This is a genomic window from Bradyrhizobium sp. WBAH42, from assembly GCF_024585265.1.
In the GTDB taxonomy this organism is placed as follows: Bacteria; Pseudomonadota; Alphaproteobacteria; order Rhizobiales; family Xanthobacteraceae; genus Bradyrhizobium.
In genome coordinates this window covers 5,433,893-5,549,235 of the sequence record NZ_CP036533.1, presented here as the reverse complement: position 1 = coordinate 5,549,235, position 115,343 = coordinate 5,433,893, and the positions used below count along the sequence as shown (strand labels likewise).

The window sequence follows — 115,343 nt, the reverse complement described above, 5'->3', positions numbered from 1 at the left end:
GATCCCATCAAAAGAAAGGCCGAGATCGGCTCGAGCTTCCTGGAGCGGGAGTAACGGTCCGGCCCACAGAGATGGGGTGGATCGTCATGGCGCAGGGGCAGGGGGACTACCGGATTCTGCATGAGGCCGATTTGCGGGCCTATCTCGCGGGCCTGCCGGACCTGAAGGGACTGCTCGGCGGCGAGCCGGCCGGGTGGGCGATCACCGAAGTCGGTGACGGCAACCTCAACCTCGTCTTCATCGTCAAGGGCGCGCGCGGCGGCATCGCCGTGAAGCAGGCGCTGCCTTACGTCCGCCTCGTCGGGGAGAGCTGGCCGCTGCCGCTGTCGCGGGCCCATTACGAATATCTCGCGCTGTCCCGCCAGGCCCAACTCGCGCCCGGCCTCGTGCCGGCCGTGCTGCATCACAACGACGCCCTGGCGCTGACTGCGATGGAGCTGCTCGAGCCCCACATCATCATGCGCAAGGGGCTGGTCGCGGGAACGCGCTATCCGCGCTTCGTGGACGACATCACGACCTTCATGGCGCGGACGCTGTTCTTTACTTCCGACCTCGCGCTCACGGCGGCCGAGAAGAAGGAGGCCATCGCCGCCTTTGCCGGCAACCACGCGCTGTGCAAGATCACCGAGGACCTGATCTTCACCGATCCCTACCGCATCGCCGAGCAGAACCGCTGGACCGCGCCCTATCTCGACGGCCTCGCCGCGAGCTTGCGCGACGACATGGACCTGCACGTCGCCGTCTCCCGGCTGAAGCTGAAGTTCATGGCGAGCCCGGAAGCGCTGATCCATGGCGACCTCCACACCGGCTCGATCATGGTCACGGACAGCCAGACCCGGGTGATCGACCCGGAATTCGCATTCTACGGTCCCATGGGCTTCGACGTCGGCGCCGTGCTGGCCAATCTCCTGATGGCCTTTTTCGCTTCTGCCGGCCACGAGCGCGCGCCGGGCGAACGGGCGGCATTCGAGGCCTGGGTGCTGGAGACGGTCGAGCAGGTCTGGAACCAGTTTGCCCGAAAATTCCTCGACCTCTGGCGCGCCGGCGCGGCCGGTGATGCCTATCCGCCCTCGCTCTTTCCCGGCGAGAAGGGCGCCGCGCGGCTGGAGGCCGAGCGGGAGGCCTACATGCAGCGCCTGTTCACCGATGTGGTCGGGTTCGCCGCCGCAAAAATCATCCGCCGCATCTTCGGCCTCGCCCACAACATCGACTTCGAGCTGATCGAAAATGCGAAGACGCGCGCTGTCAGCGAAGCGCGTGCGGTGCGGCTGGCGCGGGCGATGATGGTGGAGACGGGGACATTCCGGACCATTGCCGACGTCACCGGCGCCGCGCGAAAATTGCGCGACTGGATGCCGGACTTGTCAGGCTGAAGACCTAGTCGAACTCTAATATAGATGCACCGGCAGCAGCACGCCATGCTCCTCGACCAGCAGACCCCAGGTCTCGTTGGCCGTGACCTCGAATGCCCTGCTGCGTGTCTCTTTGCCGTTCACCGTCAGGGTGATCTTGTACGTTCCTGGCGACAGATCGAGCCTTTGGTTGTCAAGCAGCTCGCCGGCTGCCTTGTCCGAGTCCGCCAGGCTCTCTCCGGCGTGCGCGGCCAGCTTGACGATCCGGTCGTTGACGGTGACGACGGCCGCGTCGTCCGTTCTGTTGCCGAGCATCAGCCGTCCGTGCTCCGGCTTTGGCAAGAACCCTGATGCCGCGACACGGCGCTTGCGCTGCGACAGGTCCGCAATCGTCTTGCCGTCCTGTTGGATCAGTCGGAGCGAGGCCGGCCCATCCGAAGTGGTGAAGGCAATCACGGCCCTGTCGGCCTCGATCACCGCGCCCTCGGCCTCCGTCCATCCGCTTTCGGCGAGGGCGGCGCGATAGAAGGTGAGCACGGTCTTAAGATCGAGCGGCATCTCGACATGAGCCGACCGGATGAAGGGCGAGTTGTTCGCGGTTATGAGAGCCCAGCCGCTGGGCAGCGGCAGGCCCACGTCTGCGGACATTTTGCTCTCAAAGGTCCGAATTGCCGACTGCGCCAGCCTCCTGATGGCGTCGCAGAGCAGCCGCTCACCGAGATAGTCCGGAGAGCAACCGTCCCTCATCGTCCACCAGACATCGGAAACGTCCTCGTTCCACCGCGAGATATGGGACCAGCCGGCCTGGACCGTGCCGGTGGCGCCGTCCCGGGCCGGGTCAGGCGTAACGGGGATCGCCATCGCGGCCGTCGCGACGACCAGACTGCCGGCGAGCAGTGCACCCAGCATTCGGCGATTCATTTTTTCCACGGTCCTCGGGTCTGAGATGGCGATCCTGAGCTTGGTCGCGTTGATCACGAAAAATGTTCATCGAACCTGCTTACCCGATGACGCACCGCGTCAATACCCCCGCCGAAGGACTGCCTCAGGAACCGGCATCTTTTGCCGTCAAAACGAAGCTTGCCTTCGGTAGCCGACGAGTGATCAAATCTGGTGTCGGATTACGCCTGCGTTGCCGGGGGGACACATGATGTTCAAGACCATCGCGATCGTTGCCGGTTTGGGACTGGCGCTCACTGCCACTGCGGAGGCGCAGACGCCGCGCAAGGGCGGAACCATCCGCATGACGGCGCCCTACGGCTCCAGCTTCACCAGCCTCGACATTCACACCACGCAGCGCGCTCAGGACGAGATCTACGCCAAGGCCCTGCACCGCTCGCTCTACATCTGGAATTCGGCGGAAGGAAAGCCGGTGCTGGAGCTCGCCAAGGAGGACGTGGTGTCGGGCGGAGGCCTCGTTCACACCTTCAAGCTGCGCGACGACGCCTATTTCCACAGCGGCCGCAAGATGACGGCCGACGACGTCATCTGGTCCTACAACCGCATCATGGACGGCAGCAAAGCCTATCCCGGCGCGCGTTACGTCCGTGTCATCGAGGGCGCGGCCGCAGTGGAGAAGGGGCAGGCCAAGGAGATCTCCGGCCTGAAGAAGATCGACGACTTCACCATCGAGATGAAGCTGACCGAGAAGGTCGATCCGGGCTTCTATTTCTTCACCGCGCTGACCTCGATCTATCCCGCCGACGAGGCGGCCAAGGAAAGCTTCATCCAGAAGCCGATCGGTCTCGGGCCCTTCAAGTTCGTCGAGCACGTGCCGGGATCGCGCATCGTCCTGGAGCGCTGGGACCGGTTCTACAAGCCGGGCAAGCCCTATGCCGACAAGATCGTCGTGTCGGTCATGGGCGAGGCCGCGGCGCGCGACGTCGCCTTCCGCAACAAGGAGATCGACACCTCGGTGCTGGGACCTGCGCAATACGTCGCCTACCAGTCCGACGCCGACCTCAAGGGCACCATCGTCGAGGTCGCCGAGGTGTTCACTCGCTATATGGGGATGAATCCCAATTTCAAGCCGTTCTCCGACAAGCGCGTGAGGCAGGCGATCAACTACGCGATCGACACCGACTTGATCATCAACAAGCTGGTCAAGGGCAAGGCCTATCGCGCCACCAGCTGGCTGCCGCTGACCGCGCCGGGCTACGACAAGGCGATGAAGCCTTACCCCTACGATCCCGCCAAGGCCAAGCAGCTGCTCAGCGAGGCCGGCTACGCATCCGGCTTCGAGTTCGAATGGACCACCAGCCAGAATGAGAGCTGGGGCCTGCCGATCGTCTCGGCCGTCATCCCGATGCTGGACAAGGTCGGCATCAAGGCCAAGGTCAAGCAGGTCGAGACCGCGGTGCTGGCGGAGGTGGTTCGCACCGGCGATTACCAGGCTTTCATCTATTCCCAGGCAAGCGGCCCGGATCCGCAAGCCGCGCTGAAATGCTTCCATTCGGCGACGCCGCAGTCGGCCTGTAACTACACGACCTTCAAGAATGCCGAGCTCGACAAGATCATCGACGAGGCCGGCCAGGCCGACGATCCCGCAAAGCGCATCCAGCTGCTGCAGAAGGCCAATGCGCTGCTCTACGAGGAGGCGCCGGTCTGGTTCTTCAACTACAACAAGGCGGTCATGGCGGTGCAGCCGTGGCTGAAGGGCATTCAGTTGAACGCAACCGAGCTGACCCACCAGAACGTCGAGGACCTCTGGGTCGACGAGGCCTCGCCCGCGAAGTGACACGCGCGCTCCCTCCAGCGCGACCGGCGAGGGAGGGAGCGGAGAAAAGTTGAGATGCTCGCGTTCCTGATCCGCCGCCTTCTGCAGACCATTCCGACCGTGCTCGCCGTCGTGCTGCTGGTGTTCGTGCTGTTCAGCGTCGTTCCCGGCAGCATCGTCTCGACCATGAGCGACGACAGCGATCCGCAGGTCGAGCTGCGCCTGAAGAAGCAGCTCGGTCTCGATCAGCCCGTCTATATGCGTTTCGGCACTTACATCGCCCAGCTCGCGACCGGCGATTTCGGAACCTCGTTCCGGACGCGCGAGCCTGTCACAACCATGATCGCCAAGCGGGCATGGCCGACGCTGCAGCTGATCTTCGCGTCCATGGCGTTTGCGGTCGTGGTCGGCGTGCCGCTCGGCTTCGTCGCGGCTCTGCGGCCCGGCGGCCTCGTCGATACGCTCGCAATGATCGTCGCGGTGTCGGGTCTTTCGATCGCCAAGTTCTGGCTCGGACTGATGCTGATGTATCTTTTCGCGTTGAAGCTCGGCTGGCTGCCGAGCTTCGGCTATGGTGATGGCGGATTGAAATATCTGGTCCTGCCGGCACTGGCCCTCGGCGTCTCGCCGATGGCGCTGCTGGCGCGGACGACGCGCGCGGCGGTGCTCGAGATCATGACCGCCGACTTCGTCCGCACCGCGCGCTCGAAGGGCATGAGCGAGACCAGGGTCGTCAAGTGGCACGTGATGCGCAACGCGCTGGTGCTCATCCTCACGACCATGGGCCTGCAATTCGGCGCGCTGATGGGGCAGGCGGTCGTGGTCGAGAAATTGTTCTCCTGGCCGGGCATCGGCTCGCTGCTGGTCGACAGCGTGCTGCAGCGCGACATTCCCGCCGTCCAGGGCTCCATCCTGGTCGTGGTGCTGTTCTTTCTGGCGATCAATCTCCTGATCGACGTGCTCTACGGCGTGATCGATCCCAGGATCAGATACGCATGAAGCTCCGCGCCAATCTCGTCATCGGGGGAGCGTTGTTCGCGCTGGCGATCGTCGTCGGCCTGCTCGCGCCGTGGCTAGCACACACCGATCCCGTCATGGACGCCAACCTCATGAATGCGGAGGAGCCCCCGAGCTGGACCTGGTGGTTCGGCACCGACGCGCAGGGCCGCGACATCTATTCCCGCGTCCTCTACGGCGCGCGCGTCTCGCTGACGGTCGGCATCGTCTCCCAGCTCATCAACAGCGTCATCGGCGTGGCGCTCGGCCTCAGCGCCGGCTATTTCGGCGGCTGGTGGGACGATTTCGTCAACGGCCTGACCAATCTCATGCTCGCGATCCCCTCGCTGATTTTCGCGCTCGCCATCATGGCGGTGCTCGGTCCCGGCCTGACCAGCCTCCTGATCGCGCTCGGGCTGACCAACTGGTCGTTCACCTGCCGCCTCGCGCGGGCTTCGGCGCTGTCGCTGCGGAGCCAGGGCTATGTGCAGGCGGCCACCGTGCTCGGCTATGGTGATGTGCGCATCATGATCACGCAACTCCTGCCGAACATGCTGGGGCCCATCGTCGTCATCGGCACGCTGGGCATGGGCAGCGCGGTCCTGTCCGAAGCCGCATTGTCGTTCCTGGGCCTCGGCGTCCGCCCGCCCTTTCCGAGCTGGGGCAGCATGCTGTCGGAAGCCCGGGAGCAGATCACGACGGCGCCGTGGCTTTCGATTTTCCCCGGCCTTGCGATCTTCCTGACCGTGCTCGGTCTCAATCTGCTCGGCGATGGCCTGCGCGACATCCTCGATCCGCAATCGCGGAGCCGGCGCACATGACAGGCAGCCCGCTGCTCGAGGTCGAGAATCTTCGCATCGATCTCGATGACGGATCGAGGCGCGTTGCGGCGGCCGAAGGCATTTCATTCCGCATCGATCGCGGCGAGACGTTCGGCCTCGTCGGCGAGTCCGGCTGCGGCAAGAGCATTACCGCGCTTGCCTTGATCGGCTTGCTGCGGCCGCCCTTGTCGATCGGCGGCGGCGTCATCCGGTTCGAGGGACGGGAAGTCCAGCACCTGTCGGCCGCCAGGCAACGGCAGCTGCGCGGCAATCGCATCGCCATGATCTTCCAGGAGCCGATGACGGCGCTGAACCCGGTCTCGCCGGTGGGGCGGCAGATCGCCGAGATGTTCGTGCTGCACAAGGGCAAGAGCTGGCGGGAGGCCAACCAGCTGGCGGTCGAGGCGCTCGCGAGCGTCCGCGTCCCCGCACCCGAGCGGCGCGTGAAGGACTATCCGCATCAGCTGTCCGGCGGGATGCGCCAGCGCGTGATGATCGCGATTGCGCTCGCCTGCGGTCCGGACCTCTTGATCGCTGACGAGCCGACCACCGCGCTCGACGTCACCGTGCAGGCGGAGATCATCGAGCTGATGCGCAATCTGTGCGCCGAGCGGGGAACGGCGATCCTGATGATCAGCCACGACCTCGGCCTCGTCGCCAATGTCTGCCGCCGCGTCGCCGTCATGTATGCCGGCCGCATCGTCGAGGAGCGCGGTTCGGACGACATCTTCCGCGCGCCGTCCCATCCCTATACGCAGGGCCTGGTCGACTCCCTGCCGCGGCTTGGCAGCCGCGCAGCGCTCGGCCGCAGCCGCCTGAAGGAGATCGCGGGCGTCGTGCCGGCGATCACGCGTTTCCCGGATGGCTGCCGGTTCAATCCGCGTTGCGCGCAGGCGACGGAAATTTGCCGAACCACCGCGCCGCAGACGGATGGGCTGGAGGCGGGCGGTTTCGTCCGGTGTCACCACCATGCATGAACCGCGGGGGAGAGCGGATGACGACGTGATCCTCAGCGTGGAGGATCTCGCCGTTCATTTTCCGCTCGGGGGCGGCCTGCTGGGCCGCGGCCGTCGGCTGCTCCGCGCCGTCGACGGCGTCGACCTCAAACTGAAGCGCGGCGAATGCCTCGGCCTCGTCGGCGAATCCGGCTCGGGCAAGTCGACGGTCGCGCTCTCGATCCTCGGCCTGTTGGCGCCGACGCGCGGCCGCATCGTGCTGGACGGGCAGGTCGTCACGAACCGGCAATCCGGCGACCGCAAGGCGCTCGCCCGCATCGTGCAGATCGTGTTCCAGGATCCCTACGCCTCTCTCAATCCGCGCCAGACCGTTCGCCGCACGCTTGAAGATCCCCTGCGTGTGCACGGGGTCACCGCGAAGAGCGAGATCGAGGACCGCGTCGCGACCATGCTCAAACATGTCGGCCTGCGCCCCGAGCAGGCCGACCGCTATCCGCATGAATTCTCCGGCGGCCAGCGCCAGCGCATCGGCATCGCGCGCGCCCTGATCCTCAATCCCAAAATCGTCATCTGTGACGAGCCGGTCTCGGCGCTCGACGTCTCGATCCGCGCCCAGATCATCAATCTGCTGCTGGAGCTGAAGGACACGCTCGGCCTGTCCTACATCATGATCAGCCACGACCTCGGCGTTGTCGAGCACATGAGCGACCGCGTCGCCGTGATGTATCTCGGCCGCATCGTCGAGAACGGCCATTGGCGCGAGATCTTCGAACGTCCCGCGCACCCCTACACGCAGGCCCTGATCGCGGCCATCCCCGATCCGCTGCGCCACGCCCCGCTGGCAACGACAGGCGGCGACCTGCCCAACCCGCTCAACCCGCCGAACGGCTGCGCCTTCAGCCCGCGCTGCCGCTACGCGGAGGCGGTGTGCCGGAGCGAGCCAGGGCCAACGCTGGAGACGCGACCCGATGGGCATGCGGTGCGATGCTGGCGGAGCGAGGAGATTGCGGGGCGGACGGGGTTAGTCTCGACCGGGGCGTGACCCGAAGCTGATCTTGCGTATTCGTCTGTTCGGTCTCTCAATAGATGCCGTAAGCGAGGACTGCCAGTTGCCATATTGGGTCAAGCGAATTCTCCTCAAATCAGGGGAGATCGTGACCGAAGAACTTGGTCGGGATGCAAACTATTTCCCAGGTGCTGCGGCCGTCATGGGCGACGTGATAACGGTTTGCTGTGGCGGTAGGCAATTCGATGCCAAGGTCGTCGAAGAAATTTAGCATGCCCACTGTTGGCCGCTGTCCGGGGGAAACCGGACGCGCCGCCGTGCTCATTTCGACCACCGCTTATGACTCGCACCGGACCTCGTCAAAATTTCAATGCCCGCGGCGGCGGGTCTCCGATACGACATGGGATATAGTTACATTTCTTGATTGAGCTGCTTAACTCTCTAATCGACCAATAAATATTTCAAAAAAAATCATAGGAGCCGCAATGTCCTCTCCAGAAGAAGACGATCGGCGCGAGTTTTTAAGTTCCTGCGGCAGGTTCGCTTCCGTAACACCTCCGAAGATCACAGCCTTGCTTTCGACCTCACTTGCTAGCAGCGCAATTACCACCTCCGAAGGCCGGGGTCGTGTATGCCTAATAACCGGCGAACTTGCTTCGGCAGGACGATCGGATCAATGCATTGCCGAAGCAAAGCGATACCGCGACAAGGCTGCCGAGGCAGAACAACTGGCTGAACTCGCGGTGACGGCGGCCCGTCGCCAAACACTGACCATCATCGCTCGCACTTATCTCCGGACGGCGGCGCAGCTGGAGAGCGTCGCGGAAGCGGAGCGATTGCTTGAAGCGATTGCAGAAGTAAAGTCCAGTAGTTGACGATAGCTTCGGGTGCATCTTCGAAGTTGCGTCGCGTCTGTCGAAGGTCCGCTCGGCGCGGCAGCTATGCGCTGCCATAATTGTTGGCGAAAGGACGGTCAGATCGGCGTAGCTTCACGAGTAACGCCGCATCAGCTAGAGACCCTCATCCTTTCGAATGTCCTTGTGGCCCATCGGCGAAGTTGCGCCTTGGCGGTCGGTAGTCCGCTCGTTGACCCAGAGCGGACCAGATTTGCTGACCTGAGTTCTTCGCATTTTGACCGACTGAGACATCGAGGTCCGCAATGCTTTCAACACCGGGCACGAAATTAGCGGGCCTTCCCGCGTATCGCATCCCACCACGGACAGGTGCCCGCCATGCGTTCGTAGTTGCCTTCCATTACCTGAACAGGGGCGCGACGTGGACCGATCTCCGGCGCGGCCGAGGGAGGCGCGCCAATATCTTCAAATAGGCCCTTGTGGCCCCAGAAGCTACCGACACTGGTCATCTCCACCGGCGGCGTTGTGTCATCGACCTCCTTGCCGCCCCAGCCGCACTCCACGTAGATCTCTGACGGAGTACGCATGTAATACGACGTCATGAGATCATTCGGGTGGCGGCCGAGAGTGGCGACAACTTTCTGCGGGCTGCCCTGTAGCAGGTCATACCCCTGACCGACGTCGTCGAGCAGATAATATTCGACAAGCAGGTGATGCATGCTGCGCACTGGCGCGGCCACGAGAGCCACGCTGTGGTGGCGTGCGTTGACATGCATGAAGTAAGCCTTCAGCGGAGCAACCATGAAGTCGCTAATGCGAAACCCCAGCAGGTCCTTGTAGAAGGCCAGGGCGACATCGATGTCTGGGAATGTCAGAAGGGTGTGGCCCATGCCTAGCGGACCGGTACGGAAGCCGGAGACGTCGCGGCCAGGCTTAAAGGCCGTGTCAGCTACCTGGGCGCCATGGAAAGCTTCCAAACGATTGCCGGCGGGATCGGCAAAGGAGATCAGGTCCGTCACACAGCGCTGGTCCGCCAGCTCTGCGGGTTCGCGCTTCACGGCTACGCCAGCGGTTTCGAGGCGGGCAGCGAGTGAGTCGAGAGCCGTGGCATTGGCGACTTCCCAGCCGAAGACCTGAGCGCCTGGCTCAATGGCTCGGTCGATGAACAGGCGCTGTTTGCGGTCGTCCATACGGAAGGCACGCATAGAGCTGGCGCGGTCCACAGCCTGCATGCCAATGTTTGATGCGGCGAATGCGGCCCAATCATCGAGGTTCGACGCGCCGACGCCGAGATAACCGAAGGCCTGGATTTCCATGGTGTATCCTCCCCGGTTGTTTTCTTGACAAGGGTAAGAGGCAGCGAACGCCATTGCAATTGGAGTTTTGGGGCGTTCGCTCGTCAAAGGACAGCTAAAATTCCTGTGGTCGTGACAGCCGGAATAGCGAACATCACAAATTCACGCCACCAAGTTGGCAGGGCCCAGGCTGTGTGAGAACCTAACCTCGACGCTGCTTAGGCCTGCTGCTGTCAGCGGACAGCATCGAAATAGTCAAGGCGCGGTTGCGGAGTCGCCTTCCAGCCGACGCCGAAGGTCGGATTACGTACAGCACTCGCGCCAACACGATTAAGTGACGAGTCTCGGTTGGCCCCAGTCGCAATTGTTCGTCCCCTGCCGGGCGCCTGCCCCAGTTATGAATAGATTACCGTCGTGAAAGCGGTGACCGCATGTTATCGACTTGGGTTCAGCTTGTGGCCGTTCGCGACGGTTTGCGCGGCATGGGGCACGTCCGGAGACAGGGCTGAACCGGAAGTCGTCGGCTCAGGTCCAGACTAGCGCTCGTGACCCCGAGGCGACATTCATCGTCCCTTGTTCTCCCATTGCCTCCAGCCGGCCTTACGCAAACCGTCGACGAGATGCGCGTGGTCTTCTGGCCGAAACCACGGAGCTCTGTTGCGGACATACATGTCGAATGCTCCCGGTGCGCGCGAGATGGCCTTTTCCAGTTCTTCCTTCGCTTCCGCCGCGCGGCCAAGCTGGCCCAGCGCCGCCGCGGTCCAGCGGTAGATCATCGGAAAATCGGAATACGACCGGATCAGACGTTTTGCTGCCTCAATCGAAGCCTCGTATTCGCCGCAGAAATATAAACCGCATGCAATGTGCAACAAGCGGACTGCCAGATAGGGGTCGCGGGGATCGAGCCTGATACACGCGTTGAGAGCCATGACCCCCTCCTTGGGCCGGCCGGCAAAGATCAATGTCGCGCCTCGATGGCCATGCGCGATCGCGAGATTTGGACTCATGGAGAGAGCTCGCTCGATCTCCGCCAACGCATCTTCAGCCTCGCCGCGGGCTTGCAAGGCCCAGCCAAGGCACGAACGGGCCTCCGCATCGGCGCCATCCAGCGCGACCGCCCGGCGGGCCAAGGCCTCCGCCGAGCGTTGCGCATCCCGCAGTTCCATCTTCTGGTAAAGCGCGGCCGCTTGCAGCTGGTAGAGACCGAGCGCGCTGTAGCTGCCGCCGAAGGTCGGGTCGAGATCGATCGCCTGTCTGAAGAAGTTCTCCGCGATCTCATCGTCGTCTGCGGTCGCTTTGCTCAGATGCCACAGGCCGCGCTGATAGGCTGCCCAGGCATCAAGGCTCCCCGGCGGCCTGCGCATGGCGCGTCGGAGTTCGGCGTCCGCAATGGCGGGGGCGATCGCAGTCGTCACCGCTTCGGTAAGCTCATCCTGCACGGCGAAAACATCAGCGAGGTCGCGGTCGTAGCGCTCGGCCCAGACATGATTGCTGGTCGCCGCCTCTATGAGCTGCGCGGTCACGCGGATCCGGCTGCCGGCCTTGCGCACACTACCTTCGAGCACGTAGCGGACGCCAAGCTCGCGCCCGACCTGTCTCACATCAACCGCTCGCCCTTTGTAAGTGAACGACGAGTTCCGAGCGATGACGAACAACGAGGGATAGCGCGATAGCGCCGTGATCACATCTTCGGCAATACCGTCGGAAACGAATTCCTGTTCGGGGTCGCCGCTCATATTGGTCAGCGGCAGCACGGCGACAGAGGGTTTGTCAGGCAACGCGAGCGCCGGAACCCCGCGTTTGAGCGTTGCGGTCCGCGGGCCTGGGTCGATGATGATGCGGTAAACGTGGACGGGCCGGGCGATGTTCTTGAGAGTTTTCTCGCCCGCTTCCTCGACGTCGAAAGACACCTTGTCGCGCGCGTGATTGAAGACCGTCTGAGAGATGCAGATGCCGCCGGGTTCGGCGATGCTCTCGAGCCGTGCCGCGATGTTGACGCCGTCCCCAAAGATGTCATGGGATTCGACGATGATGTCGCCGATATTGAGCCCCACACGGAAGAGAATGCGCCTGTCCTCTGCATCGTCGCTGGTAAGTTCGTTGATGCGGGACTGGAACTGCATGGCAGCCCGCACCGCTTCGACCGCACTTGGAAACTCCGCCAAAAACCCGTCGCCGGTGTTCTTCACGATGCGGCCGCCGTGCTCCGCAATTGCGGGCTCAACACCTCCGGCGAAGAGTGCTGTCAGCTTGGCGTGGGTCGCCTCTTCGTCATTATGCATGAGCCGAGAATAGCCAGCCACGTCGGCGGCCAAGATCGCCGATAATCTACGCTCGACTCGGACCCGCTCATGCACCATGCCGCACCACGGCCCACCAACCCACCATATTCTACAATGGATCAGACCGCAGCGCCAAACTGAGCTCTAACATTCGTTGCCGCTAAATTGAAACGCGTCAGCCGGACTGACCGAGGTTTGTCTGGGACATGGAAAGAGCGCGAATGCGCGCCCGTGTTGATGCTCGTTCGCGCTCAGACCGAGCTCAGCATGGAAACGAGCAATTTCTTCCCGGTTCACGGTTCTGAGTATGGAGCCTGCGATCGCCGCGACCTTTTGAGGTCCTGCATACTAAACTAATCATGATCCAACTAACCAAATTGCGCGAGGACGCGGCTTCAGCTTCTGGCCCGTTGCCGAGCAAAGTGGCGGGCCTTTGCCGCGTTGGCTATCGGCGGCAGACCGGTCGCAGGGCCGTGCCCGCCATGACCGCTGCTTGTGACCCAATTCGGACTTGGTTTGCGATGGACGATTCAAGCCCATGCAAAAATGAATTTTATGCGGTTCAGTCTGAGTATTTTTGCTGTATCCTATTGGGCCTTCCAGCTCCGCAATATTGGGAGGAGGTTAGGATGAACAAGTCCTTTGTCGCTGCCACTTTGATCGCGTTGGCAAGTTCTGCGATGGCTCAAGATGCGATGAAGGTGGTCAAGCCCGATGGGGTGACGTGGATAGAGCATCCGGTCTTCAGGGGCGTGCAAACCGCCATCTTGATCGGTGACCCAACAAAGGCCGAGACGATAGTCCAGCGGGTGAAATTCCCGCCGAATTATAAAGTTCCGCCGCATACTCATCCCTATGCCGAGGTCGTCACCGTGATGAGTGGCAGCTTTGGGAACGCCATGGGGGAAAGGTTTGATCCCTCGAAAGGCGAGATATTGAAGCCGGGCTCCGTCTTCGCGCTGCCGGCAAAGCACCCCCATTATGTATGGACGACAAACGAAGAAACGATGGTCCAAATTGTATTCACCGGGCCGGGGGGCATCGTGTTCATCGATCCAGCCGACGATCCGCGCAAGAAGTAAAAACGAAGCGCCGAAGCATAAAAAGAGGCCACCTCAATCGGGCGGCCTCTTTCGTAATTCCGACACCGGCGCGATGTCGGCTGTTGGCCCGTCGCTGCCGCATCCCCACGGCCGAGGATATGTCGGCTGTAAGGGGTAGATCGGACCTAACGTAAACCGGGCCAAAACCTCGCGATTGACCCTAAGCGGACTCTAGTCCTGGTGAGCGGCAGATGGAATGAAAGTCGGCGCCTTAGCGTGCCACGGGCGTCTCGCGGACAACCCTGCCATTGCGGTCGGCATAAATCAGTCTGTCGTCAGCGAGGCGAATGGAGGATATCCGCGCAAAGGCCGACCCAGGGTCGCGCGGCGCCACAAAATCATCAGCCAGACGAAACCTCCCCCCTTCCAGCTTTTCCAGAACGAAATAGCGTTCCTTGGCGACTTGCGGGATTTCCATAAAGCGGACGGCAAACTCTCGTCCAACGGCGACCACGTCGTCAGCGCTTCCCATGCCGTAGCCCGGAACCTTGATATTGCTGAGCTGACGCGCGACGTCGTGCCAGTCCGCGAAAAGCGGGCCAACCTTCGCATCTGTCATCAGCTTCTCGACGCGCGGAATTTCCGATGCTGCAAGGTTGGCGGGATCGTTCTTGTAGTCGTCGTAATCGACATACTTCTTTGACAGCCGGATCTTCTCGCCGCGGTAATCCATCTCATCGCTGCCGAACGCCTCGACATAGGCCATACGCCCGAGCACCACGGCGCCCACCGACGCCAGAAAGATTCCTAAAGCGACGATCGACCTTCTGGATCGTGTCAACGTGCAATTCTCCAAGCTGCCCCTAAGGCGAGGACTCTATAACAACTAGCCTGCCATGCGGTCGGGCGCCATGATCGCCGTTGGCCCAACTCTGACGTCTGGTGACGCCGGCTTCTGGGCGGCTATCAGGAGCACAGCGGACCTTATCCGCGTTCCAACTGCGGCGCGGGTTTATGACGACGCGCGCTAGACGGCCACCGCGATTTTTCTCTATACGGGTAAGGGTGCGTTGAGTTGAACGGAAGCCTGGGCCTCGGCCCGCAACCTTTAGCCCGGTCAACTCCCGACGCCGCCGACCAGACGCGGGCGGCGATTTGCCAGCGGTTTCGCCGCGGGCAGCGCACGTAGCCACGCGCGAAAACTCACGATCTCCGGACAGTCCGCCGTGCCTTCTGGCGCAACCAGCCAATCACCCGGGCCCGATCCCTCATCCATCCGCTCGCAGCGATAGCCGGGATGGTGGCTCACGCCGCGGGCGATCAGCACGTCTATCTTGCCCTCGACGAGCTCGTGCAGGCCGGCGGGCTGCAGCACGCGCAAACCGATCTCTGCATGTGCGCTGCGAAACGCCGCAAGTTCGAGGCGGCGCAGGTCGCAGCTGCCGTGGACGCCCGCTTGCAGCAGCACGACACCTGCGGGCTTCAACTGCGAGGTCGCCTCGGCAATGTGACGAAAGCCTTCGGAAATCCCGGGCAGATAGGCCTGGCCGGCCTCCGTGAGGATGAGCTGCTTGTGCAGCCGCTCGAACAGCTGCACGCCGAGGCGCGCCTCCAGCGCTTTCACCTGCTGCCCGACGGCCGCGGGCGTGACGTGCAGTTCGTGCGCGGCCAGCTTGAAGCTGAGATGGCGCGCGGCGGCCTCGAAGGCGCGGAGCGCGTTGAGTGGGGGCAGGGCGTATGTCATCGCAACTGCATTTTGACACCGATGGGCCGCGTCCCTGCAATAGATTTTCTTGCGTTGAACCGCAGCAATGGTGCTTTGCGCTAGCGTGGTGCCGCCGGATACGCTTGACGCGCAAATCCGGAGAAACGCCATGTCGCCAGCTCACATCGTCAGCCACAATCCAGCAACGGTTCACCCGCCCGCCGGCGGCTACAGCATGGGCCTGGAGCTGAAGCAGCATCGCCGCCTGCTGTTCATCAGCGGCCAGGTGCCAGAAAGGTCCGACGGCACCGTGCCTGACGGCTTCGAGGCGCAATGCGAGCAGGCCTGGCGCAACGTCAGGGAAGTGCTCGCCGCGGCAGGTCTCGGCGTCGAACACCTGGTCAAGGTCACCACGTTCCTGACCGACCGCAGTCAGGTCGTCCCCAACCGCGCCATTCGCCGCGCCATGCTTGGGGAGCACCAGCCGGCACTGACCGTCGTGGTCGTCGAGACCGTCGACAGCAAATGGCTGCTGGAGATCGAGGCGATCGCCGCGGAATGAGGCGGCGGCGTCGATGTTGCAATGAGCCAATCATATCAGGTGTCCAATGGCTGAGATCCATCCGTTCTACCAGACGCACCGCCATGCGATGGAAGCCGCCATGCGCGAGCGACTAGACCTTGCCGAAGCGATGCTCCGCGAGCGCACGCATCTCTCCGATATCGATGGAGTCAGGCAGGACGTGATGGACGAATTCGCGATCGTCCTCACCCAGATGCCCTATGTCGGTGGCGCGGCAAGCCGCATGAGCGATTTCTTCATGCGCCTGACCGGCTTCATGGCCATCAGTCGGGTGCTGCGGCGCCACGGCGTGCCGGTGCCCGTGATCGGCGAGATCGAGCGGGAAACCTACAAGGCGCAGCTGCTGACGATTCCCGAAGCCGAGCGTCTCGCCGCGGGGCATCAATTCATGTCACCGGAGAACCAGGCCTTGATGCGCGAACAGGCGGCAAGAAGCGTTACAAAAGCTCATCAAGCGGAGTTTCCGGAAGATTTCGTCTACGATTTCGTCGAGCCGGGCCCGCAAGACAGCTTTGAGTTCGGCATCGACTACAAGGCCTGCGGCTTCTGCAAGCTCGCGGCGCGTCATGGCGACAAGGAGATCCTCCCGAACATCTGCGGCCTCGACTTCGACGCCTACGCCACGCGAGGCATCCGCCTGGAACGGACCCAGACGCTGGCGGGCGGCGCCAGCCACTGCAATTTCCGCTTCTCGCGATTAGACCGCACCCGCTGACCCCGCGATAGAGGTAGATCCTGGATCGCCGTTCTGCCGCAACCTCGTCATTGCGAGCGCAGCGAAGCAATCCAGAATCCCTCCGCAGAAAGACTCTGGATTGCTTCGCTGCGCTCGCAATGACGGGGTAAGCCACGGGTCTTCGAGGCGGCTGCCGATGATGACATCATACCCCTGTTTTGCCCGACGGAGCAAATCGGCTTCGTAAAATCCGCAAGTTCACGACACCCGCCGGCAAGTCATTGATTCCGCTGGCCCCGGCTACTGTGCATGGGGTTGTTTTCGCACTTTTTGTTTTGCCGGCCGTCTACTCCGCCGCTTTCTCCCTCAAGCGCTGCGCATAGACGTTGATGACCAGCGCCGCCAACAGGATCAGGCCGCGGATCAGGATCTTCAGGAAGCTGTCGATGTTGACGTGGTCGAGACCGTTGTTGAGCACGCCGAGGACGAACAGCCCGACGATGGTGTTGCCGATGCCGCCGCGGCCGCCGAACAGGCTGGTGCCGCCGACCACGACGGCGGCGATGGAATCGAGCAGGTAGGTGTCGAACTCGTTCTGCTGCGCGCTGCCGAAATGGGCGACGCCGAGCATGCCGCCGATACCAGAGCACACCGCCGAGATCACCATCACCGCACCGAGGATCAGCTTGACGTTCAGTCCCGAATATTCGGCCGCCTCGCGATTGCCGCCGACCATGTAGACGTAGCGGCCGAAGCGCGTGTAGGTCAGGACCAGATGGCCGCCGAGCAGCATGATGGCGGCAACGATGACGATCCAGGGGATGCCGCCGATTGAGCCGGAGCCGAGCGTCGTGATCAGGCTCGGCACCTTGTAGGCGATCTGGCCGCGCACCAGGAGCGCCGAGATGCCGGCGGCGATCTGCATCATCGCAAGCGTCATGATGAAGGAGGGGATGCCGATCACGGTCAGCCCGAGCGCGTTGACGAGGCCGAGCAGGGCGCAGAGCAGGAGCGACAGGATGATTGCGACCGCGCCGGGCAGGGGAACGTTGGCGATGTTGACGTAGGATTCCTGCAGCGTGAAGTAGGCGACCGCAATGCCGGTGACGTTGGCGATGCTGGCGATCGACAGATCGATCTCGGCGCAGAGGATCACGAAGGTGAGCCCGACGGCGATGATGCCCGTCACCGACACCTGCGTCAGGATGTTGCCGAGATTGTCGAGCGTCGCGAAGGAGGGGCTGGCGAAGGCGAAGAAGGCGGTGAGGAAGATCAGCGTCAGGAACGGGGCGATATTGCGCATCTGCGAGCGCAGGAAGGGCGCAAGGCCCCGCGCCCGTTGTCCTGTCGCCAAAGCCGTCTCGCTGCTCATGTGCTTCTCCGTCACGCCGCTTCCAGCAGGCGGTCCTTGCTGACCGGCTCGTTCTTGAATTCACGCACCAATGCGCCGCGCTTGAGCACGAGGATGCGGTCGGCCAGCGACAGCACCGTTTCCGGCTCGGTCGACAGCACGATGATCGCGAGCCCCTTTGTTCTGAGATCGCGGACGATGTTGATGACGTCGTTCTTGGCGCCGACATCCATGCCGCGGGTCGGCTCGCACAGCACCAGCAGCTTGGGCGGGTAGGTCAGCCATTTTGCGAGGGCAACCTTCTGCTGGTTGCCGCCCGAGAGCATGCCGAGGTCGAGGCCGACCACCGGCGGCCTGATCTGCAGCTGCTCGACCTGGCGCCTCGCGATGTCGCGCTCCTGCGCCGGCTTGAGCAGCAGCGAGGAGATGCGGTCGAGGATGCTGATCGAGATGTTCTTGTAGACCGGCTCCTGGTGAAACAGCATGTCGCGCCGGCTCTCCGGCACCAGCGCCACGCCGGCGCGGCGCGCCGCAGCCGTGCTGGCGAAAGTTTTCGGCACGCCTTCGACTACAAGCGTGCCGCTGTCCGGCTTCAGCTTGCCGAACAGGATGCGCGACAGCTCCTGCTGGCCGCAGCCCATGAATCCGTAGATGCCGAGCACCTCGCCGGCGCGGGCCTCGAACGATACGTCTTGAAGGCTGCGGGACAGCGACAGCTGGTCGGCCTTGAGAACGACCTTGCGGTCGCTCGGCTGCGGCAGCATCAGGTCGTCGGTGTAGCTATGCTCGAGCGCCTCGCCGCCGCGGCCGATCATGGCCTCGATCAGCGCGCCCTTGCTGGTCGCCGCGCTCGCCGTCTCCGCGACCTTCCGGCCGTTGCGGAACACGGTCACCGTGTCGGACACCAGCAGGATGTCCTCGATGAAATGCGAGATGAAGACGATGGCTGTGCCTTCCTCGCGCAGCCGCCGCAGCGTTGTGAACAGCCGCTCGACCTCGGGTGGGGAGAGGGCGGAGGTCGGCTCGTCCAGGATGACGATGCGCGCGCCGGAGAACAGCACGCGCGCGATCTCGATCAGCTGCTGCAGCCCGATCGGGAGATCCCCGAGCCGAGCCATCGGGTCGACGTCGATGCCGAAGCGGGCGAGCTGCTCGCCCGCCTCGCGCGCCATCCGCCGCCATTGCACGAGGCCGAGGGCGTTGGTCGGCTGATTGCCGAGGAAGACGTTCTCCGCCACCGTCAAGTCGGGCGCGACGCTGAGCTCCTGGTGCACCATGGCGATGCCGGCGGCGTGCGCATCGCGCGCCGAACGAAAATGCATCTCCCGGCCGTCGACCAGGAAGCGGCCGGAGAACTCGGTGTGCACGCCGGCGATGATCTTCATCAGCGTGCTTTTGCCGGCGCCGTTCTCGCCGACGAGACCATGGATCTCGCCGGGATAGAGCGCGAAGTCGACACCACGAAGCGCTTCGACGCCGCCGAAGCTCTTCGTGATGCCCTGCAGTTCCAGGATGGGCTGTTGTCCCACGATCATGAAAGTTCAGATCTGAGGCTCAGATCAGGAAGTGGTCCTGCATCCACTGCATCCCGGCGGCGTTGGCCTTGGTCACGACAGGGCCATCGGTTACGACGTTCTTGGGAATGCCCTGTCCGCTCTTCTCGCCGCCGACCACGGCCGAGACGCCCGCGATGATGGCGCCGCCATGGATGCGGCAGGAGGGATTGCGGACGGTCGCGAACATGCGGCCTTCGCTCACCGCCTGGATCGCCGGTGGCATGGCGTCGACGCCGCCGATCAGGATGTTGGTGCGATTGCGCGCCTTCATGATGTTGGCGGCGGCCAGCGCCATGTCGTCATTGTGGAAGAACGCCGCGTCGATCTGCGGGTATTTGGTCAGATAGGTCTCCCAGAGACGTGCGGTCTTCGACACGTCCCAATCGGCCGGTTGGGTGTCGAGCACCTCGATCCCCGGGAATTGCTTGACGACCGAGTTGAAGCCCTTCGCCCGTCCTTGCGCGCCGGTATGGCCGAGCGCGCCCTGCGTCATGATGATCTTGCCCTTGCCGCCCATGGCGTTGCACAGCGCCTGCGTCACCGATGCGCCCATGAACTCGTTGTCGGGGGCGAGGAAGGAGTGGACGTTGATCTGGTCGAGTGGCGCGATCAGCGTGTCCATGTCGATCACGGGCGTGCCGGCGTCGATCATCTTCTGCACCGGCTGGGTGAGGGTGCCGATGCCGAAGGCTTGGATCGCCACGAAGTCCCATTTCTGCGAGGCCATGTTGTCGATCGCCGCGCGCTGCTTCACTGCATCGAGCTGGCCGTCGAACCAGGTGACCTCGACATTGAACAGCTTGCCCCAGAATTCCGCGGCCTGCTTGCCTTGCGCGCACCAGGTCGCCTGAAGACCGGCATTGGAGAAGGCCGCCTTCAGCGGCTTCTCGCTGCGTCCGACCTCGGCGGCCAGTGCGGGGTTTATGCCCATGCTGCCGAACAGGGCAGCCCCGGCGCCGGCGGTCGCAGCCGCCTGAAGAAGATCGCGCCTCGTCGTCGAGAAATCTTTCGTCCCGGACATCGCTCGCTCCCATATATATTTGTCGTCGGCGCGTCATTGGTAGCGCTACCGATGTCCGAAAGTCTCTCACAAGAGTTGTTCGCACTCAATCCGCAATCAGCCGCAGCGTCGTCGCGGCCCGCATGTTGGTGCAGCGCAAAGCGTCAAGTGGGCGCGGCGGCGAATGCATCGATCTCGGCGAGCAATGTATCCCAGGCCTGCGCGATCGCCGGCGTCCATTCATCGCCAAGCAGATCGCGGAGCGCATCCCTGATGACGGCGAAGAACGCGACGAACAGCTCGCGCGGCGTGCCATAGGCATCGTGCGAGGCGAGCTCGCAGGCGATCAGCCGGAAATGTCCGCGGCGCTCGCCGGCGAAATCGAGAATCGCCTCGATCGTCAGCGCCAGCATCGATCCCTTCACGAGGTCGCCGCTGTCCGAGCGGAACATCGCCTGCGTTTCCGGATGCTGATCGAACAGACGTTGGTAGACCAGGGGCGTGAGATCGGCGCAGCGGGAGGCGGCGCGCTCGAAGCTGTCTTCGATGGGATGAGAGGCCGCGTTCATCGACAGGTCAGCCGCGCGGGCAAAAAAAGAGCGGGGCCCTGGCCCCGCTCAAAAATTGTGTCGACCCTATTATCCCCGATCTTAAGATTTGATCTTGATTGACGGGGCGACGCTGCGTTTTGCGCGCCAGGGGCTCCTCCCGAGACTTGGACCACCAGGCCTCGACCTCGCGGTCAGCGCCTGAGCAAGAGGGATGCTAGATCAACTTTTCTCACTTGTCATCATTTTCAGCAACGAATGTTCAAAATAACAGCAGCTGACGAAATGATCGGGCTTTTTAGCCATCTAAGCACATGACAAATATAAGAAATCTGTGGATGGGCGGGGGCGGGGCGGCTGCCTCAAATGCCGGACGCCAGCCGCAGGAGGGGGCTCCGGCCCCAGTTTTTAGCGTTGCGGTGTGCCAAGTAGCCGGCGGAACCGACCTCGACTCGCGGGCCGGCGCGGTGTTTAGTTAGCGCACGAACGAATGGTTCGCCGGATGCGCGCACGCCTGCAAAAATTCCTGCCTCTGGTCCTGCTCGCCCTGGTGATGCAGGTGCTGGCGCCGATCGCCGCCTGTCTCGCGGCGGGCCAGGCCGTTGCCGATCCGCTCTCTGCCGCCATCATCTGCCATGGTGCAACTGAGCAGGGCGGCCCGGTAGACGAGACCGGGACGCCGGCCGCAAAAGCCGGCGCATGTGCGCTTTGCTGCCTCGCGCACGCTGGCGCCTCGCTTGACGCGCCGCCCCATGCGGCGTTCTCAACTCCCGTCCGCCCCATCGCCCGCATCGTCTGGCATGTGGCGAACGCGCCCGTCCTCGCCGCCGTCGACGGTTCGAGCGCCCGGGCACGCGCTCCCCCTCGCATTTCCTGATCCGCGAAACCTTCAGCTCCGAGCCGGCTTCGGCCGTGCCGGGATCGCAATGCACCGGCTCTCTGCCGGCATCAGGAATGACCTCATGCCTCGTTCAGGCTTTTTTCGACTGCTTTCTGCACCCGGAATTCTGCTTGCCTCAGCTTCTGCCCTCGTTGTGCCGTCCAATGCGATTGCGGAGAAAAACCGAGGCGAGCTTCCTCCCGTCACGGTCGACGCGCCGCGGGAGAAACGGGCCTCACCAGCCCGCGCACAGCGAGCTGCCGCGCGATCAACGCGGGCCCGCGCGCCTGCAACTGCGCCTGCACAACCGACGGCAGCTTCCGAAGGGGGCCCCGGCCCCGGTGCCCTGACGGTTCTCACCGCCCAGCAGGCGCTGAGCGAGATCAACCAGACACCGGGCGGCGTAGCGCTGGTCACAGCGGAGGCCTACCGGAATTCGACTCCTGCCAGCACGATCAAGGATGTCCTGGACTACGTGCCCGGCGTGTTTGCGCAGCCGAAATGGGGCGACGATACCCGGCTTTCGATTCGCGGATCCGGCCTGTCGCGCAATTTCCATCTGCGTGGCGTGCAGCTTTACATGGACGGCATCCCGATCAACACGGCCGACGGCTACGGCGATTTCCAGGAGATCGACCCGACCGCCTACAAATACGTCGAGGTGTACAAGGGCGGGAATGCGCTGCAGTTCGGAGCCAATTCGCTGGGAGGCGCCGTCAACTTCGTGACGGCATCGGGACGCGACCGATTTCCGAATGGCGTCTCGCTCGACGTGGGAGCCTTCGGCTTCAGGCGACTGCAGGCCAATGCAGGGGGCGCCAACGGGCCATGGGATGGTTTCGTCACCGCATCGACGCAGGTCACGGACGGCTTCCGCGATCACAGCTTCGGCTCGGGCAACCGCGTGAGCGGCAATGTCGGCTACCAGTTCTCGCCGGATTTCGAGACGCGATTCTATCTCAACGCCAACGAGGTGCGGCAACGCATTCCAGGAACCGTCACCAAGGTGTCTGCCTTGACCAATCCGGAGGCCGCGGCTCCGGCGAACGTTGCCATGGACCAGCAGCGCAACATCGACACGGTCAGGCTGGCAAACAAAACGACGATCCGATTCGACGACACCAGGTTCGAGTTCGGTGCCTTCGGCGTCGACCGGCACCTCCTGCATCCGATCTTCCAGTGGCTCGATTATCGCTACAAGGATTACGGCGGCTTCGCGAAAGTTACGGACGACCGCATTATCGGCGGTTACCGCAACAGGCTTGTCGCGGGCGTCAACTTGTTGAATGGCAGCATCGACAACCAGCAATTTGCCAACATTGCCGGACAGAAGGGGGCATTGCTGTCGTCGTCGGTCGATCGCTCGGAGAACACCTCGGTTTACGTCGAGGACAGCTTCTACTTTCTGCCGAACGTCGCCGCGATTGCCGGCACTCAATTTTTGCATGCGACGCGCAGTCGGCGGGACCGGTTTCTTAGCGACGGCGACCAGTCGGGAGCAACCCGCTTTGATCTTTGGTCGCCGAAGACGGGTCTGCTGTGGCAGATCGACCCGACGTGGCAGGCCTTCGCCAACGTTTCGCGGAGCGCCGAAGTGCCGAGCTTCGGCGAGAGCGCGCGCGGTCCTGGCATTCCGACGATTCCGTTCACCAGTATCCGTCCGCAGATTGCGACGACCTACGAGATCGGGACGCGCATGCGACGGCCCGACTATTCGTGGGAGTTGACCGCCTATCGCGCCAATATCCGCGATGAGCTGCTGTGCCTCTACAGCGCCTTCGGCAATTGCAACGTGACCAATGCCGACCGAACCGTCCATCAGGGCGTGGAGGCTGGGGCAGGGGCAGCAATCTTCCGCGACATCTTCGTGAAAGGAGGAGCGCCCGACAAAGTTTGGCTCAACCTTGCCTATACTTATAACGATTTTCGCTTCGATAGCGACCCGACGTTCGGCAACAACCAGCTGCCCGGTGCGCCGCGTCACTATTTGCGCGCCGAATTGCTCTACAAGCATCCGACCGGGTTCTATGCCGGTCCGAACGTCGAATGGGTGCCGCAAGCCTATTTTGTCGACAGTATGAACACGTTGACGACGGAGCCGTACGCACTGCTCGGATTGAAAGCGGGCTTCGACAATGGCGGGCCGTTCTCCGCCTATATCGAGGGTCGAAACCTCACCAACAAGACCTACATTGCAAGCGCCAGTATCATCGATCGCGCCACCGCGACGTCGGCGTTGTTCGAGCCAGGCGCCGGCCGGGCGGTCTACACCGGAATAAGGTATCGATGGTAAGCGCACTGAGGCTTCCGAGACCACCACGACCGACCGTGCTCGATCAGATCAAAACCGAGGGAACCAAATGAACAGGATCAAGCTTTCGCTTCTCGCCGTCGCCATGCTGCTCGGCACCAGCGCGGCGGTTGCAGCCGAGGACGTCAAGGCCGGCGATCTCGTCATCTCGCAGGCCTGGAGCCGGGCAACGCCGGGCGGCGCCAAGGTCGCCGGCGGCTATCTGACGATCGAAAACAAGGGCAACGCGGCCGACAGGCTGGTCAGCGTGTCCGCCGACATCGCAGGCAAGGCCGAGATTCACGAGATGGCGATGGACAACGGCGTGATGAAGATGCGCGCGCTCGACAAGGGACTCGCGATCGATCCAGGCAAGACCGTGAAGCTCGCGCCCGGCGGCAATCATTTGATGCTTCAGGAGCTGAAGGGGCCGTTCAAGCAGGGCGACAAGGTGCCGGTGACGCTTCAGTTCGAGAAGGCCGGAAAGATCACTGTCGCCCTCGACGTCCAGGGCGTCGGCGCGCAGGCCCCGGGCGATGGCGGGCACTCGGGTCACATGGACATGAAGAAAATGCCGGATCATTCGGGAATGAAGAAGTGATGGGCATGATCTGCTCATAACTGGTGGAGCAACAGCATGGATCGAAGAGAGTTCAACGCGACGCTTGCCGCTGTATCCCTGCTCAACTTCGTCGCGCCGCCTGCACTTGCGCAGCTGGCGTCGCCGACACGACCGCGCGTGGGCCTGTTGATCCATTCGGACATGATCCTGCTTGATTTGGCCGGTCCGCTCACCGTGTTCAGCATTATGCAGGCTGATGTCCATCTGATAGCCAAAACAGAGCAGCCGGTCATAACCGACGTTCGCTTGCCGGTTGCGCCGACGGCGACCTTCCAGAGCGCCCCACAGATGTTCGATGTGTTGTTCGTGCCTGGAGGTCTGAAGGGAACGGTCGCTGCGATGCAGGACCGTGAAACTATCGAATTCCTCAAGCAGCAGGGTGGATCGGCGCGCCTCGTCACTAGCGTTTGTACCGGTTCGCTCTTGCTTGGCGCCGCCGGGCTGCTGAGGGGCTATCAGGCCACGTCGCACTGGTATGTTCGCGATCTGCTCGCGCAGATGGGTGCGGTGGTGCGGACCGATCGCGTCGTCGAGGATCGCAACCGAGTGACGGGTGGCGGCGTGACGGCCGGCATCGATTTTGCGCTCGCGATCGCCGCTCGGTTGGCGGGCGAAGAGGTTGCACGACGAATTCAGCTCGTGATCGAGTACGATCCAAAGCCGCCGTTCGATTCCGGATCACCCGAGCGTGCCGATCCTGCGCTGGTGGGCGATGTCTTGAAGCGGCGGCAGGACCTCATTCGCGAAGCAGAATCTGCAGCCAAGGCGGCCGGTGCCGCAATGCATCTATGAACAAGTGAGGCTCCAATGCGAATAGGTTCGATTTACGCCACCACGACGGCTGCATGCCTGTTGGCAGCCGTGCCCGCAAGCGCGCATGTCTCGCTGGAGACCAAGCAGGCCACCATCGGCGCATCCTACAAGGCGGTCTTCACCGTGCCGCATGGCTGCGGGGGCTCGCCGACGGTGAAGCTCCGCGTGCAGATTCCGGAAGGGGTGATCGCGGTGAAGCCGATGCCCAAAGCCGGCTGGACCATCGACGTCGTCGAGGGAAAATATGCCGGGGAATACGACTATCACGGCAACAAGCTCTCGTCCGGCGTCAAGGAGGTGGCGTGGTCCGGCGGCAAGCTGCTGGACAAGAACTATGACGAGTTCATCATGCACACGGTGCTCACCGACAAGCTCAAGGCCAACACGACCTTGTACTTCCCCGTGGTTCAGGAATGCGAGACCGGCGTCAGCCGCTGGATCGAAATCCCAACCGAGGGGGCAGGGCATTCTCATGAGGGCAAGTCGCCGGCGCCGGGCGTGAAGCTCCTGCCAAAACCCTGATGCGCCTCCTCGCCGCGCTCGCGACGCTGCTCTTCGCTGCGGGCTTTGCGAGCGGTGCGCTCGCGCATGCGGCGCTGATCTCGGTGGAGCCGCCGGGCGCGATCCGGCTGATCGACGGGGCGGGCAGGGCGCGGGACGATTCGCGTGTCAGTGCGTCGGGCGAGACGATTTCCGTGGCGATGCCGGCGGATCTACCTGAGGGAACCGCGGTCATCAGCTATCGCGTGATCTCGCAGGATGGCCATCCGGTGGTCGGATCGGTGATGTTTTCAGTCGGCACGCCGTCGGACACGAAGCCGCCGGCGAGTGCGGGCAACGGGTTGGGCGCGCTGATCTGGCTGGCGCGCGTTGGCCTCTACCTCGGACTGTTCGTTGGTGTCGGCGGTGTGTGTTTCGCGCGCTGGATATCACGGTCGTTGACTGGCACGACCGTGCCGCGCGTGGCGCTCGCGGTCGGCCTTCCGAGCGCGGTGGTATCCCTCGGTGCGCTTGGTCTCGATCTCCTCGGCCTGCCGCCGGCGGCGCTCGCGACGGCCGCGCCTTGGAAGGTCGCGTTCGCGACCAGTGCCGGCCGCGCGTTTCTTTTTGCCACCGCCGCGATGCTGTTCGCTCTGCTGGCGCTGCGCAGCGCATGGCCTTCGCGGGCTCTTGCGATGATGGCGGTGGTCGGTGTGGGCTTGTCGCTCGCCATGAGCGGGCACGCCGCAACGGCGCCGCCTCAGATGATGATGCGCCCGGCGATGTTTCTTCATGGCCTGTGCGTTGCGCTGTGGATCGGCGCTCTTGCTCCGCTGGCGGCTTTACTGTCGAAGCCGACGCCAGCAACATTTGCCGTCGTGAACCGCTTCTCGGCCATCGCCGTGCCGGCCGTCGGCGTGCTGGCATTGACGGGGCTTGCCCTTGCCATTGTTCAGCTCGAAAAGGCTTCGGCGTTGGTCGAGACCCGCTATGGCCTCATCCTCTCGATCAAGCTCGCGCTGGTCCTCATGCTGCTCGCACTTGCGGCGCTCAACCGCTTCCGCTTCACCCCGGCACTCGCGCGTGATCGCGGGGCCCGGTCCATCCTCAAGCGCTCGATCCTTCTCGAATGTGCTGTCGCCCTCGCCATCTTCGCCGTCGTCGCCGGCTGGCGCTTCACGCCGCCGCCGCGAACGATTGTTCCGGAGACGCCTTTGGCAATCCACATCCACAGCGACAAGGCGATGTTCCAGGTGCTGGTGTCTCCTGGAAAGGTCGGCAAGGACGATTTCGTGCTCCAGCTCATGACCGGTGAGGGGACGCCCCTGGCAGCCAAAGAGGTGACGTTGACGCTCAGCCTGCCCGAGCGCGGTATTGAGCCGATGGACCGGGGCGCCTCGCTCGGGCCGGACGGCTACTGGCATGTGCGCAAGGTCGAGTTGCCCTTCGCCGGCCGCTGGCGCGTCCGGATCGAGGCGCTCGTGAGCGATTTCGAGAAGATCACGCTCGCGGATGAACTCGATGTGCCGCCGCCCTAGGCTCGCCGGCTTTGCAGAACATCCTGCTGTTCGAGTCAAACCTGAAGGCAACGGAAAAATGACAGGAATTTCGTCGCGTTAGCGGCTTTTCCTCATTCCCGGCCTTGTGTTTTCGCTTCCAATCCGGTTTCACTGCAGGCGATCACTGATTCCCAGAGTATTACCATGCGGTTGTCGCGGTTCTTTCTGCCCATCCTGAAGGAAAATCCGAAAGAGGCGGAGATCGTCTCGCATCGGCTCATGCTGCGCGCCGGCATGATCCGGCAGGAGGCGGCCGGCATCTATGCCTGGCTGCCGCTCGGCTTCCGCGTGCTGAAGAAAATCGAGCAGATCGTGCGCGAGGAGCAGAACCGCTCCGGCGCGATCGAGGTCTTGATGCCGACGCTCCAGCTCGCCGACCTCTGGCGCGAGAGCGGCCGCTACGATGCCTATGGTCCGGAGATGCTGCGCATCGCCGACCGCCACAAGCGCGAGCTGCTGTACGGGCCGACTAACGAGGAAATGATCACCGAGATCTTCCGCGCCTATGTGAAATCCTACAAGAACCTGCCGCTGAATCTCTATCATATCCAATGGAAATTCCGCGACGAGCAGCGTCCGCGTTTCGGCGTGATGCGCGGCCGCGAGTTCCTGATGAAGGACGCCTATTCGTTCGATCTCAACGAGGCCGCGGCGCGCGTCGCCTACAACAAGATGTTCGTTGCGTACTTGCGCACCTTCGCACGGATGGGACTGAAGGCAATCCCGATGCGCGCCGAGACCGGCCCGATCGGCGGCGATCTCAGCCACGAATTCATCGTGCTTGCCGAGACCGGCGAATCCGGCGTGTTCATCAATCGCGACGTGCTGGACCTGCCGGTGCCGGGCGAGGACGTCGATTATGAGAGCGACCTGACGCCGATCATCAAGCAGTGGACCTCGCTCTACGCAGCGACCGAGGACGTCCACGACGCCGCGCGCTTCGAGCAGGAGGTGCCCGGGGACAAGCGGGTGAACACCCGCGGCATCGAGGTCGGCCAGATCTTCTATTTCGGCACCAAATATTCCGAGCCGATGAAGGCGCTGGTGGCGGGGCCTGACGGTGTCGACGTGCCGATCCATGGCGGCTCGTACGGCGTCGGCGTCTCGCGCCTGCTTGGTGCCATCATCGAAGCCTGCCATGACGATGCCGGCATCAAATGGCCGGAGGCGGTGGCGCCGTTCCGCGTGTCGATCCTCAACCTGAAGCAGGGCGATGCCGCGGTCGATGCGGCCTGCGAGAAGCTCTATGCCGAGCTCACCGCCAAGGGCGTCGACGTGCTCTACGACGATACCGACCAGCGTGCCGGCGCCAAATTCGCCGCTGCCGACCTGATCGGCATCCCCTGGCAGATCATGATCGGGCCGAAGGGGCTCGCCGACGGCAAGGTCGAGATCAAGCGGCGCAGCGACGGCGCGCGCGAGACCATGTCGCCTGCCGACGCGGTCGCAAGACTTGTGGGCTGATAAGGCTGGTCGGCCGAATATTGTTCATCGCGCGATATCGCGGCCGCCAATCCGGCCACAATTGACCCCGAATCATGGGATTATCGAGCGATGGATGAGACCATGACCGAAACCGTGCAAACCGCGCCTTTCGCGCCATTCGAGTGGATGCTGTCGGCGCGCTATTTGCGGGCGCGCCGCAAGGAAGGATTCATCTCGGTCATTGCCGGGTTCTCCTTTCTCGGCATCATGCTCGGCGTCGCGACGCTGATCATCGTCATGGCCGTGATGAACGGCTTCCGCAAAGAGCTGCTCGACAAGATCCTGGGCCTCAACGGCCACATCCTGGTCCAGCCCCTGGAATCGCCGCTGACCGACTGGAAGGACGTCGCCGAGCGCGTCAGCCAGGTCGGGGGCATTCGTCTTGCCGCGCCCGTGGTGGACGGTCAGGCGCTGGCGTCATCGCCATGGAACGCCTCCGGCGTCCTCGTGCGGGGCATCCGCTCCGACGATCTCAACAACCTCACCTCGATCGCCAAGAACATCAAGCAGGGCTCGCTCGAGGGGTTTGACGAAGGGCAGGGGGTCGCGATTGGTCGCCGCCTCGCCGACCAGCTTTCGCTGCATGCCGGTGACAGCATCACGCTGGTGGCGCCGAAGGGCGCGGTCACGCCGATGGGCACGACGCCGCGGATCAAGCCGTACAAGATCGTCGCGGTGTTCGAGATCGGCATGTCCGAATACGATCTCGGCTTCGTGTTCATGCCGCTCGCCGAAGCGCAGGCCTATTTCAACCGCAGCAACGACGTCACCTCGATCGAGGTGTTCACCACCAACCCCGACAGGATCGACGCCTTCCGCAAGGCGGTGACGGAGGCGGCGGGCCGGCCGATCTTCCTGGTCGATTGGCGGCAGCGCAACTCGACCTTCTTCAATGCGCTCCAGGTCGAGCGCAACGTGATGTTCCTGATCCTGACCATGATCGTGCTGGTCGCGGCGCTCAACATCGTCTCCGGCCTGATCATGCTGGTGAAGGACAAGGGCAGCGACATCGCGATCCTGCGCACCATGGGAGCCTCGCAGGGATCGATCATGCGGATCTTCCTGATCACGGGCGCTTCGATCGGCGTGGTCGGCACGCTGGTCGGCTTCTGTGTCGGCCTCGTGATCTGCCTCAACATCGAATCGATCCGGCAATTCCTGTCCTGGCTGACCTCGACCGAGCTGTTCTCGCCGGAGCTCTACTTCCTGTCAAAACTGCCCGCCGAGATCGACGTCGGCGAGACCACGGCCGTCGTCATCATGGCGCTGACGCTGTCGTTCCTGGCGACGCTCTATCCGTCGTGGCGCGCCGCGCGCCTCGATCCCGTCGAAGCGCTCCGGTACGAGTGAGGGGCTGATGGAGCAACAGCAGGGGGCGGAAGATGTACCGGTCATTTATCTGCACGAGATAAAGCGGCAGTACTTGCAGGGCGAGGTGCCGCTGACGATCCTCGACGGCGCCAAGCTGGCGCTGTGGGCTGGCCAATCGGTCGCGCTGGTGGCGCCGTCGGGCTCGGGCAAGTCGACGCTGCTGCACATCGCGGGCCTTCTGGAAGCACCCGATTCCGGCGAGGTCTATGTCTCGGGCGCGCCGACGTCGCAGCTGCCCGACATCGAGCGCACGCAGCTGCGCCGCACCGATATCGGCTTCGTCTATCAGTCGCACCGGCTGCTGCCGGAGTTCTCGGCGCTCGAGAACGTGATGATGCCGCAGATGATCCGCGGCCTGAAGAAGTCCGAGAGCGTCAAGCGCGCCAAGGAGATCCTCGGCTATCTCGGGCTCGGCGACCGTATCACCCACCGCCCCGCCGAGCTGTCGGGCGGCGAGCAGCAGCGTGTTGCGATCGCCCGTGCAGTGGCCAATGCGCCGCGCGTCCTGTTTGCGGACGAGCCGACCGGCAATCTCGACCCCGGCACCGCCGAGCACGTGTTTCAGGCCCTGATGCAGCTGGTCAAGGCGACGCACGTGTCGATGCTGATCGCGACCCACAACATGGAACTCGCCGGCCGCATGGACCGGCGAGTGTCGCTGTCGCACGGCCAGGTGGTCGAACTCGACTAAGAACCTTCGAAAACAACCCCATGCACAGTAGCCAAGTGCTTGGTGGGGCTTCCAAAAACAATCGACGACCGCGCTCACCCGCCGCCTCAGGGCTCAGGGCCTGATCACCGTCAATTTGAACGGCCCGCCATTGGCCGCGGCATGCGCCACGGCTTCATTGGCGTGGCCGAGATCGAAGGCCGTGGTCTCGTACTCCTCCAGCTTGAGCAGTCCCGCGCGCACCAGCGCGATCAGGCGAGCCGCGGAATCGCGCGGATACATCCAGACGCCATGGATCGTGATGCATTCGCGCATGATCCAGTTGTAGGGCAGCTCCAGGCCTGGACCGCCCTGCATGTTGACGCCGCCCATCAGCACGACGCGGCCATTGGGCCGCACCGTCATGATCGCGGCGCGCACCACCGTCGTGGCGACGGAGGGCGGCATGATATCGAACGCGCAATCGATCGGGGCAGGCACTGCGCGCTTCATCAGCTCACGGTCGTCATTCTCGTTGCCGGTCAGCTTCACCGGCCTGACGCGCGCGCCATAGCGACGCACGAGTTCGGCGAGCATCTTCTCGTTGCGGCCCGGCGCCACGACCCAGGCCGCTCCCATTGCGAGCGCCACGGCCACGGCGGCGCTGCCGAAATTGCCGGTCGCGCCGCTCACGAGCACGGTCTCGCCGGGCTGCAGCTTTGCGGCAAGGAAGCCGCCATAGGGCACGAGCATGGTGCCGAGCACGCTCCATCGCGCGGCCTCCGCTTCGCTGAGTCCGCCGAGCCGCGTCACGTTCTCCGTCGGCACCCTCATCCGCTCGGCGAAGGAGCCGTGGTGAAAATATTTCTGTAGCTGCATGCCGCCTTCGCCGCGCGCGCTCACACCCTGCAGGTGAATGTCCGGAGCGATCGCGTCGTCGCGCGAGCGCACTGTCGGATCGCAGAGCACCCAGTCGCCCACGGACAATTTTGTTGCGTCCGGGCCGATCGCGCGCACGCGGCCGACCCCGCCGGCTCCGGGAATGACGGGCAAGTCCAACGCGTACTTGCGTTCACCGCTGAACACTTCATTGGAATAGGACAGCACGCGGGTGGCGACGACATCCACGATCACTTCGCCGGTGCCGAGCACGGGTTCGGGGACGTCCTCGATGACGAGCGGGGATCCGAAAGATTTGAGTACAGCAGCCTTCATGATGTCGACCTTCGTTCGCACCTCATTGTGGGTGCACGGAATATGCGAGGACTGTCGCGCGGCAAGAAGGCCTGGTATTATCCTAGTATTGCCTTGTCCCTCCCCACGGAGCACGTCCATGGCCGACCCCCGCCGCGTCGAATTCGGCGACTTCCTGAGGTCCCGTCGCGAAAAGCTGTCGCCGAAAACGGTCGGGCTGCCCGCGGGTAGCCGGCGTCGCACCGCGGGGCTGCGCCGCGAGGAGGTCGCGCAGCTCGCCGGCATCGGCGTCGACTGGTACATCCGCCTCGAACAGGGCCGCACGGTGAGCCCGTCCATCACCACCGTGGATGCGCTGGCCCGGGCCCTCCGTCTCAGCAAGGCCGAGCACGCGCACCTCAAGGCGCTGGCGCGCGAGCGCGCAAGATGCCCGTTCACGCGCGAAATCGTGCCACCGCCCATTCGGCGGATGATCGAGAGCCTGCACCAGCCGGCCTACATCACCGGCCGGCGCTGGGACGTGCTGGCTTGGAACGATGCGGCCGAAGAGATCTTCGGCTTCGGGCGATTACCGGAGCAGGATCGCAACACGCTGCTCCTGATGATGACCAACAAGCAGGCGCGAAAATCCTACGGCGCCGGTTGGGAGAACGTCGCCAAGGCCATGGTGGCGATGTTTCGCGCCAATCACGACGTCTGGGCCGGCGATCCCGCCTTCACGGAGCTGCTGACGCGACTGCGCGAGGGCAGTCCGGAATTCGTCGAATGGTGGGAGGCACACGACATCCGCAGCACCATCTCGGGGCGCAAGACCATGAACCATCCGACCAAGGGCGTGCTGCACTTCGAGCACACCAGCTTCCAGGCCAACGACGATCCCGCGCTGAAGCTGGTGATCTATACGCCGGTGTAAGCCGGTCGTTGTTGAAGCGACTTGATCATCACTCGCCTTGGCAGCCGGCGTCTTGATGCCTAGCCGCCCCCCTTGCCGGGAACCTAGGGCTCCCCCTGCGGTTACTGTTTCATCGGTGTGCAGGTGGAGCGAGGGACGTGTTCGGGGTTGACCGATGACGACAGCGACCGGGGGACCCTCGGCCGACCGCAACGCCGTCTTAGCCACCCTCGGCGATCATATTCGAGAGATCGGCAACCCCGACGATCTCGCCTATGCGGCGGCGGAGCTGCTGGGCCGCAGCCTCAATGTCAGCCGGGCAGGTTACGGCACCGTCGATACCTCAGCCGAGACCATCACCATCGCGCGCGACTGGAATGCGCCTGGGATCTCGAGCCTGGCCGGCGTGCTGCGATTTCGCGACTACGGCAGTTATATCGAGGACTTGAAACGGGGTGAGACGGTCATCTGCGCCGATGCCGAAAAGGACCCTCGCGTCGGCGACCGCGCCCGAGCTCTCGAGGCAATCTCGGCCCGCGCATTGGTCAACATGCCAATCTCCGAGCCCGACGGGGTTGTTGCGCTGCTGTACCTCAACAATGCCACACCGCGCGAATGGAGCCCCACGGAGCTGGAGCTCATCCGCGAGGTTGCCGAACGCACCCGCACCGCCGTCGAACGTCGCCGTGCCGAGAGCGCGGTGCGCGAGAACGAAGCGCGGCTCCTCTTTCTGGACGCTCTCAACAAGGAAACGGCCAAGACGCGCGATGCGGACGGCGTCATGGCGGTGACGACGAGAATGGTCGGTGAGTATCTCGGCGTCTCCAACTGCGCCTATGCCGACATGGATCCTGATCAGGACGGCTTCACCATCCGCGGGGACTGGGCCGCCCCCGGTGCGATGCACATATTGGGGCACTACAGCCTTGCCGACTTCGGCGAAAAGGCGGTGCGAGAGCTGGGCGCCGGCCGCCCCCTCATCATCAACGACAATCTGAAGGAGATCGCCCCCAACGAAGCCGCCACTTTCCAGCGTATTGGGATAGGTTCGACGATCTGCATGCCCTTGGTGAAGGAAGGGCGACTTACCGCCTTGATGGCCATTCATCATCGCGGGCCGCATCTTTGGACGGCGCGCGAACTTGCCTTGCTCACCGAGGTGACCGAGCGATCATGGGCGCATATCGAGCGCGTCCGATCGGAGCAGGCGGCGCGCGAAGCTGCCGAGCGGCTGGTCCTCGCCAACAAGGCTGCCGGAATCGGCACCTGGGACTACGATCCGGTCAACGATATTCTTCGATGGGATAGCCGCTGCAAGGAGGTGTTCGGTCTCTCACCGGATGCCGAGGTCAGAGGGCTCATTCCTGAAGGGCATCCATCCCGACGATAAGCAGCGCACCCATGAGGCCGTCTCGGCCGCGTTACAACCCCATTCTCCGAGAAGTTACAACATCGAATACCGGACCGTCGGCATCGAGGATGGCCTCGAGCGCTGGATCGCCGCAACGGGTCATACGATCTTTTCCGATGGCCAGGCTACCCGATTTATCGGGACCGTGCTGGATATCTCCGCGCAAAAGAAGACCGAACGTCATCTGAGGATCCTCAACGACACGGGAGCATCGGTTGCCCGCGAACGCGATCTCGACAGGATCGTCCAGATCGTGACGGATGCCGGCGTCGAGCTGACGGGCGCGCAGTTCGGAGCCTTCTTTTATAACGTCGTGGCCGCGGACGGCGGCAGCTACATGCTGTATTCGCTGTCCGGCGTGCCGCGATCCGCTTTCGAAAACTTCCCAATGCCACGCAACACCGCCGTGTTCGAGCCGACCTTCAAGGGCACGGGCGTGGTGAGGTCGGACGACATCCTGCAAGATCCGCGCTATGGCAAGAATGCGCCGGGGAAAGGCATGCCCGAGGGCCATCTTCCGGTCCGGTCCTACCTGGCAGTCCCGGTGATCTCGCGAAGCGGCGAAGTGCTCGGTGGGCTTTTCTTCGGTCATGCGGAGGTCGGTCGATTCCACAAAGAGCACGAGGCCGCATTGCTCGGCATTGCCGGCCACGCCGCGACGGCAATCGACAACGCCCGGCTGCTGACCAGGCTCGAAGCGCTCAATGCCGAACTCGAGCAACGTGTCTCCGACGAGATCGCCGAGCGCATGAAGGCCGAGGAGCAATTGCGGCAATCGCAGAAGATGGAAGCCGTCGGGCAATTGACCGGAGGGATCGCCCACGACTTCAACAACATGCTGGCCGTGATCCTCGGCAGCCTGAATCTCGCCAAACGGCGGCTCGGCAAGGGAGAGCCCAACATTGACCGCTTCCTTGAGAGCGCCATGGATGGCGCAAACCGTGCCGCCACGTTGACGCAAAGATTGTTGGCGTTCTCGCGACAGCAGCCTCTTGCGCCTGAGGTCATGGACATCAACAGGATGGTCGGTGAGATGAGTGAGCTGCTCGAGCGCTCGCTCGGCGAGCTCGTCCGTCTCGAGACGGTCCTGGCGGCTGGCCTATGGCGCGTCAAGGCAGACCCTGCCCAGCTCGAAAGCGCTCTCATCAATCTGGCAGTCAATGCACGCGATGCCATGCCGAAGGGTGGCAGGCTGACGATCGAAACCGCCAATGCCTCGATAGATCGAAAATATGCCCGTGAATACGCGCTGCAGCCGGGGCAGTACGTTCTCATTGCGGTGACGGACAATGGCACGGGCATTGCGGCGGACGTGCTGGGAAAGGTCTTCGATCCGTTCTTCACGACCAAGGTCGTGGGCAAGGGGACTGGACTTGGCCTCAGCCAGGTCTACGGCTTCGTGCGGCAGTCGGGCGGCCATGTCAAAATCTATTCGGAGGTGGACGTCGGCACGACCGTGAAGATCTATCTTCCACGCTTCGCGGGCGAGGAGGCTGTCTCAACGCCGTCGCAAGGGGTGCCACATCCCGGTGCAAGCCTGCAGAGCGAGACCATCCTCGTCGTCGAGGACGACGAGCGGGTCCGCAGCATCTCATCCGAAAGCCTGCGCGAGCTTGGCTACACCGTTGTCGAGGCCGCGAACGCCAGGGAGGCGATCGGGAAAATCGAAAGCGGTTTCATTCCAGATCTGCTGTTCACCGACGTTGTCATGCCAGATATGACCGGTGCCGAACTCGCGGCCGAACTGTCAAGACGATACCCGGACCTGAAAGTGCTGTTCACGACCGGCTACACGCGCAACGCGATCGTCCATAATGGCGTGCTCGATGCCGGCAAGCATTTGCTGTCCAAGCCCTTTGCGATCGAAGACTTGGCCGCCAAGGTCCGCTACCTGCTCGACGAAGGTTGAATGATGTTACGAGTTGAATCGCCCCGGGGCGATGGCCGACGGCCTTTCAAGGCGCCAGAGCGCGCGGAGTGTTTGTGCTGACGGCCGGTTGAGGCGCAGGCGTCCACGGGCTCTCGGGCCAAGGAGCTGCCTGCCAGGGAGCCGCTTGCCCAGGCGTCGTCGGCCAGGAGCTTGTCGGGCCCGTCGTCGGCAACGCGCAGGATGCCTTGAGCCGGGCCCACTGTGACGGCAGGCCCGCCAGGTCGAGCTCGAACCTCGTGATGTCCGTCTTGTCGTCCGCTATCGGCGTGGTTTCGCGGACCTGCAGGGAGCGGGAGGCCATTATTGCCTTGACCATGTCGGCGTCGATATTGCCGCGCCAGACCTCGTACTTGCCGGTCCGCAGCGGAGATCCTCCGGCCGCCTTGTCCTTGGCGGCATCCGCCGTGATCAGGATCGTGCTCTTGCCGGCGGCCGTTTCGTCGACCTCGGCCGCAAACGTCAGCGGCGCGCCCTTGCTGCTTTCGCAAGACAGGCGCAGCTCCATCGTTCGGAACGTGGCGGCGCTCTCCTTCTTTGCGGTCGCGATCTTGCGGACGAACGGCCGGGCCCCTTTCTCCAGCGTCCAGTTCGTTTCGGCAAAAGATCGCGTGTCGATGCCGAAACCGTAGAGCTCGGATCGCGTCAGCACGTGCAGGCTTTCGAACTTCACCGTCCGGATGAGCGAATCGAGATCGCGGCTAATTCCCATCGCTGCGATGAACGCGGCGCGATCACGATCGGCCGCCAAGAGCCGGCGGCGCCTGTATTCCGCGACGGCCGCCGGATCGGGCCGTCCGTCAAAGGCGAGCACCAGCCTCGAATTATGCACCGCCATTGCGGCATCGGGGGCGACCTCGCGCGACGTCGCACCGAGAAACACGTATCCGCAGGCCGAGTTGCACATGGCACGGTACGTGGTGAGCTCGGCCTCGACCTCGCCGTTTGCGTTCTTGAGCTTCAGGCACGCGGCGTCCACCTGCGTGCCCGCAGCGCAGGCGGTCGCGATCGTCCGGCCGACCCTGGCAATCGCCTTGCGGCTGCGCAGCAACCGCCCGATCGCATAGGACTGCTCGACGTTGCCGCCGGGCGAATGCAGGTAGATCGGACGCTGCAGGTCTTTGACCGCGGCGAGGAAGCGGCGAATGCGCAGCGCAGCCTCCCGATCGATCTCGCCTTCGATGGCGATCCAGCGATCGCAGCCAGGGCCGCATGCATCGGGTGGCCCCTTGGCGAGATAGATCGTCAGCCTGGAGGCAAATCCGGCTTTCTCGGTCGGCGCTGCTTCGGCACGCAAAGTGCCCGGGAGCAAGAGCGAGGCCAGGAGGAGCAGGATACGGGCGAGCATGGCAGGATCGACTGCGCGAAGGACAGCTGGACGGACGCTATACGATGACTGGCGCGGTCACAACTTGCGGCCGCCTGCGCCGTGCGCATTCATTTCGGACAGACATCCGGCAAATGTGTGCGAGACGTTCCGGCGCCTCGCGGTTCGCACGTCGCCGCGGCGAACTCGATCATCCGCCGCTCGCCGCAGCGCGGCCCGGGCGGCGGTGCAGATCGGATTGCGCGGATTAAAAGTTTGCGCGCGCGCAGCTCCGCTTGGCGGGAGCATGCCGGTGAGGGCGAGCAGGAGTGCGGCGCGGCGAGCTCAGCGCGCCGGATCTCGAACCTGCAATTGCTCAGTCTCGGCCATTCATCGCCGTGAGACAGAAGGAATGATCCTTGCCGAACGTGCACGAGCGAACTCGCGATTGGTGCGAGTGTGAATGTGATGAATGCGAGCGAAAATATGGCGACAATGGGATGAGTAACTCCACCGCGATTTTCGACTCTCCCATCACGCGAATGTGCGTGCGACGATGTTGCGCGCGCATGCTGTTGATCTCGTCTCTCGACGTTGGAACTGCTGAAAACCCCTTGTTTCAAAGGGTTTCGCGCACCTGCGATTAACATTCGTTAATGAGCAGCGTCCTTTGGATTGCACTGTGGCGTCGCGGTTACAGCAATTCCGTCGATCGCTGTTATGACCACGCCACGGCCCGGGGGCCTCTGAAGAAACTGGAACGGGAATCAAATGAAGAAGAAGTTGTTGCTCGCCGCTGTCAGCCTTGTCGCGCTCAGCGCGGCTGCGCCGGCGCTGGCTGCCGATCTCGCGGCACGGCCCTACACCAAGGCGCCGCCGGCGGCGATCGCTGCTGTTTACGACTGGAGCGGCTTCTACATCGGTATCAACGGAGGCGGTGGTTCGTCGCACGCGACCTGGGACTTCGTTGGTCTCGGTCGTGAAGGTTCGCACGACGCGACCGGCGCCACGGTCGGTGGCCAAGTCGGCTATCGCTGGCAGTCTGGACAGTTCGTGTTCGGCCTGGAAGGCCAGGGCAACTGGGCTGACTTCTCGGGCGACAACGTCAGCGCGCTGTTTGCCACCCGCAACCGCACCAAGATCGACGCGTTCGGTCTGATCACTGGCCAGGTCGGCTATGCCTGGAACAACGTGCTGCTCTACGTGAAGGGTGGTGCGGCTGTGGTCAGCGACAAGTACGAGATCTACGGCCTCGGTGGTCCGCTGCTGGCGTCGACCAGCGACACCCGTTGGGGCGGCACTGTCGGTGCCGGCCTCGAGTACGGCTTTGCGCCGAACTGGTCGGTTGGCGTCGAGTACAACCACATCTTCCTGGCCGACAAGGACGTCACCTTCGCCGGCTTTGCCGGTACGGAGCGCATCCGTCAGGACGTCGACATGGGCCTCGTCCGCCTGAACTACAAGTTCGGCGGCCCGATGTTGGGTCGCTACTAAAACCGACCCGCTCCACGCGAGCGGCCGACGAAAGCCCCGGCCTCGGCCGGGGCTTTTTTATTATGTGAATTCAGTGAGTTAACCATCGCGCTGCGAGATCTCGGGTCAGGCTTGACTCTTGAGAACGAAATGAGAACAATGTTCTTCATACGTTCTAGCGAGGGAGCGAGACCATGTTCAGGATTTTCGTGGAAGAGGCGGCTGCGCTGGCGTCCATCACGCTGTTCGTCGGGATGATCGCGATCTGGGCCCAGGTTATCCCGCAGCTTTGAGCATCCCGCAGCTTTGTCCCCGCGGCTCCGGGGCAGGCCCGGTTGGGGAAAAGCGGGACGACGCGGCGAAGCGGCCGCTCCGGCGTGGACTCTGGCGGCGCGAGACCCCACCATTGCGATGCCGAGTCGGCCGCGCGAGTGCATGATGCCTTGGGGAGCCGGCGACCGCTCCATCTCATCTGCAAGAGGCTGTCACGCGACCATGCCGAGCGCCGGATTTGTCCACCTTCACGTTCACTCGGCCTATTCGCTGCTCAAGGGCTCGATCAAGATCGCCAAGCTCGCCGAGCTTGCCAAGAAGGACCACCAGCCGGCGCTGGCGCTGACCGACACCGACAATCTGTTCGGCGCGCTGGAGTTCTCCGACAAGATGGCGGGCTCCGGCATCCAGCCGATCGTCGGCTGCGAACTGGCCATCGATTTCGGCGATCAGGATCCCAGCGCGCGCAACGCGATGGGACCGTCGCGCGTGGTGCTGCTGGCCGCGCAGGAGCGCGGCTATCGCAGCCTGATGCGGCTGAACTCGCGCGCGTTCCTGGAATCGCCGGACAGCCATGCTCCGTTCATCAAGCTCGACTGGCTCGTGGACGAGACCGAGGGCCTGATCGCGCTGACGGGCGGGCCGGACGGCCCGATCTCGCTGGCGCTCGCCGGTGGCATGGCCGAACTCGCCGGCGTGCGGTGCGAGCGTCTCGCTGCTCTGTTCGGCGACCGCCTCTACATCGAATTGCAGCGCCACAACGCCGAGAAGGAGCGGCGCGTCGAAGGCGGCTTGATCGACATCGCCTACGCCAAGGGGCTGCCGCTTGTTGCGACCAACGAGCCGTATTTCGCGACCACCGACGATTACGAAGCGCATGATGCGCTGCTCTGCATTGCCGGCGGCCGGCTGATCGCCGAGACCGACCGCATGCAGCTGACGCCGGATCATCGCTTCAAGACGCGCGCCGAGATGGCGGTGCTGTTCGCCGACATTCCGGAGGCGCTGGCCTCGACGGTGGAGATCGCCGAGCGCTGCTCGTTCCGGCCGATGACGCGCAAGCCAATCCTGCCGTTCTTCACCGTGGGTGCGGCGCAGAGCTCGGATGCCGCCGCGGTCGAGGCCGCCGAATTGAAGCGCCAGGCGGAGGAGGGGCTGGCCAAGCGCCTGAGCGTCCACGGCCTGTCGCAGGGCACGACGGAGGAGACGTACGCCAAGCGGCTCGCCTTCGAGCTCGACGTCATCACCCGCATGAAATACGCGGGCTACTTCCTGATCGTGTCCGACTTCATCAAATGGGCGAAGAGCCAGGGCATTCCCGTTGGGCCGGGCCGCGGCTCCGGCGCGGGGTCGCTGGTGGCGTGGGCGCTCACCATCACCGACCTCGATCCGATCAGGTTCGGCCTGCTGTTCGAGCGCTTCCTCAATCCCGAACGCGTCTCGATGCCGGACTTCGACATCGACTTCTGCCAGGACCGCCGCGGCGAGGTGATCAGTTACGTGCAGCAGCGCTACGGCCGCGATCAGGTCGCGCAGATCATCACCTTCGGTACGCTGCAGGCGCGCGGCGTGCTGCGCGACGTCGGCCGCGTGCTGCAGATGCCCTATGGCCAGGTCGACAAGCTGACCAAACTGGTGCCGCAGAATCCGGCGGCGCCGGTGACGCTGGCCGCCGCGATCGAGAGCGAGCCCAAGCTGCAGGCGTTCCGCGACGAAGACCCGGTGGTGGCGCGCGCCTTCGACATCGCCCAGCGTCTCGAAGGCCTGACCCGCCACGCCTCGACCCACGCGGCCGGCATCGTGATCGGCGATCGTCCTCTGAGCGAGCTCGTGCCGCTCTACCGCGATCCCAAATCCGACATGCCGGTGACCCAGTTCAACATGAAGTGGGTCGAGCCCGCGGGGCTCGTCAAGTTCGACTTCCTCGGCCTGAAGACGCTCACCGTGCTCGACGTCGCCTGCAAGCTGCTGAAGCCGCGCGGCATCCACGTCGATCTCGCCACGCTGCCGATCGACGATGCCGAGAGTTACCAGATGCTGGCGCGCGGCGACGTGGTCGGCGTGTTCCAGGTTGAAAGCCAGGGCATGCGACGGGCGCTGATCGACATGCGCCCCGACCGTTTCGAGGACATCATCGCGCTGGTCGCGCTGTATCGGCCGGGTCCGATGGCGAACATCCCGACCTATTGCGCGCGCAAGCACGGCGACGAGGAGCCGGAATATCTGCATCCCGTGCTGGAGCCGATCCTGAAGGAGACCTTCGGCGTCATCATCTACCAGGAGCAGGTGATGCAGATCGCGCAGGTGATGTCGGGCTATTCGCTCGGCGACGCCGACCTGCTGCGCCGCGCCATGGGCAAGAAGATCCGCGCCGAGATGGACAAGCAGCGCGACATCTTCGTCGCGGGCGCGGTGAAGAACGGTGTGCCGAAGGGGCAGGCCGAGACCATCTTCGAGCTGCTCGCAAAGTTCGCCGACTACGGCTTCAACAAGAGCCACGCGGCGGCCTATGCACTGGTGTCCTACCACACCGCCTACATGAAGGCGCATTATCCGGTGGAGTTCATCGCAGCGTCCATGACGCTCGATCTGAACAACACCGACAAGCTCTCCGAATTTCGCTCCGAGGCGCAGCGCCTCGGCATCAAGGTCGAGCCGCCGAACATCAACCGCTCGGGCGCGACCTTCGAGGTCGGCGAGAACACGATCTACTACGCGCTCGCCGCGCTCAAGGGCGTCGGCATCCAGGCGATCGAGCAGATCATCGCGGAGCGCACCCTTGGCGGCCTGTTCACCTCGCTCGCCGATTTCGCCGCGCGCGTCTCGCCGCGCGCGATCAACAAGCGCATCATCGAAAGCCTCGCCGCTGCCGGCGCCTTCGACACTCTGGAGCCGAACCGGGCGCGCGTCTTTGCCGGTGCGGACGCGATCCTCGCCGCCTGCCAGCGGGCGCATGAAGCTGCGACCATCGGCCAGAACGACATGTTCGGCATGTCGGCGGATGCGCCGACCATCATGCTGCCGCAAGTCGAGCCGTGGCTGCCGGCCGAGCGGCTGCGCCGCGAATACGACGCGATCGGCTTCTTCCTGTCGGGACATCCGCTCGACGATTACGCGACCGTGCTGAAGCGGCTGCGGGTGCAGAGCTGGGCCGAGTTCTCGCGCGCGGTGAAGACCGGCGCCACCGCCGGCAAGGTCGCCGCGACCGTTGTCTCGCGCATGGAGCGGCGCACCAAGACCGGCAACAAGATGGGCATCATGGGCCTGTCCGATCCCACCGGCCATTTCGAGGCGGTGCTGTTCTCGGAAGGCCTCGCGCAATATCGCGACGTGCTGGAGTCCGGCGCGGCCGTGCTGCTGCAGTTAGGCGCCGAGCTCCAGGGCGAGGACGTCCGCGCCCGCGTGCTGCATGCCGAGCCGCTCGATGACGCCGCGGCCAAGACGCAGAAGGGCCTGCGCATCTTCCTGCGCGACACCAAACCGCTGGACTCGATCGCCAAGCGTCTCGCCGGGCCCGATATGGCGGCTACCAACGGCGGTGCGCCGAAGGTCGGCAGTCCCGGCATCGCACCGCGCGGAAGCGGCGACGGCGAGGTCTCGCTGGTGATGATGCTCGACCTCGAGACCGAGGTGGAGATGAAGCTGCCCGGGCGCTTCAAGGTCTCGCCGCAGATCGCCGGCGCGATCAAGGCGGTCGCGGGCGTGGTGGACGTGCAACAGCTTTAGCTTCTCCGCCGCGCGTTCCGGTTTTTACAAAGTAGTCGTACTGCATCGGTTGCAACCCAGCGCTGATTCCGACTAGCATGTGCCCCGGGGAATGGAATGGGGCGTGTGATGCTGCGACAGGGTGGGTTGTTGTTGGCCGTTTGTGCCATGCTGACGGGGTGCGTCAGCAATCAGGTTGGAACGGACTTTGCGTCGGTGTCTAAAAAGGTCGGTCCTCCGCGCGCAGGGCACGCGCGTGTGGTGTTCCTGCAGGACAAGAGGAACGGCCTGAGCATGGCTATTTGCGCCTGCGAGGTGAAACTCGACGGTGCGCCGCTCGGAAAAATCGTGGCCGGGAAATATGCCTATGCCGACCGGCCTGCGGGACGTCACGACGTGCTGGTCACTGAACTGATGTTTCCGGGCGAGACCAAGCGCGAGATCGTCATGGAGGCAGGCCGGACGCATTTCTACCTGATCAAGAGCAGCGCCAGGCACGATGCCGCCATGGGTGGCGCCGTGCTCGGCGGTTTGGCCGGACTTGCGGTCGTGTCGGTCGCGACGGCGGGCGAGGCCAATCTCGGGCCGGGCGAGATCGTTGCTCTGGATGAGGCAACCGCGCGCACGAAACTCGCGGAGCTGGAAGCCGTCGAGTAGGGCGCGCGGTACGATGACGTGCTTCTGATCGCGCCGGGCACGGGGCTTGTGGACGCGCAGCAGCTCTGGAGCGCGAAGAGATATTGACGAAGCATCGCCGTGATGGATCGTTGCTCGAGCACGATCTGCGCATGAATGCGTGCCGCATTCGTCGAGAAAAAGAATTGTCGCAATTTTTTTGGATCACTCTTTTGGCGGGCGGATCTCGAATGCCTGCAGACGGACGCAGGTCTGTGCAATCGTCGGGCGCGATGGGCCACGCGTTTCGGCTTGCAGCATAGCGCGGTGCAGCAATCATCGGTTGCATCAATTTACATTTGTTATTTCTTCATATCGGCGCACCTATCTTCGCGACGCTTCATCGTCCACTGACCCGGAGGAAATGTCACATGTGCGACAAGTGCTCTGACGCTCTTCATCACGAAACTCTGCCTCAAGACATCGCGCCGTCGCGGCGATCGGCGATGCTGTTTGGCGCCGCCGCGTTCGGCATGGCTTTCGCCGGTGGAGCTTTCGCCAGTGGCGCCTTGGCCAAGGACGCCAAGCAGCCGCCGAAGCCGCAGAATGTGCTGTCGCCCGACGCGTCGCTGAAGCGGCTGATGGAGGGCAATGGGCGCTACGTCGCCGGCGTGTCGCGGCGCCACGATTTCAAGCACGAGCGCGAGGCGCTGGCCGGCGGGCAGAACCCGTTCGCGGCCGTGCTGAGCTGCGCCGACTCGCGCATCGCGCCGGAATACGCTTTCGACACGGGTCGCGGCGACCTGTTCGTCTGTCGCGTCGCCGGAAACTTTGCCGGCACCGAGACCATCGCAAGCATGGAATATGCGGTGGCGGTGCTGAACACGCCGCTGATCCTCGTGCTCGGCCATGATGCCTGCGGCGCGGTGGATGCGACGCTGAAGGCGATCAAGGACAATACGTCGCCGCCGGGGCACATTCCCTCGCTGGTCGATGCGATCGCGCCCGCCGCAAAGGCGGCGATGCAGCAGGGCGGGGACGTGCTCAACAAGGCGATCCGGCAGAACGTGGTCGACAACATCGCCAAGCTGAAGACGGCCGCGCCCATCCTCAATGCCGCCGTGGAGCAGGGCAAGGTGAAGGTCGTCGGCGGCATCTACCGGCTAACGACGGGCACGGTTGATCTGATCGCCCAGGGCTGAACGGGCCGGGGAGCCTCGCGCCGCAGTGCGGTCGCGAGGCTTGCGCCCGACGTGCAGGTTCGACGTGGAGTTGACTTGGGTGGCGGCGCCATGCCACCGCCCCAATCCGGGCATCTCGTTCAAGTGCCATTCAGCTGGCCGCGCGCCTGATACGCGGTGGCCACCTCAACAACAAAAGCGGGCACAGCCATGCGCGGGACGCTCAAAGTCTTCCTCTGCCTTCTCCTGGCGGTCCTTGCCCTGGGCGCGCCGCAACAGGCGCGTGCCCAGCAGCAGGAAAAGCGCATCGCGCTCGTGGTCGGCAACGGCGCCTATGCCAAATCGCCGCTGGCGACCACCGCGAACGACGCTGGCCTGATCGCACAAACGCTGCAGGCGGCGGGCTTCGACGTGGTCGGCGCGCGCGATCTCGACGGCGACACGCTGCGCAAGAGCTTGCGCGATTTCATCCAGAAGGCCCAGGCGTCGGGGCCGGGCACCGTCGCGATGATCTATCTTGCCGGCTACGGCGTGCAGCTGGCCGGCGAGAACTATTTCATCCCGGTCGATTCCAACATCAGCCGCGACACCGACATACCGACCGAGGCCTTGCGCATCAGTGACTATGCGCGCCAGCTCGCCTCGATTCCGCTCAAGGCCAATGTCGTGGTGCTCGACGCGGCCCGGGCGCAGCCCTTCATCGAGGGCGGACAGCCGATCGCGAGCGGTTTGGCGCTGGTCGAGCCGGAGCCGAACATGCTGATCGCCTTCAACGCCGCGCCCGGCACGGTGGCGCCGGAGGAGCCGGGGCCCTACGGCATCTATGCGCAGTCGCTCGCCGAGATGATCCGCACCGGCGGCCTGCCGCTGCCCGAGGTGTTCGACCGCGTCCGCCTGCGCGTCAACGAGGCCTCCAAGGGCGCGCAGGTGCCCTGGAACGAGCAGAAGATCTCGGCGCCATTCTCGTTCTTCGAGCGCGCGCCCGATGCGCCGCCGCCGGCGGCTGCGCCCGACCAAGTCGCCGCGATCCGGAGCAAGCCGATCCGCGATCTCGGCGTGCAGGATGCCTATGCCGCCGCGCTCGAGCGCGACACGCTGCCGGCCTATGAGGAGTTTCTCGCGGCCTATCCGAACGACCCGCTCGCCAAGCGCGTGATGGCGATCGTTGCCGCGCGCCGCGAAGCCATCACCTGGCGGCGGACCTACCGCACCGACACGCCGGAGGCCTATTGGTCGTATCTGCGCCGCTATCCGCGCGGGCCGCATGCGGCAGACGCACGGCGCCGCCTTGCGATCCTCACCGCGCCGCCCGAGCCGCCGCCGAGCTTCGCGATGATCGACTACGACGTGCCGCCACCGCCGCCGGAGGAGGTGGTCTATGTCGACCGTCCCGTGCTGTATTTCAGCGATCCCGATTTCGGCTTCGCGCCGCCACCGCCGCCGCCGGTCTATTACCTGCCGCCGCCGCCGCCGGATTTCGTCGTGCTGCCGCCGCCACTGCCCGTGGTCGGCCTGTTCGTGCTGCCGCAGCCGGTGTTCGTGCCGATCCCGGTATTCGTCAGGCCGCCGGTCTATGTCGCGCCGCCGCCGAACAACATCATCTATCAGAACATCCACAACACGACGGTCATCAACACCGTGATCAACCGCCCGCCGGCACCGCCGCCGGCCGCGGGGCCGGCGCCCGGACCGGGCAATCTGGCGCCGGCGGTTGCCGGCCGCGCCACGCCGGCAGGTCCGGCCGTGCCGCAGGCGGTGGTCCAGCGCGCCGCTCTGATCCAGCAGGGCAAGGCGCCGATGCCGCCGAGCGCGACGATCCAGCCGACGGCGAAGCCGGGTCTCGCGGCACCGGCTCCGGCCAATGTTGCGCCTGGCACGACGGCGCCGCCGCCCGCAGGCGCCAAGCTGCCGCAGGCCAATACGGTGCCGGCGCCGGGAGCGCCCGGCAGCCCGCCGGCCGGAGCGGCGCCCGGGACGGGGACGCCGGGCGGCCCACCTCTTCCGACCGCGACCGCGCCCGCCGGCAGCGCCGCTGCACCCCCGCAAGCGCTGGCGCCGACCAAGTTGCCGCAGGCCAATACGCTGCCCGTGCCCGGCACCCCCGGCGGGCCGCCGCCGGCCGGAGCAGGGGCCGCGCCCGGGACTGTCCCATCCCCAGGCAAGCCTGCCGCGACCGCCACGGCGCCGAGCGGCAACGTCCCACCGCCGCAGCCGAACGCGGCTACGACGCCCAATCACCCACCGGCTTCCGGAAACGCGACGAATCCGTCCGCGGCCCTGCCCAGGCCGGGGACAACGACCCCGCCTGTGCCAGACCTGCGCGGCAGGCCGGGCGGGCCTCAGCCGGGCGCTTTGCCGCCGCCGAGCGCGGCCACCGGCAAGCCCGCCGCCCCGACGGCGGTCAAACCCGTGACACCTCCGCCGCCACCCGTGGCGGCGCGGACACCGTCCGGAGTTCAGGATCGTCGGCCCGCACCAGCGCCACCGCCGCCGCAGGCCGGCAGGCCCGCCGCTGCGCCTCCGCATCCTCAGGCTCTGGCAAGGCCGGCGCCGCCGCCTCCGCCGCGGGTTGCGCCACCCCCGCCGCCGCGGGCCGCGCCTCCGCCCGTCGCCGTGGCGCGGCCGGCGCCACCGCCGCCACCTGTTGCCCGGCCGGCGCCGCCTCCGCCCGCGATGGCGCGGCCGGCACCACCTCCGCCGCCTGTCGCACGGCCAGCGCCGCCGCCACCACCTCCGGTCGCCCGACCGGCGCCGCCGCCGATGGCCGCAGCGCCGCATCCGCCTCCGCGGCCGGCCGGCCCGCCACCGAAGAGCTGCCCGCCGGGCCAGCCAAAGTGTTAGGAGGCTCAAGGGGCAGGGGACGCTCGGAAGCGAGCGCAGCCTAGAGGCGTCCCCAAAGGCCCGTTATTTCCTTGCTTCTGGCCGAAATGGCGCTATATAGCGCGCCATCTCACACGGAAACATGGCTCACAAGGCCGTCCGGTGGCAGCCGGGGCGAGAACGCTCCGTTTTGCTCACACGTTTCCGGAGGAACCAACCGGAGAACTAGAACGATGGCACTACCCGATTTCACTATGCGTCAGCTGCTGGAAGCTGGCGTGCACTTTGGTCACCAGTCTCACCGCTGGAATCCGAAAATGGCTCCGTTCATTTTCGGCACCCGCAACAACATCCACATCGTCGACCTCGCCCAGACCGTGCCGATGCTGCACCAGGCCCTCCAGGCGGTCAGCGACACGGTGGCCAAGGGCGGCCGCATCCTGTTCGTCGGCACCAAGCGCCAGGCCCAGGACGGCGTTGCCGACGCGGCCAAGCGCTGCGCGCAGTATTTCGTCAATTCGCGCTGGCTCGGCGGCACGCTGACCAACTGGAAGACGATCTCGGCCTCGATCAAGCGCCTGCGTCACCTCGACGACGTGCTCTCGGGCGGCGAAGCCAATTCCTACACGAAGAAGGAGCGCCTGACGCTGCAGCGCGAGCGCGACAAGCTCGACCGCTCGCTCGGCGGCATCAAGGACATGGGCGGTCTGCCCGACCTGATCTTCGTGATCGACACCAACAAGGAAGACATCGCGATCCAGGAGGCCCAGCGGCTCAACATCCCGGTCGCCGCGATCGTCGACACCAATTCGGACCCCAAGGGCATCACCTATGTGGTGCCGGGCAATGACGACGCCGGCCGTGCCATCTCGCTGTACTGCGATCTGATCGCGCGTGCGGCGATCGACGGCATCTCGCGTGCGCAGGGCGATTCGGGCGTCGACATCGGAGCGTCGGCCAAGCCGCTCGCCGAAGAGCTGCCGGCAGCGTCCTCGAGCGGTTTCCAGGGCCTTGCGGGTCCCCGCGGCACCGCCGACGACCTCAAGAAGCTCCCGGGCGTGTCGGGTGCGATCGAGAAGAAGTTCAACGATCTCGGCATCTTCCACTACTGGCAGCTCGCCGAGCTCGACCACGACACCGCGCACACGATCGGCGAAGAAGTCGGTCTGCCGAGCCGCGCGGATGCCTGGGTGGCCAAGGCCAAGGCGCTGACCGCGGAAGCGGAATAGTCAAAAAGAGCGATGGGTTGGCCGGATAGGATCCGGCCACCATTTCAGTTGACGCGACTTCCTGAGATGGACCGCGGCGGGGCGATTTGATGCCGCGCCGCGGCAAACCAGCAGGCACAAAGGATTTTCAACGATGGCAACGATCACAGCTGCGATGGTCAAGGACCTGCGCGAATCGACCGGCGCAGGCATGATGGACTGCAAGGCAGCGCTCACCGAAAACGACGGCAACATGGAAGCTGCGCAGGACTGGCTGCGCAAGAAGGGTCTGTCCAAGGCCGCCAAGAAGTCGGGCCGCGTCGCGGCCGAGGGCCTGATCGGCGCACTCACTAAGGGCACCAAGGGCGTCGTGGTCGAGGTCAATTCCGAGACCGACTTCGTCGCCCGCAACGGCCAGTTCCAGGGCCTGGTCAAGATGATCGCGCAGGTCGCGTTCGACGTCGGCGCCGACGTCGAGAAGATCAAGGCCGCCAAGGTCGGCGACGTCACGATCGAAACCGCCATCAATGATGCGATCGCCACCATCGGCGAGAACATGACGCTGCGCCGCGCCGCCCAGCTCGAGGTGAGCCAGGGCGTTGTCTCGCACTATGTTCACGGGGCCGTCATCGAGGGCGCCGGCAAGATGGGCGTGATCGTGGCGCTGGAATCGCCGGGCAAGGCTGACGAGCTCGCAGCGCTCGGCCGTCAGATCGCGATGCACGTCGCCGCTGCCAACCCCTTGGCGCTCGATCCCTCCGGCCTCGATCCGGCCGTGGTCAAGCGCGAGAAGGACGTGCTGGCCGACAAGTACCGTCAGCAGGGCAAGCCGGAGAACGTGATCGAGAAGATCGTCGAGTCCGGCCTCAAGACCTACTACAAGGAAGTCTGCCTGCTCGAGCAGGCCTTCATCCACGACACCGGCAAGTCGGTGGCGCAGGCGGTGAAGGAGGCCGAGGGCAAGGTCGGCGGCGCTGTGAAGATCGCCGGCTTTGTGCGCTATGCTCTCGGCGAGGGAATCGAGAAGCAGGAAAGCGACTTCGCGGCCGAGGTCGCCGCGGCCAGCGGCAAGAAGTAAGCGCCGGAACGTTCCTTCCGGCGTGCCGCCGGAAGCGGCGCCCGGACAAGGAAAGTGCTCATGACTGATCCGGTCTATCGTCGCGTCGTGATCAAGCTGTCCGGCGAATATCTCGCGGGACAGCAAGGCTTTGGCATCGATCAGCCGACCGTCGACCGGGTTGCGGACGATCTGATCGCGGCCCGCCATCTCGGCACCGAGGTCGCGGTCGTAATCGGCGGCGGCAACATGGTCCGCGGCGTCGAGGTCTCATCCCGCGGGGTGTCGCGCACCACCGGCGACACCATGGGCATGCTCGCCACCATGATGAACTGCCTCGCGCTGGAAGCGGCGATCGAGCGCAAGGGCACGCCGGCTCGGACGCTGTCGGCCTTCGTCATGCCCGAGATTTCCGAGCTGTTCACCCGCACCGCGGCACACAGATACCTGGCCGAGGGCCGCATCGTGCTGCTCGGCGGCGGGACCGGCAATCCGTTCTTCACCACCGACACGACGGCGGTGCTGCGGGCCGCCGAGATCGGCGCGCAGGCGGTCCTGAAGGCCACCAATGTCGACGGGGTCTACTCGGCCGATCCGAAGAAGGATCCGACCGCCACGCGGTTCGACCGCCTGACGCATTCGCAGGCGATCGAGGGCGGCTACAAGGTGATGGATGCGACCGCCTTCGCGCTTGCCCGCGAGACATCGCTGCCTATCATCGTATTCTCGATCGCGGAGCCGGGCTCGATCGGCGCGATTCTGCGTGGCGTCGGCCACGGAACCATCGTCGCCGGCTGACGGCTCAACTGGCGCGCCCGAAAGGGAACGGCGCGGAGCGGTCGCCGGGATTTTGAAGGAGAAAACGTGATGGCCACGGGTAATTTCGACCTCAACGAAGTGAAGCGCCGCATGCAGGGCGCCGTCGCCTCGCTCAAGCACGAGCTCGGCGGCCTGCGCACGGGACGCGCCTCTGCCTCGATGCTCGATCCGGTGCAGGTCGAGGCCTATGGCAGCCACATGCCGCTCAATCAGCTCGCCACCGTCAGCGTGCCGGAGCCGCGACTGATCTCGGTTCAGGTCTGGGACAAGTCGATGGTCAAGGCCGTCGAGAAGGCGATCGTCGATTCCAATCTCGGCCTGTCGCCGGCGACCGAGGGCCAGGTGCTGCGCCTGCGCATTCCCGAGCTTAACGAGGAGCGCCGCAAGGAGCTGGTGAAGGTCGCGCACAAATATGCCGAAGCCGCCAAGGTCGCCGCGCGCCATGTCCGCCGCGACGGTCTCGACGTGCTCAAGAAGCTCGAGAAGAATCACGAGATGTCGGAGGACGATCAGAAGCGTCACGCCGACGAGGTGCAGAAGGCGACCGACGGCACCATCGCCGAGATCGACCAGTTGCTGGCCGCCAAGGAAAAAGAAATCCTCACCGTTTAAGGCATCGCCTTCATGTCCAACGCCGCCGCGCCCGCAACGGAAGGACCCGACCGGTCCGAGGCGCCCGCGCATGTCGCCATCATCATGGACGGCAACGGGCGTTGGGCGGCCGCGCGCGGTCTGCCGCGCGCGGAAGGGCATCGTCGCGGCGTGGACGCATTGCGCCGTGTGGTGCGCGCCTCGCACGAGCTCGGCATCCGCTATCTCACCATCTTCTCGTTCTCTTCGGAGAACTGGTCGCGTCCGGCGAGCGAGATCGGCGACCTGTTCGGCCTGCTGCGGCGCTTCATCCGCAACGATCTGGCGAGCCTGCATCGCGACGGCGTCAAGGTCCGCATCATCGGCGAGCGCGAGGGGCTCGAGAGCGACATCTGCGCTTTGCTGAACGAGGCCGAGGAGCTGACGCGCGACAATACGCGACTGACGCTCGTCGTCGCCTTCAATTACGGCTCGCGGCAGGAGATCGCGAAGGCGGCGCGGAAGCTCGCCCGCGAGGTTGCGGAGGGCAGGCGGGATCCTGCCACGATCGACGCCGAGACGCTTGGCGCGCATCTCGACGCGCCCGACATCCCCGATCCCGATCTCATCATCCGCACGAGCGGCGAGCAGCGCCTGTCGAACTTCCTGATGTGGCAGGCCGCCTATAGCGAGCTCGTGTTCGCGCCGATCCATTGGCCCGACTTCGACAAGGCGGCGCTGGAAAGCGCGATTGCCGAATTTGCCAGGCGCGAGCGCCGTTTCGGCGGCCTGGTTGCGAAGACCGCCTCGTGAACGAACCCGATTCTGCACCGGTGGGCGCCAAGCCTGCCCCGAGCAATCTGGTGATGCGGGTCCTCGCGGCGCTGGTGCTGGCGCCGCTGGCCATTGCGATCGCCTATGCCGGCGGCTGGCTGTGGGCGCTTTTCGTCACCCTGGTCTCGATCGGGCTGTTTGCCGAATGGCTGATGGTGGTGGGCGCAGGATCGGCCGCATTGACCGGGGCGGGGACGGTCGTGATCGCCATGATGGGAGCCTCCGTCGCTTTCGGCGCGCTCAAGACCTCCGTCGTCACCGGCCTGATCGGCGGCGCGCTCGTGACGCTGATCGCGCGGGGCAAGTTCTTGTGGGCGGCCAGCGGATTTGCCTATGCGGCGGCGGCGCTGCTGGCCTCGATCCTGCTGCGCAAGGATCTCGTCAACGGCTTCTCCGCGCTGATGTTCGTGCTGCTGGTGGTCTGGGCGACGGACATCGGCGGCTATTTCGCCGGACGCAGCATTGGCGGTCCGAAATTATGGCCGCGCGTGAGCCCGAAAAAGACCTGGGCCGGCGCGCTCGGCGGTTTTGCGGCGAGCCTTGCGGTCGCCGCCGGCTTTGCCGCCTGCGGGATCGGAAAAGCGGTTCCACTGCTGCTCGTCGGTGCCGTCCTGTCGGTGGTGTCGCAGCTCGGCGATCTCTTCGAGTCCGCCGTGAAGCGGCGCTTCGGTGTCAAGGATTCCAGTCACTTAATTCCCGGCCATGGCGGACTACTGGACCGCCTGGACGGTTTTGTCGCCGCCATCCTGGCGGCATGGATTATCGGCTTTCTCCGCCATGGTGTGCATAGCGCCGGAAGCGGTCTTATGGTTTGGTGAGGATATGAGCGCCGTTCCCTTGCGTAACAACAGGCTTGCTGCGTCTGACATTCGCAGCGTCACAGTCCTCGGTGCCACCGGCTCGATCGGCGACAGCACGATGGACCTCTTGCGCGCCTCGCCCGAGCGCTACCGTGTCGAGGCGCTGACGGCGAACGGCAATGTCGCAGCGCTGGCCAAGCTCGCCAAGGAATTCAACGCGCGCTATGTCGCGATTGCCGACACCTCCAAGCTCGCCGAGCTCAAGGACGCGCTGGCGGGCACCAGCACCGAATGCGGCGCCGGCGAAAGTGCGGTGATCGAGGCCGGCGCGCGCCCGGCGGACTGGGTGATGGCGGCGGTGAGCGGCGCTGCCGGGCTGAAGCCGGCGCTTGCCGCGGTCGATCGCGGCGCGCATGTCGCGCTCGCCAACAAGGAGTGCCTGGTCTGCGCCGGCGACTTCTTCATGCAGCGCGCGGCAAAAGCGGGCGCCTGCATCCTGCCGGCCGATTCCGAGCACAACGCGCTGTTCCAGGCATTGAGCTCAGGCAATCGCGACGAGCTCGTCCGCGTCATCATCACGGCCTCCGGCGGTCCGTTCCGGACCTGGAAGCCTGCGGACATCGAGCAGGCGACGCTCGAGCAGGCCCTGAAGCATCCGAACTGGAGCATGGGCCAGAAGATCACGATCGATTCGGCCTCGATGATGAACAAGGGCCTTGAAGTGATCGAGGCGTCCTATTTGTTTGCGCTCTCGCCGGACGAGATCGACGTGCTGGTTCATCCGCAGTCGATCATCCACGGCATGGTCGAGTTTTCCGACTGCTCGGTCGTGGCCCAGCTCGGCGCGCCCGACATGAGGACGCCGATCGCCCATTGCCTCGGCTGGCCCGATCGCATCAAGGGCCCGGCCGCCAAGCTCGACCTTGCCAAGATCGGCCAGCTGACCTTCGAGGCGCCGGACTTCGAGCGCTTCCCCGGATTGCGGCTGGCCTACGAATCGCTCCGGACCGGGAAGGGCGCGACAACCGTCTACAACGCCGCCAACGAGGTTGCGGTCGCCGCCTTCATTGCCGGCAAGATCCGGTTCGGCGCGATTGCCCGGCTGGTCGAGGCGACGCTCGAGGATTGGATCAAGGGCGGCAACCAGGCGCCCCTGATGTCGGCGGACGATGCAATCTCTGTTGACCATGTTGCGCGAAATAGGGCCGCCGCCCTATTGCCTCAAATTGCCTTAAAGGCATCCTAGTTGGTTCGGGACCAGGGCCTTGCGGCGCTGGGTGAGGGAATTCGATGATCGACTTTTTCGTCCATAGTTTCAATACGTTGAGCCATGGGCTCCTCGGCTACGCGGTTCCCTTCCTGTTCGTCCTGACCATCGTCGTGTTCTTCCACGAGCTCGGCCATTTCCTGGTCGCGCGCTGGGCCGGCGTGCGCGTGTTAACCTTTTCGCTCGGCTTTGGCCCCGAGCTGGTCGGCTTCAACGACCGCCATGGCACCCGCTGGAAGATTTCGGCGATCCCGCTCGGCGGCTACGTCAAGTTCTTCGGCGACGAGAGCGAGGCCTCGACCCCGTCGGCCCAGACGCTGGCGGCCATGACGGCCGAGGAGCGCGCCGGCAGCTTCCACCACAAGAAGGTCGGCCCCCGCGCGGCGATCGTGGCGGCCGGGCCGATCGCCAATTTCATCCTGGGCGCGCTGATCTTCGCCGGAATGGCCCTCTATTACGGCAAGCCGAGCACGATCGCCCGGGTCGACGGTGTCGTCGCCGACGGCGCGGCGGCTGCGGCCGGCTTCAAGGTCGGCGACGTCGTCGTCCAGATTGACGGCAAGCCGATCGAGAGCTTTGCCGACATGCAGCGAATCGTTGCGATGAACGCCGGTTCGGCGCTTACCTTCCAGGTGAAGCGCGACGGTGCCATCGTCTCGCTGACCGCGACTCCGGCGCTGCTGGAGCGCAAGGACCCGTTCGGCAACAGCCACCGTCTCGGCGTTCTCGGCGTCGAGCACAAGTCGCAGGCCGGGGAGGCCTCGACCACCCCGGTCGGCGTCGGTGAAGCGCTCAAGATCGGCGTCGAGCAGGTCTGGTTCATCATCACCAGCACCTTCAAGTTCCTGGGCTCCCTCTTCGTCGGCCAGGGCAATCCGAACGAGGTCAGCGGAGTCCTGGGAATCGCGAAAATGTCGGGGCAGGCGGCCAGCGCCGGGTTCCAGTTCGTGATCAATCTCTGCGCGGTGCTGTCGGTCTCGATCGGCCTTTTGAACCTGTTCCCGATCCCGCTGCTCGATGGCGGCCACCTGATGTTCTATGCGGCCGAGGTGGTTCGGGGTCGGCCCCTGTCCGAGCGGACCCAGGAAATGGGGTTCCGAATCGGCCTTGGCCTCGTGCTGATGTTGATGGTGTTCGCGACCTACAACGACATCCTGCGGATGGCGGCCTCCTGATAGGGGCTTTTTTGTGGCGTTGCTGTTGAGCAACGTCTTGGAATGAAATTGAAATTACGGCGCTTTCGGCCGTTTGCGGCGTCGGCGAAATTGGCTACAAGCGGCCTGAACTTGGGGAATCTCCGGACCGGCGTTGGGGTGGGTCTGGCACGGAATGATAAGGGCGCGTTGCGCGATGAAGTTTGGACTGCGACTCCGGGGGGGCTTGATCGCGACCCTGATCTTGTTCGGCGCGCCGGTGGTTGCCCCGGTTGGGGCTGTTTTCGTGTCTTCGTCTGCGCTCGCTCAGACCGTTCAGTCGATTTCCGTCGAAGGGAATCGCCGCGTCGAGGTGGAGACGATCCGCTCCTATTTCAAGCCGGGCCCGGGCGGCCGGCTGGATCAGGCCGCCATCGACGACGGCCTCAAGGCGTTGATCGAGACCGGCCTGTTCCAGGACGTCAGGATCAACCGCGGTTCCGGCGGCCAGCTGATCGTCTCCGTGGTGGAAAACCCGGTGATCGGCCGCATCGCCTTCGAGGGCAACAAGAAGATCAAGGACGAGCAGCTCACCGCTGAAGTCCAGTCCAAGGCACGCGGCACCTTCTCCCGCGCCATGGTGCAGTCGGACACGCTCCGAATCGCCGAAATCTATCGCCGCTCCGGCCGCTACGACGTGCGCGTCACGCCCGAGATCATCGAGCAGCCGAACAATCGCGTCGACCTGATCTTCACGGTCGAGGAGGGCGTCAAGACCGGCGTCCGGTCGATCGAGTTCGTCGGCAACAATGCCTTCTCGTCCTACCGCCTTCGCGACGTGATCAAGACGCGCGAAACGAATCTGCTGAGCTTTCTCGGCAGCGGTGACGTCTACGATCCCGATCGCGTCGAAGCCGATCGCGATCTGATCCGCCGATTCTATCTCAAGAACGGCTTCGCCGACGTGCAGGTCGTCGCGGCGCTCACCGAGTACGATCCGGAGAAGAAGGGCTTCAACGTCACCTTCAAGATCGAGGAAGGTCAGCAATACCGCGTCGGCTCGGTCGATTTCCGCACCAGCATTCCGAACTTCGATCCGAGCTCGATGCGCGGCTATTCGCGCATCAATGTCGGCTCGCTCTACAACGTCGAATTGGTCGAGAAGTCGGTCGAGGAGATGCAGATCGAGGCCTCCCGGCGCGGCTATGCCTTCGCCGTGGTCCGGCCCGGCGGCGACCGCAACTTCGAAGCGCACACCGTGTCCGTCGTGTTCAACGTCGACGAGGGCCCGCGCACCTATATCGAGCGCATCAACCTGCGCGGCAACACCCGCACGCGCGACTACGTGATCCGCCGCGAGTTCGACATCTCGGAAGGCGACGCCTACAACCGCGCGCTGGTCGACCGTGCCGAGCGGCGCCTGAAGAACCTCGACTATTTCAAGACCGTGAAGATCACGACCGAGCCGGGCTCGTCCAGCGACCGCGTCATCCTGATCGTCGACATGGAAGAGAAATCGACCGGCGACTTCTCGGTCTCGGGCGGTTACTCAACCACCGACGGCGCGCTGGCCGAAGTCTCGATCTCGGAGCGCAACCTGCTCGGTCGCGGCCTGTTCGCCAAGGCGTCGGTGACCTATGGCCAGTATGCCCGCGGCTACTCGCTGTCGTTCGTCGAGCCGTATCTGCTCGACTACCGCGTCGCGCTCGGCCTCGACCTCTATCAGCGTGAGCAGAAGTCCAACAGCTACATCTCTTACGGCACCAGGACGCTCGGCTTCTCGCCGCGACTCGGCTTCTCCTTGCGTGAAGATCTCTCGCTCCAGGTGCGCTACTCGATCTATCGGCAAGAGATCACGCTGCCGAGCTACTTGGCCAACTGTAACAACGACCCGCTGTCATCGGCATTCAACCCCAGTCCGGCCTACTCGGCGGCGACGGGTACGCCCTTGGCTGCATCCACCAACGGCCTCGGCTGCTACAACGATGGCGAAGCCTCGCTGCCGGTCCGCAAGGAGCTGGCCAACGGCAAGACTCTGACCTCGGCGCTCGGCTACACGCTGACCTACAACACGCTGGACAACAACAAGAACCCGACCGATGGTCTGCTCGTCGACTTCCGGCAGGACTTCGCCGGCGTCGGCGGCGACGTTTCCTATCTGAAGTCGGTGGTCGACGCGAAGTACTACACGCCGCTCGTCTCCGACATCGTCGGCCTCGTCCGCCTGCAAGGCGGCATGCTGAACAAGATCGGCAACGATCTGCGCATGCTCGACCACTTCCAGATGGGCCCGAACCTCGTTCGTGGCTTTGCCCCGAACGGCATCGGTCCGCGCGACTTGAACCCCTTCGGCACGCAGGATGCGCTCGGCGGCACCAAGTATTGGGGTGCTTCGCTCGAATTGCAGATGCCGTTCTGGTTCCTGCCCAAGGAAGTGGGTCTGAAGGGCGCGGTCTATGCCGACGCCGGCGGCCTCTACGACTACAAGGGACCGACGAGCTGGACCGCCACCAACGAGGTCAACGTGCCGGGCTGTATCCCGTCGACCATCAATCCGAACAGCACCGGGACCTGCACCGGTCTCGTATATGACGACAGCAAGGTCGTTCGCTCGTCGGTCGGTGTCGGCGTGATCTGGCAGTCGCCGTTCGGACCGCTGCGCTTCGACTACGCCGTGCCGCTCAGCAAGGGCAAGTACGACCGCACGCAGGAGTTCCGGTTCGGCGGCGGCACCACTTTCTAGTTCGATCAGCACGGCACGATCCGGATCGCCGGAGCCGGTTTCCGAAAGGGATCGTGCCGATCAAAGACATGAGGCATGATGCGGCCTGACCGCTTCATGCCGAAGCCGGACCGCGACGGGGTGGAATGGCGCAGCCGACCTTCTTCACAAAGCCGCCTGCCGCAGCGTTGGCCGACATCGCCACGCTGACCAAGGCGCAGCTGGTCGACCCGGCGAGGGGCGGCCACGTCATCACGGGCCTTGCTTCGCTCGATGAAGCGGGCCCGATGCATTTGGCCTTTTTCGACAACCTCAAATATCTCGAGGAACTCAAAGCGACCCGCGCCGGGGCATGCCTGGTGAGCCCACGCTTCGAGGCCCAGGTGCCTGCCCACGTGGCCGTGCTGCGGGTGGCGCAGCCGTTCCGCGCCTTCGTCCGGATCGCGCGGGAATGGCACGCCGATGCGCTGCGGCCGCAATCCTGGTTCGGCATCGAGGGTATTGCACCGTCCGCCATCATCGATCCCTCGGCCCGGCTCGAGGACGACGTCATCGTCGAGCCCCTGGCGGTCATCGGCCCGGACGTCGAGATCGGGAGCGGCACGGTGATCGGCGCCGGCGCGGTCATCGGCCCCGGCGTCAAGATCGGCCGGGACTGCAATGTCGGCGCCCGCACGGCCATCCAATGCGCCCTGATCGGCAACGACGTGCTGATCCATCCCGGCTGCTCGATCGGCCAGGACGGCTACGGATTCATCTTCTTCGGCCCCGAGGGGCATCTGAAGGTCCCCCAGACCGGCCGCGTGCTGATCCAGAACAATGTGGAGGTCGGCGCCGGCACCACCATCGACCGCGGCTCCCTGCGCGACACCGTGATCGGGGAAGGCACCAAAATCGACAATCAGGTCCAGATCGGCCACAATGTGACGATCGGCCGGAATTGCCTGCTGGCGGCTCAGATCGGCCTCGCGGGCAGCCTGACGATCGGCGACAACGTGGCGCTGGGAGCAAAGGTTGGCATCAACAATCACCTCAAGATCGGTGATGGCGCCCAGGTTACCGCGATGAGCGGGGTCAAGGACGACATCCCGCCGAATGGCCGTTGGGGTGGCCTCTTTGCCAAGCCGACCAAGCAATGGTTCAAGGAGATCATCGCGGTGGAGCGCCTGGTGCGCGACAGCAAGGCCGATCCGAAGGACGAGGGACGGGAATGACGGCGGAATCACCTGTTAAGTTCGAGCTGGTGGACATCAATGCGATCCTCCAGACGCTGCCGCACCGCTTTCCGATGCTGCTGATCGACCGCGTGATCAACATCCGCGCCGATTACAGCGGCATCGGCATCAAGAACGTCACCTTCAACGAGCCGGCGTTCCAGGGGCATTTCCCCGAGCGTCCGGTCTATCCCGGCGTCATGATGATCGAGGCGATGGCGCAGACCGCAGGCGTGATCGGCATCAAGTCGGTCGAGGGCACCGAGAAGCCGCGGGCGGTCTATTTCCTCACCATCGACAAGTGCAAGTTTCGCAAGCCCGTGCTGCCGGGCGACACGATCGAGTATCACATGCGCTCGCTCGGCCGCCGCAAGGCCATGTGGTGGTTTCACGGCGACGCCAAGGTCAACGGGCAGGTCGTCGCCGAAGCCGACGTCGGCGCCATGCTGACCGATTGAGCGGCGCCGGGCGTCCGCCTCAGGTGCAATCGTAGCGGCTGCCGGCCATCTCGCGCCTGATATTCCGGTTGAAGAACTGGCCCATGGACGGCGCGCCGAGGAGGCGCTCCACCGTGTCGGCCGTCACGCCGCAATAGCGGTGATAGGCGCCGTTGCTCGCGACGATCAGGTCCTGCTGCGCACGATCGTAACAGACCCGCTGAAGCACCGTGCTGCGGGTGATGTCCCGGCACTCGAAAGTCTGGAGATCGACCAGGCGGTGTTCGCCGGTCTCGACCGCCTCCGACACGATCGGTGTGCTCGCGAGCTGTGCCAACAGAAAGATCAGGGTCCTGACCACGATCGTTGAAGCTCCGCATGAACCTGGCGACGGGACGGCAAGGCCGCCCATCCGGCACTTGAAACACGGCGAGATGATACGTCACTGGACAGATCGGGCATAGTCGCGCTAACCAGCCGAAAACCGAGCGACTTCAATATATAACCAGACCTTCTTGACGAGTAAGATTGGCTTGATGAGCAAGATTGATCCCACCGCACGGATCGCGGACGGCGCCGTGATCGGCGCGGGCACCGAGATCGGACCTTATTGCATCATCGGCCCGAACGTCGTCATCGGCGCGAACTGCAAGCTGGTCGGGCATGTGCACGTCACGGCGCAGACCACGATCGGCGATGGCTGCACCATCTATCCGTTCGCTTCGCTGGGCACGCCGCCGCAGTCGCTCAGCTATCGTGGCGAGCTGACGCAGCTCAGGATCGGCTCCGGCTGCACCATCCGCGAATCCGTGACCATGAACGCGGGGACCGTTGCCGGCGGGGGCGTCACCTCGGTTGGCGACCGCGGCTATTTCATGAACTGCAGCCACGTCGGCCACGACTGCCATGTCGGCAACGACGTGATCTTCGCGACCTCGGCAACGCTTGGCGGTCATTGCGAGATCGGCGACTTCGTGTTTATCGGCGGGCTGTCCGCCGTGCATCAGTTCACCCGCATCGGGGCGCAGGTCATGGTCGGCGGTGTGTGCGGCGTGCGCGACGACATCATTCCGTTCGGTCTGGTCAACGGCCAATATGCCGCTCTCGAAGGCCTCAATCTGATCGGCATGAAGCGTCGCAAGTTCACCAAGCAGCGGCTCGCCACCGTGCGCGCGTTCTACCAGAAGCTCTTCCATGGCCCCGGCACCTTCGCCGAGCGGCTGGAGGCGGCGCGGCCGCTCGCGGGCGAGGACCCCGCGATCGCCGAAATCCTCGACTTCATCGGCAAGGGCAAGCGCCCGCTCTGTCTTCCCGCTATCGCGAAGTGATCTTGGAGTGATCTTGGGATGGCCGCGGGCACGACATCGGCGGCTTTGCAGGTTTCGTCACCGGTCGGCATCGTCGCCGGCGGCGGCGCCATGCCGTTCGCGGTCGCCGAGTCGCTCGCCGCGCACGGCATCACGCCGGTGCTGTTTCCGCTGCGCGGGGCCTGCGATCCCCAGCGCGTGGAGAAGTTCCGCCATCGCTGGATCTCGGTCGGCCAGCTCGGCCGCGCGATGCGGCTGTTCCGCGAGGAAGGCTGCCGCGACCTGATCTTCATCGGCACATTGGTGCGGCCGTCGCTGTCCGAGATCCGGTTCGACATCAAGACGCTGCGCCTGCTCGGCAACGTCATCCGCGCTTTCCGCGGCGGCGACGATCATCTGCTGTCGGGTGTCGGGCGCATCCTCGAGCAGGACGGCTTCCGCATGGTCGGCATCAAGGACGTCGCGCCGGATCTCTTGATGCCCGAGGGCTGCATCGGCCGCGCCTGGCCGAGCGAGGCCAGCAAGACCGACATCGCGCGCGGTCGGGCGGTGCTGACCGCGCTCGGTCCGTTCGACATCGGCCAGGCTGCGGTCGTGATCGACGGGCATGTGGTGGCGGTCGAGGACATCGAGGGCACCGACGCGCTGCTCGCACGCGTCGCGCGGCTGCGCGAGGAGGGCCGCATCCGCGCCGCCACCGGACGCGGCGTGCTGGTGAAGGCGCCGAAGAGCGGCCAGGATCTGCGCTTCGACCTGCCGACGATCGGTCCGCGCACCATCGAGGGCGTCGCGGCCGCCGGCCTTGCCGGCATCGCGGTCATCGCGGGCAACACCATCGCCGCCGAGCCGCAGGCAATGATCGCGCTTGCCGATGCCAAATATCTCTTCGTCATCGGCTTGCCCGCGTGATGTCGCGTGATCCCAAGCGCAAAATCTTCCTGATCGCGACGGAGGAATCCGGCGACCGGCTCGGCAGCGCCTTGATGAAGGTGCTGCGCCAGCGCCTCGGCGACGGCGTGCAGTTCGTCGGGGTCGGCGGCCGCACCATGGCGCGCGAGGGCCTGGAATCGCTGTTTCCCATCGAGGAGCTGTCGATCGTCGGGTTTGCCGCGGTGGTGCAGCAATTGCCGAAGATCCTGCGGCTGATCCGCGAGACGGCCGATGCCGTGACCGCGGCCGCGCCCGACGTGCTCGTCATCATCGACAGCCCGGACTTTACGCATCGCGTCGCCCGCCGGGTGCGCTCGCGCAGTCCGGCGATCCCGATCGTCGATTACGTCTCGCCGCAGCTCTGGGCATGGCGGCCGGGGCGGGCGCGGACCATGCTCGGCTATGTCGACCATGTGCTCGGCCTGCTGCCGTTCGAGCCGGAGGAATACCGCAAGCTCGGCGGGCCGCCCTGCAGCTATGTCGGCCATCCCCTGATCGAGCAATTGAGCTCGCTGCGTCCGAGCGCGGAGGAGCAGAAGCGTCGCGACGGTAAGCCGCCGGTGCTGCTGGTGCTGCCCGGCAGCCGCCGCAGCGAGGTCAGGCATCATCTCGACGTGTTCGGCGCAACGCTCGGCCGCTTACGGGGTGAGGGCTGCGCGTTCGAATTGATGCTGCCGACCATGCCGCATCTCGAAGCCACCATCCGCGAGGGCGTCGCGAACTGGCCGGTCAAGCCGCAAATCGTAATCGGCGAGAACGAGAGGCGAGCTGCCTTCCGCATCGCCCACGCCGCGCTGGCGAAGTCCGGCACGGTGACGCTCGAGCTCGCGCTGTCAGGCATTCCGATGGTGACGGCCTATCGCGTCGGTGCCATCGAGGCCTTCATCCTGCGCCGCGCTATCCGCGTCTCCTCGGTGATCCTCGCCAATCTCGTGATCGGCAAGGATGTCATTCCGGAATATTTGCAGGAGGCGTGCACGCCGGAGCAGCTGGCGCCCACGCTCTCCGCGCTGCTGACGGATTCGCCGCTCCGCCGCCAGCAGGTCGAGGCCTTCGCCAGGCTCGATCAGATCATGTCGACCGGCAACAAATCGCCGAGCGTGCTCGCCGCCGACATCGTGCTCGCGACGATGCGCCAGGGCCGGCGAACGCGCTAAAAAAGTGTTCAGCCCACGAACCTGGTTTGTACGGTTTGCTGGTCCAGTTTTTCCGGTTTTGACAATGGCGCGGTCCGATGCGGATTGTCGCGGATCTCGATCATCTTGATCAGCCTGGCATTCTCCAGATCTTGAGGCTGAAAGCCGATCCCGCCGGTGCCCGCGAGCGCGAAGCAATCCACGAACTTCGTCACGCTATACTTGGGCAAGCGATAGAGGTCCGTCGCATGCAAGACGGTGGGGCGCTCCGTGACCCACTCCGCCGTACGGCCCCGCGCCGGAAATTCGATCGGAATTCCGATCGGGCCGGGAAGTGGAATCGTCGGCGCAAGGAGATCGACCGAAAGCGACTTTCCGTTTTTCGATTCATTCTTGATGAAAAAACGGACGTGGTCCTGCGCCATGACGGTCAGAACACATCTGACGTGGTCCCCCGGTTCCACCGGAAAGTTGGGAAGTGTCCACGGACCCGTATCGCGGTCACCGCGAAACCACCATTGAACCCATGCTTCCGCGGTCGGCGTCCCGACGCTGCCGTCGTTGGCGACCACGATCTTTTGCGTCGTCCCGATCTGCGGCAGCGAAGTATCGAATCGCCGATGGCCATCGATCCCGATCCAGGTCGAGCAGCGATAATCGCCCGGCGGAAACGAGTGAGCACTGGGCGTAGGGACCTCCCAGGCCCCCCACACCTGTGTGAACTGGGTGCCCTCCATCGCCGCAATACATGCGCCCGACCAATTGAAGCTGGTTTCGTGTCGGCCGGGATGGCCTGAGCCCAAACGGCCGCGGTTGACACGAAAGTCGGTCGCGGAGCCCGGGTAGATCATGGGCAGAACTTCGATAGGCTTGGAAAGAAGCCTGGCCCACAACGTCTCGGCCCGGCGTCCCGCGACCAGGGGCGGCCTGGGCGGAAGCCGGAAGAATTCGAGCTCCCGCGCATCGGCATTCAGCGCGTCGAAGTCCTTGGGCGGTGGCGGCGGTGGCAGCAATATCTGCCGACGCAGACCCGCGTTCAAATCGTCCCGCGACGGAAGCGTGTGTTGCTGGACATCACTCGCGCGCAGGATCATGGCCACTCTCCCTGCGCGGCCGTGATCAAGGCATCAAAACTCGGCACGGAGGTCTTGTTGATCAAGATCGTGTAGATGTCGCCGGCCAATCCCACGCCGGCGTCCGTGTCACTCTGGTAGTGGAGACCGGCGATCTGGCGGTTTCGCGCAATCCGACCGGCGAGCACGGTGAGATCATCCGCCATCGGCTGCACCGACGCTGGTAGGACCAACTTCAGGCAGCGCGCGATCAAATGCGCTTGAGTCGCGTGCCCGCTGGGATAGGACGCGTGGCCGGGAACCTGAATCGGCGGCAACAGCGCAGGGCAGATTTGCGATGGCCGTGGCCGTTTGTGGTAGCCTTTCCAATGCATCGCGACCTGGAGCGCGATCAGGCTTGCGGTCGCTATCACGCGACAGGTGTTTGGATGCGAGTTCGGCGTGACGTTGAGAAGCGCCATGAAGTAGCTCAGAAACTCCTCGTTCTGCGCAAAAATCTCGCCGAGCGCATCCGCCCGCTCGTCTTTGGCCATTGTTACGAGCGTGTCGATCTCGGCTGCTGTGTTTGCATTGGGTGCGGCGACCGTGATCGAGCTCCATCCGCCGTGAATGGCGAATTCGGCCAGCAGGCGCCAGGCGTACCAGTCCGGGGTCCAGCTCCGGTCCGGAAACTCGGTGACGGTGGTGCGGTTGGTGCTGACGCCCGTTTCCGTAATGAACGGCAGGTCCACGCGATCCGGAAAGATCCAACCGCCGCCGCCCGAGCCTGCATTGGCGACGTTTCCCGCATTCCCAGCGTTACCTGCGTTTCCCGCATTCCCGGCGTTGCCTGCCATCGCAGCCTCCCAATGATTTGCCGCCTATCGCTTGCTTAAAACTCAGTCTGGAAATCCTGCCGCCTTGAGCCGCTGTCGAAGATTGTCGCGGGTGGCCGCGTTGAGCGGCGTGCGGTCCGCCCAGGCCTGTAAATGGAAATTCGGATCGATCAGCATATGGCGTTCCGCGATCTGGCGCGCGTCCACAAACTTTCCGATGGCCACCAGGCTGGCTGCGAGGATGCGGAAGTTCGAGGTGAAACGCTCATTATGCTTCGCCGCTCGCCAACCGCAGGCGGCCGCTTCATCGAAATTGCCGTTGATGTAGTGCGCCTGGGAAAGCAGGTGCTCGTGCCAGAACACGTGTGAATCCAGGGGCGACAAGCGCAGGCCGTGTTCGGCGCGCAAGACCGCGGTTGGGCCCTCGCCGAGATAGCCGCAGGTCGCACTGCTCATCGTCCACGCCATGGCCGAATTGGGTCCGACCGTGATCGCCCGGTCCAACAGGCGGGTTGCTGTCTCGAAATCCTTGAACAGATACGAATGCACGTGACCGTCGATTGCCAGAGCGAGCGCATCGTTGCCATCGCGCTCGATTGCCCTGGACGCATTGCGCGACGCCTCCATGCTATCGGCAGCGGCATCGGTGGACCAGCCCTGGCCGACCCTGAACATGTACCAGTACGCGAGGTATGAATAGGCCGGCGCATAGTTGGGGTCATGCGTGACGGCCTGCTGCAGCAATCCGCGCGCCCGCGAGAACGAGTCGTAGTCCATACGGTATAGATAGCTCAACGCCTGGAGAACCAGATCGTAGGCCGTCAAATTCTGCGGATGCTTGCGCAGAGCCCGTGCACGCTCCCACTCGCGAACATGTGGAGCGATGGTCGTGACCACGCGCGTCGAGATTTGCTCCTGCAGTGCGAACAGCTCGCTGAGCTCGCCTTCATGACGATCGGAGTAGATGATGTTGCCCGACTCGGTGTCATTGAGCTCGGTATTGATACGCAGCCGCCCGCCGGAGCGGCGAACGCTGCCGTAGAGCACATAGCGCACGCCCAGCTCGCGACCGATGGCGCGGACATCGATGATCTCGCTGCCATAACCCAGCGTCGACCCGCGCGATATCACGAACAGCTCCTTCAGCGCGGAGAGCGCGTGAATGATTTCGTCGACAATCCCTTCGGCAAAATAGGCATCATCCTGACTGGCAAGATTGCGGAATGGCAGAACGACAATCGATGGACGTCCCTGCGCTCTGACCGGACTATCTGCCACCGGATGCGGTGAACGATCGATGCGCAGCCCGAACGCTTTGACGGGGCGCGACAGATTTCGCAGATGCAGATCGCCGAAGTCGACGACGGAGACGCCGGCCTGCTCACTGATCTGATCCGCGACGGCACCTGAGACGACGATGCCGCCGGGCTCGGAGTAGGTCTGAAGCCGAGCGGCGATGTTCACCCCATCGCCATAAATATCTTCGCGTTCAAAGATCGCGTCGGCAACGTTGATCCCCATCCGGAGACTGATGAACCGATGTTCCGGTTCTTCCGCCGACATCGCATTGGCGCCGTGCTGAATTGCAAGCGCACATTGGGAGGCGTCATTTGCGCTGTCAAAAACCGCAAGAAAACCGTCTCCGGTGTTCTTGATCACCTGGCCCCTGTACTTCGCGATCGTCGGGTCGATAGTGGTTGCGCGCAGCAAGAGGACCCGCTTGTGGGTATCTTCCTCGTCCGCTTCCATTAATCGGCTATAACCCACGATGTCGGCCGCGAGCACGGCCACCAGCTTGCGCTGACCAGGAATAACCTCTCGCGAGGCGTCCGGCCCTACAAGCGGGTCGGGTCTTGGGCTGGCATCGGGTTCACGGGGGAAGGCCATGGTGTATCCGTGGTCACTCTGATGCGTGGGTCCGTGCCGCCGCTTGGACGCTGTTCCCTTAGCTAAGCCTGTTTTTCCAGGTTTCACAAGCCGCGGTTGTTTCGCGCAACTGGATCAATCCTCGTTTTCGCAACCAGCCCGTGAACAACGGTCGAGGCAGATCCCGTGTATGTCGGCAAAAACGGCACCGGCCTATGGCGCGTAAGTCACGGTACGGTCGATGCCAATCCGGCTCCTCTCGGCAGATGTGGGTGAGAGCCCTGCGTGCACGCCGGAGAAGCTGGCGCCGGCGCTCTGTGCACTGCTGACGGATGCGCCGCGCCGCCGACTTGCGACGGCTCAACGGAAGTCATTCGGCTTGGCCGCGACCGGCGGCTCTTCCGAAGGCAGACTAAAGTGAAACACGGCCCCCCGTGGTTCATTCGCACCGGTCCAAAGTCGACCTCCGTGCGCCTCGATGATCGATCGGCAAATCGACAAGCCCATGCCGGTCCCGTCCGGCTTGGTGGTGTAGAAGGGCTCGAACACGCGGTCAACGATTGCGACGTCAAGTCCAGGTCCGGTATCCCGTATGCCGACAACGACGAGATTTGATGCATTTGCGGCCGTGCTGATCCGCAGCTCTCGTCCGCCAACGTCGACGCAGTTCATTGCCTCGATCGCGTTGAGGATCAAATTGAGAACCACCTGTTGCAGCTGAACGCGATAGCCCTTCACGAGCGGCAAGCCCGAAGCGAGGTCGGTCTGGATCGAGACATCATGTTTGATCAGCTCGCTACGGGCTATGGTGATCACGTCCAGGATTGCACCATTGACATCGACGCTCTCCTTCGGCGCCGGAGCTTTCTTGATCAAGGAACGGATCCAACTGATGATCTCGCCGCCTCGCTTGGCTTCTGCAACAATGGATATGAGCGCCTGCTGTGCCTTTTCGAAATTCGGAGATTGTGTTCCCAGCCAGTTCAGTGCGGCCTCTGCGTCGCAGAGCACCGCGGTGATTGGTTGGCTTAATTCGTGTGTCACCGAAGCCGTGACCTGGCCCATTGCCGCGGCGCGATTGGCGTGTGTCAGTTCAGCCTGCATCTCGCGCAACGCCTCGGCGGTTCGCTTGCGTTCGGTGATGTCGCGGCTCAGGCAAATGATCCGGGACTGTCCGCCTACGCAGAATTCCCGCATACGAACTTCGACGGGAAACACAGTGCCGTCCCTTCGGAAATAGCGCCTCTCGAGCGTAGCGATGCCGCCGGTCTTGAGACGCTCGCGGTTGCGACGCCAAATCGTTTCATCCATCTCAAGATCGAACAAGGCCGCACTTGCCCCAACCAGTTCGGTCCGGCTGTAGCCGAGACTTTCGCAGGCATTCCGATTTACATCGAGAACGCGACCATCTTCACTGTGCAGCATGAACGTATCGGCCGCGTGGTCCACGAAGGTACGGAAACGGGCCTCGCTCTCGATCAGCGCCTGTTCGGCGCGCTTGCGCTCCGTGATGTGGCGCCCCACACCGCGGTAACCCACGAAGTTCCCTGTCTCGTCGAAGATGGGCAGCCCAGAGACGGAAATATAGCGCTTGCCGCCGTCGGGCGTCGGCCGCGCGAGCTCGAAATCGCGAAACGGGAGGTGAGCGTCGAGTATCTCCCGGTGTTTGCGCCAGCCATCTGCGTCAGGTTCGAGATACGGGACCTCCCATCGTGTCCTGCCGATCTCGGAGACCGGCGGCTCGGGAAGCGTCTCGGCGAACTCCTGGCGGATGAAGCGATGCTGCGCGTCCGTTTCCCAGTACACATCAAAGGAGAATTGCACCAGCGTGCGAAAGCGCTCCTCGCTCTCGCGCAGTGCCTCCTCGGGGCGCTTGCGCTCACTCGACATCGAGCGCGACCGGCGGCGCTTGAATCGCATGTTGCATGATCATCTCTTGCTCACGCGTGATGAATTAATCGACCGATTGTCGTACCGGATTGCGTCCCGTCCCAGAGTTGCCCAAGATTGATCAGGAACATGCCTTTGGCGACTATACTCCCGTATACAGGGCTTCTGTATAGCGATGTGACGCGGGACCGCGCTCGCCGAAGGGCGCTTGTAACCAGTCCAGGCCTAAGCTGGGGCCGGAATTCCGCAGCGCAGCAGTCTCCCGCCTTGTCGAGGTGTGCTATCATTTTGGTCAGCGTGCGGAGGCATGGCAGTGAGGCGACGCGAGCTCATTACTCTGCTGTGCGGCGCGGCGGTCTCGCCGCTGGCGGCGCGCGCGCAGCAAGCGGCGAGACCGCCGCTGCTGGCGATGTTCCATCCGGCAATCCCCCCGACGCTTCTGACTGAAACGGGCGGGGGCAGCGCATGGCGTGCCTTTTTCGGTGAGTTGCGCCGTTTGGGTTACGTAGAAGGACAAAATCTGATCATCGAGCGCTACTGGGCCGAGGGGCGCCACGACCGTTATGCCGATGTGGTCCGTGAAATCGTGGCTCGCAATCCGCATGTCATCGTCACCGGAACGAATCCCGTCGTAACCATGTTCAAGGCGGCAACCAGTACGATACCGATTGTTGCTTTCATGCTGGACCCGCTGCAGGCGGGGCTGGTGACCAATCTGCAGCGGCCCGGCGGCAACCTCACCGGCATCACGCTTGATGCCGGCATCGAGATCTGGGGCAAGCGGCTGGAGTTCTTGAAAGAAGCCATTCCTTCGATGCAGAAGGCCGTATTTCTGGGGATGCGCGGCGGATGGGAAGGGTCTGTCGGCCAAGTCTTGCGAAATGCCTCCGCGCGTCTGGGAATCTCACTGGCTTTTGTCTTCCCGCAGGAGGGGAAGCCGTCGGAGATTGAGCGTGTCTTCGATGCGATATCGGAGCAACGGCCGGATGCCGTGCTGGTGAGCGGAGAGGGTGATCTTTACGCCAACCGCCAGCTCATCGCCGAGCTCGCCATGAAAAAACGCCTGCCGACGATATGTCCGTACCGCGATTACGTCGAAGCCGGCGTACTGATGGGTTATGCTCTCAATCTCGCGGAGCTGTTCAGGCAGTTGGCCGATGACGTGCACAAAGTCGTGAAAGGAGCCAAACCGGGTGACATTCCGATTTATCAGGCGACCAGATTTGAACTTCTAATCAATCTGAAGACGGCAAAAGCATTCGCCATGACCCTTCCCCCGGCGCTGCTTGCCCGCGCCGACGAGGTGATCGAATAATTTTGCTATTGATGGCCCCACCCGAACTGCCTTGAGCAGTGGAAAGGGGCCGTTCCCTGGGGAGAACCGGACCTGACGCGTCGAGCGGCGGACCGCCGCTGGTGACCCGGAAGGCGATTTGGTCGGCGGCCGATCGACACGCTAAGTCCAGGACCGAATGCGAATGGTGAGATGGCCATTTCCGGCCGCCACTCGCCATCACCAGGTATTCTATTTCGGAGTGCTGGTCTGGCCACCCGAACCCGTGGTCTGTTCACTTCCCGGTCGTCCCGGAGGATGCGCAGAAGCGGCCGGCTTGTCTTGATCGGCAACGTATCCGGACTCTCCGGAGTTGCGGGTCTTGATCCCTTTGTCGGCATCGCGCTGCATCTGCTCGTTGGGCTGGCCAGCCTTGAGCCCTTGGTCTACATCGCGGTTCATCTCCTCCTTGGTTTGCTCACTGGGTGCAGCCTTTTGCTGTTGGGCCGTTGCTTGGAAGGCAATTGCGCTCCCGGCAACTACAATCAATGCGAGAATTGCTGTTCGCATGGTTCTCCTCCATCGCTTGCTCCGGCCCCTAAACGCGCGAACTCCCCAAGGTTTCCTAGCTCTCCAATCGCATTGTCGAAAATCACATCTTGCGATCAGGTGGGCTGCGCTCAAGGCGCCGATTGGCCCAGCGGCATGCATTGACGTGTGTGTTTGACGTCTCACTCGGACAGCAATGCGGACCCGAAACGATTTTTATGAGCACACGCCCTAGGCAAGTCCGCCGTCGACCCGAAAACACTGGCTGGTGATGCGCTGGCTTTCGTCGGAGGCGAGGAATAGCGCCATGTTGGCGATGTCCTCGGGCGTCACCGCATCCGGAACGGCCTGGCGCGAGCGGATCTCGGCGATGACCCGATCGTCCGGATACCACAGCCGGCGCTGGCGTTCGGTGATCACCATGCCCGGCGCGATCGCGTTGACCCGAATGCGGTCGGGACCGACCGACCGCGCCAGCGAGTTCGTGATGCCGACGATCGCCGCTTTCGCCGCGGCATAGACCGGCAGCGCCGGCGCGCCGCGCATCCAGGCGATCGACGACATGTTGATGATCGAGCCGCCGCCGCGCGCCTGCATCTGCGGCACCACCGCTTGCGCTGCGAAGAAGACGTGCTTGAGATTGACGCCGATCATCCAGTCGAACTCGGCCGGCGTCACCTCGGCGAGAACCTGGCGCTGATCGTTGGCGGCGTTGTTGACGAGAACGGCGGCGTCGCCAAGCGAACGGTGCGCCTCCGCCATCGCGCTGCGCAGGGAATCGATGTCGAGGAGATCGCAGGGCACGAACAGCGGCGCGGTCCCGGACGAGGCCGCGATCTCCCGCACCAGGGCTTCGCCGGCGTCCTTGTCGATGTCGAGGAAGGCGATCCGGGCGCCCTGGGTCGCAAAGGCGCGAACGAAGGCGGCGCCGATGCCGCTGGCGCCCCCGGTGATCAACACCACGCGGCCGGCAAGGCTTGAATAGGTCGTCTTCGTCATGCGATCAGGCGCTCCGTCTCGGGGTCGAACAGGCAAATGCGGCGGGTGTCGAGCGCGAAGGCGGCGGACGTGCCGGGCGCGGGGCGGATATCCGGCGAGACCCGCGCCATCGCGGGCTCGCCCCCGAGCCGCAGCAACACCATGGTCTCGGCACCTGTCGGCTCGACCAGCTCCACCGGCGCCTCGACGAGGACAGGCGCTTCGCTGGAAAACGTGCGGCTGCCCTCGGCGATGCATTCCGGCCTGATTCCGAACACCACCTTGCGCCCGAGAAAGGGTGCTGCGGCGTCATATCCCCTCAGGCGCAGACGAAGCTCGTCGGGCCGTCCTGCGCCGATCACGACGACCGGCCCGTCATTTTCGGCCTCGAGCCGCGCCGGTATGGTGTTCATCGGCGGCGAGCCCATGAAGCGTGCGACGAACAGATTGGCCGGATAGCGGTACACGGTGTCGGGGTCGGCGAATTGCTGCACGCTGCCCTGATGCATCACGGCGATCCGCGTCGCCATCGTCATCGCCTCGATCTGGTCGTGGGTGACATAGACGATGGTGGCGCCGATGCGCTGGTGCAGGCGCTTGATCTCCATCCGCATCTCGACACGCAGCTTGGCGTCGAGATTTGAGAGCGGCTCGTCGAACAGGAAGAGCAGGGGATTGCGCACCAGCGCGCGCCCCATCGCCACGCGCTGACGCTGGCCGCCGGACAATTGCGACGGCTTGCGGCCGAGCAGCGGCTCGATCTGGAGCAGTTTTGCGACATTCGCGACCGCAGCGTCCTGCTCGGCCTTGGGAACGTGACGGCATTCCATCCCGAAGGTGATGTTCTGGCGCACCGTCATCGAGGGATAGAGCGCGTAGGACTGGAACACCATGGCGATGTCGCGATCTTTCGGCGCGACATCGTTGACGACGCGGCCGCCGATCTCGATCGTCCCCGCGCTCGGGCGGTCGAGCCCGGCGACGATGTTGAGCAGGGTGGACTTGCCGCAGCCGGACGGGCCAACCAGCACGGTGAACTCGCCGCTCTCGATGTCGAGCGCGATGTCCTTCAGCACTTCCAGATTGGCGTAACGCTTGGAGAGGGCGCGAATGCTCAGTGCTGCCATGACAACTCCATCATTTCACGGCCCCGGCAGTCAGGCCGCGGACGAAGTACTTGCCGCCGAACAGATAGATCAGCAAAGTCGGCAGGGCTGCGATGATCACCGCGGCGCTCTGCACACCTTGCTTGGGGATATCTGCGACTGGGGTAGACAGTGCGATGAGCGCGGCCGTCACGGGCTGCTGCTGGCCGGTCGTGAAGGTCACGCCATAGAGGAATTCGTTCCAGATATGGGTGAACTGCCAGATCACCGTGACGATCAGGATGGGTGCCGAGAGCGGCAGGATGATGCGCCAGAAGATGCGGAAGAAGCCGGCGCCATCGATGCGTGCGGCCCGGATCAGCTCGTGCGGAATGGCGATATAGTAGTTGCGGCAGAACAGCACCGTGAAGGACAGCCCCTGGATGGTGTGGATCAGCACGAGGCCCGTCAGCGTGTTGATCAGCCCGATGTCCCGCAACACGATCGTCCAGGGCAAGAGGCGCATCTGCTGGGGCAGGAAGAGGCCAAGGGTGACGATGCCGTAGATCCAGTTATCGCCCCGAAAGCGCCAGAGTGATATGGCGTACCCTGCAATAGCGCCGAGCAGGGTCGAGATGATCGTCGCAGGAATCGTGACGAGCGCGGAGTTGATCATATAGGGCCGGATGCCGGCGCAGGTCTCGGCAACGCAAAAGCCGCTCCAGGCCAGGGCATAATTGCCAAACGCCCAGTGTTGCGGCCAGCCGATCATCGAGCTCTGCGCGATCTCCTCATTGGTCCGGAGCGAGTTCAGAATGACGACGACCAGCGGCGCGAGGTAGGCGGCCGCGAACAAGGTTACGATCAGATAGATCAGAGCGCGGCTTGGGGCGAAGCTTCGGTCACGCATGGGCCGCCCGCCGTTGCCGGACATAGCGCCACGCCGCATAAGGGAGCAGCACCGCGAGCAGAATGAGCAGCATCAGCACCGCCGCAGCCGCGCCCCGGCCGAGCTGGCTGCGTTGGAACATCAAATCATAGACAACAAGCGCCGGCAGCTGGGTCGCGATTCCTGGCCCCCCGTTGGTGAGGGCGCGGACGAGGTCGAAGGCCGAGATCGCAAACTGCAACTGGACAACGATGACCGTGACGGTGATCGGCCAAAGCGTCGGCAGAATGACGCGCCAATAGGTTCGGATTGGCCCGGCACCGTCGATCTGTGCCGCCTTGAGAATCTCGGAATCGACGGAGCGGAGGCCGGCCAGGAAGAGGGCCATGGCAAAGCCCGAGGATTGCCAGATCGCGGCGATGACAATGGTCCAGATCGCCATGTCGCGGTTGACCAGCCAATCGAACTTGAAGGTCATCCAGCCGAGATCATGGACGAGCTTCTCGATCCCGATGCCGGGATTGAGCAGCCAGCTCCACACCGTGCCTGTGACGACGAACGACACGGCCATGGGATAGAGGAAGATGGATCGCAGCACGTTCTCGCCGCGAATGCGCTGATCGAGCAGGATCGCGAGCAAGAGACCGGTAATCAAGCTGAGCAGCACGAAAGCACTGCCGAACAGCAGTAGATTGTCGAAGGCAATCTGCCAATTTCGCGACGCCAGGACCGAATTGTAGTTGCGCAAACCAACCCAGCCCGTAACGGGAACAAGGGTGGAGGGCGTAAACGAAATCCAAATGGTCCATAGCGAAAAGGAGATGAGGTGCGCTGCGGATAACAGCAGCGGCACCCAGATCATCAGAAATTCGGGCAGCCGGCGCACCATCTCCGGGGTCGCCGCCCGGCTCGGCCGTGTTGCTGTCGAGACGACGTCGGTCAACGTGCGCCCTCGACGGCGTCGGCGAGGCGGCTGACGGCCTCCTCCGGCTTGATCGTCTTGTTCTTCACATATTCAGTGATGACGTCGATCATCGCCGCGGTCAGGCCGTTTTCCTGGGCCATGTTGTGCGCGAGGCTCAGGACGGCCTGATTGTTGCCCATGGCATTCTTCAATGCGGCCGCGGTTGTCCGTTGACCATCCGACCAGCCCTCGCCGGACAGGTCGACATCGGTACGCACGGGGATCGATCCCGTGATTTGCGAATACATGGTCTGGATCGCCGGATCCATCACGAGCTGGGCCATCAACATCTGGCCGGCCTGGAGATCGGCCTCCTTGCGCTGCCAGAAGATGAAGGCATCGGCATTCAACAGGAAGACAGGCTTGCCGTTGTCACTGGGGCCGGGGGTGATGACGTAGTCGTCAAACTTGAAGCCGGCGTTTTTCAATACGCCCTGGGCCCAGCCGCCCATGATCAGCATGCCCATGTCGCCGTCGACGAAGCGCTTCAAATTGGTGGCATAGGGCTGGACGCCGACATTGGGATCACACCAGTTGGAGATCTTGCGCGTCTGCGCGAAGGCTGCCTTCATCTCAGGGCCCTCCAGCGCCTTCTTGTCGAGATTCATGCAGGCGGCGCGGTATGCCGTCGGGCTGATGCCGGCCAGGGACGCCTCGAATTTCTGCCCGTCGTCGGCGCGGGTGCCGCCGTTGGCGATGGGGTAGGCCATGCCGGCCGACTTCATTTTCTCGGCAAGGTCATTGAAGTCAGCCCAGGTGACCGGGATCTTGTCGGCCTTGGCCTTGTCCATTCCGCGCTTGGAGAGAAACAGCATGTTTGTGCTGTAGATCTGTAGCGGCAGTGCAATCCACTTGCCGGTCGGCTTGTGCAGCTTTGCAAGGTCCGGCGCAACGACCTTCTCGTAGCCGGCAGCCGCGACCACGGCGTCGAGGTCGACAGTCGGCGCGATCTTCGACCAGGCCGCGATCTCGGGGCCCTTGAGTTGCGAACAGGCCGGCGGATCGCCGGCAATGATCTGCGCACGCAACTTGTTCATCATGTCCGTGGTGAAGCCGGGGACGGGCGAGTGCTGCCAGACGCCGCCTTTCTCCTCGAACTTCTTGCCGAGCGCGGTGATGGCGGCGCCGTCGCTGCCGGCGGACCATTGCGAGATTGCGGTGAGGCGCGGCTTGACTGCGCCTTGCGCGCGGGCAAGGTGCGGAAATGCGAGCGCGGCAGCAGATCCCGCGAGCAGACGACGCCTTGTTGTTGTGATCGGCATGGCAGTTCCTCCCGGTGTGAAGTTGCTTACGCCATTTTTGGCGCTGTTGTTGGCGTGCGCGAGCCGCACGCGGCTTAAGTCATTCAGGCGGCCTCCGTCGATGCGGATGGCATGCCGCCAGATCTCGCCAGGCAAAACGCGGCGAAGGCGAGCGCAGCCTGCGGATCGTTGCCGGTCGACGGCGGCACGAAGGCGACGGAGACCTGCGCCAATTCGCGTCCGCCGAGCAGGCAGGCGTCGATCCCGTCGATCACGGCCTTTCGCTCCTTCTCGGCGAGCAGCGATGGCCAGCCGCTGACGACTACGCCGCGGCATGGTTTGACGTTCAATGTGTTGCCGATGGCGAGACCAAGCCGGAACAGCCGCTGGCGCAATTCCTGGCGCACCCTGGACGTGAGAGGAATCGCGGTCACCCAATCATGGCCGAGCTGTAGCAATTCTGCTTCCGTCATATGCAGCAGCTCGGCCAGCGCCGGCAGCGACGTATAGGCTTCGACGCAGCCATGATGACCGCAGCGGCAGCGGGGGCCGTCGGTGCCGAACACCATGTGGCCGAGCTCGACCGGGTCGAGCGCGTCATCTTCGCTAGGATCATCCACCCAGGCGCCGGCGACGCCCTGGCCGACGAACACGAACAGATGTGGATCGCTAAAGGGATAGTCCTCGTTACGGCAACGATGAAAGGCGGCGTGCGCCACCACCGAATTGGTGAAGGCAACAGGCACGCCCGCGAACATCTCGCCGAACATGCTGCTGATACGTTCGACGTCACAGGGAATGATCGGATTGCCTGATACGCTGAGACGGCCGAGGCCCGGAACGGTCGCGCCGATCTGCGCTAGCCTGATGCGGCGCCGCCGTGTCCAGTCGTGCAGCAAGGCCAGTGCCTCGCGAAAGACATCGCCAACGGAGTCGACCGTCGGCTTCTTCGGCAGCGGCACGCGCTCGGTGTAATGCAGTTCGCCGGAAAGACTGCCAACGCCGACGCCGAGCCATTGGCCAGTCAGCTCCAGAGCCCCAAGCGCCACCGCGCCGTCGAGCGACACGAGGCCGGTCGGGCCACCAACGTAAGGGGCAGGGCGCCGCACTTCCTCGATCAGGCCTTCGGCCTTCAAGTCAAGCAGGATGCGCGACAGGCTCGCTTCCGACAGGCGCACGGCCTTGGCCAGTGGCGGACGAAACGAGCCGCCCGACTGAAGCAGATGAGTCAAAATGGCAGCGCGCGTCTGCCGCCGACTTCTCGGCTGCTCCGGCATTTCCATCCCTGTCGTCATTCTTACTTAGTGTAAGAATTTGCGCGCGAAGCGTTTCGGCTGTCAAGCGCTGGCTGGCGCGATGATCCGACTTGTTGTTGTGCGCGGCAGCAACCGGTTTCGTAGGGTGGGCAAAGCGAAGCGTGCCCACGACTTCCTATCAGTCGCGAGAGAGTGGTGGGCACGCTGCGCTTTGCCCACCCTACAAGGCTGTCTCGCAAACGAAAAGACGGCGCCATCCTGCGATGGCGCCGTTTCGAAAAGGCGTGATGGCCGATTGTTACCGCTTGTCGATCGGAACGTAATCGCGCTTGGCGACGCCGGTGTAGAGCTGGCGCGGGCGGCCGATCTTCTGCTGGGGATCCTCGATCATCTCGCTCCACTGGCTGATCCAGCCGACGGTGCGGGCGACCGCGAACAGCACGGTGAACATCGAGACCGGGAAGCCCATCGCCTTCAGCGTGATGCCCGAATAGAAGTCGACGTTCGGGTAGAGCTTGCGGTCGATGAAGTACTGGTCGCTGAGCGCGATCTTCTCGAGCTCCATCGCCACCTTCAGCATCGGATCGTCGCCATGGCCGGTCTCCTTGAGCACGGCATGACACATCTTCTGCATGATCTTGGCGCGCGGATCGTAGTTCTTGTAGACCCGGTGGCCGAAGCCCATCAGGCGGACTTCGGAGTTCTTGTCCTTCACCTTGGCGATGAACTCGGGGATCTTGTCGACCGTGCCGATCTGATAGAGCATGTTCAGCGCGGCCTCGTTGGCGCCGCCATGGGCCGGGCCCCAGAGGCAGGCGATGCCGGCCGCGATGCAGGCGAATGGGTTGGCGCCCGAGGAGCCGGCGATGCGCACCGTCGAGGTCGAGGCGTTCTGCTCGTGATCGGCGTGCAGGATGAAGATCTTCTCCAGCGCATCGGCGAGCACCGGGCTGACCTTGTAGTCTTCGCAGGGCACCGCGAAGCACATGTTCAGGAAGTTTTCGGCGAAACCGAGCGAGTTCTTCGGATAAACGAAGGGCTGGCCGACGGTGTACTTGTAGGCCATCGCGGCCAGCGTCGGGATCTTCGCGATCATGCGCATGGAGGCGATCATGCGCTGCTTCGGATCGTTGATGTCGGTGGAGTCGTGATAGAACGCGGCGAGAGCGCCGACGGCCGCAACCATGATCGCCATCGGATGGGCATCGCGGCGGAAGCCCTGGAAGAAGCGGGCCATCTGCTCGTGCACCATCGTGTGATGGGTCACGCGGTAGTCGAAATCCTTCTTCTGCGCGGCGGTCGGCAGGTTCCCGTAGAGCAGGAGGTAGCAGGTCTCCAGGAAGTCGCCGTGCTCGGCGAGCTGCTCGATCGGGTAGCCGCGGTATTCCAGCACGCCCGCGTCGCCGTCGATATAGGTGATCTTGGACTGGCAGCTCGCGGTCGAGGTGAAGCCCGGATCGTAGGTGAACAGGCCGGACTGGCCGTAAAGCTTGCCAATATCGATGACGTCAGGCCCGACGCTGCCGCTGAGGATCGGGAGATCGAAATTGTTGTTTCCGACCGTCAGCGTCGCGGTCTTTGGGCTTGGTTTTGCGTCCATCAGAGGTCCCCGATGTGTGGTGAAACGGGCCGGAGCCGGAGGCCCCCAGGGCGACCATGGGGGCAGGCCGGATGTTCCAGAATGTGGGGGAGATGGGTATATTATTGCTATGTGCGCTGCAAGATCGCCGCACGCATGGTCGACTTACGTCGTAGCCTGATCCTTGAGCCGGGCGAGGCTTTCCTGGCGGCCCAGCACGTCCAAAACCTCAAATATGCCGGGCGACGTCGTCCGTCCGGTGAGCGCCGCCCTGAGCGGCTGGGCGACCGCGCCGAGCTTGAGACTATTTTCCTCCGCAAAGGCGCGTAGCGCGGCCTCGGTGGTGGCGCCGCTCCACGTCTCGACTTTCTCCAGCGCGGAATGAAGCTGGCCGATCAGCTTGCGGTTCTCGGGCGTCAGTAGCGCCTCCGCCTTGGGATCGAGCGCCAGCGGCCGGTCGGCGAAGATGAAATGGGCGCCGTCGATCAGCTCGATCAACGTCTTGGCACGCTCCTTGAGGGCCGGCATGGCCTTGAGCAGCTGCGCGCGCGTGGTGTCGTTTAATTTGGCCTTAATCTCGTCGCGGCTCGGCACGATGTGGTCGAGCACGTCCTCGAACATCTTCACGAGTGATTGATCGTCGGCGTGACGGATGTAATGGCCGTTGAGGTTTTCCAGCTTGGCGAAATCGAAGCGGGCGGCGGCGCGGCCGACGCTGGCGAGATCGAACGCTTCGATCATCTCCTCGGTCGAGAAAATCTCCTGGTCGCCGTGGCTCCAGCCGAGCCGGACGAGGTAGTTGCGCAGCGCAGCCGGCAGGTAGCCCATGGCGCGGTAGGCATCGACGCCGAGCGCGCCGTGCCGCTTGGACAGTTTCGAGCCGTCCGGGCCGTGGATCAGGGGGATGTGGGACATGCTCGGCAGCGCCCAGCCCATCGCATCGTAGATCTGCTTCTGCCGGGCGGCGTTGATCAGGTGGTCGTCGCCGCGGATCACATGGGTGACGCCCATGTCGTGGTCGTCGACCACCACCGCGAGCATATAGGTCGGGTTGCCGTCGCCCCGCAGCAGGACCAGATCGTCGAGGTTCTCGTTCTGCCAGACCACGCGGCCCTGGACCTGGTCCTCGATCACGGTCTCGCCGGTCTGCGGCGCGCGCAGGCGGATGGTGGGCTTGACGTCGCTCGGAGCCGCCGCGGGGTCGCGGTCGCGCCACATGCCGTCATAGAGGCGGGTGCGGCCTTCCGCCCGCGCCTTCTCGCGCATGGCGGCGAGCTCCTCGGCGGTGGCGTAGCAGCGGTAGGCCTTGCCGTCGGCCAGCAGCTGCTCGGCGACCTCGCGGTGTCGGGCGGCGCGGGCGAACTGGTAGATGACCTCGCCGTCCCAGCCGAGCTCGAGCCACTTCAGCCCGTCGAGAATGGCGCCGATCGCCGCCTCCGTGGAGCGTTCGCGGTCGGTGTCCTCGATCCGCAGCAGCATCTTGCCGCCGTGCTTCTTGGCAAAGAGCCAGTTGAACAGCGCCGTGCGGGCGCCCCCGATATGGAGGAAGCCGGTCGGCGAGGGAGCGAAGCGCGTGACGACGGAATCGGACATTCTTGGCAGGGCCTATGCATTGGAGGCGGTGGTGTATAGCAGGAACGGGACATAACTAAAGGGCGACGGCGGACCTGACAGGCCTTGCTTAAGCTCTTGGCGCGGCCACGCGAATTTGGCAGAAGAACCGCTGATTTCCCTACAGGATTTTCGTAATGACAGAACCGGTGGCAGCTGAGGTTGGGCGCGATTTCATTCGTGACATCATCCAGGCCGACCTCGACCAGGGCAAATACAAGGAGATCGTGACCCGGTTCCCGCCGGAGCCGAACGGCTATTTGCATATCGGGCACGCCAAGTCGATCGCACTCAACTTCGGCATCGCCCAGGAGTTTCCGGGCCGCTGCCACCTGCGCTTCGACGACACCAATCCGGTCAAGGAAGAGCAGGAATATATCGATTCCATCCAGGCCGACGTGCGCTGGCTCGGCTTCGACTGGGGCAAGAACCTGTTTTTCGCCTCGGACTATTTCGACCGCCTGTATGAATGGGCGGAGCAGCTGATCCGCGACGGCCTCGCTTATGTCGATGACCAGACCCAGGAGGAGATCCGCCTCTCGCGCGGCACGCTGACCGAGCCCGGCAAGAACTCGCCGTTCCGCGACCGCTCGGTGGAGGAGAATCTCGACCTGTTCCGCCGCATGAAGGCCGGCGAATTCCCCAACGGCGCGCGTGTGCTGCGGGCCAAGATCGACATGGCCGCGGGCAACATCAACCTGCGCGACCCCGTGCTGTACCGCATCCTGCATGCGCACCATCCGCGCACCGGCAACGCATGGTGCATTTATCCGAGCTACGACTATGCCCACGGCCAGTCGGACGCGATTGAAGGCATCACGCATTCGATCTGCACGCTGGAGTTCGAGGACCACCGGCCGCTCTACGACTGGTTCATCGAGAAGCTGCCGGTGCCGTCCAAGCCGCACCAGTACGAGTTCGCGCGCCTCAACCTGACCTACACGCTGCTGTCCAAGCGCGTGCTGACGCAGCTCGTCCGCGAGGGTCATGTCGCCGGCTGGGACGATCCGCGCATGCCGACCATGGCGGGCATGCGCCGCCGCGGCGTGCCGCCGGCCGCATTGCGCGAATTCGTCAAGCGCATCGGCGTCGCCAAGGCAAACAGCGTCGTCGATGTCGGCATGCTGGAGTTCTGCATCCGCGAGGAGCTGAACCGCACGGCGCAGCGGCGCATGGCAGTCTTGAGGCCGCTCAAGGTCGTGATCGAGAATTATCCGGAAGGACAGACCGAGGAGCTCGAGGCGATCAATCATCCGGACGACGCTAGCGCCGGCACGCGCAAGATCACGTTCGGCCGCGAGCTCTATATCGAGCAGGACGATTTCATGGAGAACCCGCCGAAGAAGTTCTTCCGCCTGTCGCCGGGCAACGAGGTGCGGCTGCGCTACGCCTATTTCGTCAAGTGCACCGGCGTGATCAAGAACGACCAGGGCGAGGTGGTGGAGCTGCGCTGCACCTATGATCCCGCGACCAAGGGCGGCAACGCGCCCGACGGCCGCAAGGTCAAGGCGACCATGCACTGGCTGCCGGCGGCGACGTCGAAGCCGGCGGAGATCCGCATCTACAACCAGCTGTTCGCCAATCCGAGCCCGGACGCTTCGAACTTCGCGGCCGATCTCAACCCGAACTCGCTCGAGATCCTCGCCGATGCGCGGGTCGAGGCGTCCGTTGCGGAGAGCAATTCGACCGAGCCGATGCAGTTCGAGCGCCAGGGCTATTTCGTCCGCGACAAGGACTCGACGCCGGGCAAGCCGGTGTTCTCGCGCACGATCGGCTTGCGCGATACGTTCGCCAAGGAAGTCGCGAAGGGCTGAGGCGAGGGCATGAGCAGCGAAGCCGACGCCATCGTTTCCGCCATCATCGCGAAATGGTGCGTCGGCTTCGCGACGCTCGATGCGACCGCGCTGTCCTCGCTCTATGCGAAGAACGCGTTCTTCTTTGGCTCGAACCCAAAACTCTATCGGGGCAGGGACGGCGTTGCCGATTATTTCAACGGCCTGCCGCGCTGGCGCAGGCCGAGCGCGACCTTCTCCGACGTGTACGCCGCGCAGGCCGGCCCTGACCTGATCAACATGGCCGCGATCATCACGTTCGATCTCGCCGGCGAGCGGGACGATCTCGTCGTCAAGATGAGCTGGGTCATCATCCGCGAGGAAGGCGACTGGAAGATCGTCAATCACCACGCCTCGTCGCAGGCGCCGCTGATTTAGCGGTCGTTCCATCAGTGTCGTCATTCCGGGGCGCGCCACTCGGCGCGAGCCCGGAATCCATACTCACGATGGTGGTTATGGATTCTCAGATGCGCAATTGCGCATCATAGCTCGCGACTTCGTCGCGCCCCGGAATGACGATTGAAACGAACGCGCGCCTGCCGCGTTGGCCGCGATCCCAACCAAGGATCCCGCCATGCAGAACATCGCAGAGCATATGGAAGTCATCGGCGCCGACGGTGTCCATGTCGGCACCGTCGACAGGGTAGAGGGCAACCGCATCAAGCTGACCAGGAAGGACAGCGGCGAGGGCAGCCACAAGGGCCACCATCATTTCATCGACAAGGGCCTCGTTGCCGATGTTGAAGGCAACAAGGTGCGGCTGTCCGCCAAGGCGGACGTCGCCGTGACGATGGAAGAGGAAAAGTAGGGCGCTCCGTCGCCCGTTCCCGATCTGTACCGCTATTCGCGCAGCCGCACGGTCCGGTAGCCTCCGCACCCGTCGCGTATCGCAAGGTGCAGGGGAATGGCGGAGCCGGGGCGGCCAGGACGCTCCCAGGGAGTTGCCGGGACGTGGCCGGTCGGCCGCGCCGCCCCGGCCGGCGGCTTTGCGCCGGCGGGGTTTGGCATCTGGCCGGCCATCGTCGAAATGCTGCGCCAGTGGGCGCGCGCCGAGGCCGGGCCAGGCCGGCTGTTGCCGTGGGTGCCCGTCGCCTTTGGCGGCGGCATTGCGCTTTATTTCGCCGCCGATCATGAGCCGGTGCTGTGGGTGGTTGCCGCGACGGCCATCGCGCTGATGCTCGGCGCGGTGTTGCTCCGGCGGAGCCGGCTGTTTGCGCCTGCGATCATGATCGCGGCGGTCGCCGCCGGATTTGCCATGGCGACCTGGAAGACGGCGCGCGTCGCCCATCCCGTGCTCGCCAAGCCGCTTTATTCGGTGTCGCTGTCGGGCTTCGTGGAAGCGCGCGACATTCGCGAGCGTACCGATCGCTTCGTGCTGCGCGTCAGCGCGATGGAGGCGCAGCGCGGCGACGTCAAGCTCGAGCGCGTCCGCCTCTCGGTGCGCAAGGGCACGGCGCCCGAAGTCGGCAGCTTCGTGCAATTGAAGGCGCGGCTGCTGCCGCCGATCTCGCCGGTGCGGCCCGGCAGCTATGATTTCTCGCGCGACATGTTCTTCCAGAGCATCGGTGCCTCCGGCTTCGTAATGGGCGCGATCACGGCGTCCAGGCCGCCGGATGCCGGCGGCCTGCGGCTGCGCTATGCCGCCTTCATGCAGGGCCTGCGCGATGCGATCGACGCGCGCATCCGCGCAACGCTCGAAGGCGACAACCGGGCGATCGCAACGGCGCTGCTCACGGGGCGGCGCGATGCGATCACCGCGCCGGTCAACGATGCCATGTTCGTCTCGGGGCTCGGCCATGTGCTGTCGATCTCCGGCTACCACATGGCGGTCGTCGCCGGCGTCGTCTTCTTCGCGGTGCGCGCGCTGCTGGCCTTGATCCCGGGGCTGGCGGCCGGCTTTGCCATCAAGAAATGGTCGGCGGCCGCTGCGCTGGTCGCGGCGGCGTTCTACCTGTTGCTGTCGGGCGCGGAAGTCGCGACGCAACGATCGTTCTTCATGACGGCAGTGGTGTTGATCGCCGTCATGGTCGATCGCCGCGCCATCACCTTCCGCACGCTGGCGGTGGCGGCGCTGATCGTGCTCGCGGTCGCGCCGGAGGCGCTGGTGCATCCGAGCTTCCAGATGTCGTTTGCGGCAACGCTCGGGCTGGTCGCGCTGGTGCAGATCGGCATGCCGAACCTGCTCGCCTCACCCGATCATTCCGCGACGGCGCGGATCGCGCTGTGGGGCGGCCGCGAGATCGCGATGCTGTTCCTGGCCTCGCTGATCGCGGGGCTCGCGACCACGCCATATGCCGCCTTCCACTTCCATCGCGTGACGCCATACGGCGTCATCGCCAATCTCGGCGCCATGCCGGTGGTGTCGGCGCTGGTGATGCCGGCCGGGCTGCTCGGACTGCTCGCAGCGCCTTTCGGGCTCGACGGCGTGTTCTGGTGGTTGATGGGAATCGGCATCGAGTGGATGGTCCTGGTCGCGCGCTGGGTGGCGGCCCTGCCGGGCGCCGTCGGCCGCATTCCGGCGTTCGGGATCGCGCCGCTGATCGCGGCGAGCCTCGGGCTCATCGTGATGGGCCTGTTGCGCACGCCCTTGCGCTGGTCCGGCGCCCTGGTGCTGCTGGCGGCGATCCTCTGGGGGCTGTCGGTGCGCCAGCCTGATGTCCTGATTGCCGGGGATGGTGCGAGCGTCGCGGTCCGGGGCGCGGATGGGCGCTTGCAAGTGATCCGCGCCAGCAAGGACAGCTTCCTGCTGAAGGAGTGGCTGGCCGCCGATGCCGATCCGCGTGATGCCGGCAACGCCTCGTTGGCGAGCAGCGCGTCATGTGACGAGTCCGGTTGCGTGGCGCCGCTCGCGGACGGACGGCTGATCGCGTTGGCGACGCGCATCGACGCGCTGGCCGATGATTGCAGCCGCGCCGCGCTGGTGGTGACGGCGCGGCCCGCGCCGCCCGACTGCGCGGCGATGGTCGTCGATCGGGCGCGTCTTGCCAGTCAGGGCGCGCTGGCTCTGACGCGAAGCGGAGAGGGTTTTTCGGTGCAGGCGGTGAGGGCGAGAGGGGCAAGCCGTCCTTGGCTGCCGGCCGGCGCCGGCGAGGGGGATTTCGACGGCAGCCTCGTGCCGAAGACGGCCGTGCCTCGCAACCGGGACGCAACGCCATCGGAGGCCGACTTGCAGGCCGACGATTGAAGATCGATGCGGGGAAAATCGGTCCGACGGGATCCCGCAGGACGCAAACCATACCATCTCGCCGGCCGCGGCCGGCGATGGCATTTGAATTTGGCCCTCGACTTTTCGGTCGGGGCCGACGGCGTCAGCCGATCGGCAGGCGCGTGATCGTGGGCCGCGTGTCGGCGACGATCTGCGGCTTGTGCTCGCGCTCGATGGCTTGCTGCGTCACCGGCAATTGCAGCACGGTCGCGCGCTGGCCTTCGACGAGCTGCGTCACCAGCACGTACTTGCCGTCCGGAAATTCGATCGCGTCATGATGGCGATCGGGAATGTGCGGGTCGATCTTGCCGAACTTGCCGACGCGGGAGTTGACGGTTCGCGTCCAGATCCAGCGGTTGTCATAGCGGACGTTATCGGCGAAAGCGAGCTCCGTTCCCGGCAGCAGACAGACCGCGACGGAGAGATCGGCTTCGGAGGCGAAGCCGCGCGTCGAGGTGCCGCGGAAGGTTGTCGTGACGATCGTCTCGCCAACTTCGGCGGGGCGCGTCGCGACGGCATGCAGGCTATAGTCACACATCGGGTGCTCCTCATACTGGGATAGCGACCCGCGTCTCTTTCGAGGCGCAGGCCTCTATCAGAGTGGAAGCCTCCAACGCTCTGCTCGGTTATGGGCAAATCTGCGGCTCGCATCCGCAGCACGCGATCACATTATCTTTCCCGGATTCGATAGGAACAAACCTCGCGTCCTTGCATTTGGCCCGCACTATCGGCGCTGTCGGCACAACTCTACCGGCGGAGCGAAATGGCCGCGTGTCCGCATGGGCGAGTGTCGCGCGGGAAGAGGCGCCGAACAGTCAGCGCAGAACCAGAAAGACCATCCAGCCGGAGCGGACAAGTATCCGCTCCAATCTTGGATCGACGATCGAAGCGCGCGTAGCGCTTACTTCCGGTATCAGTACTTCCGGTAAAGCCCGATCAGCTTGCCCTGGATCTTCACGCGGTTCGGCGGAAGAATGCGGACCTCGTAGGCGGCATTGGCGGGCTCGAGCGCGATCGAGGCGCCGCGGCGGCGGAAGCGCTTGAGCGTGGCCTCCTCGTCGTCGATCAGCGCCACCACGATGTCGCCGGTATTGGCGGTCTCGTTGCGCTGGATCAGCGCCATGTCGCCGTCGAGGATGCCGGCCTCGACCATCGAATCGCCGCGCACCTCGAGCGCGTAGTGCTCGCCGGAGCCGAGCATGTCCGGCGGGACGCTGATGGTGTGGCTGCGGGTCTGCAGCGCCTCGATCGGCGTGCCGGCCGCGATGCGGCCCATCACGGGCACCGCGACGGGGCGCTCGCCCTCATCCGCGGGCGGGCTGGAGCTCGCGCGCACCTTGCCGAGATTGCCCTCGATGACGCTCGGGGTGAAGCCGCGGCGATTGCCGGCTGCGGCCTGGAGCTCGGGCAGCTTGATCACCTCGATGGCACGGGCGCGGTTGGGCAGGCGGCGAATGAAGCCGCGCTCCTCGAGCGCAGTGATCAGGCGATGAATGCCTGACTTCGAGCGCAGGTCGAGCGCATCCTTCATCTCGTCGAAGGACGGCGGCACGCCGCTTTCCTTCAGACGTTCGCTGATGAACCGCAGAAGCTCGTATTGTTTGCGCGTCAACATCTCGACCAAAGTCCCCCGGTTGATGTCGTTCGATTCCGAGACGATGAAGTCGGCAATAAGCCGCTACATCCTCGAAACAAATCATGAACGGACACTATATGTTCGATATGTGTTCCGCAACTGCTTAATTTATGGTGAACGAGGCCGAACTCGCGGAATGCGTGCGGCCGGGCAGCTCAGACGGGCAGCCGCAGCACCTCGCAAGGTGTGCCGGCCTCGGCCTTCGGCGCGAACGGTGCGCGCACGAGAAGTACCTGTGCCGCAGAGAGATTCGCAAGCAGGGAGGAGTCCTGATGGCTGACGGGAAGGGCGACGCGCGTGCCGTCGTCGCGTACCTCCAGCCGCGCACGCAGATAATCCTCGCGCTGGTCGTTGGCGCCGAGATCGCGGCCCAGCACGGCGCGCTCGCGCTGATGATGAATCACAGAACCGCCCGACAGGGCCCGAATCAAGGGCACCATGAACAGGAAGGCGCACACGTATGACGACACGGGATTGCCGGGCAGGCCGATCACGCGCATCGCGCCGAGGCGACCATGCATCATCGGCTTGCCGGGCCGGATCGCGATCTTCCAGAACGCAATCTCGATGCCTTCGCCCTTGAGCGCCTGCTGGACCAGATCGTGGTCGCCGACCGACGCACCGCCGGTCGTGACCAGGATGTCGGCGCCGCTCTCGCGTGCGCGGCGGATGCCGGCGGACGTGGACTCCAGCGTATCGGCGGCAATTCCGAGGTCGATGGTCTCGGCGCCCTCGCTGCGGGCAAGGGCGTGCAGGGCATAGCCATTGGAATAGACGATCTGACCGGGACCAGGCGCGGTGCCCGGCATGACCAGCTCGTCGCCGGTGGCGAGAATCGCGACCCTCGGGCGGCGGATAACGGCGAGATGAGGATGATTCATTCCGGCGGCGAGGGCGAGATCGCGCTCGGTGAGACGGATTCCCTTGCGCAGCAGCACGTCGCCTTCGCGGAAGTCGATGCCCGCAGGGCGGATGTGCCGGCCACAAATTGCGGCTTCCTTGATCGTGACATGCGTGCCGTCGGCAATTGTGTCCTCCTGGATCACGACGGCATCGGCGCCGTCGGGAACGACGCCGCCGGTGAAGATCCGCACGGCTTCGCCGGGGCCGACCCTTCCCGCGAACGGCCGACCCGCCGCGACCTCACCGACGACGGTCAGCCTGGTCTCGATGGCCGCGTCGGACGCGCGCACGGCATAGCCGTCCATCGCCGACATCGCCTCCGGCGGCTGCGTACGCCGCGCCGCGACATCGTGCGCGAGCACACGATGGTGGGCCTCGTCGAGGCGAACCATCTCTTCAGCCAGCGGCTCGGCGCCGGTCAGCACCGCGGCGAGCGCGTCAGAAACCGGCATCAGGGCCACGGGCGAACTCCGCAACAAATCAGGACTCGGTCGGCAAGTTCTAGCTGAGCGGAGGGACTGAAGCAAAAAGGCCTCCCTGGCCAGCAAGAAGCCACACTTCCTTTCGGTCTCGGGTCGGCTTATCTTCTGTCCATGACAAAACTGCTCGAAAAGGCGCTCAAGGCCGTGCGGCAGCTTCCTGCGGATAGCCAGGACGAGATCGCGCGCGCCATGTTGGCTTTGAGCGACGGCGGAGAGGAGGCTGAGGAAATGGATCCCGGCCACCTTGCGGCGGTCCTCGAGGGGCTCACACAAGCGAACCTCCGGCAATTTGCGTCTGACGCCGAGATCGAAGCAGCCTTTCGCCGCTTCGAGCGATGAGGCTCAGATTTACGCAACGCGCGGCCAAGGATCTGATTGAGATTGCCGACTATGTCAGGGAGCACAGCCCGCAAGGTGCATTGCGCGTGCGCGCTGCGATTCTTGAATCGCTTCAAAATCTCGTTCGCTTTCCACGGCTTGGAAGACCGCAGAAGGTCGAGGGCGTACGCAAGCTGGTAACGCGGCGGTACCCTTATCTGGTCTACTACCGGCTGGAAGTAGAGGCTGGCGAAATCGTCATTCTCGCGATCAAGCATCCCGCGCAGGAACGAGAACACTCGGATATTTGAGCTGGCTCAACTCCGCCGCGGCATGATGCGGAAGGCGAGGCAGACCGGAACGAGGATAGCCATGGCAAGGACGAGAATGACGAGCGCCACGGCCAACATCGGTCAACGCTCCGTCGGATCGCCCGGACTGAAATCCGCGACGTCGGGCGCCTTGGGGCCCTGATCCTTGTCGGGCAGCGGATCGGCCTGGGATTTCAGGTCGGCGGCCTTGCTGATCAGTTTGGCGGAGAGGTCAGAATCCGAGGTGGTTCTGGCGAATTCGAGCAGGAGAGAAGCCTGCTTGGTGAGATAGGTCTTGCCCAGCACGTCGATCAGTCCAATGTAGAAGGCCCAACGGACTCATGAGTCCGAAGGGTGGTATTCCGTTCCCGGAACTCTGTATAAAAATGCACAAAGTGATTGGGTTCCTCATTCCCTGCAGATTTAGCGCCTGGAACTGAGCACGCTCCGGGCTTCCTGCGGCTCAGATCCCCAGCGCTTTCAATGCGTTCCCGACGTCGCGCGGCGAGGTGACATGCACGGCGGTCAAGCCACGTGCCCGCGCTCCCTCGACGTTCTCGGCGAGGTCATCGAAGAAGACGATGCGCTCGGCCGGGACGCCGATCGCCGCGACGACATGGTCGAACGCCTCGGCATCCGGCTTGCGCAGGCCGATGCTGGAGGACAGATACAGCTCGCGGAAATGGCCGAGCAGACCGGCATATTCCTTCGAGAAATAGTCGACGTGCGGCCGATTGGTGTTGGAGAAGGCGTAGAGCGGCATCCGCTTCGCCGCGCGCGGCAACAGTTCGGCGATATCGGGCATCTCACCGGCGAAGATCGCGTTCCAGCCTTCCAGGAACTGCGCATCCGAGATACCGATCCCGAGCGAGGATCGGAGCGAGGCGAAATAGTCCGCGTCGCTGATCTTGCCCATTTCGTGCAGGCGGTAGGCCTCGTCGCGCACATAGCGCGCGATGATGGCCTCGGGCTGGCAGCCGGCATGTCCCGCCCAGCAGGCGATCGCCTTCGAGAAGTCGATGTCGAGCACCACGCGCCCGAGGTCGAACAGCAGCGCATCCGCGCTGCCGGGAGAGAGCGATGTCATTGCGTCCTTTTCACTTCAGTATGCTCAGTAACGATAGGGATCGTGGTCGAACAGCGGGAACGCGCTGAACACGCTGGGCGCGTTGGTGGCGGTCGCCGGATGCAGGCAGGACTTGTCGATCTCGGCGAATGAGGTGGCGCCCAGGAGGCCGAGGCAGCGCAGCACCTCGTCTTCGAGCAGCTCCAGCATCCGCGCGACACCGGCTTCGCCAGCTGCGGCCAGCGCCCAGCATTGCAGCCGGCCGATGCCGACGAGGTCGGCGCCCGCCGCGATCGCCTTGACGATGTCGGTGCCCCGGCAGAAGCCGCCGTCGACCATGATCTTCGCGCGGCCCTTCACGGCGTCGACGATCTCCGGCAGGACGTGCATGGCACCGCGGCCGTGGTCGAGCTGGCGGCCGCCATGATTGGAGACGTAGATCCATTCGACGCCGTGATCGAGCGCGATCTGTGCGTCCTCGGCGGTGGCGATGCCCTTGAGGATCAGCGGAATCTTGAACTTGTCCTTGATCATCTTCACGGTCCGCCACTCCAGGCCCTTCTGGAAATCGCCGCCGGTGGCGCGCAGGCGGCTTTCGCGAACGTAGCGCTTGGCGATGTCACGTTCACGACGGCTGTAATGGGCGGTGTCGACGGTCAGGCAGAAGGCGGCATAAGCGTTCTTCTCGGCCCGGCTGACGACGTCGGCGACGAAGGCATCGTCGCCGCGGACATAGAGCTGATAGAGACGCAGTGCATCAGGGGCAGCCTCGGCGGTCTTCTCGAGACCGGGCTCGGACACCGAGCTCAGCATGTGCGCCGCGCCGAACGTGCCTGCAGCGCGCGCGACGCTCGCCGCGCCGTCCGGATCGAAGATCTCGAGTGCGCCGACGGGAGCCAGCACCACCGGCAGCCGCACCTTGCGGCCGAACTGCTCGACGCTGCCATCGACCTTGCGCACGTCGCGCAGCACGCGCGGGCGGAAGGCGATCTCGTCGAGCGCCATGCGGTTGCGCCGCATCGTGGTCTCGGTCTCGGCGGCGCCGACGATGTAGTCCCAGGCATTCTGGTTGAGGTTGGCGCGCGCCTTCCTGACGAACTCGTGCAGGTTCTGGAACGGCTCGTCGCTGGCACCGAGCTCGACATTCCGTTCCGGCCGGATGCGGGGCGCTTCATTCATTGTTGTCCTCCCGAGAATTTGAAGTCTTATCGCCATCGCCTATCGCGTCCGGCCCTCCAAAACCATCCTAAAATCGCATAGCTGCGAGGCGTGGGCGGCCCGACCGCTGTCGTCTTGCGTCGAAACAGTTTCGGAACGTTGCCAAAAGTTTAGGCCAAGGCGAAGGGATTTCTTCGGTCGACCCGCCTGTGTGGCGTCCCGGCCTTGAAGAAACCAGAATGGTATTGTGAGAGATGGGCTGGATCGCCATTTGCATGGCGCGTCCCAGCCTCAAGAGAACCGCCAAGCAAAAGGCACCCTCATCCATGCGGAAATCCCTGCTGTTCCCCCTGGGCGCGCTCACCGGAGCGTGTCTGACCCTTCTGGTAGCCAGCCCGCAGGGCGGCGTATGGGCGGCGCGGGCGGCAGTGAGCGCGGATGATGCCTATGCCCAACTCAATCTGTTCGGCGCGGTGTTCGAGCGGGTCAAGGCCAGCTATGTCGAGAAGCCCGACAATGCCAAGCTGATCGAGGGTGCGATCACCGGCATGGTGACCTCGCTCGACCCGCATTCGCGCTACATGAATGCCAAGGCCTGGACCGAGATGCAGGAGACCACCTCCGGCGAGTTCGGCGGCCTCGGTATCGAGGTCACGATGGAGGATGGCCTCGTCAAGGTCGTCTCGCCGATCGACGACACGCCGGCTTCGAAGGCCGGCATCATGTCCGGCGACCTCATCAGCAAGATCGACGGCGAGGCCGTGCAGGGCATGACGCTCGAGCAGGCGGTTAACAAGATGAAGGGGCCGGTCGACACCAAGACCAAGCTCACCATCATCCGCAAGGGCGCGGATGCGCCGCTCGACGTCGCGATCACGCGTGAGATCATCCATGTGCGCCCGGTGCGCTTCCACGTCGAGAACGGCGACATCGGCTATATCCGCATCACCTCTTTCAACGAGCAGACCACCGACGGCCTGAAGAAGGCGATCGCCTCGGTCTCCAAGCAGGTCCCGCAGGAGAAGCTCGCCGGCTATGTGGTGGACCTGCGCAACAATCCTGGCGGCCTGCTCGACCAGGCCGTGTCGGTGTCGAGCGCCTTCCTGCAGCGCGGCGAGGTCGTCTCGACCCGCGGCCGCTCTCCGGAAGAGACGCAGCGCTTCACCGCCCATGGCGGCGACCTCACCAAGGGCAAGCCGCTGGTGGTGCTGGTCAACGGCGGCTCGGCCTCGGCCTCCGAGATCGTCGCCGGCGCACTGCATGATCACAAGCGCGCGACGATCATTGGCACGCGCTCGTTCGGCAAGGGCTCGGTGCAGACCATCATTCCGCTCGGCGCCGACCACGGCGCGCTGGCGCTGACCACGGCACGCTACTACACGCCGTGGGGCCGCTCGATCCAGGCCCAGGGCATCGCGCCCGACATCGAGATCCTCCAGGACGTGCCGCCCGAGCTGAAGGGACGGATGGACACCATGGCGGAGTCTCAGATGCGCGGCCATCTGTCGGCGGCCGACGGCAGCGAGCAGACCGGGTCGCAGTCCTACGTTCCGCCGGAAGAGAAGGACGACAAGGCCCTGCACGCGGCCTACGATTTCCTCCATGGCGTCACCGCAAATGCCGTCGCCGCCAAACCTGCGACCAAGGCTGCAGTGCCGAACTAGACCTTACGAGCTCTACAGATAATGGATCGCCCGGGAGCGGATGGCCGCTTCCGGGCGATTTCGTTTGCAGCGCCGTCCCAGTTCGGGATCGCGGCACGGCAAGCCTTGGTCATTGCGGCTTCTTCGCGCCGGTATGGTGCGGGACTTCCGTCTTCGGCCCGCCACCATAATGGTGGCTGCCCCCGGAACCGCTGGTCGTTCCGCCGTCGCTCTCCTTCTTGCCCATGTGATGGGGGACCTCGGTCTTCGGTCCGCCCGAATAGTGATGGCCGTTCTTCTCGTCGGTCGCGCTCTTCTGCGCCATCGCGGGCAGCGCAACGAAGGACATGATCGCGGCCGCGATGATCAGCTTGCGGTGACTCATTTGGTTTCTCCTGTTCGAATTCATCAAGTGGTGCCAATCAAGTCCCGGTGGCTTGATCGAGCCGCAACCAAACCCGGAGTGCGATCGTCCGGGTTGAGCAAGATCAACATGCCGATGCGCATGCCGAGTGCTGAGATGTGAAGACTCGTCGAGTTGCTGCAGGCGACGCGAAGCGGCGATCTTCTTACAGAAAAAAATCTTAAGCCGACGCGCGAAATCGTAACCTCGTGCAATGCCCTCAAGCATGTCGCTCGGGGGGCATGTAGTCATCGGCAGGTGAACTGCCGATGGAGGACGAGATCCATCTCGATTTATTACGCGATTGAACCACAAAAAGAATTTGCTGGTGCGTCGGCCGGCTTTGATGTCCGTCAAGCGGGCAACAACGACGCAACCTAGCGTGCCGGCTCGAACGAGCGACGACGAGGTTGCGATCCGAAATGGCGATCGTAATGATGGAGAACGTGCGGTTGACTGAAGAGACGGTTAACGACCCCGCGCAGCCCCTGCAAGTTATGCTTCTGTTGCGTCGTCGGCTGTGGGAGACGATCACGATCAGATCCGTGCTGGTCGTGCCGCGGCGCGATCTGCGTCTCGATCTTTTTCGCGGCCTCGCCAACTGGCTGATCTTTCTCGGGCACATTCCGGATTCCGCGCTGGTCTGGTTCACGACACGCAATTACGGCTTCAGCGACGGCGCCGATCTGTTCGTGCTGATCTCCGGCTACACCGCGACCTTCGTGTTCGGCGCGATGATGATGGAGCGTGGCTTCGTCATCGGAGCAACCCGGCTGCTGCGGCGGGTGTGGCAGCTCTATGTCGCTCACCTGCTGTTGTTCTTCGTCTATCTCACGGCCGTGCACTACATCGCGCACAGGTACGACGATCTGCATTTGATGGATCAGTTCAACGTCGCGCCGCTGATGAATTTTCCGGTCGAGACGCTCGCACAGGGCCTGATCCTCAAGTTCAAGCCGCTCAATCTCGACGTGCTGCCTCTCTACATCGTGCTGATGGCCGCGTTTCCCGCCGTGCAGTGGGTCATGCTGCGCTGGCGCAACGCGGTGATGATCGGCTCGCTCGGTCTGTATCTGGCGGCCCGCCATTGCGGATGGAATTTGCCGTCCTATCCGGCTGGAGTCTGGTACTTCAATCCGTTCGCCTGGCAATTGCTGTTCGTCTTCGGCGCCTGGCTGGCCTTGGGAGGGGCGGCCGCGAGCCGCTGGCTGCTGTCGTCCCGCACGGCGTTCGCCTTCAGCTGTGCCGTCCTGCTCTTTGCGCTGGTCGTGACGCTGGCCGAACGAATCCCGGGACTGCGCGATTCCGTCCCTGAAGGGCTCGCCGCGATCTTCATTCCGAACGACAAGACCAATCTCGGTCCCTATCGTCTCATCCATCTGGCGAGCCTGATGCTCATCGTCGTCCGGCTCATCCCGATCGACTGGCCGGGCCTCAAGTCGCTGCTGCTGCAGCCCTTGATCAGATGCGGCCAGCAATCGTTGTCGGTGTTCTGCGTCGGCCTGTTTCTGTCCTTCGTCGCGCATTTCGTGATCGAGTCGGGCTCCGAGGGAATATGGACGCAGCTGATCGTCGGTGCAGGGGGTCTGTGGATCATGACGATCATCGCCTATTACCGGACGTGGTCGAAGGATGTCGACAGGAGCCGCTCGGCCCAGGAGACGGGCGGATGATGACGTCCGGGCTGATCTCGCGGAAGAGACCATCAAGCCGCGTGGCACGTCCGTGCGTAAGAGCCGGAGAAGCTTCGCGTCCATAAGGCTTGACTGCCGCGCGCCTCGTCGTCTGATCGCCGACCTCGACGGTCAGATGACCAACTGAACCAAACCTGGAGAATGAACATGAACTCGAGAAATGTCGTCATGAGCGCAGCCACGTTCGCCGTGCTCGTCCTGGGGGCGGTTGTGCTGTCGCCGGCATACTCCGCCGATCCTGCTCGGATCGCGATGATGGATGACGACAAGATGAAGAGGCCCGATCCCTCGGATTCCGGCAGCAAGATGAACACGGGCCAGCCGGCAGGGCAATCTCAGAGCATGGGCGGCGGCCGGATGAACGACGACAAGATGAAGATGTCGCCGCAAGGCCAGATGCGGGACTGCCAGGGTGCGGGCTGTCAGGAGAACTCCGGCATGATGCAGATGATGCCGATGATGATGCAGATGATGGAGAAGATGATGCGCGGCCAGATGAGCCCATCCGGCGGCAGCGGTGGAATGAGCGGTCCGGCGGACGTGACCGAGCGGCTCGAAGGGCGGATCGCTTTCCTGAAGGCGGAGCTGCAGATCAGCGACAAGCAGAGTGCAGACTGGAATAACGTCGCGGACGCATTGCGGTCGAGCCGGCAGCACCTCCTGGAAGCGCGCAAGATGCTCGTCATGGACGACAAGCTCGGCGGTGCGGATCGTCTGGAGCACTACGAGCGGCATCTGTCCGAGCGTCTGGAGGCGATCAAGTCGGCTCGCTCGGCCTTCACGCGGCTCTACGCGTCGCTGAACGAAAGTCAGAAGCAGACCGCCGATACGATCCTGCTGCCTCTGATCGCATCGTTCTGACCGCCGATGTGAACGCGCAAGATCATGTCCGGTCCGATCCTTCGATGTCGCTTCGGCCTGCTTGCGCTGGGCATCCTGGCGAGCCAGCTCGCCGCGATGGCCGCGCCGGCATCCGACGTCGGCCGCGGCGTAACAGCTGCCGCCGAAAGGTTCGCGCAGCCTTGGAAGGTCGCGGATGCTGAGGGCGATCACGCGGCGCACCATCCCGCCGGGGCCGGCGGCGAGGCGAGGCCGGAGCCGGAGGGATCGGCCGGTCCGAGCGATGGATACGCGGCTGGCGGGTCGCCCGCCGCTTCGTCCGCCGGAATGATGGGCGGAATGGACGGCATGATGGGCCGGCCGCGCAAGGCGTTCTATCCGGCATTGATGGAGATGCCGGCGCTGTCTGCCGAGCAGAGGAGCAGCCTGGAGAGCGAGGCGCACGCGCGGATCGGCGCCGAGACCGATCGCCTGGCGGATGCCGAAACGAACCTGCGGCACGCCATCGCCGGCGGCGACATCGCCGCCGCCGATCAGGCCTCGCGCCGGCTTCGCGAGTCCCTGAACGCGGTCCAGAGCGGCGTGGTCGCGCTGCGTTCGCTTCACGAAGGCAAACCGCTACAGCAGATCGCGCAGGCCTGGTTCAAGTCGCAAATGAATCTGCCGTCTGCCCGAAGCACTGTGGATGCGGATGACGGCGCGACCGGGATCTCCTGGTTTCACGTCACCACCATGGCGCTGCTGGCGCTGTTTTCGGTGGGGATGCTCGCCGTTTACATCGCGCGCATGCGCCGGGCGAACGCGCTCGTCGACCGGCTGACGCGCGTGGCAGTCGCTCCGGCTGCGGTCACGCCAATCATAACCACTGTAACCACGCCAGCCGCCAGTCCGCTGAACGACATCGGCGGAACGACGACTTCCGGGGATACAGACCGCCGACCGCCGCGCGGTGCGGCGAGTAGCCCCTGGAAGGGCAAGCTGAGGGTCTGCGCGATTTATCGGGAGACGCCTGACGTGAAGACCTTCCGTCTGCAGGCGGCGGAGGGTGGTACGATTCCATTTGCGTTCCTGCCCGGGCAGTTCCTGACCTATGCCATCGAGGTTGACGGACAGACGGTCAGGCGTTCCTACACGATCGCCTCGTCCGCGGCGCAGACCGCCTATGTCGAGACCACGATCAAGCGCCAGGAAGGCGGGCTGCTGTCCGACTACATGCACGGCCAGCTGAAGGAGGGGGACCTCGTCGAGGTCACGGGCCCGTCCGGCGCCTTTACGTTCACGGGCACGGAGGCCGACAGCGTCGTCCTGATCGGTGGCGGGGTCGGCATCACGCCGTTGATGGCGGCGATCCGCTATCTCTCGGACATCGCCTGGCCCGGCCAGATTTACCTCATCTACGGCGCACAGACGACCGAGCAGTTCATCTTCCGGGACGAATTGGAATACCTGCAGCGCAGGATGGACAACCTGCACGTCGCGGCCACGATGATGCGGGCCTCAGGCACGTCCTGGATGGGACGCGAGGGGCAGATCACGGCCGAATTCCTGATACAGGCGGTGCCGGATCTTGCGAAGCGGCGCGTTCATCTGTGCGGTCCGCCCGGAATGATGGATGCGCTCCGCAAAACCCTGATCGGCCTCGGCGTGCCGGGCGAGCAGATCAAGACCGAAGCCTTCGGGCCGGCCCGCGGCGCCGTTCCACCGGCCGGCAAGGCCGCCAGCGAAGCGCAAATGGCGGAAGGAGAAGCGGGCAACCGAGGGGCCGCAGCAGTCGGTCCGGCAACGGCGACCATTCGCTTCGCCAAATCCGGCAAGATGGCGGCGCTGCCGCCGGACAAGAGCGTGCTGGAGGTTGCCGAGAGCGCTGGCGTTGCGATCGACTATTCCTGCAGGGCAGGGGTCTGCGGCGTCTGCAAGACGCATCTGTTGCAAGGCAACGTGACGATGGAGGTCCAGGACGCCCTGACCGCGGAGGACAAGGCGAACGGTCTCATCCTGGCCTGCCAGGCGAGATCGGTCGGGGATCTGGTCGTCGAGGTCTGAGATGTTGACCGGGAGAGAGCGCCTGATCGCCGACGCCGTGCTGGCGGCCCTGCTGCTGCTGGCGCCGGCTTTCGTGCTTCACTCAGACAGCCGTTTTGCCGGAAGCCTCGCCGGCTTCATCCTCGGCGCGTTCGCGGCCGCGCTGATGATCCTGCTTCTCGCCTATCCCATGACCAAATACAGCACGAGGCTCAAGGCCCTCGTCACGCGATGCGTGTCGATGCCGACGCTCCTGGCGTTTCACGCCTATGCCGGGATCGTCGCTGCATTCCTCGCGCTGCTGCATACCGGGCACAAGCTCCAGAGTCCGCTCGGGATCGCCCTTCTGACCAGCATGCTGATTGTGGTTGTCACCGGATTCGTCGGCCGCTATTACCTGCCGCAGACCGCGATGGAGCTGCGCCAGCAGCAGTCGCACCTGGCGACCTTGAGGTCGGCCTATGAGCGCTGCGCAGCGGCGATGTCCCCCGATCGGGATCCGCGAGACGGGGGCGGGATGCATGCACTGGCGTTGCAGGACGTGCCGCTGCTGCAGCTCGTCGACGGCATTTCCGATCTCGAAACGGCGATCGGATCGAGCGAGGCGGTCAAGGCGATCTTCATGCAGTGGATCGGGCTCCACGTCCTGGCGGCGATCGTCATGTACGCGCTGCTCGCGGTGCACGTGGCCACCGAGGTCTATTATGGGCTGCGGTGGCTCGCGTGACTGTCAGGGGCGTGCTCTATGTCGTGGTCGCGACCCTTGCGGTCGCGAGCGCGGCGGTCGCATCGATTGCCCTGTACCGGGGCAGCCCGGGACTCGTGCCGGGTTGGACAAGGCTCGTCAGTCCCGGGCCGCTGTCCGCCAAGCACGCATTTCTGGCCGACAGATGCGAGAGCTGCCATTCGCCGGTCAAAGGCGTCGAGGCAGCCGCCTGTATTACCTGTCATGCGCCTTCGGCCGCGGATCTCGCCAAGCAATCGACGGCGTTTCATGCCGTCATCGGCGGTCAGTGTTCCGGCTGCCATCGCGAGCACGCGGGCGACTCGCGTCCGATCCGGATGAACCATGCGTCATTGCTGCAAGTCACGATGGCGGCCTCCGGTAAGAGGGGGTTCGAGTGGAGCGCGGTCGATCAACTGAGAGCCGATCTGACGGAGTTTCTCGGACTGCCAAAGTCCGACTGGCCCGAAAGGGCCGCGCTCGATTGCGCCAACTGCCACAGCAACCGGGAGCCGCACCGCGGATTGTTTGGACGGGAATGCGCCGATTGCCATGCGCTGGCGTCCTGGAAAATCACGGGCTTCCTGCATCCGTCGCCAACCTCGAAAGACTGCGCCGAATGTCATAAGGCGCCGCCGAGCCACTATATGGACCATTTCATGATGGATCGGATGATTGCGGGACAGGAGCATGCATCGGTGGACCAATGCTTTTTGTGCCACACGACGGACTCATTCAATAACATCAAGAGCGTCGGCTGGATGAAGCACCATTGATGGTTGAACGCGACGCCGGTGGGCTTTCAACATTACGGGATCCGCGAAAAATATTTCATGGGCTGCTTGAGGTAGATGTCTTGCCGAAGCCGACAAATTCCGTGTGGCGCCAGGTCCGTCCCGCATGGCTGGCTCGGCATGCGCGCCGTTTTCTGTTGGCCGGCGATACAACCAGAGTTATATTTTCGAGGGCAAGCAGCGGTGCAGGAATGATTGGCTCGAGAAAGCCGAGGGGAAGGTGGTGGGGATGGCTTGTCGCCATGGCCTATCTGCTTGCGTCGATGACACCGTCGCTCGCCATCTCGGTCGCTCCACTCACTTCGATACCCTGCGAGCAGCCCGCGCATGCGCACGATCCAAGCAGTGCCGGATCGGCGGTGCATTCGCACGACGTTGCGAAAGACGGAGATTGTGACAACGAGCGGGACGAGCCCGGCGACCGGCATGCGGCCTGCTGTGGCTCGGTATTGTGCTTCAGCGCAGTGTCGCCTCAAGCACCTGGGATCGCGGAGTTCGTGTCGCCGCATTCGCGCTGCGAGGCGCACCCGGACGTGATCGGCGAGGAAGGCGCGTTCCGCCGCCACTATCGGCCCCCCATCGCCTGAGCTAGCTCCCGAAGATCGTACTGCGTCGCTCCAGGTCCGAGCGCGGATGGACACGTCTGTGACGGGTGCCGTACCCGGCGGATGATGGCGATGCGCCAGGCACTCGCGTGACGCTGCGCGTTGAGCAGAAGAACGTGGACGCGGCGATCATTGGCTCGCGCCAAAGCGAGGCCGACGCGCGATCACGACGACGATCGTTCACGACTCTCTCGGGAGCTGCTGCCTCGGCGGACCGCGCTTGCGCGCGATCTGACGAATTTCGCTGCAACGAAGCGATCTCTCCAATGGCATGCAAGGACGATGGGTCATGAAATCGCCTAACGAGACTCTGCCGGTACAGGCGGCCGGCTCCCCGGACGTGCAGGACACGGTCGTTCGTGCCGCGCTCGTCGGCAGCTACGATCGCCTGCGCGGCTATCTGCAGCGACGCTTTGGCGGTCGGGCCGAAGCGGAAGAGGTGCTCCAGCTATTCATGTTGCGCGCATTGGAGCGGTCCGGCGACATTCGCGACGCGGACTCGGTTCGAGGCTGGCTGAGCCGGGTTCTGGCGACGACCATCGCCGACTTCCACCGCCAGGCATCAAGGAGCAGGACGAGGGAGATGCCGTTCCCGCATGAGCTCAACGATCGGCTGCCGGCCGAGCAGGACGCCGCGGCGAATGCCGCAGTCTGCGAGTGCCTCCACGTTCATCTGTCCTTGTTGAAGCCAGAGCACGCCGAAGTCATTCGAAGGATCGATCTCGGCGGCGAGCCGCGGGAATCCGTTGCCGCCGACCTCGGCGTGACCGTGAACAACCTGACCGTTCGGCTTCACAGGGCACGACAAGCGCTGAAGGAGCGCCTCGAGCAAACCTGCGTCGTCTGCCTGGAGGAAAGCTTCTGGGAGTGCCGTTGCGCCGACAACCGAGGTCCGACCTAGCCGACCTCGCGGCGGCGGCTCTCGCTGCCGTCGCGCTGGGCGAGCCGGCTGCGGTGCAGCGCGAACAGCTCCAGCATCTTGCCGGCGGGCTTGGCGGCGCTGAACAGGTAGCCCTGCATCTCGGAGCAGCCGAGCGTGCGCAGCAGACGCTGCTGCTCCTCGGTCTCGACGCCCTCGGCCGTCGTGGTCATGCGGCGGGCGGTCGCCAGGTTGACGACAGCCTGAACGATGCTGGCTGAGCCGTCGGGGCGGGCGATGTCGTCGACGAAGCAGCGGTCGATCTTGATCTTGTCGAACGGGAAGCGGTGCAGATAGCTCAGCGACGAGTAGCCGGTGCCGAAATCGTCGAGTGCGATGCGTATGCCGATGGCGCGGAGCTGGTGCAGGATCGCGAGCGCGGCATCGTCGTCGCGGATCAGGACCGCCTCGGTGATCTCGAGCTCGAGCCGGCTCGCCGGCAGGTTCGACGCGGCGAGCGCCGCCATGATCTTCAGCGCCAGCGTGCCGCTCTTGAACTGCACCGGCGAGACGTTGACGGCGAGGCGGATGTCGTCGGGCCAGCTTGCCGCATCCCGGCACGCGGTCGCCAGCACCCATTCGCCGATCTCGTTGATCAGGCCGGTGTCTTCGGCGATCGGGATGAAATCGGCCGGCGAGACCCAGCCGCGCTCGGGATGGCGCCAGCGCACCAACGCCTCGCAGCCGGTGATGCGGTCGTCCTTCAGGCCGAGGCAGGGCTGGTAATAGACCTCGAGCCCGCCTTCGCGACCTCCTTGCGCGATGGCGTGGCGCAGGTCGCCCTCGAGCTGGCGGCGTTCGCGGACCTTGGCGTCCATGTCCGGCTCGAAGAAGCGGTAGGTGTGGCGTCCGGCGGACTTGGCCGCGTACATTGCCATGTCCGCATTCTTCAGGATCTGGTCGAGCGCCGTGCCGTGCTCCGGCGCGAGCGCGATACCGATGCTGGCGTCGCTGGTGAGATGATGGCCCATGCAGTCGAAAGGTGTGCGGATGGTGTCGAAGACGCGCGCGACGAGCTCGTTGACCTGATCCAACGACGTTACCGCGCCCTGCACGATGGCAAATTCGTCGCCGCCGAGTCGTGCCACGAAGTCCTCCGGACCCGCACAGCGGAGGAGGTTCGCCGCGATCGATTTCAACAGCTCGTCGCCGACGAGATGGCCGAGCGCGTCGTTGACGCCCTTGAACTCGTCGATGTCGATGTAATGGACCGCGATCTGCTCGCCGTCGCCGACCGCGGCCAGCTCTTGCCGCAGATGCTCGTGGAACATGGCGCGATTGGGCAGGTCGGTCAGCGCGTCGTAATGGGCGAGGTGGGTGATGCGCTCCTCGATGCGACGGCGCTCCGTGACGTCCTCATGGGTCACCACCCAGCCGCCATCCGCGAGCGGTTCGTTGAGGATGTGGATCGAGCGGCCATCGGCGGTATCGACCACCATGGAGTTGCGAAGATGGATGTCCTTCAGGACGCGCGCGACGTAGGCGTCGACGTCGCCGGTGAACGAGCCGGTTGTCTTGCGATGGGCGATGATGTCGCGGAAGCTTGAGCCGGGCTTCACGACCTCGGCCGACAAACCGTACATCTCGATGTAGCGCTGGTTGCAGACGATGAGCCGCTGCCCGGCGTCGAACAGCAGGAGGCCCTGCGTCATGTTGTTGACGGCGCGGTCCAGCCGCTGCTTTTCCAGCGTCAGCCGTTCGCGCGAAAGGCGGTGCTGCTCCAGCAGCTTGCGCACAACGGCAATCAGCACGCCTGCAATCGCGAGCGCGGAAGAGGCCGCGACCGAGATCAGAATGCCGATCTGCTCGCGCCAATCCGCCAGGGCCGCCGCGCGCGTGGTGGTGGCCATCATCAGGATCGGGAAGTGGGGCAGGGCATGGGAGGAGATCAGCCGGTCCTCACCGTCGATGGGGCTGTTGACGCGGCCGGCGAAATGATCGAGGCCGAACACCCTCTGATGCTCGAAAAGACCGGTCTTGAAGTTTCGTCCCATCAATTCGCCGGAATGCGGATAGCGGGCGAGCAGCGTGCCGTCGCGATGCAGCATCGAGATCGTCGCGCCTTCGCCGAGCACGACGGAGGCGAAGAATTTCTCGAAATTGGCGGGCTCGATGCCGCGTCCGACCATACCGAGGAACTCGCCGCGTGGTCCGACGACCCTCCGCGCCACCAGAATGGTCCATGCGCCGGAGATGCGGCTGTGCAGCGGCTCGATCAGGACATCAGGCGCATAGGGATCGTACTTGAAGGTGCGGAAGTAGGCGCGATCGGCAACATTCACCTTTGGGGCCGGCCATGCCGTCGACGAATTGATCAGATTGCCTTCGGCATCGATGATGTTGACGCCGCCCATATAGGGCAGCGCCTCGATCTTCGACCGCAGCATCCGGTGCACGTCCTCGCCGGAGAGGCGCTTGCGATAGTCCTCTCCGGTCGCAATTCCGGTGGTGCGGACGTGGTCGACGAAATCCTTCTGGATGACCGCGAAGTCCTGCAATTGCTGATCGAAATGATGAGCGAGCAGCAGCACGGTGTTTTCCAGCTCGCGGCTGGAATTGCGCAGCGCCCGCTCCCGGAAGTTCTGCGCCATCAGCACCGAGCCTATGGCGATGGCCGCGATCAGCAGCGTGCCGCCCACCACCAGCCAGCGGATCGGTCCGCTGCGCACGAAGACCTGGTCAAAGAGACGACTGCCGAATTTCATCTTCATGCTTGATCGTTGCCGCGCACACGTCAGGATCAATTCATGAGCCTGAGAACACCCGTTGGTTTACGGGGGCGGTGTGGAGGTTAAGTTAGGAAGCGCGGTTAACGAGACGTGAACGGTCGCGCGCAAAAGCAATCCATGCGCGCGGCGCGAAAGCGGCGCGTCAACGCAAGCCCGCTTCAGACGCGGTAATGGCCGGATTTGCCGCCGAGCTTCTCGACGAGATGGATGCCCTCGATGCGCACGCCGCGCTCGACTGCCTTGATCATGTCGTAGATGGTGAGGCAGGCGACCGATACCGCCGTGAGCGCCTCCATCTCGACGCCGGTCGGTCCCGTCACCTTCACGCTGGCCCGCACCACGCAGCCCGGCAGCTTTGCGTCAGGCTCGATGTCGACAATGACCTTCGACAGCGCGAGCGGATGACAGAGCGGGATCAGCTCCGAGGTGCGCTTGGCGGCCATGATGCCGGCAATGCGCGCGGTGCCGAACACGTCGCCTTTCTTGGCGTTGCCGGACACGATCAGATCGAGCGTCGTCTTGGTCATGACGACGCGTCCCTCGGCGACCGCAAGCCGCTCCGTCGCGGGCTTGTCCGAGACGTCGACCATCCGCGCTTCGCCGGAGGCGCCGATATGGGTGAGGGCGGGGCCGGCCTTGGCTTTGGCCTGCTTCGTCTTGGCTGACCTGGTCTTTGCTGGCTTGCGCGCCATCTCAGCGCCTGCCCGCCGCGGGCGCCGTCGCCTCGCGCGCGAGCAGCGCGCGCGTCGCCGCCGTGACGTCGGCCTGCCGCATCAGGCTCTCGCCGACCAGGAACGTCGACATGCCGACGCGCTCCAGCCGGGCGAGGTCCTCGGACGTGAAGATACCGCTCTCGCCGACCATCAGCCGATCCGCGGGGATCAGCGGCGCCAGCGCCTCGCTGGTCGCCAGCGTGGTCTCGAAGGTACGCAAATTGCGGTTGTTGACGCCGATCATCGGCGACCGCAGCTTCAGCGCCCGGTCGAGCTCGGTGCGGTCGTGGATCTCGATCAAGACGTCCATGCCACGGGCGATGGCGGCGTCCTCGAGCTCCCTGGCGGCGGCGTCATCGAGCGCCGCCATGATGATCAGGATGCAGTCGGCGCCGTGTGCGCGCGCCTCGACCACCTGGTAGGGATCGAACAAGAAATCCTTGCGCAGCACGGGGAGTGAGGTTGCTTCGCGCGCGGCCACCATGAAGTCGAGATGGCCCTGGAACGAGGGCGTGTCGGTCAACACCGACAGGCAGGCTGCGCCGCCCGCCTCATAGGCCTTTGCGAGTGCCGGCGGGTCGAAATCGGAGCGAATGAGACCCTTGGAGGGCGAGGCCTTCTTGATCTCGGCGATCAGCGCGTAGCCGCCCTTGGCGTGCTTGGCCTTGATCGCGCGCAGGAAACCGCGCGGCTCGGAGGCGGCCTTGGCTTGCGCCTCGACCGTGGAGAGCGGACGCGCGCGCTTCGCCGCCGCGATCTCCTCGCGCTTGTAGGTCTCGATCTTGGTCAGGATGTCAGACATGCGGGAGTTCAGCTGTTGGAGACCGCGACCAGGTGCTTCAGCTTCGCGTTGGCCGCGCCGCTGTCGATCGAGCGGACGCCGATCGCGACGCCTTCCTTGAGGTCCTTGGCGCGGCCGGCCACGACCAGCGCGGCGGCGGCGTTGATCAGCGCCACGTCACGATAGGGGCTCTGCTTGCCGTCGAGCACGCTCTGCAACGCGATCGCATTGGCGTCGGCGTCACCGCCTTTGAGCGCACCGGCCTCGCAACGCGGGAGCCCGGCTTCCTCCGGCGTCACCTCGAAATTCCGGATTTCGCCGTTGTGGAGCGCGGAGACGAAGGTCGGACCGGTGAGGGTGATCTCGTCAAGTCCGTCGGAGCCGTGCACCACCCAGGCGGAGTCGGAGCCGAGGTTCTTGAGCACCTGCGCCAGCGGCTGCACCCATTGCCGTGAGAACACGCCGACCATCTGCCGCTTCACGCCGGCCGGGTTGGACAGGGGGCCGAGCAGGTTGAAGATCGTACGCGTGGCAAGCTCGACGCGGGTCGGGCCGACGTTCTTCATGGCGGGATGGTGGGCGGGGGCGAACATGAAGCCGATGCCGCATTCGCGCACGCAGCGGCCGACCTGCCCCGGCTTGAGATCGATCTTCACCCCGAGCGAGGCCAGCACGTCGGCGGCGCCCGAGCGCGACGACAGCGCGCGGTTGCCGTGCTTGGCCACCGGCACGCCGGCGCCCGAGACGATGAAGGAGGCGCAGGTCGAGACGTTGACCGAGCCGGAGCCGTCGCCGCCTGTGCCGACGATGTCGACCGCCTCGGGCGGCGCCTGCACGGTCAGCATCTTCGAGCGCATCGCCGCGACCGCGCCGGTGATCTCGTCCACGGTCTCGCCGCGCACCCGCAGCGCCATCAGAAGCCCGCCCATCTGCGAGGGTGTGGCCTCGCCGCTCATCATGGCATCGAAGGCGGAAGCGGCTTCGTCACGCGACAGGCTGGCGCCGGTCGCCACTTTTCCAATGATAGATTTCAGGTCGTCCATCGCGTGCTTTCAACTCACTGGTTCGCGCCGGTCACCTGCGCGAAGGCGGCCTGATTAATGGTGGTCCCGATGTCGGTTTCAAGCTTGTTGACGTAGGAAGCGACCTGCTCCTCGGTCTGAGCGCGGTCGAGGCTCTCCTTCAGCTTCTTGACCGCGTCCGAGGCCAAGTCGACCGCGGGATCGATGATCTCGGTGACGCGAAAGACGATCATCTCGCTGCCGCCGCTCACGGCCGTCTGTCCGATGCCATCCTTGGCGGTGCGGAAGGCCGCCGCCACGACGGTGCCGGGCACGCCGGAGGGCGAGTCGTCGCGCTTGAAGCCGGTCGCGGTCTCGACCTTGGCGCCGATCGCGGCGGCCTCGTCGGCGAGCTTGCCGCCCGCTTCGAGCTTCTGCACCATCTCGGTCGCCTTGGCCTTCAGCTTGGTCGCGATCTGGTCCTGGCGCCAGCGCGCCTCGACCTGGTCGCGGACCTCGTCGAGATTGCGGTCGCGCGAGGGCGTGATGGCGAGCACGTCGTACCAGACATAACCACCCTTGAACGAGATCGCGTCGTTGTCGACGCCGACGTCGGTGTTGAAGGCCTGCGACACCACGTCGAGGCCTTGCGGGATGTTGGCGATCGGCTGGCCGTTCGGGGCGCGGCCGGAGCGGTCGACGGCTTCGATGGTCACGGCAGTGAGGCCGAGCTTCTGCGCCGCGTCGATGACGCTGGAGCCGCCGCCGCGCTCGTCTTCCATCTTGTCGCGGAGATCGGCGACCTTGAGCCGCGCGCGCTCAGTCGCGATCTCGCGCTTGATGTCGCCGGCGAGCTTGGCGTAATCGGCCTCGTTGCCCGGCTCGATCTTGTCGACCTTGACGATCGAGGTGCCGAGGGCGCCCTGAATCGGCTGGCTGATCTCACCGGCCGGAAGCGCGAAGGCAGCAGTCCCGACCGCAGGATCGAGCGTCGACTTGGCCACCAGTCCGAGATCGACGTCGGAAGCGCTCAGCCCGCGCTCCTTGCCGAGATCCTCGAACGACATTCCGCCGGCGAGGCGCTCGCGTGCCGCCTTGGCCTCGGCCTCGTTGGGAAACACGATCTGGTGGATCTGGCGCTTCTCCGGCGTGCCGAGCCGGTCCTTGCGCTGCTCGAACATCTTCTTGGCGTCCTCATCGGAGACCTCGGTCCATTTGCCGATTTCTTCCGGCGAGATCACGACGAAGGCGATCTTGCGATATTCGGGCGCGCGGAACTGGACCTTGTGGTCCTCGAAATAGGTCGCGAGGGCTTCGGGCGAGGGCGCCTCGATGGTGCCGGCCTGCGCGGCATCGAGCTTGACGAATTCAATGGCGCGCTGCTCGTTCTGGAACCGCGTCAACACGTCGATCATGGCCTTGGGCGGCTCGAGGCCGGCACCGACCGTGCCGGTGATCTGCCGGCGCAGTGACACCTTGCGCTGCTCGGCGACATAGCGCTGTTCGGTGTAGCCGAAGTTGCGGATCAAGGCCTGGAAGCGGTTCGCGTCGAAATTGCCGCCGACGCCCTTGAAGTTGGGATCGTTCATGATGAGCTGGCGGATCTGCTCGTCGGACTGGCCAAGTCCGAGCCGGCGCGCCTCTTCGTCGAGGGCGGCCTCGGCAATGGTCTGCTGCAACACTTGGCGATCCAGGCCGAAGGCGCGCGCCTGGTCGGGCGTCAGCGGGCGGCCGAACTGGCGGCTGATCTGCTGCAGGCGGTCGGTGTAGATCTGGCGGAACTCGTTGAGCGAAATCTCGGTGCGGCCGATCTTGGCCACCGTGGACTGCCCGAAGCCCTTGAAGATGTCGGCGATGCCCCAAATGCCGAAGCTGACGATCAACACGCCCATCACCACGGCCATAATGGTCTTGCCGAGCCAGTTCGATGAGGCCTTACGCATTCCTCGGAGCATTTGGTCCAACTTGTTTGGTCAGGAGGGGAACGGAGCGCGTCTTAATGCAGATTCCGCAAAAGCGCGTCACCAAATTGATAGATCATCATAAAGTGGCGGCTTTCCCCCCGCAACCTCGCCTCATGCGACGGCGAGAAGCTGCGGTTAAGAGTCCCAAAGCGTTTTCAAGCGAAGCGGAGCCCGGTTCGCGCCACGAAAACGCGTCAAAACAAGAATCTGGAACTGCGGCAGGTCCTCTGCTAGCGCATGAACAAACCCCGTATCGCTGGAAACTGACATGACCGACGCCATCCGACCGCTGATCGCCGGCAACTGGAAAATGAACGGCCTGAAGGCCCAGGCTGCCGAATTCGACGCCATGCTCAACGGCGCGGCAGACGTGGCTGGCAAGGCCGACCTGCTGGTCTGCCCGCCGGCGACCCTGATTGTGGCGTTTGCCGAGAAGGCGCGCGGCAAGAAGGTTGCGGTCGGGGCCCAGGACTGCCATCCCAAGGCCTCCGGCGCCCATACCGGCGATATCGCTGCCGAAATGCTCGTGGATGCAGGCGCAACGGCCGTTATTGTCGGGCATTCCGAGCGCCGCGCCGACCACGGCGAGGGCGATGCGCTGATCCGGCAGAAGGCCGAGGCGGCCTGGCGCGCCGAGGCCATTGCGATCGTCTGCATCGGCGAAACGCAGGGCCAGCGCGATGCGGGTCAGACCCTGGACATCCTGCGCGGCCAGCTCCAGGGCTCGCTCCCAGATGCCTCCACCGCCGCCAATCTGGTCGTGGCCTATGAGCCGGTCTGGGCGATCGGCACGGGCCTGACCCCCACGGCCCAGGATGTCGAGCAGATTCATGGCTTTATCCGGGAGCTCCTGATCTCCAGGTTCAAGGGCGAGGGGGCCGGGATGCGGATTCTCTACGGCGGCTCGGTCAAGCCCTCGAACGCAGCCGAGCTGATGGCGGTGAAAAACGTCAACGGTGCCCTGGTCGGCGGCGCCAGCCTGAAAGCGGCCGATTTCCTTGCCATAGCCAAGGGCTGTCCTAACTAAGCGCTGCCAACCCGAACCGTGGGTCCGGGCCCGATCGGGGGTGGCATTGCCACGTCCGATCGTGTAACACCGCGCAACTTCAGGAAAACCCGCGAAGCGCGATCGGCCGCCGTCAGGCGCCGCCCGCTTGTGACGGAAGGATATCATGCAGACCGTTGTCATCGTCATCCACCTCATGATCGTCGCCGTCATGATCGGTGCCGTCCTGCTCCAGAAGTCGGAAGGCGGCGGGCTCGGCATGGGCGGCGGCGCGGGCTTCATGTCCAGCCGCGGCACGGCGAACCTGCTGACTCGGACCACGGCGATCCTGGCGGTCGGCTTCTTTCTCACCAGCCTGTTCCTGTCCTGGTATGCCGGTTACGACCGCAAGCCGTCGTCGATCATCGGCCAGCCCGCGCAGACCCAGCCGGCCGGCGGATCGCCGATCGCGCCGCCGACCTCGGGCGGCATCCTGGATTCGCTGAAGAAGGCCGACGAGCAGCAGCAAGCACCGGCTCCGACCGGTCCTCAGGTGCCACGCTCGCAATAAAGCAGGGGGGCCATGCAGGGCGATGGCTACCGTCCTGCATCAACAATCCCCATCAAGGCACTGTCACCACTCTCAGTTCTGGATCACCCACAGGCCCGCAAAATCTTTGGGGCGGAATACGAATCGCTTTGGCGAATCGAATTCGAGGGATTAGAGGTTAAGTCCCATGGCGCGGTACATATTCATCACCGGCGGCGTGGTTTCTTCGCTCGGCAAGGGTTTGGCTTCGGCGGCACTGGGTGCCCTGCTGCAGGCCCGGGGCTACAAGGTCCGCCTCCGCAAGCTCGACCCCTATCTCAACCTCGATCCCGGAACGATGTCGCCGTATCAGCACGGCGAAGTGTTCGTGACCGATGACGGCGCGGAGACCGATCTCGATCTCGGTCACTACGAGCGCTTCACCGGCCGGCCGGCGACCAAGGCCGACAACATCACCACGGGACGCATCTACCAGGACATCATCTCCAAGGAGCGCCGCGGCGATTATCTCGGCGCGACCATCCAGGTGGTTCCGCACGTCACCAACGCCATCAAGGAATTCGTTCTCGACGGCAATGACGATTACGACTTCGTGCTGGTCGAGATCGGCGGCACCGTCGGCGACATCGAGGGCCTGCCGTTCTTCGAGGCGATCCGCCAGCTCAAGAACGAGCTGCCGCGCGACCATGCCGTCTACATCCATCTGACGCTGCTGCCCTATATTCCGAGCGCCGGCGAATTGAAGACGAAGCCGACGCAGCACTCGGTGAAGGAGCTGCGTTCGATCGGCATCCAGCCGGACATCCTGCTCTGCCGCACCGACCGCGAGATCCCGAAGGAAGAGCGGCGCAAGCTCGGGCTGTTCTGCAACGTGCGCGAAAGCGCCGTGATCGAGGCGCGCGACGTCGACAACATCTATGCGGTCCCCGAGGCCTATCACAATGCGGGCCTCGACGACGAAGCGCTCGCCGCCTTCGGCATCGCCTCGCGGATTCCGCCGGAGCTGCGCAGCTGGCAGCAGATCAACGAGCGCATCCGCAACCCCGAAGGCAACGTCACCATCGCCATCGTCGGCAAGTATACCGGCATGAAGGATGCGTATAAGTCGCTGATCGAGGCGCTCTCGCATGGCGGCATCGCCAACAAGGTGAAGGTCAATCTCGACTGGATCGAGAGCGAGATCTTCGAGAAGGAAGATCCGGCGCCGTTCCTCGAGCACGTCAACGGCATCCTGGTGCCCGGCGGCTTCGGCCAGCGCGGCGCCGAAGGCAAGATCAAGGCGGCGCAGTTCGCGCGCGAGCGCGACGTGCCGTATTTCGGCATCTGCTTCGGCATGCAGATGGCGGTGATCGAGGCCGCGCGAAACCTGGTCGGCATCGAGGACGCCAACTCCACCGAGTTCGGCCCGACCAAGGAGCCCCTGGTCGGCCTGATGACGGAGTGGCTGCGCGGCAACGAGCTCGAGAAGCGCTCGCAGGCGGGCGACCTCGGCGGCACGATGCGGCTTGGCGCCTATCCGGCAGCGCTCAACCGCGGCAGCCGCGTCTCGCAGGTCTATGGCGGCGCGACCGAAATCTCCGAGCGTCACCGCCATCGCTACGAGGTCAACACCGCCTACAAGGACCGCCTCGAGCAGCACGGCCTGAAATTCTCAGGGCTCTCGCCCGACGGCGTGCTGCCTGAAATCGTCGAATACGAGGATCATCCCTGGTTCATCGGCGTCCAGTTCCACCCCGAGCTGAAGTCGCGGCCGTTCGAGCCGCATCCGCTGTTCGCCTCGTTCATTCAGGCGGCGATGGTGCAGAGCCGGCTGGTGTAGCCGGCTCGGTCTTCCCTGACGAAGTCACGTCCGGCTACGCGGCCGCGATGTCCATCCTGCGGCAGAAGCAAGATGCCTTGATCGGCACCTCCGCCCGCGACTGGGCGAGGTCAAGTCGCTGCTTGATCAGCGGCCTCTCGGCCTTGTCGCCACGCCGCATGAGACATTCGTGCAAGCCGTGAAGCGACCACAGATTATCGGGATGCTGGCAGGCCCGGCTCAGCTTTCCATCGAGGCCGAGATCGGAACGGTACACCGCTTCGGCTTCCTCGATCCGTCCCTGCTCCAGGAGCAGCGCGCCGAGTGCGTGACGCGGTGGCTGCATCCATCCCCACGGCTCGTCATAGGGCAGGGCGTCGCTGAGCGCGACCGATCTGCGCAGCTCAGCGAACGCAAAGTCGTAGTTGGCTTTGCGATATTCCAGTTCGCCATTCAACATGGCTTCGGCCACGCCGAGCAGGGCGACGACATTGTTGTTGTGCACGAGCCGGCTCTCCGGCACGCGCGTCTTCGCCTGTGCGAACAACGCTTTCTCAGTTTCGGCCTCAGTGACGTGGCCAAGCGCCGAATGAGCCACCGCCTTGGCGTAGTGGATCATCGCCGTCACCGAGCAGTATAGCTCGCGATCCTCCGGCAGCTGTTGGGCAATGATGTCGTGCCATTTGCCGAAACGCACGAGAACGTGCTGCTTCATCGTCAAATAGCCTTCCAGGAAGTCCGCCATGGGGGGCGATTGAATGCGCAGCACTGGCTCGGGCACGGTGGCAATGAGTTCCTCGGCCGCTGCGATAGCGGGGGCGTATTGACCCAGGAACATCGCGCCGTAGATGGCAAAGTGGAAGTTGTGGATGACATAGACCAGGTAGACACCCGGATCGTCCGAATAAGCGAGGAACCTGCGGTCGGTCGTCAGCGCCTTCTGATTGTAGAGCAGGACGTCGTTGTATTGCCCGCACAGCACGTCGAGATGCGTCGGCATGTGGATCAGATGGCCGCTATCGGGGACGATCGCGCGCAGCCGGTCGCCAGCCCGCATCGCCCGTTGCGGGAAGGGCGACATCTCCATGAGATGGACGTAGAGATGAAGCAGTCCCGGATGATTCCACGCAGCCGGCCATCGATCGAAAGCTTGTTCGAGCACGGCCCTGCATTCCTCGGTGCCGGCGCCCTTGGTGGGTTCTCCAGACTCAAGGTCCCACATCAGCCACGGCGTTTCGTTCATGATCGATTCGGCAAAGATGGCTCGGACCTCGAGATCGTCGGGATACGTGGCGAAAACCTTTCGCATCTCTCGCGTGAAGGCCTTGTCCCACGGCGCCATGTCCTCGATCGCTTCACGCTGCGGATAGCGCGCAGACAGGGCGCGGATCAGCGCTTGCTCGACCGGGCTTGCCGTTTCCGCCTGCGCGAGTGCGTCCTGCGTCGCATCGTATGATGCAGCGAGCGCCAATTGACGGCCTTGTGCGTCATAGCGGACCCAGGGCAGGTTGTAGTTGGGACCCGCGGCGTAGCCGATGCCCCAGTGCGCCATGGCGCAGCTGTTATCGAACTCGAGCGCCTTGCGAAAACATTTGATCGCCTCGCCGTGGTTGAATCCGAACACCCAGTTGAGCCCTCGGTCAAACCAGAGCTGCGCATCAGGCGAAGTCGTGGTGATTTTGCGGCTGTACGGTCCGAGATCAAAATAGGTCATTGCCTCTGCCTCCTTTGATCGCTTCGGTCGTTTCGCCGATTGCTCTCGGGCCGTCGGCGGCTGATACGCCAGGACCGCGCGCACATTATCAAGAGCGCCGGCCCCCTGCTATCGAGCTATGCACGAAACGCCATGAGGGGCGCCCGGGCGAGGCTCAAGACAGAGTTGTGGTCAGCGGGTATAACCGCCGCTCCTGTCAGGGAGGACCATGAATGATCTACGAAATGCGCGTCTATCGCTGCCTGCCCGGCCGCCTGCCGGCATTGCTCAAGCGGTTCGAGGCTGCCACGCTGAAGATCTGGGAGAAGCACGGCATCAAGCAGGCGGGGTTCTTCACGACTGTGATCGGTGAATCCAACCAGGAGCTGACCTATTTCCTCGCTTGGGGCTCCCTCGCCGAGCGCGAGAAGAAGTGGGCCGCGTTCATGACCGATCCGGACTGGATGAAGGCCCGCGCCGAGAGCGAATCCGACGGGCAGATCGTTGCCAATATCGTCAGCCAGATCCTGGCGCCGACCGCTTTCTCGGCGGTGAAATAGCCAACGCCAGCGCGGCTGGGGGGAACCCTGGCGCAACCCTGATATTCGGACCGCCCGGGCGGAAGAGGGTTGATCCGACCCTCATGGCGGCTATGGTCGCACCGAAACGAGGGATTTGCCTTGAGCTCTTCGACGTCAGCGGCGCCGGTCGTCACCATCGGCAGGATCAAATTCGGCAATGATCTGCCGATCTCGGTCATTGCTGGACCCTGCCAGCTGGAGAGCCGCGAACATGCGCTGGAGGTCGCCTCCGCGCTGAAGGAGATCGCGGCGCGGCTGAACATCGGCCTCGTCTACAAGACCTCGTTCGACAAGGCCAACCGCACCAGCGCGGCGGCGGCGCGCGGGCTGGGCCTTGCGCAGTCGCTGCCGATCTTCGCGGAGATCCGATCCTCGCTCGGCTTGCCCGTGCTGACCGACGTGCACGAAGCCACGCAATGTGCCGAGGTGGCGCAGGCGGTGGACATCCTGCAAATTCCGGCCTTCCTGTGCCGGCAGACCGATCTGCTGCTGGCGGCGGCTGCGACCGGCAAGGTCGTCAACGTCAAGAAGGGCCAGTTCCTGGCGCCCTGGGACATGGCCAACGTCGTGACCAAGATCACGAGCGCGAACAATCCGAACGTGCTCGTCACCGAGCGCGGCGCCTCGTTCGGCTACAACACGCTCGTGTCCGACATGCGCGCGCTGCCGATCCTTGCGCGCACCACCGGCGCGCCCGTCATATTCGACGCCACCCATTCGGTGCAGCAGCCGGGCGGGAAGGGGACGTCCTCGGGCGGCGAGCGCGAATTCGTGCCGGTGCTGGCGCGTGCAGCTGTCGCGGTCGGCGTTGCCGGCGTCTTCATCGAGACCCATCCCGATCCCGATCGCGCGCCTTCGGACGGCCCGAACATGGTGCCGCTGCGCGAGTTCGAGGGGCTGGTCGCGCGATTGATGGCGTTCGATGCGCTGGCCAAGACGCCGTCGAAGAGCACCACGCGCTGATGCACCAGCCTGTGACCAGGCCGTCGTCCGAGCAGAAATTTCCGCCCGCGATCAACATCATTGCGCTCGCCGGCTTCTCGGCCGCACTGTCGACGCGCGCGCTCGATCCCGTCCTGCCGCATGTCGCGGATGATTTCGCGATCAGCATCACGACGGCCGCCAGCATCGCGGCCGGCTTTGCCCTGATCTACGCGCTGGTTCAGCCGGCGATCGGAGCGGCCGCCGACCTGTTCGGCAAGGCGCGATTGATGACGGCGTGCCTGGCGCTGCTGGGCGTTGCGTGCATCCTCGGCGCGCTCGCCACCTCCTTCTCTGGATTGTTCGCAAGCCGTATCCTGGCCGGCATCGCCGCGGGCGGCGTGTTTCCTGTCGCGCTCGGCCTCACCGCTGATCTCGTTGCGCCGGCCAAGCGGCAGGTTGCGATCGGACGCACGATGGCGGGCTCGATGACCGGCAATCTGCTCGGCTCGTCCGCCAGCGGAATCATCGGCGATTTCATCGGCTGGCGCGGCGTGCTGGTGATCCTCGGCGCGCTCGGGCTGATCGCGGCCGTGGCGGTTGCGGCAGGATTTCGCGGGGCCGCGCTGACGGCGCCGCCGAAGACGGATTTCAGGACGTTGCGGCAGGGCTACCGCACGATCTTCTCCAATCCCAACACGCGCTACAGCTATTCGGCCGTGTTCGTCGAAGGCTGCTGCGTGTTCGGCTTGTTTCCCTTCATCGCCGCGTTCCTGTTCGATCTCGGCGAGAAATCGCTGTCGATCGCGGGCATCGTGATCGCGGGATTTGCGGTCGGCGGGTTGCTCTACACGCTCACCGTCTCGCGCATGCTGCCGCGGCT

At 64.4% G+C, this 115,343-nt stretch carries 100 protein-coding genes and 1 pseudogene (2 of these 101 running past the window's edge); 63 read left to right on the top strand and 38 right to left on the bottom strand.

The features are described from left to right. Positions 1–54, top strand: partial view of a hypothetical protein gene (locus DCG74_RS25945; protein WP_172783539.1) — the end only. It extends 294 nt beyond the left edge of the window; only the last 54 of its 348 coding nucleotides appear in the window; its start codon lies off the left edge, out of view; the stop codon is at positions 52–54. Positions 55–86: 32 nt separating this feature from the next. Beyond that, entirely contained in the window at positions 87–1,373 is a 1,287-nt protein-coding gene (mtnK, locus tag DCG74_RS25940; protein ID WP_172783540.1) for an S-methyl-5-thioribose kinase, read from the top strand. Between the two features lie 15 nt (positions 1,374–1,388). On the opposite strand, the gene DCG74_RS25935 is transcribed toward mtnK, so the two are convergent. Continuing rightward, the gene (locus tag DCG74_RS25935; RefSeq protein WP_257187437.1) at positions 1,389–2,330 is read right to left on the bottom strand and encodes a hypothetical protein; all 942 of its coding nucleotides are present in this window, start codon (positions 2,328–2,330) and stop codon (positions 1,389–1,391) included. A gap of 169 nt (positions 2,331–2,499) precedes the next feature. Here DCG74_RS25935 and DCG74_RS25930 point away from each other — a divergent pair, with 169 nt between their 5' ends. The 7 genes from DCG74_RS25930 (at position 2,500) to DCG74_RS25900 (ending at position 8,722) form a co-directional block, all read left to right on the top strand. Continuing rightward, positions 2,500–4,089, top strand: coding sequence for an ABC transporter substrate-binding protein (locus DCG74_RS25930; protein ID WP_172783541.1), 1,590 nt, complete (start codon positions 2,500–2,502; stop codon positions 4,087–4,089). Between the two features lie 54 nt (positions 4,090–4,143). Then, on the top strand, positions 4,144–5,067 hold the full coding sequence (locus tag DCG74_RS25925; protein WP_172783542.1) for an ABC transporter permease: 924 nt from the start codon (positions 4,144–4,146) through the stop codon (positions 5,065–5,067). Beyond that, positions 5,064–5,885: an ABC transporter permease gene (locus tag DCG74_RS25920; RefSeq protein ID WP_172783543.1), complete on the top strand. Its 822-nt coding sequence runs from the start codon at positions 5,064–5,066 to the stop codon at positions 5,883–5,885. Before DCG74_RS25925 ends, DCG74_RS25920 begins: the two co-directional genes overlap by 4 nt. After that, entirely contained in the window at positions 5,882–6,862 is a 981-nt protein-coding gene (locus DCG74_RS25915; RefSeq protein ID WP_172783544.1) for an ABC transporter ATP-binding protein, read from the top strand. Before DCG74_RS25920 ends, DCG74_RS25915 begins: the two co-directional genes overlap by 4 nt. After that, complete coding sequence (locus DCG74_RS25910; protein ID WP_172783545.1) at positions 6,855–7,883, top strand: ABC transporter ATP-binding protein; 1,029 nt, start codon at positions 6,855–6,857, stop codon at positions 7,881–7,883. Before DCG74_RS25915 ends, DCG74_RS25910 begins: the two co-directional genes overlap by 8 nt. A gap of 13 nt (positions 7,884–7,896) precedes the next feature. After that, positions 7,897–8,118 (top strand): hypothetical protein, encoded by a 222-nt coding sequence (locus DCG74_RS25905; RefSeq protein ID WP_172783546.1) that lies wholly within the window; start codon positions 7,897–7,899, stop codon positions 8,116–8,118. 214 nt (positions 8,119–8,332) lie between these two features. After that, a complete protein-coding gene (locus DCG74_RS25900; RefSeq protein ID WP_172782856.1) occupies positions 8,333–8,722 on the top strand; it encodes a hypothetical protein in 390 nt (129 codons plus the stop codon). Between the two features lie 308 nt (positions 8,723–9,030). Here DCG74_RS25900 and DCG74_RS25895 read toward each other — a convergent pair whose 3' ends face one another. Continuing rightward, positions 9,031–10,017 (bottom strand): VOC family protein, encoded by a 987-nt coding sequence (locus DCG74_RS25895; RefSeq protein WP_172783547.1) that lies wholly within the window; start codon positions 10,015–10,017, stop codon positions 9,031–9,033. A 542-nt stretch (positions 10,018–10,559) separates the two neighbouring features. Next, positions 10,560–12,311: an adenylate/guanylate cyclase domain-containing protein gene (locus DCG74_RS25890; protein WP_172783548.1), complete on the bottom strand. Its 1,752-nt coding sequence runs from the start codon at positions 12,309–12,311 to the stop codon at positions 10,560–10,562. 596 nt (positions 12,312–12,907) lie between these two features. On the opposite strand from DCG74_RS25890, the gene DCG74_RS25885 reads away from it, so the two are divergent. Next, positions 12,908–13,360: a cupin domain-containing protein gene (locus tag DCG74_RS25885; protein ID WP_172783549.1), complete on the top strand. Its 453-nt coding sequence runs from the start codon at positions 12,908–12,910 to the stop codon at positions 13,358–13,360. A gap of 232 nt (positions 13,361–13,592) precedes the next feature. On the opposite strand, the gene DCG74_RS25880 is transcribed toward DCG74_RS25885, so the two are convergent. Continuing rightward, positions 13,593–14,162 carry a hypothetical protein gene (locus DCG74_RS25880; protein WP_172783550.1) on the bottom strand — a complete coding sequence of 190 codons (570 nt, stop codon included), beginning with the start codon at positions 14,160–14,162 and terminating at the stop codon, positions 13,593–13,595. A 276-nt stretch (positions 14,163–14,438) separates the two neighbouring features. Beyond that, on the bottom strand, positions 14,439–15,065 hold the full coding sequence (locus tag DCG74_RS25875) for a LysR family transcriptional regulator (protein ID WP_172783551.1): 627 nt from the start codon (positions 15,063–15,065) through the stop codon (positions 14,439–14,441). A 130-nt stretch (positions 15,066–15,195) separates the two neighbouring features. Between DCG74_RS25875 and DCG74_RS25870 the strand changes: the two genes are divergently transcribed. Then, the gene (locus DCG74_RS25870) at positions 15,196–15,588 is read left to right on the top strand and encodes a RidA family protein (RefSeq protein WP_172783552.1); all 393 of its coding nucleotides are present in this window, start codon (positions 15,196–15,198) and stop codon (positions 15,586–15,588) included. Positions 15,589–15,634: 46 nt separating this feature from the next. Beyond that, entirely contained in the window at positions 15,635–16,324 is a 690-nt protein-coding gene (locus DCG74_RS25865; RefSeq protein ID WP_172783553.1) for an L-2-amino-thiazoline-4-carboxylic acid hydrolase, read from the top strand. A 307-nt stretch (positions 16,325–16,631) separates the two neighbouring features. On the opposite strand, the gene DCG74_RS25860 is transcribed toward DCG74_RS25865, so the two are convergent. The 4 genes from DCG74_RS25860 to DCG74_RS25845 form a co-directional block, all read right to left on the bottom strand. Next, positions 16,632–17,657 (bottom strand): ABC transporter permease, encoded by a 1,026-nt coding sequence (locus DCG74_RS25860; protein WP_172783554.1) that lies wholly within the window; start codon positions 17,655–17,657, stop codon positions 16,632–16,634. A gap of 11 nt (positions 17,658–17,668) precedes the next feature. Continuing rightward, on the bottom strand, positions 17,669–19,171 hold the full coding sequence (locus tag DCG74_RS25855; RefSeq protein ID WP_172783555.1) for a sugar ABC transporter ATP-binding protein: 1,503 nt from the start codon (positions 19,169–19,171) through the stop codon (positions 17,669–17,671). A 19-nt stretch (positions 19,172–19,190) separates the two neighbouring features. Next, complete coding sequence (locus tag DCG74_RS25850; protein WP_172783556.1) at positions 19,191–20,213, bottom strand: sugar ABC transporter substrate-binding protein; 1,023 nt, start codon at positions 20,211–20,213, stop codon at positions 19,191–19,193. A 143-nt stretch (positions 20,214–20,356) separates the two neighbouring features. Next, the gene (locus tag DCG74_RS25845) at positions 20,357–20,761 is read right to left on the bottom strand and encodes a globin (protein ID WP_172783557.1); all 405 of its coding nucleotides are present in this window, start codon (positions 20,759–20,761) and stop codon (positions 20,357–20,359) included. 481 nt (positions 20,762–21,242) lie between these two features. Between DCG74_RS25845 and DCG74_RS25840 the strand changes: the two genes are divergently transcribed. The 9 genes from DCG74_RS25840 (at position 21,243) to DCG74_RS25800 (ending at position 30,931) form a co-directional block, all read left to right on the top strand. Beyond that, positions 21,243–21,617, top strand: a complete 375-nt coding sequence (locus DCG74_RS25840) for a DUF2946 domain-containing protein (protein WP_172783558.1) — start codon at positions 21,243–21,245, stop codon at positions 21,615–21,617. Positions 21,618–21,666: 49 nt separating this feature from the next. Then, positions 21,667–23,913: a TonB-dependent receptor family protein gene (locus DCG74_RS25835; protein WP_373569496.1), complete on the top strand. Its 2,247-nt coding sequence runs from the start codon at positions 21,667–21,669 to the stop codon at positions 23,911–23,913. Between the two features lie 67 nt (positions 23,914–23,980). After that, positions 23,981–24,511 (top strand): copper chaperone PCu(A)C, encoded by a 531-nt coding sequence (locus DCG74_RS25830; protein WP_172783559.1) that lies wholly within the window; start codon positions 23,981–23,983, stop codon positions 24,509–24,511. A 36-nt stretch (positions 24,512–24,547) separates the two neighbouring features. Continuing rightward, complete coding sequence (locus DCG74_RS25825; RefSeq protein WP_172783560.1) at positions 24,548–25,324, top strand: DJ-1/PfpI family protein; 777 nt, start codon at positions 24,548–24,550, stop codon at positions 25,322–25,324. Between the two features lie 15 nt (positions 25,325–25,339). Further along, positions 25,340–25,867 (top strand): YcnI family protein, encoded by a 528-nt coding sequence (locus tag DCG74_RS25820; RefSeq protein WP_172783561.1) that lies wholly within the window; start codon positions 25,340–25,342, stop codon positions 25,865–25,867. Beyond that, positions 25,867–27,363, top strand: coding sequence for a copper resistance protein CopC/CopD (locus tag DCG74_RS25815; protein WP_257187436.1), 1,497 nt, complete (start codon positions 25,867–25,869; stop codon positions 27,361–27,363). The genes DCG74_RS25820 and DCG74_RS25815 overlap by 1 nt, the downstream gene beginning before the upstream one ends. A 165-nt stretch (positions 27,364–27,528) precedes the next feature. Next, positions 27,529–28,848, top strand: coding sequence for a proline--tRNA ligase (proS, locus tag DCG74_RS25810; RefSeq protein WP_172783563.1), 1,320 nt, complete (start codon positions 27,529–27,531; stop codon positions 28,846–28,848). Between the two features lie 90 nt (positions 28,849–28,938). Then, positions 28,939–30,219 carry a lipoprotein-releasing ABC transporter permease subunit gene (locus DCG74_RS25805; protein ID WP_172783564.1) on the top strand — a complete coding sequence of 427 codons (1,281 nt, stop codon included), beginning with the start codon at positions 28,939–28,941 and terminating at the stop codon, positions 30,217–30,219. Between the two features lie 7 nt (positions 30,220–30,226). After that, the gene (locus DCG74_RS25800; RefSeq protein ID WP_172783565.1) at positions 30,227–30,931 is read left to right on the top strand and encodes an ABC transporter ATP-binding protein; all 705 of its coding nucleotides are present in this window, start codon (positions 30,227–30,229) and stop codon (positions 30,929–30,931) included. 93 nt (positions 30,932–31,024) lie between these two features. Here the strand turns inward: DCG74_RS25800 and DCG74_RS25795 are convergent, their stop codons facing one another. Continuing rightward, positions 31,025–32,104, bottom strand: coding sequence for a zinc-binding alcohol dehydrogenase family protein (locus DCG74_RS25795; protein WP_172783566.1), 1,080 nt, complete (start codon positions 32,102–32,104; stop codon positions 31,025–31,027). A gap of 118 nt (positions 32,105–32,222) precedes the next feature. Here DCG74_RS25795 and DCG74_RS25790 point away from each other — a divergent pair, with 118 nt between their 5' ends. Both DCG74_RS25790 and DCG74_RS25785 read left to right on the top strand, forming a co-directional pair. Then, positions 32,223–32,996 (top strand): helix-turn-helix transcriptional regulator, encoded by a 774-nt coding sequence (locus DCG74_RS25790; RefSeq protein WP_172783567.1) that lies wholly within the window; start codon positions 32,223–32,225, stop codon positions 32,994–32,996. 154 nt (positions 32,997–33,150) lie between these two features. Then, positions 33,151–36,295: pseudogene (locus DCG74_RS25785) on the top strand (GAF domain-containing protein). Positions 36,296–36,341: 46 nt separating this feature from the next. Here DCG74_RS25785 and DCG74_RS25780 read toward each other — a convergent pair. Then, positions 36,342–37,661: a hypothetical protein gene (locus DCG74_RS25780; RefSeq protein WP_246708704.1), complete on the bottom strand. Its 1,320-nt coding sequence runs from the start codon at positions 37,659–37,661 to the stop codon at positions 36,342–36,344. Positions 37,662–38,390: 729 nt separating this feature from the next. Between DCG74_RS25780 and DCG74_RS25775 the strand changes: the two genes are divergently transcribed. From DCG74_RS25775 to fabZ, 16 genes are all read left to right on the top strand, one after another. Continuing rightward, on the top strand, positions 38,391–39,113 hold the full coding sequence (locus DCG74_RS25775) for an outer membrane protein (RefSeq protein WP_172783568.1): 723 nt from the start codon (positions 38,391–38,393) through the stop codon (positions 39,111–39,113). A 474-nt stretch (positions 39,114–39,587) separates the two neighbouring features. Further along, positions 39,588–43,091: a DNA polymerase III subunit alpha gene (dnaE, locus tag DCG74_RS25770; RefSeq protein WP_172783569.1), complete on the top strand. Its 3,504-nt coding sequence runs from the start codon at positions 39,588–39,590 to the stop codon at positions 43,089–43,091. A 96-nt stretch (positions 43,092–43,187) separates the two neighbouring features. Beyond that, a complete protein-coding gene (locus tag DCG74_RS25765; protein ID WP_257187435.1) occupies positions 43,188–43,727 on the top strand; it encodes a DUF2846 domain-containing protein in 540 nt (179 codons plus the stop codon). A 389-nt stretch (positions 43,728–44,116) separates the two neighbouring features. Then, positions 44,117–44,887 (top strand): carbonic anhydrase, encoded by a 771-nt coding sequence (locus DCG74_RS25760; protein ID WP_172783571.1) that lies wholly within the window; start codon positions 44,117–44,119, stop codon positions 44,885–44,887. A 189-nt stretch (positions 44,888–45,076) separates the two neighbouring features. Continuing rightward, positions 45,077–47,707 carry a caspase family protein gene (locus DCG74_RS25755; protein ID WP_172783572.1) on the top strand — a complete coding sequence of 877 codons (2,631 nt, stop codon included), beginning with the start codon at positions 45,077–45,079 and terminating at the stop codon, positions 47,705–47,707. Between the two features lie 212 nt (positions 47,708–47,919). Further along, positions 47,920–48,915 carry a 30S ribosomal protein S2 gene (locus DCG74_RS25750; protein WP_172783573.1) on the top strand — a complete coding sequence of 332 codons (996 nt, stop codon included), beginning with the start codon at positions 47,920–47,922 and terminating at the stop codon, positions 48,913–48,915. A 133-nt stretch (positions 48,916–49,048) separates the two neighbouring features. Further along, positions 49,049–49,972, top strand: coding sequence for a translation elongation factor Ts (gene tsf / locus DCG74_RS25745; RefSeq protein ID WP_124158103.1), 924 nt, complete (start codon positions 49,049–49,051; stop codon positions 49,970–49,972). Positions 49,973–50,032: 60 nt separating this feature from the next. Continuing rightward, the gene (gene pyrH / locus DCG74_RS25740; protein WP_172783574.1) at positions 50,033–50,749 is read left to right on the top strand and encodes a UMP kinase; all 717 of its coding nucleotides are present in this window, start codon (positions 50,033–50,035) and stop codon (positions 50,747–50,749) included. A 69-nt stretch (positions 50,750–50,818) separates the two neighbouring features. Beyond that, positions 50,819–51,382, top strand: coding sequence for a ribosome recycling factor (frr, locus tag DCG74_RS25735; protein ID WP_025036556.1), 564 nt, complete (start codon positions 50,819–50,821; stop codon positions 51,380–51,382). A gap of 12 nt (positions 51,383–51,394) precedes the next feature. Next, positions 51,395–52,153, top strand: coding sequence for an isoprenyl transferase (locus DCG74_RS25730; protein WP_172783575.1), 759 nt, complete (start codon positions 51,395–51,397; stop codon positions 52,151–52,153). Next, positions 52,150–52,992, top strand: a complete 843-nt coding sequence (locus DCG74_RS25725; RefSeq protein WP_172783576.1) for a phosphatidate cytidylyltransferase — start codon at positions 52,150–52,152, stop codon at positions 52,990–52,992. The genes DCG74_RS25730 and DCG74_RS25725 overlap by 4 nt, the downstream gene beginning before the upstream one ends. A 4-nt stretch (positions 52,993–52,996) precedes the next feature. Continuing rightward, positions 52,997–54,220, top strand: a complete 1,224-nt coding sequence (dxr, locus tag DCG74_RS25720) for a 1-deoxy-D-xylulose-5-phosphate reductoisomerase (RefSeq protein WP_172783577.1) — start codon at positions 52,997–52,999, stop codon at positions 54,218–54,220. 44 nt (positions 54,221–54,264) lie between these two features. Next, complete coding sequence (gene rseP / locus DCG74_RS25715) at positions 54,265–55,416, top strand: RIP metalloprotease RseP (RefSeq protein ID WP_172783578.1); 1,152 nt, start codon at positions 54,265–54,267, stop codon at positions 55,414–55,416. 175 nt (positions 55,417–55,591) lie between these two features. Beyond that, positions 55,592–58,117 (top strand): outer membrane protein assembly factor BamA, encoded by a 2,526-nt coding sequence (gene bamA, locus DCG74_RS25710; RefSeq protein ID WP_172783579.1) that lies wholly within the window; start codon positions 55,592–55,594, stop codon positions 58,115–58,117. Between the two features lie 125 nt (positions 58,118–58,242). Beyond that, the gene (gene lpxD / locus DCG74_RS25705; protein WP_172783580.1) at positions 58,243–59,310 is read left to right on the top strand and encodes a UDP-3-O-(3-hydroxymyristoyl)glucosamine N-acyltransferase; all 1,068 of its coding nucleotides are present in this window, start codon (positions 58,243–58,245) and stop codon (positions 59,308–59,310) included. Continuing rightward, positions 59,307–59,768 carry a 3-hydroxyacyl-ACP dehydratase FabZ gene (gene fabZ, locus DCG74_RS25700; RefSeq protein ID WP_024341283.1) on the top strand — a complete coding sequence of 154 codons (462 nt, stop codon included), beginning with the start codon at positions 59,307–59,309 and terminating at the stop codon, positions 59,766–59,768. The genes lpxD and fabZ overlap by 4 nt, the downstream gene beginning before the upstream one ends. 19 nt (positions 59,769–59,787) lie before the next feature. Here fabZ and DCG74_RS25695 read toward each other — a convergent pair whose 3' ends face one another. Beyond that, positions 59,788–60,108 (bottom strand): KTSC domain-containing protein, encoded by a 321-nt coding sequence (locus tag DCG74_RS25695; RefSeq protein WP_172783581.1) that lies wholly within the window; start codon positions 60,106–60,108, stop codon positions 59,788–59,790. Between the two features lie 175 nt (positions 60,109–60,283). Between DCG74_RS25695 and lpxA the strand changes: the two genes are divergently transcribed. The 3 genes from lpxA to lpxB are packed head-to-tail and all read left to right on the top strand — an operon-like array spanning position 60,284 to position 63,141. Continuing rightward, a complete protein-coding gene (gene lpxA, locus DCG74_RS25690) occupies positions 60,284–61,075 on the top strand; it encodes an acyl-ACP--UDP-N-acetylglucosamine O-acyltransferase (protein ID WP_172783582.1) in 792 nt (263 codons plus the stop codon). A gap of 18 nt (positions 61,076–61,093) precedes the next feature. Then, the gene (locus DCG74_RS25685; protein WP_172783583.1) at positions 61,094–61,963 is read left to right on the top strand and encodes an LpxI family protein; all 870 of its coding nucleotides are present in this window, start codon (positions 61,094–61,096) and stop codon (positions 61,961–61,963) included. After that, positions 61,963–63,141 carry a lipid-A-disaccharide synthase gene (gene lpxB, locus DCG74_RS25680; RefSeq protein ID WP_172783584.1) on the top strand — a complete coding sequence of 393 codons (1,179 nt, stop codon included), beginning with the start codon at positions 61,963–61,965 and terminating at the stop codon, positions 63,139–63,141. Before DCG74_RS25685 ends, lpxB begins: the two co-directional genes overlap by 1 nt. An 8-nt stretch (positions 63,142–63,149) precedes the next feature. Here the strand turns inward: lpxB and DCG74_RS25675 are convergent, their stop codons facing one another. The 4 genes from DCG74_RS25675 to DCG74_RS25660 form a co-directional block, all read right to left on the bottom strand. Continuing rightward, the gene (locus DCG74_RS25675) at positions 63,150–64,214 is read right to left on the bottom strand and encodes a G1 family glutamic endopeptidase (RefSeq protein WP_172783585.1); all 1,065 of its coding nucleotides are present in this window, start codon (positions 64,212–64,214) and stop codon (positions 63,150–63,152) included. Then, positions 64,211–65,029, bottom strand: a complete 819-nt coding sequence (locus DCG74_RS25670; RefSeq protein ID WP_172782857.1) for a phosphatase PAP2 family protein — start codon at positions 65,027–65,029, stop codon at positions 64,211–64,213. The genes DCG74_RS25675 and DCG74_RS25670 overlap by 4 nt, the downstream gene beginning before the upstream one ends. Before the next feature lie 42 nt (positions 65,030–65,071). Further along, a complete protein-coding gene (locus tag DCG74_RS25665) occupies positions 65,072–66,895 on the bottom strand; it encodes an adenylate/guanylate cyclase domain-containing protein (protein WP_172783586.1) in 1,824 nt (607 codons plus the stop codon). Positions 66,896–67,234: 339 nt separating this feature from the next. Continuing rightward, the gene (locus DCG74_RS25660) at positions 67,235–68,794 is read right to left on the bottom strand and encodes a PAS domain-containing sensor histidine kinase (RefSeq protein WP_172783587.1); all 1,560 of its coding nucleotides are present in this window, start codon (positions 68,792–68,794) and stop codon (positions 67,235–67,237) included. 283 nt (positions 68,795–69,077) lie between these two features. Between DCG74_RS25660 and DCG74_RS25655 the strand changes: the two genes are divergently transcribed. Beyond that, complete coding sequence (locus tag DCG74_RS25655; protein WP_172783588.1) at positions 69,078–70,079, top strand: ABC transporter substrate-binding protein; 1,002 nt, start codon at positions 69,078–69,080, stop codon at positions 70,077–70,079. Between the two features lie 210 nt (positions 70,080–70,289). Here the strand turns inward: DCG74_RS25655 and DCG74_RS25650 are convergent, their stop codons facing one another. The 9 genes from DCG74_RS25650 to gltX form a co-directional block, all read right to left on the bottom strand. Next, positions 70,290–70,607, bottom strand: a complete 318-nt coding sequence (locus DCG74_RS25650) for a hypothetical protein (RefSeq protein WP_172782858.1) — start codon at positions 70,605–70,607, stop codon at positions 70,290–70,292. Between the two features lie 210 nt (positions 70,608–70,817). Continuing rightward, positions 70,818–71,585 carry an SDR family NAD(P)-dependent oxidoreductase gene (locus tag DCG74_RS25645; RefSeq protein WP_172783589.1) on the bottom strand — a complete coding sequence of 256 codons (768 nt, stop codon included), beginning with the start codon at positions 71,583–71,585 and terminating at the stop codon, positions 70,818–70,820. Next, the gene (locus tag DCG74_RS25640; RefSeq protein WP_172783590.1) at positions 71,582–72,691 is read right to left on the bottom strand and encodes an ABC transporter ATP-binding protein; all 1,110 of its coding nucleotides are present in this window, start codon (positions 72,689–72,691) and stop codon (positions 71,582–71,584) included. The genes DCG74_RS25645 and DCG74_RS25640 overlap by 4 nt, the downstream gene beginning before the upstream one ends. 10 nt (positions 72,692–72,701) lie before the next feature. Then, entirely contained in the window at positions 72,702–73,559 is an 858-nt protein-coding gene (locus DCG74_RS25635; RefSeq protein WP_172783591.1) for a carbohydrate ABC transporter permease, read from the bottom strand. Continuing rightward, positions 73,552–74,427, bottom strand: coding sequence for a carbohydrate ABC transporter permease (locus DCG74_RS25630; RefSeq protein WP_172783818.1), 876 nt, complete (start codon positions 74,425–74,427; stop codon positions 73,552–73,554). The genes DCG74_RS25635 and DCG74_RS25630 overlap by 8 nt, the downstream gene beginning before the upstream one ends. 50 nt (positions 74,428–74,477) lie before the next feature. After that, a complete protein-coding gene (locus DCG74_RS25625) occupies positions 74,478–75,764 on the bottom strand; it encodes an ABC transporter substrate-binding protein (protein ID WP_172783592.1) in 1,287 nt (428 codons plus the stop codon). Positions 75,765–75,847: 83 nt separating this feature from the next. Beyond that, entirely contained in the window at positions 75,848–77,026 is a 1,179-nt protein-coding gene (locus tag DCG74_RS25620) for an ROK family transcriptional regulator (protein WP_172783819.1), read from the bottom strand. Between the two features lie 271 nt (positions 77,027–77,297). Next, positions 77,298–78,599: a citrate synthase gene (gene gltA, locus DCG74_RS25615; RefSeq protein ID WP_172783593.1), complete on the bottom strand. Its 1,302-nt coding sequence runs from the start codon at positions 78,597–78,599 to the stop codon at positions 77,298–77,300. Positions 78,600–78,743: 144 nt separating this feature from the next. After that, entirely contained in the window at positions 78,744–80,171 is a 1,428-nt protein-coding gene (gene gltX / locus DCG74_RS25610) for a glutamate--tRNA ligase (protein WP_175421768.1), read from the bottom strand. A 155-nt stretch (positions 80,172–80,326) separates the two neighbouring features. Here gltX and DCG74_RS25605 point away from each other — a divergent pair, with 155 nt between their 5' ends. The 4 genes from DCG74_RS25605 (at position 80,327) to DCG74_RS25590 (ending at position 85,205) form a co-directional block, all read left to right on the top strand. Beyond that, positions 80,327–82,003 (top strand): glutamine--tRNA ligase/YqeY domain fusion protein, encoded by a 1,677-nt coding sequence (locus DCG74_RS25605; RefSeq protein ID WP_172783595.1) that lies wholly within the window; start codon positions 80,327–80,329, stop codon positions 82,001–82,003. Between the two features lie 9 nt (positions 82,004–82,012). Next, a complete protein-coding gene (locus tag DCG74_RS25600; protein WP_172783596.1) occupies positions 82,013–82,399 on the top strand; it encodes a nuclear transport factor 2 family protein in 387 nt (128 codons plus the stop codon). Positions 82,400–82,595: 196 nt separating this feature from the next. Continuing rightward, positions 82,596–82,829 (top strand): DUF2171 domain-containing protein, encoded by a 234-nt coding sequence (locus DCG74_RS25595; protein ID WP_172783597.1) that lies wholly within the window; start codon positions 82,596–82,598, stop codon positions 82,827–82,829. Positions 82,830–82,925: 96 nt separating this feature from the next. Then, the gene (locus DCG74_RS25590) at positions 82,926–85,205 is read left to right on the top strand and encodes a ComEC/Rec2 family competence protein (protein ID WP_172783598.1); all 2,280 of its coding nucleotides are present in this window, start codon (positions 82,926–82,928) and stop codon (positions 85,203–85,205) included. A gap of 124 nt (positions 85,206–85,329) precedes the next feature. Here DCG74_RS25590 and DCG74_RS25585 read toward each other — a convergent pair whose 3' ends face one another. The 3 genes from DCG74_RS25585 to glp form a co-directional block, all read right to left on the bottom strand. Then, positions 85,330–85,764, bottom strand: coding sequence for a hypothetical protein (locus tag DCG74_RS25585; RefSeq protein WP_172783599.1), 435 nt, complete (start codon positions 85,762–85,764; stop codon positions 85,330–85,332). 375 nt (positions 85,765–86,139) lie between these two features. Further along, complete coding sequence (lexA, locus tag DCG74_RS25580; RefSeq protein ID WP_036009965.1) at positions 86,140–86,841, bottom strand: transcriptional repressor LexA; 702 nt, start codon at positions 86,839–86,841, stop codon at positions 86,140–86,142. A gap of 176 nt (positions 86,842–87,017) precedes the next feature. Further along, entirely contained in the window at positions 87,018–88,226 is a 1,209-nt protein-coding gene (gene glp / locus DCG74_RS25575) for a gephyrin-like molybdotransferase Glp (RefSeq protein WP_172783600.1), read from the bottom strand. A 132-nt stretch (positions 88,227–88,358) separates the two neighbouring features. Between glp and DCG74_RS25570 the strand changes: the two genes are divergently transcribed. Continuing rightward, positions 88,359–88,586: a hypothetical protein gene (locus DCG74_RS25570; RefSeq protein WP_172783601.1), complete on the top strand. Its 228-nt coding sequence runs from the start codon at positions 88,359–88,361 to the stop codon at positions 88,584–88,586. Next, positions 88,583–88,876, top strand: coding sequence for a type II toxin-antitoxin system RelE/ParE family toxin (locus DCG74_RS25565; RefSeq protein ID WP_172783602.1), 294 nt, complete (start codon positions 88,583–88,585; stop codon positions 88,874–88,876). Before DCG74_RS25570 ends, DCG74_RS25565 begins: the two co-directional genes overlap by 4 nt. A 102-nt stretch (positions 88,877–88,978) precedes the next feature. On the opposite strand, the gene DCG74_RS25560 is transcribed toward DCG74_RS25565, so the two are convergent. From DCG74_RS25560 to DCG74_RS25550, 3 genes are all read right to left on the bottom strand, one after another. Continuing rightward, on the bottom strand, positions 88,979–89,182 hold the full coding sequence (locus DCG74_RS25560; protein WP_128265692.1) for a hypothetical protein: 204 nt from the start codon (positions 89,180–89,182) through the stop codon (positions 88,979–88,981). 157 nt (positions 89,183–89,339) lie between these two features. After that, the gene (locus DCG74_RS25555; protein ID WP_172783603.1) at positions 89,340–89,963 is read right to left on the bottom strand and encodes an HAD family phosphatase; all 624 of its coding nucleotides are present in this window, start codon (positions 89,961–89,963) and stop codon (positions 89,340–89,342) included. 24 nt (positions 89,964–89,987) lie between these two features. Further along, positions 89,988–91,121, bottom strand: coding sequence for an alpha-hydroxy acid oxidase (locus DCG74_RS25550; RefSeq protein ID WP_172783604.1), 1,134 nt, complete (start codon positions 91,119–91,121; stop codon positions 89,988–89,990). A gap of 305 nt (positions 91,122–91,426) precedes the next feature. Between DCG74_RS25550 and DCG74_RS25545 the strand changes: the two genes are divergently transcribed. Continuing rightward, a complete protein-coding gene (locus DCG74_RS25545) occupies positions 91,427–92,764 on the top strand; it encodes a S41 family peptidase (protein WP_172783605.1) in 1,338 nt (445 codons plus the stop codon). A 109-nt stretch (positions 92,765–92,873) separates the two neighbouring features. On the opposite strand, the gene DCG74_RS25540 is transcribed toward DCG74_RS25545, so the two are convergent. Further along, the gene (locus DCG74_RS25540) at positions 92,874–93,128 is read right to left on the bottom strand and encodes a hypothetical protein (protein ID WP_172783606.1); all 255 of its coding nucleotides are present in this window, start codon (positions 93,126–93,128) and stop codon (positions 92,874–92,876) included. Between the two features lie 440 nt (positions 93,129–93,568). On the opposite strand from DCG74_RS25540, the gene DCG74_RS25535 reads away from it, so the two are divergent. The 7 genes from DCG74_RS25535 (at position 93,569) to DCG74_RS25505 (ending at position 100,726) form a co-directional block, all read left to right on the top strand. Next, positions 93,569–94,819 carry an OpgC domain-containing protein gene (locus tag DCG74_RS25535; RefSeq protein ID WP_246708705.1) on the top strand — a complete coding sequence of 417 codons (1,251 nt, stop codon included), beginning with the start codon at positions 93,569–93,571 and terminating at the stop codon, positions 94,817–94,819. A 168-nt stretch (positions 94,820–94,987) separates the two neighbouring features. Continuing rightward, positions 94,988–95,701 carry a Spy/CpxP family protein refolding chaperone gene (locus DCG74_RS25530; RefSeq protein ID WP_172783607.1) on the top strand — a complete coding sequence of 238 codons (714 nt, stop codon included), beginning with the start codon at positions 94,988–94,990 and terminating at the stop codon, positions 95,699–95,701. 24 nt (positions 95,702–95,725) lie between these two features. Continuing rightward, positions 95,726–97,723, top strand: a complete 1,998-nt coding sequence (locus DCG74_RS25525) for an FAD-binding oxidoreductase (protein ID WP_172783608.1) — start codon at positions 95,726–95,728, stop codon at positions 97,721–97,723. Position 97,724: 1 nt separating this feature from the next. Next, complete coding sequence (locus DCG74_RS25520) at positions 97,725–98,429, top strand: iron reductase (protein WP_172783609.1); 705 nt, start codon at positions 97,725–97,727, stop codon at positions 98,427–98,429. Then, positions 98,426–99,202: a cytochrome c3 family protein gene (locus DCG74_RS25515; protein ID WP_172783610.1), complete on the top strand. Its 777-nt coding sequence runs from the start codon at positions 98,426–98,428 to the stop codon at positions 99,200–99,202. The genes DCG74_RS25520 and DCG74_RS25515 overlap by 4 nt, the downstream gene beginning before the upstream one ends. A 260-nt stretch (positions 99,203–99,462) precedes the next feature. Next, the gene (locus DCG74_RS25510) at positions 99,463–99,807 is read left to right on the top strand and encodes a hypothetical protein (RefSeq protein ID WP_172783611.1); all 345 of its coding nucleotides are present in this window, start codon (positions 99,463–99,465) and stop codon (positions 99,805–99,807) included. 307 nt (positions 99,808–100,114) lie between these two features. Continuing rightward, entirely contained in the window at positions 100,115–100,726 is a 612-nt protein-coding gene (locus tag DCG74_RS25505) for an RNA polymerase sigma factor (protein WP_172783612.1), read from the top strand. Here the strand turns inward: DCG74_RS25505 and DCG74_RS25500 are convergent. The 5 genes from DCG74_RS25500 to DCG74_RS25480 form a co-directional block, all read right to left on the bottom strand. After that, positions 100,723–103,455 carry an EAL domain-containing protein gene (locus DCG74_RS25500; protein ID WP_172783613.1) on the bottom strand — a complete coding sequence of 911 codons (2,733 nt, stop codon included), beginning with the start codon at positions 103,453–103,455 and terminating at the stop codon, positions 100,723–100,725. The two genes, DCG74_RS25505 and DCG74_RS25500, sit on opposite strands and share 4 nt — an antisense overlap. Positions 103,456–103,631: 176 nt before the next feature. Then, entirely contained in the window at positions 103,632–104,165 is a 534-nt protein-coding gene (gene moaC / locus DCG74_RS25495) for a cyclic pyranopterin monophosphate synthase MoaC (RefSeq protein ID WP_172783614.1), read from the bottom strand. A 1-nt stretch (position 104,166) separates the two neighbouring features. Beyond that, positions 104,167–104,988, bottom strand: coding sequence for an indole-3-glycerol phosphate synthase TrpC (trpC, locus tag DCG74_RS25490; protein WP_172783615.1), 822 nt, complete (start codon positions 104,986–104,988; stop codon positions 104,167–104,169). Between the two features lie 8 nt (positions 104,989–104,996). After that, positions 104,997–106,010: an anthranilate phosphoribosyltransferase gene (gene trpD, locus DCG74_RS25485; protein ID WP_172783616.1), complete on the bottom strand. Its 1,014-nt coding sequence runs from the start codon at positions 106,008–106,010 to the stop codon at positions 104,997–104,999. Positions 106,011–106,024: 14 nt separating this feature from the next. Then, entirely contained in the window at positions 106,025–107,923 is a 1,899-nt protein-coding gene (locus DCG74_RS25480) for a SurA N-terminal domain-containing protein (RefSeq protein ID WP_172783617.1), read from the bottom strand. Between the two features lie 277 nt (positions 107,924–108,200). Here DCG74_RS25480 and tpiA point away from each other — a divergent pair, with 277 nt between their 5' ends. From tpiA to DCG74_RS25465, 3 genes are all read left to right on the top strand, one after another. After that, the gene (tpiA, locus tag DCG74_RS25475; protein WP_172783618.1) at positions 108,201–108,959 is read left to right on the top strand and encodes a triose-phosphate isomerase; all 759 of its coding nucleotides are present in this window, start codon (positions 108,201–108,203) and stop codon (positions 108,957–108,959) included. A gap of 145 nt (positions 108,960–109,104) precedes the next feature. Continuing rightward, positions 109,105–109,488: a preprotein translocase subunit SecG gene (gene secG, locus DCG74_RS25470; RefSeq protein ID WP_172783619.1), complete on the top strand. Its 384-nt coding sequence runs from the start codon at positions 109,105–109,107 to the stop codon at positions 109,486–109,488. Positions 109,489–109,654: 166 nt separating this feature from the next. After that, positions 109,655–111,286 carry a CTP synthase gene (locus DCG74_RS25465; RefSeq protein WP_172783620.1) on the top strand — a complete coding sequence of 544 codons (1,632 nt, stop codon included), beginning with the start codon at positions 109,655–109,657 and terminating at the stop codon, positions 111,284–111,286. 34 nt (positions 111,287–111,320) lie between these two features. On the opposite strand, the gene DCG74_RS25460 is transcribed toward DCG74_RS25465, so the two are convergent. After that, positions 111,321–112,979 carry a hypothetical protein gene (locus tag DCG74_RS25460; protein ID WP_172783621.1) on the bottom strand — a complete coding sequence of 553 codons (1,659 nt, stop codon included), beginning with the start codon at positions 112,977–112,979 and terminating at the stop codon, positions 111,321–111,323. A gap of 212 nt (positions 112,980–113,191) precedes the next feature. Here DCG74_RS25460 and DCG74_RS25455 point away from each other — a divergent pair, with 212 nt between their 5' ends. From DCG74_RS25455 to DCG74_RS25445, 3 genes are all read left to right on the top strand, one after another. Then, complete coding sequence (locus tag DCG74_RS25455) at positions 113,192–113,518, top strand: NIPSNAP family protein (protein ID WP_172783622.1); 327 nt, start codon at positions 113,192–113,194, stop codon at positions 113,516–113,518. Positions 113,519–113,638: 120 nt separating this feature from the next. Next, positions 113,639–114,502 (top strand): 3-deoxy-8-phosphooctulonate synthase, encoded by an 864-nt coding sequence (kdsA, locus tag DCG74_RS25450; RefSeq protein ID WP_172783623.1) that lies wholly within the window; start codon positions 113,639–113,641, stop codon positions 114,500–114,502. Next, positions 114,502–115,343 carry the 5' portion of an MFS transporter gene (locus tag DCG74_RS25445; RefSeq protein WP_172783624.1) on the top strand. 370 nt of this gene lie beyond the right edge of the window, so 842 of the gene's 1,212 nt are visible here — the first part of the coding sequence; the start codon lies at positions 114,502–114,504; its stop codon lies off the right edge, out of view. The genes kdsA and DCG74_RS25445 overlap by 1 nt, the downstream gene beginning before the upstream one ends.

Coding starts and splice junctions, on each gene's coding strand:
- DCG74_RS25925 (WP_172783542.1), top strand. CDS start 4,144: ATGCTCGCGTTCCTGATCCGCCGCCTTCTGCAGACCATTCCGACCGTG.
- DCG74_RS25910 (WP_172783545.1), top strand. CDS start 6,855: ATGCATGAACCGCGGGGGAGAGCGGATGACGACGTGATCCTCAGCGTG.
- DCG74_RS25505 (WP_172783612.1), top strand. CDS start 100,115: ATGAAATCGCCTAACGAGACTCTGCCGGTACAGGCGGCCGGCTCCCCG.
- DCG74_RS25650 (WP_172782858.1), bottom strand. CDS start 70,607: ATGCGAACAGCAATTCTCGCATTGATTGTAGTTGCCGGGAGCGCAATT.
- DCG74_RS25780 (WP_246708704.1), bottom strand. CDS start 37,661: ATGCTCGCCCGTATCCTGCTCCTCCTGGCCTCGCTCTTGCTCCCGGGC.
- DCG74_RS25530 (WP_172783607.1), top strand. CDS start 94,988: ATGAACTCGAGAAATGTCGTCATGAGCGCAGCCACGTTCGCCGTGCTC.
- DCG74_RS25835 (WP_373569496.1), top strand. CDS start 21,667: ATGCACCGGCTCTCTGCCGGCATCAGGAATGACCTCATGCCTCGTTCA.
- DCG74_RS25915 (WP_172783544.1), top strand. CDS start 5,882: ATGACAGGCAGCCCGCTGCTCGAGGTCGAGAATCTTCGCATCGATCTC.
- proS (WP_172783563.1), top strand. CDS start 27,529: ATGCGGTTGTCGCGGTTCTTTCTGCCCATCCTGAAGGAAAATCCGAAA.
- DCG74_RS25805 (WP_172783564.1), top strand. CDS start 28,939: ATGGATGAGACCATGACCGAAACCGTGCAAACCGCGCCTTTCGCGCCA.
- frr (WP_025036556.1), top strand. CDS start 50,819: ATGGCCACGGGTAATTTCGACCTCAACGAAGTGAAGCGCCGCATGCAG.
- DCG74_RS25520 (WP_172783609.1), top strand. CDS start 97,725: ATGTTGACCGGGAGAGAGCGCCTGATCGCCGACGCCGTGCTGGCGGCC.
- DCG74_RS25660 (WP_172783587.1), bottom strand. CDS start 68,794: ATGCGATTCAAGCGCCGCCGGTCGCGCTCGATGTCGAGTGAGCGCAAG.
- DCG74_RS25640 (WP_172783590.1), bottom strand. CDS start 72,691: ATGGCAGCACTGAGCATTCGCGCCCTCTCCAAGCGTTACGCCAATCTG.
- DCG74_RS25600 (WP_172783596.1), top strand. CDS start 82,013: ATGAGCAGCGAAGCCGACGCCATCGTTTCCGCCATCATCGCGAAATGG.
- lpxD (WP_172783580.1), top strand. CDS start 58,243: ATGGCGCAGCCGACCTTCTTCACAAAGCCGCCTGCCGCAGCGTTGGCC.
- DCG74_RS25885 (WP_172783549.1), top strand. CDS start 12,908: ATGAACAAGTCCTTTGTCGCTGCCACTTTGATCGCGTTGGCAAGTTCT.
- trpC (WP_172783615.1), bottom strand. CDS start 104,988: ATGTCTGACATCCTGACCAAGATCGAGACCTACAAGCGCGAGGAGATC.
- DCG74_RS25875 (WP_172783551.1), bottom strand. CDS start 15,065: ATGACATACGCCCTGCCCCCACTCAACGCGCTCCGCGCCTTCGAGGCC.
- DCG74_RS25670 (WP_172782857.1), bottom strand. CDS start 65,029: ATGGCAGGCAACGCCGGGAATGCGGGAAACGCAGGTAACGCTGGGAAT.
- DCG74_RS25870 (WP_172783552.1), top strand. CDS start 15,196: ATGTCGCCAGCTCACATCGTCAGCCACAATCCAGCAACGGTTCACCCG.
- DCG74_RS25570 (WP_172783601.1), top strand. CDS start 88,359: ATGACAAAACTGCTCGAAAAGGCGCTCAAGGCCGTGCGGCAGCTTCCT.
- DCG74_RS25930 (WP_172783541.1), top strand. CDS start 2,500: ATGATGTTCAAGACCATCGCGATCGTTGCCGGTTTGGGACTGGCGCTC.
- DCG74_RS25775 (WP_172783568.1), top strand. CDS start 38,391: ATGAAGAAGAAGTTGTTGCTCGCCGCTGTCAGCCTTGTCGCGCTCAGC.
- DCG74_RS25500 (WP_172783613.1), bottom strand. CDS start 103,455: ATGAAGATGAAATTCGGCAGTCGTCTCTTTGACCAGGTCTTCGTGCGC.
- DCG74_RS25605 (WP_172783595.1), top strand. CDS start 80,327: ATGACAGAACCGGTGGCAGCTGAGGTTGGGCGCGATTTCATTCGTGAC.
- DCG74_RS25595 (WP_172783597.1), top strand. CDS start 82,596: ATGCAGAACATCGCAGAGCATATGGAAGTCATCGGCGCCGACGGTGTC.
- DCG74_RS25455 (WP_172783622.1), top strand. CDS start 113,192: ATGATCTACGAAATGCGCGTCTATCGCTGCCTGCCCGGCCGCCTGCCG.
- DCG74_RS25510 (WP_172783611.1), top strand. CDS start 99,463: ATGGCCTATCTGCTTGCGTCGATGACACCGTCGCTCGCCATCTCGGTC.
- tsf (WP_124158103.1), top strand. CDS start 49,049: ATGGCAACGATCACAGCTGCGATGGTCAAGGACCTGCGCGAATCGACC.
- tpiA (WP_172783618.1), top strand. CDS start 108,201: ATGACCGACGCCATCCGACCGCTGATCGCCGGCAACTGGAAAATGAAC.
- DCG74_RS25585 (WP_172783599.1), bottom strand. CDS start 85,764: ATGTGTGACTATAGCCTGCATGCCGTCGCGACGCGCCCCGCCGAAGTT.
- DCG74_RS25625 (WP_172783592.1), bottom strand. CDS start 75,764: ATGCCGATCACAACAACAAGGCGTCGTCTGCTCGCGGGATCTGCTGCC.
- DCG74_RS25635 (WP_172783591.1), bottom strand. CDS start 73,559: ATGCGTGACCGAAGCTTCGCCCCAAGCCGCGCTCTGATCTATCTGATC.
- DCG74_RS25590 (WP_172783598.1), top strand. CDS start 82,926: ATGGCGGAGCCGGGGCGGCCAGGACGCTCCCAGGGAGTTGCCGGGACG.
- DCG74_RS25900 (WP_172782856.1), top strand. CDS start 8,333: ATGTCCTCTCCAGAAGAAGACGATCGGCGCGAGTTTTTAAGTTCCTGC.
- DCG74_RS25675 (WP_172783585.1), bottom strand. CDS start 64,214: ATGATCCTGCGCGCGAGTGATGTCCAGCAACACACGCTTCCGTCGCGG.
- gltX (WP_175421768.1), bottom strand. CDS start 80,171: ATGTCCGATTCCGTCGTCACGCGCTTCGCTCCCTCGCCGACCGGCTTC.
- DCG74_RS25895 (WP_172783547.1), bottom strand. CDS start 10,017: ATGGAAATCCAGGCCTTCGGTTATCTCGGCGTCGGCGCGTCGAACCTC.
- DCG74_RS25465 (WP_172783620.1), top strand. CDS start 109,655: ATGGCGCGGTACATATTCATCACCGGCGGCGTGGTTTCTTCGCTCGGC.
- DCG74_RS25550 (WP_172783604.1), bottom strand. CDS start 91,121: ATGAATGAAGCGCCCCGCATCCGGCCGGAACGGAATGTCGAGCTCGGT.
- DCG74_RS25540 (WP_172783606.1), bottom strand. CDS start 93,128: ATGAGTCACCGCAAGCTGATCATCGCGGCCGCGATCATGTCCTTCGTT.
- moaC (WP_172783614.1), bottom strand. CDS start 104,165: ATGGCGCGCAAGCCAGCAAAGACCAGGTCAGCCAAGACGAAGCAGGCC.
- DCG74_RS25685 (WP_172783583.1), top strand. CDS start 61,094: ATGGCCGCGGGCACGACATCGGCGGCTTTGCAGGTTTCGTCACCGGTC.
- DCG74_RS25830 (WP_172783559.1), top strand. CDS start 23,981: ATGAACAGGATCAAGCTTTCGCTTCTCGCCGTCGCCATGCTGCTCGGC.
- DCG74_RS25645 (WP_172783589.1), bottom strand. CDS start 71,585: ATGACGAAGACGACCTATTCAAGCCTTGCCGGCCGCGTGGTGTTGATC.
- bamA (WP_172783579.1), top strand. CDS start 55,592: ATGAAGTTTGGACTGCGACTCCGGGGGGGCTTGATCGCGACCCTGATC.
- secG (WP_172783619.1), top strand. CDS start 109,105: ATGCAGACCGTTGTCATCGTCATCCACCTCATGATCGTCGCCGTCATG.
- DCG74_RS25795 (WP_172783566.1), bottom strand. CDS start 32,104: ATGAAGGCTGCTGTACTCAAATCTTTCGGATCCCCGCTCGTCATCGAG.
- DCG74_RS25855 (WP_172783555.1), bottom strand. CDS start 19,171: ATGATCGTGGGACAACAGCCCATCCTGGAACTGCAGGGCATCACGAAG.
- DCG74_RS25920 (WP_172783543.1), top strand. CDS start 5,064: ATGAAGCTCCGCGCCAATCTCGTCATCGGGGGAGCGTTGTTCGCGCTG.
- trpD (WP_172783616.1), bottom strand. CDS start 106,010: ATGGACGACCTGAAATCTATCATTGGAAAAGTGGCGACCGGCGCCAGC.
- DCG74_RS25850 (WP_172783556.1), bottom strand. CDS start 20,213: ATGTCCGGGACGAAAGATTTCTCGACGACGAGGCGCGATCTTCTTCAG.
- dxr (WP_172783577.1), top strand. CDS start 52,997: ATGAGCGCCGTTCCCTTGCGTAACAACAGGCTTGCTGCGTCTGACATT.
- DCG74_RS25730 (WP_172783575.1), top strand. CDS start 51,395: ATGTCCAACGCCGCCGCGCCCGCAACGGAAGGACCCGACCGGTCCGAG.
- DCG74_RS25565 (WP_172783602.1), top strand. CDS start 88,583: ATGAGGCTCAGATTTACGCAACGCGCGGCCAAGGATCTGATTGAGATT.
- DCG74_RS25460 (WP_172783621.1), bottom strand. CDS start 112,979: ATGACCTATTTTGATCTCGGACCGTACAGCCGCAAAATCACCACGACT.
- DCG74_RS25620 (WP_172783819.1), bottom strand. CDS start 77,026: ATGGAAATGCCGGAGCAGCCGAGAAGTCGGCGGCAGACGCGCGCTGCC.
- DCG74_RS25865 (WP_172783553.1), top strand. CDS start 15,635: ATGGCTGAGATCCATCCGTTCTACCAGACGCACCGCCATGCGATGGAA.
- DCG74_RS25555 (WP_172783603.1), bottom strand. CDS start 89,963: ATGACATCGCTCTCTCCCGGCAGCGCGGATGCGCTGCTGTTCGACCTC.
- gltA (WP_172783593.1), bottom strand. CDS start 78,599: ATGGACGCAAAACCAAGCCCAAAGACCGCGACGCTGACGGTCGGAAAC.
- pyrH (WP_172783574.1), top strand. CDS start 50,033: ATGACTGATCCGGTCTATCGTCGCGTCGTGATCAAGCTGTCCGGCGAA.
- DCG74_RS25630 (WP_172783818.1), bottom strand. CDS start 74,427: ATGGTGCGCCGGCTGCCCGAATTTCTGATGATCTGGGTGCCGCTGCTG.
- DCG74_RS25825 (WP_172783560.1), top strand. CDS start 24,548: ATGGATCGAAGAGAGTTCAACGCGACGCTTGCCGCTGTATCCCTGCTC.
- lpxA (WP_172783582.1), top strand. CDS start 60,284: ATGAGCAAGATTGATCCCACCGCACGGATCGCGGACGGCGCCGTGATC.
- DCG74_RS25750 (WP_172783573.1), top strand. CDS start 47,920: ATGGCACTACCCGATTTCACTATGCGTCAGCTGCTGGAAGCTGGCGTG.
- DCG74_RS25545 (WP_172783605.1), top strand. CDS start 91,427: ATGCGGAAATCCCTGCTGTTCCCCCTGGGCGCGCTCACCGGAGCGTGT.
- mtnK (WP_172783540.1), top strand. CDS start 87: ATGGCGCAGGGGCAGGGGGACTACCGGATTCTGCATGAGGCCGATTTG.
- DCG74_RS25760 (WP_172783571.1), top strand. CDS start 44,117: ATGTGCGACAAGTGCTCTGACGCTCTTCATCACGAAACTCTGCCTCAA.
- DCG74_RS25765 (WP_257187435.1), top strand. CDS start 43,188: ATGGGGCGTGTGATGCTGCGACAGGGTGGGTTGTTGTTGGCCGTTTGT.
- DCG74_RS25755 (WP_172783572.1), top strand. CDS start 45,077: ATGCGCGGGACGCTCAAAGTCTTCCTCTGCCTTCTCCTGGCGGTCCTT.
- DCG74_RS25840 (WP_172783558.1), top strand. CDS start 21,243: ATGCGCGCACGCCTGCAAAAATTCCTGCCTCTGGTCCTGCTCGCCCTG.
- rseP (WP_172783578.1), top strand. CDS start 54,265: ATGATCGACTTTTTCGTCCATAGTTTCAATACGTTGAGCCATGGGCTC.
- DCG74_RS25665 (WP_172783586.1), bottom strand. CDS start 66,895: ATGGCCTTCCCCCGTGAACCCGATGCCAGCCCAAGACCCGACCCGCTT.
- DCG74_RS25800 (WP_172783565.1), top strand. CDS start 30,227: ATGGAGCAACAGCAGGGGGCGGAAGATGTACCGGTCATTTATCTGCAC.
- DCG74_RS25790 (WP_172783567.1), top strand. CDS start 32,223: ATGGCCGACCCCCGCCGCGTCGAATTCGGCGACTTCCTGAGGTCCCGT.
- lpxB (WP_172783584.1), top strand. CDS start 61,963: ATGTCGCGTGATCCCAAGCGCAAAATCTTCCTGATCGCGACGGAGGAA.
- DCG74_RS25815 (WP_257187436.1), top strand. CDS start 25,867: ATGCGCCTCCTCGCCGCGCTCGCGACGCTGCTCTTCGCTGCGGGCTTT.
- DCG74_RS25820 (WP_172783561.1), top strand. CDS start 25,340: ATGCGAATAGGTTCGATTTACGCCACCACGACGGCTGCATGCCTGTTG.
- fabZ (WP_024341283.1), top strand. CDS start 59,307: ATGACGGCGGAATCACCTGTTAAGTTCGAGCTGGTGGACATCAATGCG.
- DCG74_RS25535 (WP_246708705.1), top strand. CDS start 93,569: ATGGCGATCGTAATGATGGAGAACGTGCGGTTGACTGAAGAGACGGTT.
- DCG74_RS25845 (WP_172783557.1), bottom strand. CDS start 20,761: ATGAACGCGGCCTCTCATCCCATCGAAGACAGCTTCGAGCGCGCCGCC.
- lexA (WP_036009965.1), bottom strand. CDS start 86,841: ATGTTGACGCGCAAACAATACGAGCTTCTGCGGTTCATCAGCGAACGT.
- DCG74_RS25525 (WP_172783608.1), top strand. CDS start 95,726: ATGTCCGGTCCGATCCTTCGATGTCGCTTCGGCCTGCTTGCGCTGGGC.
- DCG74_RS25480 (WP_172783617.1), bottom strand. CDS start 107,923: ATGCTCCGAGGAATGCGTAAGGCCTCATCGAACTGGCTCGGCAAGACC.
- dnaE (WP_172783569.1), top strand. CDS start 39,588: ATGCCGAGCGCCGGATTTGTCCACCTTCACGTTCACTCGGCCTATTCG.
- DCG74_RS25860 (WP_172783554.1), bottom strand. CDS start 17,657: ATGAGCAGCGAGACGGCTTTGGCGACAGGACAACGGGCGCGGGGCCTT.